The sequence below is a fragment of the Vibrio sp. 811 genome, from assembly GCF_033339195.1.
The window spans coordinates 1-115,343 of the sequence record NZ_JAWOUB010000006.1; the positions used below are offsets into that span (position 1 = coordinate 1).

Annotated in this window: 108 protein-coding genes, 1 pseudogene and 2 riboswitches (1 of these 111 running past the window's edge); of the genes and pseudogenes, 67 read left to right on the forward strand and 42 right to left on the reverse strand. The window is 44.7% G+C overall.

Annotated features, from left to right (window positions below):
• Positions 1 to 271 precede the first annotated feature (271 nt).
• From R7Q46_RS11325 to R7Q46_RS11360, 8 genes are all read left to right on the forward strand, one after another.
• Complete coding sequence (locus tag R7Q46_RS11325) at positions 272 to 910, forward strand: HD domain-containing protein (protein ID WP_115386528.1); 639 nt, start codon at positions 272 to 274, stop codon at positions 908 to 910.
• Positions 911 to 1,669, forward strand: coding sequence for a helix-turn-helix domain-containing protein (locus tag R7Q46_RS11330; RefSeq protein WP_213871429.1), 759 nt, complete (start codon positions 911 to 913; stop codon positions 1,667 to 1,669).
• A gap of 146 nt (positions 1,670 to 1,815) precedes the next feature.
• Positions 1,816 to 3,669 carry an MFS transporter gene (locus tag R7Q46_RS11335; RefSeq protein ID WP_213914939.1) on the forward strand — a complete coding sequence of 618 codons (1,854 nt, stop codon included), beginning with the start codon at positions 1,816 to 1,818 and terminating at the stop codon, positions 3,667 to 3,669.
• Between the two features lie 117 nt (positions 3,670 to 3,786).
• Positions 3,787 to 4,404: a hypothetical protein gene (locus R7Q46_RS11340; RefSeq protein WP_005373653.1), complete on the forward strand. Its 618-nt coding sequence runs from the start codon at positions 3,787 to 3,789 to the stop codon at positions 4,402 to 4,404.
• A gap of 104 nt (positions 4,405 to 4,508) precedes the next feature.
• Positions 4,509 to 4,649: riboswitch (FMN riboswitch) on the forward strand.
• Between the two features lie 113 nt (positions 4,650 to 4,762).
• Positions 4,763 to 5,419, forward strand: coding sequence for a 3,4-dihydroxy-2-butanone-4-phosphate synthase (ribB, locus tag R7Q46_RS11345; RefSeq protein WP_005373655.1), 657 nt, complete (start codon positions 4,763 to 4,765; stop codon positions 5,417 to 5,419).
• A 105-nt stretch (positions 5,420 to 5,524) separates the two neighbouring features.
• Positions 5,525 to 6,070: a glutathione peroxidase gene (locus R7Q46_RS11350; RefSeq protein WP_033906358.1), complete on the forward strand. Its 546-nt coding sequence runs from the start codon at positions 5,525 to 5,527 to the stop codon at positions 6,068 to 6,070.
• A 10-nt stretch (positions 6,071 to 6,080) separates the two neighbouring features.
• The gene (locus R7Q46_RS11355; protein WP_005373660.1) at positions 6,081 to 6,524 is read left to right on the forward strand and encodes a DUF3429 domain-containing protein; all 444 of its coding nucleotides are present in this window, start codon (positions 6,081 to 6,083) and stop codon (positions 6,522 to 6,524) included.
• 152 nt (positions 6,525 to 6,676) lie between these two features.
• Complete coding sequence (locus tag R7Q46_RS11360) at positions 6,677 to 6,922, forward strand: hypothetical protein (RefSeq protein WP_213914940.1); 246 nt, start codon at positions 6,677 to 6,679, stop codon at positions 6,920 to 6,922.
• A gap of 70 nt (positions 6,923 to 6,992) precedes the next feature.
• Here the strand turns inward: R7Q46_RS11360 and R7Q46_RS11365 are convergent, their stop codons facing one another.
• Both R7Q46_RS11365 and R7Q46_RS11370 read right to left on the reverse strand, forming a co-directional pair.
• The gene (locus R7Q46_RS11365) at positions 6,993 to 7,592 is read right to left on the reverse strand and encodes a thiol:disulfide interchange protein DsbA/DsbL (RefSeq protein WP_137282779.1); all 600 of its coding nucleotides are present in this window, start codon (positions 7,590 to 7,592) and stop codon (positions 6,993 to 6,995) included.
• A gap of 83 nt (positions 7,593 to 7,675) precedes the next feature.
• Positions 7,676 to 8,056: a hypothetical protein gene (locus R7Q46_RS11370; RefSeq protein ID WP_005373669.1), complete on the reverse strand. Its 381-nt coding sequence runs from the start codon at positions 8,054 to 8,056 to the stop codon at positions 7,676 to 7,678.
• Between the two features lie 278 nt (positions 8,057 to 8,334).
• On the opposite strand from R7Q46_RS11370, the gene R7Q46_RS11375 reads away from it, so the two are divergent.
• From R7Q46_RS11375 to R7Q46_RS11420, 10 genes are all read left to right on the forward strand, one after another.
• Positions 8,335 to 8,631 (forward strand): isoamylase early set domain-containing protein, encoded by a 297-nt coding sequence (locus R7Q46_RS11375; protein WP_053349287.1) that lies wholly within the window; start codon positions 8,335 to 8,337, stop codon positions 8,629 to 8,631.
• Between the two features lie 213 nt (positions 8,632 to 8,844).
• Positions 8,845 to 9,558, forward strand: coding sequence for a response regulator (locus R7Q46_RS11380; protein WP_005373673.1), 714 nt, complete (start codon positions 8,845 to 8,847; stop codon positions 9,556 to 9,558).
• Positions 9,558 to 10,856: an ATP-binding protein gene (locus R7Q46_RS11385; RefSeq protein WP_318077509.1), complete on the forward strand. Its 1,299-nt coding sequence runs from the start codon at positions 9,558 to 9,560 to the stop codon at positions 10,854 to 10,856. Before R7Q46_RS11380 ends, R7Q46_RS11385 begins: the two co-directional genes overlap by 1 nt.
• 119 nt (positions 10,857 to 10,975) lie before the next feature.
• Positions 10,976 to 11,368, forward strand: a complete 393-nt coding sequence (locus R7Q46_RS11390; protein WP_005385575.1) for a hypothetical protein — start codon at positions 10,976 to 10,978, stop codon at positions 11,366 to 11,368.
• Positions 11,369 to 11,528: 160 nt separating this feature from the next.
• Positions 11,529 to 11,852: a diacylglycerol kinase gene (locus tag R7Q46_RS11395; protein ID WP_005385571.1), complete on the forward strand. Its 324-nt coding sequence runs from the start codon at positions 11,529 to 11,531 to the stop codon at positions 11,850 to 11,852.
• Between the two features lie 21 nt (positions 11,853 to 11,873).
• A complete protein-coding gene (locus R7Q46_RS11400; protein WP_170890196.1) occupies positions 11,874 to 13,529 on the forward strand; it encodes a phosphoethanolamine transferase in 1,656 nt (551 codons plus the stop codon).
• A gap of 123 nt (positions 13,530 to 13,652) precedes the next feature.
• The gene (locus tag R7Q46_RS11405; protein ID WP_054729308.1) at positions 13,653 to 14,585 is read left to right on the forward strand and encodes a Gfo/Idh/MocA family protein; all 933 of its coding nucleotides are present in this window, start codon (positions 13,653 to 13,655) and stop codon (positions 14,583 to 14,585) included.
• Positions 14,586 to 14,803: 218 nt separating this feature from the next.
• Positions 14,804 to 15,235: a YccF domain-containing protein gene (locus R7Q46_RS11410; RefSeq protein ID WP_005373685.1), complete on the forward strand. Its 432-nt coding sequence runs from the start codon at positions 14,804 to 14,806 to the stop codon at positions 15,233 to 15,235.
• A gap of 692 nt (positions 15,236 to 15,927) precedes the next feature.
• Positions 15,928 to 16,266, forward strand: coding sequence for a hypothetical protein (locus tag R7Q46_RS11415; RefSeq protein ID WP_017635147.1), 339 nt, complete (start codon positions 15,928 to 15,930; stop codon positions 16,264 to 16,266).
• A 257-nt stretch (positions 16,267 to 16,523) separates the two neighbouring features.
• Complete coding sequence (locus tag R7Q46_RS11420; protein ID WP_167416161.1) at positions 16,524 to 17,372, forward strand: patatin family protein; 849 nt, start codon at positions 16,524 to 16,526, stop codon at positions 17,370 to 17,372.
• A 142-nt stretch (positions 17,373 to 17,514) separates the two neighbouring features.
• Here R7Q46_RS11420 and R7Q46_RS11425 read toward each other — a convergent pair whose 3' ends face one another.
• On the reverse strand, positions 17,515 to 18,363 hold the full coding sequence (locus tag R7Q46_RS11425) for a pirin family protein (RefSeq protein WP_206958741.1): 849 nt from the start codon (positions 18,361 to 18,363) through the stop codon (positions 17,515 to 17,517).
• Positions 18,364 to 18,764: 401 nt separating this feature from the next.
• Here R7Q46_RS11425 and R7Q46_RS11430 point away from each other — a divergent pair, with 401 nt between their 5' ends.
• The 5 genes from R7Q46_RS11430 to R7Q46_RS11450 all read left to right on the forward strand — a co-directional run bounded on the left by R7Q46_RS11430 (position 18,765) and on the right by R7Q46_RS11450 (position 21,657).
• Positions 18,765 to 18,974, forward strand: a complete 210-nt coding sequence (locus tag R7Q46_RS11430) for a cold-shock protein (RefSeq protein ID WP_005373691.1) — start codon at positions 18,765 to 18,767, stop codon at positions 18,972 to 18,974.
• Between the two features lie 240 nt (positions 18,975 to 19,214).
• Complete coding sequence (locus tag R7Q46_RS11435) at positions 19,215 to 19,424, forward strand: hypothetical protein (RefSeq protein ID WP_005373692.1); 210 nt, start codon at positions 19,215 to 19,217, stop codon at positions 19,422 to 19,424.
• Between the two features lie 50 nt (positions 19,425 to 19,474).
• On the forward strand, positions 19,475 to 19,615 hold the full coding sequence (locus R7Q46_RS11440; protein ID WP_017633782.1) for a PA3496 family putative envelope integrity protein: 141 nt from the start codon (positions 19,475 to 19,477) through the stop codon (positions 19,613 to 19,615).
• A 237-nt stretch (positions 19,616 to 19,852) separates the two neighbouring features.
• A riboswitch (purine riboswitch) is annotated at positions 19,853 to 19,952 on the forward strand.
• 89 nt (positions 19,953 to 20,041) lie between these two features.
• Positions 20,042 to 21,058, forward strand: a complete 1,017-nt coding sequence (locus R7Q46_RS11445; protein WP_005373696.1) for an adenosine deaminase — start codon at positions 20,042 to 20,044, stop codon at positions 21,056 to 21,058.
• A 125-nt stretch (positions 21,059 to 21,183) separates the two neighbouring features.
• Positions 21,184 to 21,657, forward strand: coding sequence for a peroxiredoxin (locus R7Q46_RS11450; RefSeq protein WP_206958739.1), 474 nt, complete (start codon positions 21,184 to 21,186; stop codon positions 21,655 to 21,657).
• 50 nt (positions 21,658 to 21,707) lie between these two features.
• On the opposite strand, the gene R7Q46_RS11455 is transcribed toward R7Q46_RS11450, so the two are convergent.
• From R7Q46_RS11455 to yghU, 3 genes are all read right to left on the reverse strand, one after another.
• Positions 21,708 to 22,115: an SPOR domain-containing protein gene (locus R7Q46_RS11455; RefSeq protein WP_005373701.1), complete on the reverse strand. Its 408-nt coding sequence runs from the start codon at positions 22,113 to 22,115 to the stop codon at positions 21,708 to 21,710.
• Positions 22,116 to 22,327: 212 nt separating this feature from the next.
• Entirely contained in the window at positions 22,328 to 23,497 is a 1,170-nt protein-coding gene (locus R7Q46_RS11460) for a D-alanyl-D-alanine carboxypeptidase family protein (RefSeq protein WP_206959055.1), read from the reverse strand.
• Between the two features lie 1,182 nt (positions 23,498 to 24,679).
• Positions 24,680 to 25,537, reverse strand: coding sequence for a glutathione-dependent disulfide-bond oxidoreductase (gene yghU / locus R7Q46_RS11465; RefSeq protein ID WP_005373705.1), 858 nt, complete (start codon positions 25,535 to 25,537; stop codon positions 24,680 to 24,682).
• Positions 25,538 to 25,790: 253 nt separating this feature from the next.
• On the opposite strand from yghU, the pseudogene R7Q46_RS11470 reads away from it, so the two are divergent.
• Positions 25,791 to 25,910: pseudogene (locus tag R7Q46_RS11470) on the forward strand (dihydrofolate reductase); the annotation flags it as partial.
• A 64-nt stretch (positions 25,911 to 25,974) separates the two neighbouring features.
• Here R7Q46_RS11470 and R7Q46_RS11475 read toward each other — a convergent pair.
• The 3 genes from R7Q46_RS11475 to R7Q46_RS11485 all read right to left on the reverse strand — a co-directional run bounded on the left by R7Q46_RS11475 (position 25,975) and on the right by R7Q46_RS11485 (position 29,989).
• The gene (locus R7Q46_RS11475; protein WP_206958738.1) at positions 25,975 to 27,429 is read right to left on the reverse strand and encodes a sucrose-6-phosphate hydrolase; all 1,455 of its coding nucleotides are present in this window, start codon (positions 27,427 to 27,429) and stop codon (positions 25,975 to 25,977) included.
• Positions 27,430 to 27,460: 31 nt separating this feature from the next.
• The gene (locus R7Q46_RS11480) at positions 27,461 to 28,384 is read right to left on the reverse strand and encodes an aminoimidazole riboside kinase (RefSeq protein WP_206958737.1); all 924 of its coding nucleotides are present in this window, start codon (positions 28,382 to 28,384) and stop codon (positions 27,461 to 27,463) included.
• 165 nt (positions 28,385 to 28,549) lie between these two features.
• On the reverse strand, positions 28,550 to 29,989 hold the full coding sequence (locus R7Q46_RS11485) for a sucrose-specific PTS transporter subunit IIBC (RefSeq protein WP_206957467.1): 1,440 nt from the start codon (positions 29,987 to 29,989) through the stop codon (positions 28,550 to 28,552).
• Positions 29,990 to 30,224: 235 nt separating this feature from the next.
• Here R7Q46_RS11485 and R7Q46_RS11490 point away from each other — a divergent pair, with 235 nt between their 5' ends.
• The gene (locus tag R7Q46_RS11490) at positions 30,225 to 31,211 is read left to right on the forward strand and encodes a LacI family DNA-binding transcriptional regulator (RefSeq protein ID WP_017633789.1); all 987 of its coding nucleotides are present in this window, start codon (positions 30,225 to 30,227) and stop codon (positions 31,209 to 31,211) included.
• Between the two features lie 63 nt (positions 31,212 to 31,274).
• Here the strand turns inward: R7Q46_RS11490 and R7Q46_RS11495 are convergent, their stop codons facing one another.
• The 8 genes from R7Q46_RS11495 to R7Q46_RS11530 all read right to left on the reverse strand — a co-directional run bounded on the left by R7Q46_RS11495 (position 31,275) and on the right by R7Q46_RS11530 (position 39,104).
• Positions 31,275 to 32,648 carry a carbohydrate porin gene (locus R7Q46_RS11495; protein WP_213871510.1) on the reverse strand — a complete coding sequence of 458 codons (1,374 nt, stop codon included), beginning with the start codon at positions 32,646 to 32,648 and terminating at the stop codon, positions 31,275 to 31,277.
• Between the two features lie 1,022 nt (positions 32,649 to 33,670).
• Positions 33,671 to 34,246: a hypothetical protein gene (locus R7Q46_RS11500; RefSeq protein WP_053349296.1), complete on the reverse strand. Its 576-nt coding sequence runs from the start codon at positions 34,244 to 34,246 to the stop codon at positions 33,671 to 33,673.
• Positions 34,243 to 34,695, reverse strand: coding sequence for an AHH domain-containing protein (locus R7Q46_RS11505; protein WP_318077510.1), 453 nt, complete (start codon positions 34,693 to 34,695; stop codon positions 34,243 to 34,245). The genes R7Q46_RS11500 and R7Q46_RS11505 overlap by 4 nt, the downstream gene beginning before the upstream one ends.
• A 22-nt stretch (positions 34,696 to 34,717) precedes the next feature.
• Positions 34,718 to 34,948, reverse strand: coding sequence for a hypothetical protein (locus R7Q46_RS11510; RefSeq protein WP_318077511.1), 231 nt, complete (start codon positions 34,946 to 34,948; stop codon positions 34,718 to 34,720).
• A 280-nt stretch (positions 34,949 to 35,228) separates the two neighbouring features.
• Entirely contained in the window at positions 35,229 to 35,948 is a 720-nt protein-coding gene (fabG, locus tag R7Q46_RS11515; protein ID WP_213871435.1) for a 3-oxoacyl-ACP reductase FabG, read from the reverse strand.
• A 299-nt stretch (positions 35,949 to 36,247) separates the two neighbouring features.
• Positions 36,248 to 37,042, reverse strand: coding sequence for a metal ABC transporter permease (locus tag R7Q46_RS11520; protein WP_005373725.1), 795 nt, complete (start codon positions 37,040 to 37,042; stop codon positions 36,248 to 36,250).
• Positions 37,043 to 37,045: 3 nt separating this feature from the next.
• Positions 37,046 to 37,972: a metal ABC transporter solute-binding protein, Zn/Mn family gene (locus R7Q46_RS11525; RefSeq protein WP_213871436.1), complete on the reverse strand. Its 927-nt coding sequence runs from the start codon at positions 37,970 to 37,972 to the stop codon at positions 37,046 to 37,048.
• A complete protein-coding gene (locus R7Q46_RS11530; RefSeq protein WP_182015828.1) occupies positions 37,962 to 39,104 on the reverse strand; it encodes a hypothetical protein in 1,143 nt (380 codons plus the stop codon). The genes R7Q46_RS11525 and R7Q46_RS11530 overlap by 11 nt, the downstream gene beginning before the upstream one ends.
• A 208-nt stretch (positions 39,105 to 39,312) precedes the next feature.
• Between R7Q46_RS11530 and R7Q46_RS11535 the strand changes: the two genes are divergently transcribed.
• Complete coding sequence (locus R7Q46_RS11535) at positions 39,313 to 39,984, forward strand: cupin domain-containing protein (protein ID WP_137282793.1); 672 nt, start codon at positions 39,313 to 39,315, stop codon at positions 39,982 to 39,984.
• A gap of 73 nt (positions 39,985 to 40,057) precedes the next feature.
• On the opposite strand, the gene R7Q46_RS11540 is transcribed toward R7Q46_RS11535, so the two are convergent.
• On the reverse strand, positions 40,058 to 40,297 hold the full coding sequence (locus tag R7Q46_RS11540) for a YdcH family protein (protein ID WP_005373737.1): 240 nt from the start codon (positions 40,295 to 40,297) through the stop codon (positions 40,058 to 40,060).
• A gap of 232 nt (positions 40,298 to 40,529) precedes the next feature.
• On the opposite strand from R7Q46_RS11540, the gene R7Q46_RS11545 reads away from it, so the two are divergent.
• Positions 40,530 to 41,567 (forward strand): DUF4382 domain-containing protein, encoded by a 1,038-nt coding sequence (locus tag R7Q46_RS11545; RefSeq protein WP_213871437.1) that lies wholly within the window; start codon positions 40,530 to 40,532, stop codon positions 41,565 to 41,567.
• Positions 41,568 to 41,647: 80 nt separating this feature from the next.
• Here R7Q46_RS11545 and R7Q46_RS11550 read toward each other — a convergent pair whose 3' ends face one another.
• Both R7Q46_RS11550 and R7Q46_RS11555 read right to left on the reverse strand, forming a co-directional pair.
• Entirely contained in the window at positions 41,648 to 42,544 is an 897-nt protein-coding gene (locus tag R7Q46_RS11550) for a LysR family transcriptional regulator (RefSeq protein WP_137282795.1), read from the reverse strand.
• An 80-nt stretch (positions 42,545 to 42,624) separates the two neighbouring features.
• A complete protein-coding gene (locus tag R7Q46_RS11555; protein ID WP_005387011.1) occupies positions 42,625 to 43,494 on the reverse strand; it encodes an AraC family transcriptional regulator in 870 nt (289 codons plus the stop codon).
• 124 nt (positions 43,495 to 43,618) lie between these two features.
• On the opposite strand from R7Q46_RS11555, the gene R7Q46_RS11560 reads away from it, so the two are divergent.
• Together R7Q46_RS11560 and R7Q46_RS11565 are read left to right on the forward strand one after the other, a co-directional pair.
• Positions 43,619 to 44,767 carry a PLP-dependent aminotransferase family protein gene (locus R7Q46_RS11560; RefSeq protein WP_005373746.1) on the forward strand — a complete coding sequence of 383 codons (1,149 nt, stop codon included), beginning with the start codon at positions 43,619 to 43,621 and terminating at the stop codon, positions 44,765 to 44,767.
• Between the two features lie 409 nt (positions 44,768 to 45,176).
• Positions 45,177 to 46,205, forward strand: a complete 1,029-nt coding sequence (locus tag R7Q46_RS11565) for a hypothetical protein (protein WP_318077512.1) — start codon at positions 45,177 to 45,179, stop codon at positions 46,203 to 46,205.
• A 68-nt stretch (positions 46,206 to 46,273) separates the two neighbouring features.
• Here R7Q46_RS11565 and R7Q46_RS11570 read toward each other — a convergent pair whose 3' ends face one another.
• A complete protein-coding gene (locus tag R7Q46_RS11570; protein ID WP_005387015.1) occupies positions 46,274 to 46,600 on the reverse strand; it encodes a DUF4156 domain-containing protein in 327 nt (108 codons plus the stop codon).
• 42 nt (positions 46,601 to 46,642) lie between these two features.
• Between R7Q46_RS11570 and R7Q46_RS11575 the strand changes: the two genes are divergently transcribed.
• The 3 genes from R7Q46_RS11575 (at position 46,643) to R7Q46_RS11585 (ending at position 49,390) form a co-directional block, all read left to right on the forward strand.
• Positions 46,643 to 46,798: a hypothetical protein gene (locus tag R7Q46_RS11575; RefSeq protein WP_213871512.1), complete on the forward strand. Its 156-nt coding sequence runs from the start codon at positions 46,643 to 46,645 to the stop codon at positions 46,796 to 46,798.
• A gap of 27 nt (positions 46,799 to 46,825) precedes the next feature.
• The gene (locus tag R7Q46_RS11580; RefSeq protein ID WP_005387017.1) at positions 46,826 to 47,536 is read left to right on the forward strand and encodes a biotin/lipoate A/B protein ligase family protein; all 711 of its coding nucleotides are present in this window, start codon (positions 46,826 to 46,828) and stop codon (positions 47,534 to 47,536) included.
• A 285-nt stretch (positions 47,537 to 47,821) separates the two neighbouring features.
• Positions 47,822 to 49,390, forward strand: a complete 1,569-nt coding sequence (locus tag R7Q46_RS11585) for a DEAD/DEAH box helicase (RefSeq protein ID WP_005387019.1) — start codon at positions 47,822 to 47,824, stop codon at positions 49,388 to 49,390.
• 106 nt (positions 49,391 to 49,496) lie between these two features.
• On the opposite strand, the gene R7Q46_RS11590 is transcribed toward R7Q46_RS11585, so the two are convergent.
• Entirely contained in the window at positions 49,497 to 52,376 is a 2,880-nt protein-coding gene (locus R7Q46_RS11590; RefSeq protein ID WP_248486509.1) for an amylo-alpha-1,6-glucosidase, read from the reverse strand.
• Positions 52,377 to 52,596: 220 nt separating this feature from the next.
• On the opposite strand from R7Q46_RS11590, the gene R7Q46_RS11595 reads away from it, so the two are divergent.
• Complete coding sequence (locus R7Q46_RS11595) at positions 52,597 to 53,508, forward strand: LysR family transcriptional regulator (RefSeq protein ID WP_053307204.1); 912 nt, start codon at positions 52,597 to 52,599, stop codon at positions 53,506 to 53,508.
• On the opposite strand, the gene R7Q46_RS11600 is transcribed toward R7Q46_RS11595, so the two are convergent.
• A complete protein-coding gene (locus R7Q46_RS11600; RefSeq protein ID WP_239938757.1) occupies positions 53,461 to 54,396 on the reverse strand; it encodes a LysR family transcriptional regulator in 936 nt (311 codons plus the stop codon). The genes R7Q46_RS11595 and R7Q46_RS11600 overlap by 48 nt on opposite strands.
• Before the next feature lie 199 nt (positions 54,397 to 54,595).
• On the opposite strand from R7Q46_RS11600, the gene grxB reads away from it, so the two are divergent.
• Together grxB and R7Q46_RS11610 are read left to right on the forward strand one after the other, a co-directional pair.
• A complete protein-coding gene (grxB, locus tag R7Q46_RS11605) occupies positions 54,596 to 55,225 on the forward strand; it encodes a glutaredoxin 2 (RefSeq protein ID WP_025536479.1) in 630 nt (209 codons plus the stop codon).
• Positions 55,226 to 55,235: 10 nt separating this feature from the next.
• Positions 55,236 to 56,360, forward strand: coding sequence for an alkene reductase (locus R7Q46_RS11610; protein WP_239938755.1), 1,125 nt, complete (start codon positions 55,236 to 55,238; stop codon positions 56,358 to 56,360).
• A gap of 83 nt (positions 56,361 to 56,443) precedes the next feature.
• On the opposite strand, the gene R7Q46_RS11615 is transcribed toward R7Q46_RS11610, so the two are convergent.
• The 3 genes from R7Q46_RS11615 to R7Q46_RS11625 are packed head-to-tail and all read right to left on the reverse strand — an operon-like array spanning position 56,444 to position 58,821.
• A complete protein-coding gene (locus R7Q46_RS11615) occupies positions 56,444 to 57,502 on the reverse strand; it encodes a zinc-binding dehydrogenase (RefSeq protein WP_318077514.1) in 1,059 nt (352 codons plus the stop codon).
• Between the two features lie 4 nt (positions 57,503 to 57,506).
• The gene (locus tag R7Q46_RS11620) at positions 57,507 to 58,019 is read right to left on the reverse strand and encodes a 2,4'-dihydroxyacetophenone dioxygenase family protein (RefSeq protein ID WP_318077515.1); all 513 of its coding nucleotides are present in this window, start codon (positions 58,017 to 58,019) and stop codon (positions 57,507 to 57,509) included.
• 40 nt (positions 58,020 to 58,059) lie between these two features.
• Positions 58,060 to 58,821, reverse strand: coding sequence for an SDR family oxidoreductase (locus R7Q46_RS11625; protein WP_318077516.1), 762 nt, complete (start codon positions 58,819 to 58,821; stop codon positions 58,060 to 58,062).
• Positions 58,822 to 58,952: 131 nt separating this feature from the next.
• Between R7Q46_RS11625 and R7Q46_RS11630 the strand changes: the two genes are divergently transcribed.
• Positions 58,953 to 59,975, forward strand: a complete 1,023-nt coding sequence (locus R7Q46_RS11630; protein ID WP_318077517.1) for a helix-turn-helix transcriptional regulator — start codon at positions 58,953 to 58,955, stop codon at positions 59,973 to 59,975.
• 20 nt (positions 59,976 to 59,995) lie between these two features.
• On the opposite strand, the gene R7Q46_RS11635 is transcribed toward R7Q46_RS11630, so the two are convergent.
• Positions 59,996 to 61,429, reverse strand: coding sequence for a PLP-dependent aminotransferase family protein (locus R7Q46_RS11635; protein ID WP_137282804.1), 1,434 nt, complete (start codon positions 61,427 to 61,429; stop codon positions 59,996 to 59,998).
• Positions 61,430 to 61,700: 271 nt separating this feature from the next.
• On the opposite strand from R7Q46_RS11635, the gene doeA reads away from it, so the two are divergent.
• The 6 genes from doeA (at position 61,701) to R7Q46_RS11665 (ending at position 68,390) form a co-directional block, all read left to right on the forward strand.
• On the forward strand, positions 61,701 to 62,888 hold the full coding sequence (doeA, locus tag R7Q46_RS11640) for an ectoine hydrolase DoeA (RefSeq protein ID WP_005373780.1): 1,188 nt from the start codon (positions 61,701 to 61,703) through the stop codon (positions 62,886 to 62,888).
• A gap of 54 nt (positions 62,889 to 62,942) precedes the next feature.
• Positions 62,943 to 63,950: a N(2)-acetyl-L-2,4-diaminobutanoate deacetylase DoeB gene (gene doeB / locus R7Q46_RS11645; protein ID WP_005373782.1), complete on the forward strand. Its 1,008-nt coding sequence runs from the start codon at positions 62,943 to 62,945 to the stop codon at positions 63,948 to 63,950.
• Between the two features lie 145 nt (positions 63,951 to 64,095).
• Complete coding sequence (locus R7Q46_RS11650) at positions 64,096 to 64,575, forward strand: Lrp/AsnC family transcriptional regulator (RefSeq protein WP_006741393.1); 480 nt, start codon at positions 64,096 to 64,098, stop codon at positions 64,573 to 64,575.
• A gap of 155 nt (positions 64,576 to 64,730) precedes the next feature.
• A complete protein-coding gene (locus R7Q46_RS11655; RefSeq protein ID WP_137282805.1) occupies positions 64,731 to 66,251 on the forward strand; it encodes an NAD-dependent succinate-semialdehyde dehydrogenase in 1,521 nt (506 codons plus the stop codon).
• Positions 66,252 to 66,292: 41 nt separating this feature from the next.
• Positions 66,293 to 67,696 (forward strand): aspartate aminotransferase family protein, encoded by a 1,404-nt coding sequence (locus R7Q46_RS11660; RefSeq protein WP_053304591.1) that lies wholly within the window; start codon positions 66,293 to 66,295, stop codon positions 67,694 to 67,696.
• 172 nt (positions 67,697 to 67,868) lie between these two features.
• Positions 67,869 to 68,390, forward strand: coding sequence for a DUF2058 domain-containing protein (locus R7Q46_RS11665; RefSeq protein ID WP_017633576.1), 522 nt, complete (start codon positions 67,869 to 67,871; stop codon positions 68,388 to 68,390).
• Positions 68,391 to 68,482: 92 nt separating this feature from the next.
• Here the strand turns inward: R7Q46_RS11665 and R7Q46_RS11670 are convergent, their stop codons facing one another.
• From R7Q46_RS11670 to R7Q46_RS11680, 3 genes are all read right to left on the reverse strand, one after another.
• Positions 68,483 to 69,097 (reverse strand): LysE family translocator, encoded by a 615-nt coding sequence (locus tag R7Q46_RS11670; RefSeq protein ID WP_017633575.1) that lies wholly within the window; start codon positions 69,095 to 69,097, stop codon positions 68,483 to 68,485.
• 77 nt (positions 69,098 to 69,174) lie between these two features.
• Positions 69,175 to 69,567, reverse strand: coding sequence for a ribosome recycling factor family protein (locus R7Q46_RS11675; RefSeq protein ID WP_017819813.1), 393 nt, complete (start codon positions 69,565 to 69,567; stop codon positions 69,175 to 69,177).
• 19 nt (positions 69,568 to 69,586) lie between these two features.
• On the reverse strand, positions 69,587 to 70,456 hold the full coding sequence (locus tag R7Q46_RS11680) for a LysR family transcriptional regulator (protein ID WP_005373812.1): 870 nt from the start codon (positions 70,454 to 70,456) through the stop codon (positions 69,587 to 69,589).
• Positions 70,457 to 70,561: 105 nt separating this feature from the next.
• On the opposite strand from R7Q46_RS11680, the gene R7Q46_RS11685 reads away from it, so the two are divergent.
• The gene (locus R7Q46_RS11685; protein ID WP_005373814.1) at positions 70,562 to 71,818 is read left to right on the forward strand and encodes an adenylosuccinate synthase; all 1,257 of its coding nucleotides are present in this window, start codon (positions 70,562 to 70,564) and stop codon (positions 71,816 to 71,818) included.
• A 370-nt stretch (positions 71,819 to 72,188) separates the two neighbouring features.
• Complete coding sequence (ansB, locus tag R7Q46_RS11690; RefSeq protein ID WP_042523261.1) at positions 72,189 to 73,253, forward strand: L-asparaginase 2; 1,065 nt, start codon at positions 72,189 to 72,191, stop codon at positions 73,251 to 73,253.
• Positions 73,254 to 73,329: 76 nt separating this feature from the next.
• Here ansB and R7Q46_RS11695 read toward each other — a convergent pair whose 3' ends face one another.
• On the reverse strand, positions 73,330 to 74,166 hold the full coding sequence (locus tag R7Q46_RS11695) for a pyruvate, water dikinase regulatory protein (RefSeq protein ID WP_005373820.1): 837 nt from the start codon (positions 74,164 to 74,166) through the stop codon (positions 73,330 to 73,332).
• Between the two features lie 251 nt (positions 74,167 to 74,417).
• Here R7Q46_RS11695 and ppsA point away from each other — a divergent pair, with 251 nt between their 5' ends.
• The 4 genes from ppsA (at position 74,418) to tyrS (ending at position 80,081) form a co-directional block, all read left to right on the forward strand.
• A complete protein-coding gene (gene ppsA, locus R7Q46_RS11700; protein WP_005373822.1) occupies positions 74,418 to 76,790 on the forward strand; it encodes a phosphoenolpyruvate synthase in 2,373 nt (790 codons plus the stop codon).
• A 170-nt stretch (positions 76,791 to 76,960) separates the two neighbouring features.
• A complete protein-coding gene (locus R7Q46_RS11705; RefSeq protein ID WP_005373824.1) occupies positions 76,961 to 77,740 on the forward strand; it encodes a hypothetical protein in 780 nt (259 codons plus the stop codon).
• A 193-nt stretch (positions 77,741 to 77,933) separates the two neighbouring features.
• A complete protein-coding gene (locus R7Q46_RS11710; protein ID WP_021707696.1) occupies positions 77,934 to 78,740 on the forward strand; it encodes a response regulator transcription factor in 807 nt (268 codons plus the stop codon).
• 81 nt (positions 78,741 to 78,821) lie between these two features.
• Positions 78,822 to 80,081 (forward strand): tyrosine--tRNA ligase, encoded by a 1,260-nt coding sequence (gene tyrS / locus R7Q46_RS11715; protein WP_053307191.1) that lies wholly within the window; start codon positions 78,822 to 78,824, stop codon positions 80,079 to 80,081.
• Positions 80,082 to 80,187: 106 nt separating this feature from the next.
• On the opposite strand, the gene R7Q46_RS11720 is transcribed toward tyrS, so the two are convergent.
• Both R7Q46_RS11720 and R7Q46_RS11725 read right to left on the reverse strand, forming a co-directional pair.
• The gene (locus tag R7Q46_RS11720; protein WP_017633571.1) at positions 80,188 to 81,222 is read right to left on the reverse strand and encodes an ABC transporter substrate-binding protein; all 1,035 of its coding nucleotides are present in this window, start codon (positions 81,220 to 81,222) and stop codon (positions 80,188 to 80,190) included.
• Positions 81,223 to 81,359: 137 nt separating this feature from the next.
• Entirely contained in the window at positions 81,360 to 81,719 is a 360-nt protein-coding gene (locus R7Q46_RS11725; RefSeq protein WP_203345314.1) for a DUF6559 family protein, read from the reverse strand.
• Positions 81,720 to 81,886: 167 nt separating this feature from the next.
• Here R7Q46_RS11725 and R7Q46_RS11730 point away from each other — a divergent pair, with 167 nt between their 5' ends.
• Positions 81,887 to 82,141 carry a hypothetical protein gene (locus tag R7Q46_RS11730; RefSeq protein WP_005373837.1) on the forward strand — a complete coding sequence of 85 codons (255 nt, stop codon included), beginning with the start codon at positions 81,887 to 81,889 and terminating at the stop codon, positions 82,139 to 82,141.
• A gap of 101 nt (positions 82,142 to 82,242) precedes the next feature.
• Here R7Q46_RS11730 and R7Q46_RS11735 read toward each other — a convergent pair whose 3' ends face one another.
• Positions 82,243 to 84,651, reverse strand: coding sequence for a beta-mannosidase (locus tag R7Q46_RS11735; RefSeq protein WP_213871458.1), 2,409 nt, complete (start codon positions 84,649 to 84,651; stop codon positions 82,243 to 82,245).
• Between the two features lie 303 nt (positions 84,652 to 84,954).
• On the opposite strand from R7Q46_RS11735, the gene R7Q46_RS11740 reads away from it, so the two are divergent.
• Positions 84,955 to 86,541, forward strand: coding sequence for a BCCT family transporter (locus tag R7Q46_RS11740; protein ID WP_005373846.1), 1,587 nt, complete (start codon positions 84,955 to 84,957; stop codon positions 86,539 to 86,541).
• A gap of 62 nt (positions 86,542 to 86,603) precedes the next feature.
• Here R7Q46_RS11740 and R7Q46_RS11745 read toward each other — a convergent pair whose 3' ends face one another.
• Positions 86,604 to 87,332 (reverse strand): UTRA domain-containing protein, encoded by a 729-nt coding sequence (locus R7Q46_RS11745; protein ID WP_005387087.1) that lies wholly within the window; start codon positions 87,330 to 87,332, stop codon positions 86,604 to 86,606.
• Between the two features lie 210 nt (positions 87,333 to 87,542).
• Here R7Q46_RS11745 and R7Q46_RS11750 point away from each other — a divergent pair, with 210 nt between their 5' ends.
• From R7Q46_RS11750 to R7Q46_RS11790, 9 genes are all read left to right on the forward strand, one after another.
• Positions 87,543 to 88,610, forward strand: coding sequence for an ABC transporter substrate-binding protein (locus R7Q46_RS11750; protein WP_005373851.1), 1,068 nt, complete (start codon positions 87,543 to 87,545; stop codon positions 88,608 to 88,610).
• Positions 88,611 to 88,622: 12 nt separating this feature from the next.
• Positions 88,623 to 89,447, forward strand: coding sequence for an alkaline phosphatase family protein (locus R7Q46_RS11755; protein ID WP_308387459.1), 825 nt, complete (start codon positions 88,623 to 88,625; stop codon positions 89,445 to 89,447).
• On the forward strand, positions 89,444 to 90,334 hold the full coding sequence (locus R7Q46_RS11760; protein ID WP_053304599.1) for an ABC transporter permease: 891 nt from the start codon (positions 89,444 to 89,446) through the stop codon (positions 90,332 to 90,334). Before R7Q46_RS11755 ends, R7Q46_RS11760 begins: the two co-directional genes overlap by 4 nt.
• A 2-nt stretch (positions 90,335 to 90,336) precedes the next feature.
• Entirely contained in the window at positions 90,337 to 91,125 is a 789-nt protein-coding gene (locus R7Q46_RS11765) for an ABC transporter permease (protein WP_017633567.1), read from the forward strand.
• Positions 91,122 to 92,141: an ABC transporter ATP-binding protein gene (locus R7Q46_RS11770; RefSeq protein WP_005373862.1), complete on the forward strand. Its 1,020-nt coding sequence runs from the start codon at positions 91,122 to 91,124 to the stop codon at positions 92,139 to 92,141. Before R7Q46_RS11765 ends, R7Q46_RS11770 begins: the two co-directional genes overlap by 4 nt.
• A 2-nt stretch (positions 92,142 to 92,143) precedes the next feature.
• Positions 92,144 to 92,803 (forward strand): HAD family hydrolase, encoded by a 660-nt coding sequence (locus R7Q46_RS11775; RefSeq protein WP_318077518.1) that lies wholly within the window; start codon positions 92,144 to 92,146, stop codon positions 92,801 to 92,803.
• Between the two features lie 192 nt (positions 92,804 to 92,995).
• Positions 92,996 to 93,652 carry a TetR/AcrR family transcriptional regulator gene (locus R7Q46_RS11780; RefSeq protein ID WP_318077519.1) on the forward strand — a complete coding sequence of 219 codons (657 nt, stop codon included), beginning with the start codon at positions 92,996 to 92,998 and terminating at the stop codon, positions 93,650 to 93,652.
• Positions 93,639 to 94,967, forward strand: coding sequence for an efflux RND transporter periplasmic adaptor subunit (locus tag R7Q46_RS11785; RefSeq protein ID WP_042523281.1), 1,329 nt, complete (start codon positions 93,639 to 93,641; stop codon positions 94,965 to 94,967). The genes R7Q46_RS11780 and R7Q46_RS11785 overlap by 14 nt, the downstream gene beginning before the upstream one ends.
• Positions 94,964 to 98,065 (forward strand): efflux RND transporter permease subunit, encoded by a 3,102-nt coding sequence (locus tag R7Q46_RS11790; RefSeq protein WP_318077520.1) that lies wholly within the window; start codon positions 94,964 to 94,966, stop codon positions 98,063 to 98,065. The genes R7Q46_RS11785 and R7Q46_RS11790 overlap by 4 nt, the downstream gene beginning before the upstream one ends.
• Positions 98,066 to 98,547: 482 nt before the next feature.
• Here R7Q46_RS11790 and R7Q46_RS11795 read toward each other — a convergent pair whose 3' ends face one another.
• The 5 genes from R7Q46_RS11795 to R7Q46_RS11815 form a co-directional block, all read right to left on the reverse strand.
• Positions 98,548 to 99,411 carry a hypothetical protein gene (locus tag R7Q46_RS11795; protein ID WP_053349326.1) on the reverse strand — a complete coding sequence of 288 codons (864 nt, stop codon included), beginning with the start codon at positions 99,409 to 99,411 and terminating at the stop codon, positions 98,548 to 98,550.
• A 164-nt stretch (positions 99,412 to 99,575) separates the two neighbouring features.
• Entirely contained in the window at positions 99,576 to 100,424 is an 849-nt protein-coding gene (locus R7Q46_RS11800; protein WP_064354528.1) for a hypothetical protein, read from the reverse strand.
• Positions 100,425 to 100,819: 395 nt separating this feature from the next.
• Positions 100,820 to 101,086 carry a hypothetical protein gene (locus R7Q46_RS11805; RefSeq protein WP_318077521.1) on the reverse strand — a complete coding sequence of 89 codons (267 nt, stop codon included), beginning with the start codon at positions 101,084 to 101,086 and terminating at the stop codon, positions 100,820 to 100,822.
• A 324-nt stretch (positions 101,087 to 101,410) separates the two neighbouring features.
• Positions 101,411 to 104,569: an efflux RND transporter permease subunit gene (locus R7Q46_RS11810; RefSeq protein ID WP_213871462.1), complete on the reverse strand. Its 3,159-nt coding sequence runs from the start codon at positions 104,567 to 104,569 to the stop codon at positions 101,411 to 101,413.
• Between the two features lie 13 nt (positions 104,570 to 104,582).
• On the reverse strand, positions 104,583 to 105,740 hold the full coding sequence (locus R7Q46_RS11815; RefSeq protein ID WP_149192155.1) for an efflux RND transporter periplasmic adaptor subunit: 1,158 nt from the start codon (positions 105,738 to 105,740) through the stop codon (positions 104,583 to 104,585).
• 518 nt (positions 105,741 to 106,258) lie between these two features.
• Here R7Q46_RS11815 and R7Q46_RS11820 point away from each other — a divergent pair.
• Together R7Q46_RS11820 and R7Q46_RS11825 are read left to right on the forward strand one after the other, a co-directional pair.
• Positions 106,259 to 107,776: a phospholipase D family protein gene (locus R7Q46_RS11820; RefSeq protein WP_318077522.1), complete on the forward strand. Its 1,518-nt coding sequence runs from the start codon at positions 106,259 to 106,261 to the stop codon at positions 107,774 to 107,776.
• A 92-nt stretch (positions 107,777 to 107,868) separates the two neighbouring features.
• Positions 107,869 to 108,456 carry a class I SAM-dependent methyltransferase gene (locus R7Q46_RS11825; protein WP_318077523.1) on the forward strand — a complete coding sequence of 196 codons (588 nt, stop codon included), beginning with the start codon at positions 107,869 to 107,871 and terminating at the stop codon, positions 108,454 to 108,456.
• Between the two features lie 54 nt (positions 108,457 to 108,510).
• Here R7Q46_RS11825 and R7Q46_RS11830 read toward each other — a convergent pair whose 3' ends face one another.
• Entirely contained in the window at positions 108,511 to 108,981 is a 471-nt protein-coding gene (locus R7Q46_RS11830; protein ID WP_005373887.1) for an ASCH domain-containing protein, read from the reverse strand.
• Positions 108,982 to 109,181: 200 nt separating this feature from the next.
• Here R7Q46_RS11830 and R7Q46_RS11835 point away from each other — a divergent pair, with 200 nt between their 5' ends.
• Together R7Q46_RS11835 and R7Q46_RS11840 are read left to right on the forward strand one after the other, a co-directional pair.
• Positions 109,182 to 110,027, forward strand: a complete 846-nt coding sequence (locus tag R7Q46_RS11835; protein WP_005373890.1) for a tetratricopeptide repeat protein — start codon at positions 109,182 to 109,184, stop codon at positions 110,025 to 110,027.
• A gap of 13 nt (positions 110,028 to 110,040) precedes the next feature.
• Complete coding sequence (locus tag R7Q46_RS11840) at positions 110,041 to 110,436, forward strand: DUF2391 family protein (protein WP_005373896.1); 396 nt, start codon at positions 110,041 to 110,043, stop codon at positions 110,434 to 110,436.
• Positions 110,437 to 110,445: 9 nt separating this feature from the next.
• Here the strand turns inward: R7Q46_RS11840 and soxR are convergent, their stop codons facing one another.
• Complete coding sequence (soxR, locus tag R7Q46_RS11845; protein ID WP_138939741.1) at positions 110,446 to 110,880, reverse strand: redox-sensitive transcriptional activator SoxR; 435 nt, start codon at positions 110,878 to 110,880, stop codon at positions 110,446 to 110,448.
• A 201-nt stretch (positions 110,881 to 111,081) separates the two neighbouring features.
• Between soxR and R7Q46_RS11850 the strand changes: the two genes are divergently transcribed.
• The 4 genes from R7Q46_RS11850 to dgcA form a co-directional block, all read left to right on the forward strand.
• Positions 111,082 to 112,290 (forward strand): MFS transporter, encoded by a 1,209-nt coding sequence (locus R7Q46_RS11850; protein WP_158155742.1) that lies wholly within the window; start codon positions 111,082 to 111,084, stop codon positions 112,288 to 112,290.
• 154 nt (positions 112,291 to 112,444) lie between these two features.
• Positions 112,445 to 113,326, forward strand: coding sequence for a LysR family transcriptional regulator (locus R7Q46_RS11855; RefSeq protein WP_213871464.1), 882 nt, complete (start codon positions 112,445 to 112,447; stop codon positions 113,324 to 113,326).
• Between the two features lie 101 nt (positions 113,327 to 113,427).
• Positions 113,428 to 114,432, forward strand: a complete 1,005-nt coding sequence (gene dgcN / locus R7Q46_RS11860) for an N-acetyltransferase DgcN (protein WP_213871511.1) — start codon at positions 113,428 to 113,430, stop codon at positions 114,430 to 114,432.
• A gap of 50 nt (positions 114,433 to 114,482) precedes the next feature.
• Positions 114,483 to 115,343, forward strand: partial view of an N-acetyl-D-Glu racemase DgcA gene (gene dgcA, locus R7Q46_RS11865; protein WP_213871465.1) — the 5' portion only. Its footprint extends 132 nt past the window's final position; the window shows 861 of its 993 coding nt (coding positions 1–861); its start codon is at positions 114,483 to 114,485; its stop codon lies beyond the right edge, outside the window.

The following is a 115,343-nucleotide window of genomic DNA, read 5'->3' on the forward strand; positions in this document are numbered from 1 at the left end:
CTTTAAAATACAAAACGCCCGATGAAGTACATCGAGCGTTTTAGTTAAAAAGTGTCAACCCATATCAGGACGGGTCAGGTAAACATCACTGCTCGCTCTGTCTATTCTTGTCTCATAAACCACTGAACACATTGAAAGGCCATATAAAACGGCTGAGTACCAAACGTTGCACAAGGTTCTGGTGGCTGAATCTCAATTACACCATCGCACTTGGAAATTATTCTAAGCGTTGGGCATACTTCTGACTTCATTTTAGTTGTAGATATGAACCATGACGTCATTAAGCCAGATAGAACCGCAATTTTTGGAATTTATGCAGCAAGAGATGCAAGTGGATGCAGCTCATGATCTTAAACACGTAAAACGCGTGGTCAAAACAGCGAAACAGCTCTGCAAAGAAGAAAGTGCAGACATCGCGATTGTATTACCGGCTGCCTATTTGCATGATTGCTTTACTTATCCGAAAGATCACCCAAATCGCAAAGAGAGCTCAATCATCGCAGCCAAAAAAGCGGTCGCATTTTTAGAGAGTATCGATTATCCGCAGCAATATCATGATGCCATTGCTCATGCGATAGAGGCACACAGCTTTAGCGCAAACATCAGGCCAAATACGTTGGAAGCCAAAATCGTCCAAGATGCCGACCGTCTGGACGCTTTAGGCGCAATTGGCGTGACGCGATGCATTCAAGTCAGCACTCAATTTAACGCGCAACTTTACAACGACAGCGATATATTTGCCGAAGAACGTGAACTTAACGATAAACAATTCACTCTGGATCACTTTCAAACCAAGTTATTCAAAATCGCTGAAACCATGAACACGGAGTCAGCGAGACGCGAAGCGCAAAAACGCAAAACCTTTATGCAAACGTACCTAGAGCAGTTACACGACGAGGTAACAGCGTAAATGTCAGAAAGCTATACGTTAATTAAAGAGCTTAAACGCCAACTAAAGTTAGCTGGGCTGCATTATGCGGATGTTGCACAACACCTTAATTTAAGTGAAGGAAGCGTCAAACGTTTACTCGCTGAAGGTCAGCACATTAGCCTTGAGCGCTTAGAACGAATTTGCCAATTGATTGGTTTAGAAATGGCGGAACTATTTAAGCTCGCGGCTGCGCACAATAAAGGTCTAGAGTCGCTAACGTTAGAGCAAGAAAAGCAGCTGGTTGACGATAAAGCCCTGCTGCTCGTGGCGATCTGTGTTGTAAATGGCTATCAGTTTGAACAAATCGTTCAGCAATACACCTTCAATGAGTTGGAACTGGTGCAAAAGCTTGCTCATTTGGATCGGCTGAACATCATCGACTTGCAGCCAAATAACAAAATTCGTTTGCGTATATCTCCGACATTTAAGTGGCAGATGGGCGGCCCTATTCAACGGTTCTTCCAACAGCAAGTTCAAGACGCCTTTTTCCAAAGCTACTTTTCTGGTGAAGATGAAAAGTTGTCCATGGCAACAGGATTGATGAGTGTACCAACCAACAAGAAGCTACAACAGAAACTGCAAAAGGTCATCGATGAGTTTTATCAGGCTTGCCAAAATGATAGCTCTCTCGATATGGACGAAAAACACGGCACCTCTCTGATTATTGCGATGCGTCGTTGGACGTTCCCTCTGTTTGAACCATGGGAAAGAAAACTCCCCAACAAGTCTCGCAATTAGTAACTCAATAAATAAATGGAAATAAAAGTAACGAATTTCGTTACTTTTGGTGGCGTACAACGTCACTTGAAAGAGAAAGCTGGTTTAATCGTTCATTGAGCATAAAGTGCTCCCATCTCATTCGACTTTGTTTAATCGGGGCCCGTATGTTTTTCTCAAAACGCTTTTTTCCTTACTTTGTGACGCAATGCCTTGGCGCACTCAATGACAACATCTACAAAAACGTTCTGTTATTGATGGTGACATACAGCCAAATTGATAACCTACCAATATCCGTCAATCTATTCGTTAATTTGGCGGCAGGCTTATTCATCCTACCTTTCTTTCTATTCTCAGCGCATGCTGGTGCCGTCGCTGACAGCATGGACAAAGCCAAATTAATCCGACGTCTAAAGCTCATCGAACTAGCTATCATGTCTTGCGCAGCAACCGCTATTGCCACCCAAAGTGCCATGCTGATGCTGGTTCTGCTGTTTATGACAGGCACTCAATCGGCCTATTTTGGCCCCGTGAAATACGCCTTACTACCACAAGCGCTCAAACCAAATGAGCTTGTTAAAGGAAATGCTTGGGTTGAAATGGGCACGTTTCTTTCGATTCTTATAGGTACGCTTAGCGCAGGCCTGCTGCTAGCCATTCCTAATGGTACCTTGATTGCTTCTTGTACCGTGATTGCCTTGTCTTTGCTTGGGTTCATGAGCAGCGTGAATATTCCAACGATGCCTAGCCAATCGAATGACAAAGCGAAATTTGAACCGATTTCTGGTTTAAAGAACACGTTAAAAGTGGCAAAAAAACAGAGAGGCATCTGGATGTCTATTCTTGCCATCAGTTGGTTCTGGTTCATGGGTGCGACTTACCTAACTCAATTCCCTAACTTCGCACGCGAACATTTGTTCGCAGATAGCACTGTCGTTTCTTTACTGTTGGCATTGTTTTCGATTGGTATCGCGACAGGCTCTTGGTTGTGTGAAAAACTTTCTTTCAACCACGTTGAGCTTGGTATTTTGCCATTCGGTATCCTTGGTCTGACAGTCTTTGGCGTCGACTTGCTATGGGCAGTCCCAAGTTATCTATCACTTCCGGTGCACTTTTATGATGTGCAAAGCTTCGTTGCTGAATCCAAACATCTGCGCGTCATGATTGACCTGTTCCTTGTTGGTGTAAGCGGCGGTGTCTTTATTGTTCCTCTTTATGCGTTCATCCAATCGCGTTCAAACAAAGGGGAGTGTGCACGTGCCATTGCTGCTAACAACATCATGAATGCGTTGTTTATGGTGGTGTCTGCTTTGGTTTCGATCGTTGTACTCAGCGTACTAGAGCTTTCTATTGTGGAACTGTTTACCATGATGGCAATAAGTAATTTTTTCGTGGCGATCTATGTCTATCGCCAAGTACCGGAATTTACACAACGCTTTATCAGTTATTTACTCAGCCATTGTATGTATCGTGTGTCCGTAAAGGGGCGCCAACATATCCCTGAACAAGGTGCTGCGTTAATCGTGGCTAACCATGTTAGCTATGTCGATGCATTGATTTTGATGGGAACCTCTACTCGCCCGGTTCGTTTTGTGATGGACAAGTCCATCAGCGAGCTACCTGTTCTTAAATATGTATTCCGTCATGCCGGTGTTATCCCGATCTGTTCTCCACGTAAGTGTGCCGACACTTACCGACGAGCATTTGAACAGATTGAACAAGCACTTAACGACGGTGAGGTTGTCTGTATCTTCCCTGAGGGTCGTTTAACGTCTAACGGTCAATTGGGTGAGTTTCGCCCTGGTGTAGAAAAAATCCTTGAACGTAACCCTGTTCCTGTCATCCCTATGGCGTTAAAAGGGCTTTGGGGTTCTTTTTTCAGCCACAAAGGCGGACATGCTCTCACAAAACGACCGACTCGTTTTTGGTCAAAAGTGGATGTTGTTATCGGTGAAGTGTTAAGTCCTGCGTCTTTAAATCGTCATCAATTGCAACAACAAGTACAGGATTTACTGGGCTGAGTCGCTTGCTATACCGATCAAACTTTGCAGCAAAACGTAAATATGCACCACAAAGGGCAAGTAGTTCTTTGTTAATTAGAGTAGGATATCTACAACGTCATAAATCTAGGAGGTATTATGAAAATCATCATCTTACATGGTCTTTATATGCATGGGCTGGTCATGCAGCCTCTTAGCCAAAAGCTGAGAAAACTCGGATACGAAACGCAAGTACTCAGCTATAACACTGTTGCTATCGATGAGTCTTCACTGTTTGATTCTATTGATCATTCGCTTAATCCACTGACCACAAACGTGCTCGTGGGACACAGCTTGGGAGGCTTGATGATTAAGCGCTATCTCGCCAACAGAAAACCGAGCACTAACTTAATCTCTCATGTTGTCGCTATCGGTTCGCCTCTTAAAGGCGCGTCCATTGTAGGCCGAATTCAAGATCTCGGATTGGGTGCAATTTTAGGCAATTCGCCACACCACGGATTAAACAAACATGATGACGCCTGGGATTTCCCTCAAAAACTCGGCAGTATCGCAGGAACGATGCCGATTGGCGCTCGCCCATTGTTGATCCGTAATGACAACACCATGTCGGACGGTACCGTTACCGTAGAAGAGACAAGACTGGACGGTATGCAAGATCATATCGAAGTGAAGCAAACGCATACGAGCCTGATTTACAACACCTTCGTGCCGCAGCAGATTGATCACTTTATTCGCACAGATTATTTCCGTCGATAGCACACTTTTCCATCATACAGATGGAATCGACTTTCCAAGCTATTCAGTTCGCAGTACTATCCTAGCTCCACTTCTTCACAACTTGGATGAAGTGGTACATTTTTAATTGTTCTCAGGGCGGGGCGAAATTCCCCACCGGCGGTATACTTTTTCAAGTGAGCCCGCGAGCGCTCGATTCGTCGAGGTCAGCAGATCTGGTGAGATGCCAGAGCCGACGGTTATAGTCCGGATGAAAGAGAATAAGAATACACCAGCATAGCGAGTCAGATCGCTAAGAATGCTGGTGCACTTCTTTTTGATCGTATTTTACGGCGATCTCTCATACCGCCCTGATTCTGGTGAAATTTAGGAGTTAACCATGAATCAGTCATCACTACTTGCCGAATTCGGCGACCCAATTACTCGCGTTGAAAACGCACTTATCGCTTTAAAAGAAGGCCGTGGCGTACTGCTTCTTGATGATGAAGATCGCGAAAACGAAGGCGATATCATTTATTCAGTCGAACACCTCACTAACGAGCAAATGGCATTGATGATCCGCGAATGTAGCGGCATCGTTTGTTTGTGCTTAACAGATGCTCAAGCAGACAAACTGGAACTGCCTCCAATGGTGGTAAACAACAACAGCGCAAACCAAACCGCATTTACGGTTTCTATTGAAGCGAAAGTTGGTGTAACAACGGGTGTTTCAGCAGCAGACCGCGTAACGACCATTAAAACGGCGGCAAACCCGCACGCAAAACCGGAAGACCTTGCTCGCCCGGGTCACGTATTCCCTCTGCGCGCACGTCCAGGTGGTGTAATGACTCGCCGTGGTCACACAGAAGGTACGATTGATCTGATGCAAATGGCAGGGCTTCAGCCCGCTGGCGTACTGTGTGAAGTGACCAATCCAGATGGCACGATGGCAAAGGCACCGGAGATCGTAGCATTCGGTCGCCTGCACAACATGCCAGTACTGACGATTGAAGACATGGTAATGTACCTGAACCAGTTCGAGTTGAAACTGGCGTAGTCAGATCTCAGCTCTTGAAAAAAGCCGCGCATTTGTGCGGCTTTTTTGATCGATCCTCTTTGCACTTGAGTAGTTATACTTATTGAAAACAAGGGGAACAACACCATGAAAGGATTACTGAAACTCGCCGCTCTCGTTAGCTTTCTCTCCATGAATTCGCTTGCTCTTGCATCTGAGTGCCCTGATATTCTTCAAGGTAAGCAAAGGTTGTTAAACTCAACGGAAGAAGTCGATCTATGCGAAAGCTTTAAGGGAAAGACACTACTAGTCGTCAATACAGCAAGTCAGTGCGGCTTCACTCCTCAGTTCGAACAGTTAGAAACCCTCTATCAAACTTACAAAGACCAAAACTTCACCGTTATCGGTTTCCCGAGCAATGACTTTCGACAAGATAGAGGAAGCGAAACAAACACAGCGAAAGTCTGTTATCTCGATTACGGGGTAACCTTTCCAATGATGGCTCGCTCTTCAGTATTAGGTGTAGATGCGAACCCAGTCTTCAACCAGATTACTAACCAAGCAGGCATAAAACCAAAATGGAACTTCTACAAGTTTCTAATTAGCTCTGAAGGTAAAGTTATTGCGACTTTTCCAAGCTCCACATCACCGACAAGTACTACGCTTACCAATATGATAGAGCAACAATTATAAGGTGACGACCATGACAACACGCTCAACCATGCTACAACTCGGTTACTTAGGCCTAGTTCCATTTGTGTTTAGTTTAGGGCTGATTTTCGCTGACATCTCACTCTTCAATTTAAGTGGTCAGCAATTTTTCATCGCATATAGCGCCGTTATATTAAGTTTTTTATCCGGCATCCTTTGGGGTAATGGCATTGAGCATTACTACCATCGCCTTAGCCGAAATATATTAATTCTCAGCAACCTTTTTGTCTTACTGGCTTGGGGCGCATTACTGCAGGGCCACAAACATTACGCAGTCGCAACCCTACTCTTAGCAATTGGGTACCTTGCTGTTTGGTATGCAGAAAAGCTCGTGAGGAAAGTCGAACAAGACGCCGAGCCCAAGGGATATCAAGGAATGAGGAGCAAACTGACCTTCGGCGTAATCGTAATGCACGGATTGGCTTTAGTTTCATAACCTGGTCTGTCCAGTACTAAGATCACAAAAAAACGTCTTTTTATAAAACAATGTTCATTTCGTGAATGCACACATATTTTGAACACTGTTTTGTTTCATTTATGAATCAATCCACATATAAGTAATTCAAAGCATTCACAAAGGATATGAATATGTTTTTTCGCAAACTTTTGTTTAGCACTGCGATGATCAATGCAACGACAGGTTGCGTGTCTTACCAGGCACAACAAGCCGCCGCTCAAACAGTAAATAATACAGGCTCTGTGCTTACCAATGTGATTAAAACCACGATTGCTCAGCCATGTAATGTTGCAATCACTGCTGCTAGCTTGTTTTATCCGCATGCCATATTTATGACTAGTGTTCCGACTCAAGCATGTACAAGCGTTCTTAGATAATACGAGTGTGATAAGCATAAAAAATGGCGACTCTACTGTCGCCATTTTTAAGCTTCAATGCTATTTATAGTTACAGCGTCAATAAGTAATTAACTAATTGATTGTACTCGTCGTAAGTACGAATTTCGTTGGCCAAAACAATGTATTTATTGTTCACAACCACACCCGGAACCCCTCTTAACGTGCTGGCAGAGAATTGCTTATCAAAACCTTTCTGCATTGAGTTTACGGCGAAACTGTTGTAAGCCGCATCAAACTTCTTACCTTCTACGCCATTATCAACGAAGAGTTGTTTCAGCTCAGCTTCGTCTTTTGGCGCTTGTCGCTTTTGATGAATTTGGGCAAACATGGCAGGAATCATTGTATCTTCAACCCCGAGCGACACCATCGTCGCGTAGGACTTGGCCATCGGAATCGCCATATCTCCGCCCATGAACCCCACATGTACCTTTTCAAACTTTGCCTCTTTTGGCAGAGCAGGTTTTAAACGCTCAATAAGCGACTCAAACTTGTAGCAATGTGGGCAATAAAAAGAAAAGAATTCCGTCACAACAGGTTTCGATGCTTTCTTAACATCCAGAACTTTGTAGTGCTTCCCTTCTTCAAATTGCGCTGCATGAGCGGTAAAAGTCAGTAAAATTGCACTACATAAGGCAAGTAGTTTTTTCATTGTTTATTTCCTTGTGGCATTCAAATGCCAAATCATTTCATTTGGTAAAAAGGGGTAAACCCCAAGTAATTTGAGATGAGGAATTAAACAATCGGAGGACGATAAAGCTTGGTGATCACTGTCACTACTTTTTCGACTAGAGGCCTATCAATCAAAGCAAGGCTATAAGGAAGAAGCAGTAAGTCGTTTTGAGATAAGTTGGCGGGAATTTTGACCATGCAGGAAGAGCTACAACTCGTGTGAGATTGTTGTGCCTTATTGATGGCTGACTCATCGTGATGTGATTCTACGCAGTCGTCATTGACGCCAAGTTGTTTGTGCAGAGCAGCCTGTTGAACAATAAGATCGCGTACTTCAATTGTTTTCATCGGAGCGGAAGCCTGCGCCACAGGAGCGACACTACTCAAAAGCATAGCAACTAAGCAAACTATCGCAGTCAACAATGTACGGTTAAACTTCAACATAGCTACATCAAGGAAAATGGTGATTTAAGATAATACATGATAACGGTTTGACTTCAAGATACGGACTCTCGGCTCGCTAACAAACTCTGTTCTTTGACTATTTTAGGCTAGTGAATTTTCTCTCTAACGCTCCCTCAGTACACGAAACCAGCACAACGAGCTATTCACCGTTCGGATACTCCCCTCATCAGATACCAGCAACAATTCGATAAAACTTGAAATCATTATGAAACACGAGTAATAGTTAGAACAGTTTTTGTACGAACAAGGAAAGATCAATGCTTAAAAAAAGATTCTTTAAGACAAAAGATGAAGTCGAAGTCACGTTCGAGCTAGATAAAGATCAGTGGGACTCTGTCCAAATTGCTGGAGACTTCAACAACTGGCAGCCAGAACCGATGAAATTAGTGAAGAAAAGTCGTCAGTTTAAATTTAAAACCCGCTTACCTAAAGCGCGGAATGTTCAGTTCCGTTACTTGCTCGATGACGCGAAGTGGGAAAATGACCCACAAGCTGATGCTTACGTTCCAAATGCATTTGGCAGCGACAACAGCGTCGTATGTACCACCGAATAAGCGGTAATTTCGCTTTAAGATTCCATACCTAGGCGCAAACGTTGCGCCTTTTTACATCTCTCGAAATGTGATTGGTGATTAGATTTAAATCATTAATTGGCAATTTTATCCAATTAACTCATCCGATAACCTTATTCTGAGAAAGCTTTATTTGAAATAATTCGTAAATTTGTTTAAGTTCCATTGATATTAAATATTGTATACATCACTTAAATGAACGCACAACAAATCAAACCATCTCTAATCATTGTGGAAGACGATCCCAAATTACAAACTATGTTGGGTGAGTATTTTGTTGAACAAGGTTTTCAGGTCAAATGTATCGACAATGGGACGGACGCACCTAATGCGATTATTGACACACAACCAGACGTGGTGCTGTTAGATTTGATGCTACCCGGGCAAGATGGTCTGAGTGTATGTCGTCAAATCCGAGAATGCTACAAAGGCAAAGTGTTGATGCTGACAGCAAGTGATGATGACTTCGATCATGTCGCCGCATTAGAAATAGGCGCAGATGACTTTGTTACTAAACCCATCAAACCTCGCGTATTGCTAGCTCGTATTCGCATGCTATTAAGAAGAAAAGAGGCGGCGCCTACCGAGTCCGAAAACGGCCTACAAATTGGTGTTCTGTGTTTAAACCGGTTGCGTAAATCGTGCGTAATGAACCAAGAAGAAATTGCGCTGACAGACGGCGAGTTCGATTTGTTGTGGGTTCTTGCTACGCATGCTGAAAAAACACTATCACGCGAGTGGCTGACCAAAACACTGCGTGGTATTGAATACGATGGAACAGACCGCACCATTGATAATCGCATAGTGACACTGAGAAAGAAGCTAGGCGATGCTTCTTGCTCACCACAAAAAATCATTACCGTTCGCGGCAAAGGCTACCTATTTATGCCTGATGCATGGAATGAATAATGAGACGGATTTATCTGGAAAGCTTTGTTGGCCTTATCATTCTGTTTATGGCTAGCTTGTGGGGATACGAGTTCTTAGTTTATGAGATCAACACAGATTATGACTACCTGTTACAAGAGCATGAGGGTCAAGCTTTTCACGATCTGATCTACCCTATCTATAAAGAACACGGATTAGAATATACTCAACAACAGTTGGAACAATTTGCCACATCAAGCCATCGTTTGTTGGTGCCTCATACGCTTGAAGAGCTTCCAACAGACATCAAAAAGGCGTTTGAAAGTGATACCTCCGTTAACGTCGCTTACGATGAAGAAAGGGATATCTGGTTCCGCCTAGATGCGAGCACGCCTATCTTTAAAATGAGCGATAATCCGAATAGCCCTGTGGTTAAAGCTGCCAACTTTGATGACAATATCGTTTGGTTGTTCTTTTTAGCTGGATTTGCTCTGTATTGCATATTGTTGATCTGGTTCTTAAGCCGTCGGATTCGAGAGCTAGAGAGAGTGACCGTTGAGTTTGCCTCAGGTAACTTCAAGGCTCGAGCTAGTACCTCAAGCGCTAAGTCTGTTGGGACGTTAAACAAAAGCTTTAACACGATGGCCGATAAAGTATCTCGCTTGATCACTAGCAATAAAATGCTAACTAACGCCGTTGCACATGAATTGCGTACCCCAATCTTCCGCTTACAATGGCAAGCAGATTTGTTATCGGATTCAACCTTAACTGAACAACAGAAAAAGTATGTTTACAGTATCGTCGAAGACATTGACGAGATGGAAGAAATGGTTGAAGAATTGCTTTACTACGCAAAGATGGAGCGTCCTGACACAGCATTACAAACTCAAGAAGAAGTCGTCCTATTCAACTTAGTCAAAGAATTACGACAGAGATGGCAAAAAGAGACTACGCTCGCTATCTCGCTTCAAGAAGTAAACTCAGAAAACGTTCTCGCGTTTGCTGACCCAAAATTGTTAAAGCGAGCCTTAGATAACTTGCTGCGCAATGCAATGCGGTACGCGGATAAGCAGATTTTAGTAGAGATAAAACACGATCAGCACCGCTGCTTCATCAATGTTCATGATGATGGCATAGGTATTGAAGAAAAGCATTGGCCTCATCTATTCGAACCATTTTACAGCGCGGATGAATCTCGCAACAAAAAGACGAGCGGGTTTGGGCTCGGTTTGGCGTTTGTCAGACAGATAATGGAGCTTCAACGTGGAGAAGTTTCGATTTGCCATAGCCCACTTGGAGGAGCTTGCTTCACACTTAGCCTCAAAAAATCAGACAGTTAACTTAACCTTCCTACCCCATTTACAGAAGACGACACTTCAATACACTCAAGCGACAGAGCCCAACAATAAAACAGTGTACATTTAATCCATAAGATTCACACACTAAATGGATAGTACTCATGTATAAATCTTTTATCCTGATTATGGCGCTTACTTCTACGCTTACAGCTTGCGCCTACAACCAAAAACCTGTCGTCGACATGACCAATGTCGACCCTAGTACATATGAACAAGACTTTCTTTACTGCCAAGGCTATGCAGAAAATGTCGACAAATCAGAGGCAGCGAAATCTGAAGCCACTAATGGGGCAGTTACAGGCGCATTGATCGGCGCAGCTGCTGGTGCGCTAGAAGACGGATTAGGTGGAGCGGCTGTCGGTGCTGCTGCCGGCGGTGCTGTAGGAGCTGGAGCTGGTGCTTTGAGTGGAACAAATGATTCAACCAAAACTCAATCTCTCGTATTGCGTAAATGCCTCCAGCACAAAGGCTATACCGTCTACGATCTTGATTAAATAAGCACTTTTCTTAAATTATCGCGCGATGGATTCTATTCACAAATGTTTCACGCTGTAACGATTAATCTCGTTACCTCTCTGGGATATGTGTTCCATCCCAATGCTTAAATAGTAAGGTCATATTTTGAAGCCAGGTAAAACAGGTATACGCCGTGTCATGGATGCGACCGGCTATTCATTTCAAGGATTGAAAGCCGCATGGACACACGAAGCCGCTTTTAGACAAGAACTGATTCTCGCCTTGGTGCTTTCCGTCTGTGCTTTTTTCCTTCCTGTCACCACATACGAAAGAGTGCTGATGATCAGTAGCCTGTTCTTGGTATTGATCGTCGAACTCATTAATTCCGCCGTAGAAGCGGTTGTCGACCGTGTTAGCGATGACTGGCACGAGCTCAGTGGTAGAGCCAAAGATATTGGTTCAGCAGCAGTATTTGTTGCGTTAACTCTTGCCCTTTTTATTTGGGCTTCGTTCTTGCTCTAATTTTTATTCAAGACACTCATTATGAAGACACATGATTTACAACAGAGAGGTATCTCTTACGTTACCTTTACTTTCCTGTTGGCGCTGTATTTCGCTCTCGTCGTAAATATCCCTATTTATAAAGAACTGATCGGCATCTTTACACACTTAGATAATGTCAAGATTGGATTTATTATCACAATACCAATTTTCTTTCTTGCCGCGCTCAATTTCCTTTTTAATTTATTTAGTTGGCCTTGGATCGGCAAGCCGTTCTTTATAATTTTAATCATTGTTTCAAGTATGGTGAGCTACGCAAGCTATAACTATGGCACACTTTTCGATTCTGGAATGATTGCCAATATTGTTGAAACCGATTCGAGCGAGGCGAGTTCTTACCTGAGTGCTCACTCTGTAATTTGGACGCTGATTATGGGAGTTATCCCAGCGATGATTGTCTTTAAGGTCAAGCTGCAATCTCAACGTCACCAATTACTGTACTTCTCTGTTACCAAATTAGTATCGATGCTGTCGTCGCTAGCTGTCATCGCCGTCATTGCCAGCGTGTACTATCAAGACTACGCATCTGTAGGGCGCAACAATAGCCACCTAAAAAAAATCATCATACCCACCCAGTTCGTTTACAGCGCGACCGGGTATGTGAAGGAGAAATATTTCACCACGCCACAGCCATATCGAGAAATCGGCACAGATGCAAAGCAGTCAGATAGCGCCGTACAGCAAGCACAGCACAAACCAACACTACTGGTTTTTGTCGTAGGAGAAACCGCTCGAACGCAGAACTACCAACTCAATGGCTATACACGAGAGACAAACCCTTATACTAGTAAATTGGATGTTATCTCATTTCAAGACGTCGCATCTTGTGGCACCGCGACTGCTGTATCTGTGCCTTGTATGTTTTCACAGCTCACGCGAAACGAGTTTGAACGCACCAAAGCGGATAACCAGGACAATGCTCTCGATATAATGCAGCGCGCCGGGGTTGACCTCATTTGGAAAGAAAATGACGGTGGGGATAAAGAAGTAGCCCACAAGATCAAGAAAATCGAAGTGGATCGAAAGCAAGTAAGCCCTATGTGTAATGGCCAAACTTGTTACGACATGGCGCTATTAGATCATTTTGATCAGGAAGTCGCGGATATGCACGGTAACCGAGTGGTCGCCATGCACCTTATAGGAAGCCACGGTCCGACCTACTTTCAGCGTTACCCAAGAGACAACGCCTTCTTTAAACCAGACTGTCCACGTGCAGATATCGAAAACTGTAGCATCGAACAAATAGTGAACACATATGACAATACAATACGCTACACCGATCATGTATTGGCAGAAACCATCAAAAAACTTAAAGCGTTAGAGTCTGAGTATAATACCGCGCTAATTTATATATCGGATCACGGTGAGTCACTAGGCGAAAACGGATTGTTCTTACATGGTATGCCTTATGGCCTTGCACCAGATTTCCAAAAACGCGTTCCTTTGATTATGTGGCTGTCTTCGGGCTTTAAACAAGCGAAGCAGATCAATACCGACTGTTTGTATAAACAAGCACAGAATGCAGGCCAATACTCACATGATAACGTGTTCCACTCTTTATTAGGCATTATGGATGTACAAACTCAAGCCTACGATAGCAAGTTAGATATATTCAAAGCCTGCCGAGCCGTTTCCTAAATCATTCAATAAAGCCTGGCTCAAAGTGTGAATCAGGCTTTTTCTAACAAGGTATTTAAACTCATCGCCGCGCCAAGCGTTATACTGACAGTCCGCGACCCATACATCGAGATAAGGACTAGGATGAAAATTGGTATTATTGGTCTAGGGGATATCGCTCAGAAAGCATACCTTCCTGTTATCACTCAGCTTCCAAATATCGAACTTGTATTTTGTACCCGCAACCCAAACACACTTGAGAGCCTGGCTAAGCAGTATCGAATCTCAGAGATCTGCCAAGACTACCAGCAACTTCTACACTTTGGCGTCGATGCCGTCATGATTCATGCGGCAACAAGCGTACACCCTCAAATAGCGGCATTTTTTCTGCAGCATGGAATTCCAACCTTTGTCGACAAACCATTAGCGAACAGTGCTGATGACGTGGAAAAGCTGTACGACATTGCCGAAAAAGAGAGACAGCCACTCTATGTGGGCTTTAACCGTCGTCACATTCCACTTTACAACCAACATATGCCACAAGTGCAGCAAGGCAACATATATGACTTAAAGTCGCTACGCTGGGAAAAGAACCGTCACCAACTACCGGGGGATGTTCGTACCTTTATATTTGATGATTTTATTCACCCATTAGACAGCGTTAACGTCACAGCCAAAGCCGATCTAAAAGATGCTTATGTAACTCATCAACTTGAAGGTGATCAGTTGGCGCGTTTAGATATTCAGTGGCAACATGGAGATACTTTGCTCCACGCCTCGATGAATCGCCACTTCGGTATCACTACAGAGCGCGTTCAAGCTTGTTATGCAAACAAGGCAGTTGAGTTCGACTCCTTCGTTGAAGGCAAACTATGGCAAGCTAACCAAGAGCAAAAAATCAATTTGAAAGACTGGACGCCAATGCTGACGAGTAAAGGTTTCCATTCGATGTTGCTCGATTGGTTTGGCGTCGTTGAGTCTGGAAATATTGCTGATGAAGTAGTAACACGCAACATTGCCAGCCATCGATTGGCAGAGCAAATTTGTCAATATCTCGAGAAAGTTGTCTCTAGATAATGCGATTCTTGGCTATATGCTTGATTGAGTATTACGCTCTATACTAAAAAGACTTGCCTTAAGGAAGGCATTCATTCTCTGTTAAGACTACGGCGATTATTCTATCAATCAGGTGAATGAGGGCACAAAAGCACACATCGACAAAACAGACGGTTTAGATTTGTTTTACGGTGCTCTCAGGTATCTGTATCATCACATTCAAGAATAAAGGAAATAGAATGAGAACACTTGGTAACATCATTTGGTTTGTATTTGGTGGCGTATTTATGGGGTTGCTATGGTGGTTTTTTGGTATTTTGGCCTTTATTAGCATCATCGGAATACCTTGGGGGCGTGCGTGTATCGTTATGGGTAATTTTTCCTTTTTCCCATTCGGTAAAGAGGCCATCTCACGCGATGAATTGACCAATGAAATGGACATTGGCACCAGTCCGCTCGGCGTTATTGGTAACGTCCTTTGGTTTGTATTTGCAGGCCTTTGGTTAGCTATCGGTCACGTACTTTCTGCAGCAGCATGCTTTGTCACCATAATCGGCATTCCGTTTGCGCTCCAACACCTCAAGCTAGCGGTTATTTCACTCGCACCAATTGGTAAAACGGTTGTATCGTCAGAAGAAGCTGCAATGGCTCGATACAACATCAATCGTTAGCAAAAAGCTAATGCGCTTTCTATCCTCTGGGCAGTCATGCTCAGAGGGTAACGCCCGTCAAAAGTAAGCCTATAATCGCTATCGCATATTCAATAATGGCTGATTGTATATTCATACCGTCACCTTTACGTTGAAGTTTATCCTAGCTCAGCACTGCTTTACTTTTATAATTAATTAATACACCCAAGTGAGTTCAAGATGCTAGACTCATAGCGTCGTCACTGATTCAAACTCCAAGAACGACGTAACGAAAAAGCGAGCTATCCTATGCTCGAAATATGGGTTCTTTCCCCCTCGAAGTAGAGTTCAACAACAAAAAAGACGAACTATAAGCATAGCCAAAATTAATGCTTTTCGACCTAAAATATCTCACATCAATCAAAGAAAGCTTCTAAGATTTTCTCTTTTTGAGTAAATATAGACAGTTACAGTAGCGAAATTCTTCTCGGTAAAAATCCCCACTCAATCTCATGATCAGTTTTTTAAAAAAACAACAAAAATTCGTTGTTATCTAGAGTAATTATTTTATTTGTCGCAGAGCAATTCCATCAATATCATTTGCGACATCGGAGTGCTAGAGCATTGAAATTTTTAGCATTTATCACAGGTATAGAACGTAAAAAACCTTTTATTACTTATTTTTCTTTTTTACATATGTTCTAACTCAACGTCTATTCAGACAGGAATATACCGTGGATAAATATCAAGCAGCTTATGCTAAACGTCTAGAGAAACTAAATGGGGATCCATCTCCTAAAACGATAGCCCGCCTTTCGGCTTGGGATGCGTTTTTTAACAAGGAGTACGAGCTCCAAGACTTGGAATACCAGCTATCGGACGCTGCGCACCAGCACTATGAACAGTCGCATGCGAAGAGCGACATTAGCTTCAAAGAATTCAAACGAGCGTTCTATAATGAATCCATCAAAATTTACAATTTAACTGATGGCGCTTCTATCCAGAAAGTATTCACCCCATTACTTTTGCTTACAACGCTCTGGATAGTGTTTGTATGCCTATTTAACAAGTGATCATCAAACTATTCCAACAACGATCAGTATGGGACTACAGGTATGGCTCTATGTAAGGGGGCTAATTGGCTCGGTCTCCTTCACTAAATTAGCGACTCAATTACCCGCAATTCCATAGGCTAAAAGTGACAAGGGCATCCATTGATGCCCTTTTTATTCAAAGGAACGCAACCTAGACCTTTGGCCCACTTGGGTATAAGACCATTATGCGTTAAGCTGCATGCTATTATCCGATTGATAAAGAGTGGAGCGAAGTGATGGAAAAAGTAGGCTCTCGAGCATTGATTGTCGAAGGTGGAGCCATGCGAGGCGTATTTTCATGCGGCATACTCGATCATTTTCTTGCTAGCGAGTTCTCTCCATTTGATAGCTTTTGGGGAGTGTCTGCGGGTGCTAGCAACTTGGCTGCCTACTTAGCTAAAATGCCCGGACGTAACTTAAAAATCTACCTCGATTACAGCTTAAGAAAAGAATTTATCTCTCCATCTCAACTTCTACGTGGTGGTGATATGATGAACTTAGACTGGATGTGGAATGTCACCCTCGAAGAACTTGGCATCGATAAATCTGCGCTCAAAGCTGATTCACGACCTTTCTTTTTAGGCGTGACGCGTCAAGACAATGGGCAAGCGGAGTACCACCTTCCTGATGTCGACGACTTGGCAGAAACAATGAAAGCCAGCAGCGCACTGCCTGTACTTTACCGAAATGGCGTATCACTGAACGGAATTAGATACGTTGATGGTGGCGTCTCAGACGCACTTCCTGTTGCAGAAGCAATAAAGCGAGGAGCCAAAAAGATTATGATTTTACGCAGCCAGCCCGCAAGCTATCAAAAGCCAAGAGGAAGATTCAGCGCCCTAACTAGGAGGATGTTGAAAGAAACGCCCGGATTAATTGAACCGATGTTGACACGTGAAGTTCGCTACAATCAGACCTTAGCGCTGATCAACAACCCACCACCTGGTATCAAAATCATTCAAGTGTGTCCTCCTGAAACATTCAAGTTGAAACGGCTGAGTCGATCGCCAGCACCACTGCGTCATGCTTATGAGTTAGGAATTGAAGCAGGAAAGGAAGCCATCATACGATGGAGTCAGAAGTAGAAAAAAGCCACGTGGATTAAACGTGGCTAACGCAAATTCGATGGCAGTGGATTATCGTATTTGCTTCTGGTCGAGCCCAATATTCAGGCTCAAAACTGTTTTAATTTGCTCGCTAACTGAAAAAGCGAGTAGGCTGTCAAAACTAGTAAGTTTCAAACAACCCAGAGTTGTAGTCTTGGATGGCTTGTTCTATCTCTTCCATGCTATTCATGACAAAAGGGCCATAATGCACCACGGGTTCATTAATTGGCTCACCAATAAAGATCAGTGCACCACTCTCTTTTTCGGCCTGCAATTCAACCCATTCACCTTTCGATAAAATGGCCATTTCGCCTTGATTGATCTCACGACCTTTTAATTGAATACGACCTTTATAGACATAGAGCATCATGTTGTTGTCTTGCTCCGTGTTCAAATTCAAAGCTTGACCACCCATCGCTCTCCAATCGGCTACCGTGGCGGCAACACCTGTCTCTGTTAGCGGCCCCTGAATTCGTTCGTTGTTTATAGTCATATGACCCGCAATCAAACGTACAACCCCCGTATTCGGAGTATCAAACTCAGTGATCGTTTCAGGTTGAAAGTCATGATATTGAGCTGGCTGCATCTTATTTTTCGCAGGCTGGTTAATCCAAATTTGGAAACCATGCAGTTCGCCTTCCTTCATAATAGGCATTTCGCTATGGATGACGCCTCTTCCTGCCGCCATCCACTGTGCTCCACCGGAACGAAGCTCGCCAACATTATCCATATGATCACGATGCTGGAAATGACCTTTCAACATATAAGTAAGCGTCTCGATACCGCGGTGCGGATGCGGAGGGAAACCGCCGATATAGTCAGCACGGTCTTCTGATTTGAGTTCATCCATCATCAAAAATGGAGAAAAGCTAGCATGATTGAAACCCGCTACTCGGCGAATTTTCACTCCATCACCATCAGCAGTAGGTTGCGCAGGAATAAGCTGACGAATGTCTCTGAATGTACTCATACTAGTTCTCCTAGTTTATCTTTGTGACCGCTTGCAAATCGCATGTTCAATCTATGGCTATCGATAAGGTTCTATTTTAGGTTGATGAGCTAAAATTATGAGCCATACTATTCGTTCTACTTATTCAACTTTTTCGAACAATACAGTTTATCGAGTTAATAATGAGCACATTTAATTTATCTAAAATAAATGTAGCTATTTTCTAAACAAGGTGTATAGTGTGCCTTGGCTCTTAGAAGAGAGCTGTTAATGCAACATTTAGTTTAAGTTTCCTCTCAGTAAAATCTTGAATCCCCAATTCAGACACCTGCGTACAACTTCCTCTTGATTGAACATTCAATAGCTTAGAAAAGATCCACAAAACAAACCATAATTTTAATGTTTAATTCAAAGGTATTTTTATGTCTAAAGTAACTGGTTCAGTAAAATGGTTTAACGAAACTAAAGGCTTCGGTTTTCTATCTCAAGACAACGGCGGCCAAGATGTATTCGTACACTTTAACGCTATCGTTTCTGACGGTTTCAAAACACTGACTGAAGGTCAGAAAGTAAGCTTCAATGTAGAGCAAGGTAAAAAAGGTCCTCAAGCGACTGAAGTAACTCCTCTATAAGACTGCTTTTCTTGGTGTAGCATGCCCATGCTGCACCAAACCTCTCTCCTTCAAAAATATTCTTTCATCAATCACTCAGCCTAATTTTAGGCATTGCTTTGTGCTATCTAAAATAAACTGAATAGTACTGCTTAATTTATTATTTATAGGAAAAATCATGTCCTCAAAAAGAACTGGCCGTCAAAGGCATTGGTATCAATTACTTAACAAAGAGAAAATCACTAAAAAACAGGAGAATAAATGTTAGAAATTGAATTTAATTTAGAACAACCTCAAACCTCTTGGAACGCTAAAATACATCAATTAAATGGTGATATTTTACGAAGGCACGTATTACCGAAACTTCTTTCTCATAGCTTCATGATCGATTTTGAATATTGTGAGAAAACGCAATCTGGAACTATTCTCTGTGATTCAGGTTCAAAGTTAGGAAGTTTTACTGTTAACTGATTCAGTTTTCATGCATTAATGGATAATGCAACTAATTTGGAAGGTATCCAATGGCTAGAAAAAGTAAGAAGCAGTCAGAAAAAGACAAAAAAGAGTCTGAACAAAACGCGGCGGCGGTAAAGCAGAAAACTCGACGCCGCATAGAAGACATTATGGAACAAAGAGAATTTGATAAGTTATTCGATCTATAAATGCTCTCTAGTGCTTTCTCTGCCTTTATCGTTGTGCAAGGTACCGCCACCTACCTTTGCTCAAACGAATCTCCACTCTTTTAGACTACTCTTCTAATTACACGTGCCTCTCACACACGCAAAAACAACTGGCTCCTCTATACTCAAGTGACTTGCAAATAGTCGTTTCGCTCACAGGAAAACCCGTGACTAATGACAGTTAGGTTATTTGCGTATAGCCAAAGCGATATTTTTGCGTATAATCCCTCTCGTTTGCTTCGTATAACCCCAATGATATGGTTTGGGGGTCTCTACCAGTTCCCGCAAAGTGCTGATTACGAAGAGTTGAGATCATCGTGGGTCTTACTCTTTGTGATAGCGTTCGATTTATTTCTATCTATACCTATTCTTAGAGTAACTGCATCCACAATACACATAAGGTGGAATATGAACGCATTTATTCAAGGTCTTCCAAAAGTAGAGCTGCACTTACATATCGAAGGTTCACTTGAGCCGGAACTCTTATTCAAATTAGCAAAACGAAACGGCATCGAGATCCCTTACTCTTCTCCGAGTGAACTACGCAGCGCATATCAGTTCACAGACTTACAATCATTTCTCGACCTCTATTACCAAGGAGCGGGAGTTCTGCGTACGGAGCAAGATTTTTACGATCTCACTTGGGAATACTTACTGCACTGTAAAGAAGACAACGTTGTTCATACCGAAATCTTTTTTGACCCTCAAACACACACAGAACGCGGCATAGACTTTGACACTGTTATCAATGGAATCGCTCGCGCGCTAAAAGATGGTCACGAAAAACTTGGCATTACCTCGCAAATTATTGCGTGTTTTCTCCGTCACCTTTCAGAAGAGAGCGCCATAGAGACCCTACAGGCTATTCTGAAACACCGTGATAAGATCATTGGTGTTGGACTAGATTCTTCAGAACAAGGTCATCCGCCAGCTAAATTCAAGCGCGTATTTAAACAAGCAGTAGAAGAAGGCTTACTTACCGTTGCTCACGCAGGTGAAGAAGGCCCCGCACAAAATATTAGCGATGCAATTGAAATGCTTTACGTGAGCCGCGTGGATCACGGTGTTCGCTGTGTTGATGATGAAGCATTAGTTGAATCCTTAATCGAAAGCCAAATGCCACTGACAGTGTGTCCGTTATCGAATCTTAAGCTATGTGTATTCGACGATATGAAAGATCACAATATTGTGGATTTGCTACGAAAAGGTGTCGCCGTAACGATTAACTCAGACGATCCTGTGTACTTTGGTGGCTACATGACGGATAACTTTCTGGCCGTCAACAACGCACATCCAATGAGTAAGAGTGAACTTGCCCAATTTACAATGAACGCGATTGATGCCAGCTTTATCGATAACGAGTTAAAGGCGAAATATCGTCACCTTGTTAGCCAATACGTAAACCAGCACGAAGCGTTGCAATAAAGGCATAGTGCCACGCCTTAGGTCAAACGCGTAGGTATTAAAACCCTACAAAGACTCTGTGGTTAACCGCATTTATAAACGCTAGACTGAGAAAGCTAAACTAGCACACAAAAAGGAATAGAATCATGATTCAACAAGGCCAAGCTCTACCAGTTGCAACTCTAAGTGAGTTGACTGCCGATGGTATGGTTAACCACGACGTTACAGAACTGTTTGCGAACAAGAAAGTCGTACTCTTTGCTGTACCTGGCGCATTCACCCCTACCTGTTCAGAAGCTCATCTACCAGGCTATGTGGTATTAGCTGATGAGCTAAAGGCAAAAGGTGTTGATTTAATTGCGTGCGTTTCTGTAAACGATGCATTTGTGATGCAAGCGTGGGGCGAAGCTCAAAACGCTTCTGAGATTCTGATGTTGGGTGATGGCGACGCTAGCTTTACTAAAGCATTGGGTCTTGAAATGGATACAGGCGGCTTTGGTGGTATTCGCTCACAACGTTACGCGATGATCATTGAAAACGGCACAGTGGCTAAGCTTAACGTTGAAGAGCCAAAAAAGTTTGAAGCAAGCAAAGCAGAAACGATTTTAGCGGCGCTTTAAGCTTACTCCTAAATACAAAAACGGAAGCCATCGCTTCCGTTTTTTGTTGGTTAACGCATTCTCACAACACTCGTTTGTTGCTTACGCTGCATTTCCGCAAAAGTCAGCACAAACGGGGATGACTGCTTTACACGGCTTGGTAATGAAGAAAGCGCATTGTAGGCATCCTGTTTCGTTTTAAAATCACCAACAGTTACCGTATACCAACGCGTGCCTCGGCTGTTTTTCCAGTTAACCCAAACCGGATGCTTAGGATCGATATAGCGAATATAATCTTTCACATCTTTTTCTTGCTTCAGCGCGAGTACCTGCATTGTGTAATGGTTTGGGTTTAAATAACCATATGCATCCTGAGAGGTCATGACTCCAACACATTGGCCGCTATCGACCTCCTGCTGGTAAGGCATAGCGCAGCCCATGAGCGATAAAATCAATGTCAAAGATAAAATCTTGTGCACGTGTCACTCCATTCTTGTTCTAGTTTCTTTTCTCTCGCACCCAAAAACACAAAACGCTCTTGGTCAGGTAAAAACACACCCTTACAAGAAGGCCTGCGTTTTAACGCAACGAGTATTCCAAAAACGTAAGGCGACCACGTTGGTCGCCTTAGTAAACTGATTTAATAGAAAATTAACAAGATAGAGTGATATAGACAGAAGTTCGCTACTGTTTAGAACCAGCTAGCGACCAATTGCTTAAACCAGTCTAAAATTCGCTTGAATAAACTGCCTTCCTCCACGGACTCCAATGCAACGAGCTCGGCTTCATTTACGACCTTACCTTCGACTTTGTAAAGCACTTTACCAACCACTTGTTGCTCAGAAATTGGCGCAACTAAATCACCGTTGTATTCAACTTCCGCTTGCAGCTTTTTTACATCTCCTTTTGGCAAAGTGAGATAAACATCGTTAGCTACGCCAACAGTAAGCTCGTCTTTTTCGCCCATCCAAACTCGAGCTTTCGCAAGTTCCGCACCCGCCTCAGTCGGCATTACCGTATCGTAAAAGCGGAAGCCATAACTCAACAGCTGCTTGCTTTCTGATTCACGAACATTCTCACTCTTCGCTCCCATCACTACAGCAATCAAACGCATATCACCTTGTGTTGCAGAAGTCGCTAGACTATAACCCGCGCCGCTTGTATAACCAGTTTTCATGCCATCGACATTCATACTACGATCACGAAGCAAGCCATTACGGTTGTATTGAGTGATGCCATTGTAAGTAAACGAGGTTTCGCTATACAGCGGATAGATATCAGGTAAGTCACGAATAATCGCTTGGCCCAACTTGGCAATATCATAAGGTGTCGAATATAAACCGTCACTGTCTAGGCCGTGAGGGTTGGTGAATGCCGTGTTAGACAATTCAAGCTTGGCGGCCCAACTATTCATCAAACTCACAAACCCTGGTTCACTTCCCGCAACATGCTCAGCAATAGCGACACTGGCATCGTTACCAGATTGAACAATCAGACCACGGTATAAGTCAGACAAAGAAACGGAAGTATTGACTTCAATAAACATTTTTGAAGAATCTGGGAAATTTTTTGCCCAAGCATTTCGGCTGATGACAACCTCATCATTCAACGTAATATTGCCTGTATTAATTTCTTGACCAGCTACATAAGCAGTCATCAACTTCGTTAAACTCGCAGGGTTTAAACGTTTGTGGGCATCACGTTCAACCAGTACTTTCCCCGTATGGAAGTCCATCAAAACATAACCACGAGAACTGAGTTCTGGCGCATTTGGCACAACTGAAGGCGCAGCATAAGCCAACGAGGATACAGCAGCGAACCCTGTAATTAACACTGTGTGTAATATAGTACTTTTTCTCATCATGACATCTTATCTTAGTAGCATTTAAGGCTTACAAACGGTACCCGAATGAATTCAAAGCGCGGGATTACCTAGTTAAAAAGCGAGTATATTGAAACGGCGCTCAGTTACAGCCACCTTGTTACGATTGGTTACTTTTACTCAATGTTTGTCGAAAATAATGAGAGGTAGGTAGAGCTTTCGTCTTGAAGAATGAAACAGGAGCGAAAATAATTCCGTAACGCTATGTTTTTTGAGAGGAGAGAAAAAGCGCACAAGTCAATTCAGGGAGTAAGTTGGTATAGGAAAAGTAGTTGAGCTTTTATCCATATCTAAATAGGAAACAACAAAAACAACCAACAATAAGTCCAGTTAATTACTTACCAAGAAAACATATTGAAAACGAATCATAAAATCGTAATTAATTATCGATAAATTTAAAAACCTCAGATTATAATTTATGTAAATTTCATTTATTATTAAATCGGAGAAAAATACAGATTTCCTTTCTTAAAACTAAGAGACGATTTTTTCGATGTTTTTAAGTTTATCTCATCAGAGAACTTGGTATAACAGTGAGGGATAAGGCATCCGGACTTAGCGCGAAAGGATAACCCACTGTTATTTAAGTTCACACGCTGCTTTTTAATGACTAGAGACTTTAAACTGCGGTTACCTTGGGTTTGTGTAGCTATTCTTTGACGTATCCCAACCCAGTACGACTCAAACGACGACATCATACATATCCTCTTTCATGATATAAGCATTAATAATTAAACATCGCTAAAAGCTAAGCTTGTCATAAATAAAAGTATTAGAAATTAATTTTATTTCATCAAAAAAATCAACCCGCATATTCCACACAAATTTAGTGGTTATGTCAAATATTAATTATCATTAATTTTATTTATAATTGATATAAAATCAGTTTATAATTTTTAAATAATTTAATTATTAGAAATCAGCATAACCAGTCCATATTTAACATGGAAATATGAGCTTTGTTTTGCATCATAATATATAAATACATTAAAGATTCATCTACGAACTAAATGCTCTTCAAGAGGTGATATAAATTAGCATTTCGAGACTAAATGAGAATAAAAATAGCGCACCGTATATGATGCGCTATAGATTTGATTAAGGTCACTGTATAAGCATAGATAAAACTAAACTCATTTGACGTAGCTAGGCCAAGATTGCTTATGGTTTAAGTTTCAATACTTTATCAATATCTTCTGCGCTGTGGCGCTCAGGTAACTGCTCCCATTCTTCACCCCATGAACGGTTCACAATTCGACCACGTTTTACCGCTTCACGCTCATCAATTACTTTTGCCCAACGCACAACGTTTTTGTAGCTTTCTACGTCTAAGAATTCAGCCGCATCGTAAGCACGACCCAACACAAGGTTGCCGTACCATGGCCATGTTGCGATATCAGCGATGCTGTACTCATCGCCACCTAGGAATTCATTGTTCGCAAGACGCTTGTCTAATACATCTAACTGACGTTTTGCTTCCATTGTAAAGCGGTTGATTGGGTACTCGAACTTCTCTGGTGCGTACGCGTAGAAGTGACCAAAACCACCGCCTAGATATGGCGCAGAACCTTGCAGCCAGAATAACCAGTTCATTACCTCAGCACGCTTAGCGCCTTCTTTTGGTAAGAAATGATCAAATTTCTCTGCTAGATAAAACAAGATGTTGCCAGATTCAAACACGTTCACTGGCTCAGAACCCGAACGGTCAACCAATGCCGGAATTTTTGAGTTTGGGTTAACAGCTACAAAGCCAGAGCCAAACTGGTCACCATCGCCAATCTTAATCAGGTACGCATCGTATTCTGCTGCCGTTACGCCAGCCGCCAAAAGCTCTTCAAACATGATCGTCACTTTCTGACCATTTGGGGTACCCATTGAGTAAAGTTGGAATGGGTGCTCACCAACTGGAAGCTCTTGCTCATGACGTGCGCCAGAATCCGGACGGTTGATGCTCGCCCACTGACCGCCGTTTTCATTATCGTTTGTCCAAACTTTTGGTGGAATGTATTCGTTAGCCATTGTTTTCCCTTATTGTGTTTGAATGCATCTTCAAACTGACGGGTCTTACGCGCCAGCAAGCATTATTAACATCACCTCTTCGCCAACTGCGATTAGGCATACTCAAGATATTAGGTCGAATTCGCTAAATAAAAGTCCTGCAATCTCTTTTAGTTAGAACCTTTGGTTATGGGATTTTCTTTCACGCTATAAGTAAAAACGTCGCGATAATGTGAACTAGGTTCGAGATGCCAACGATGAGTAAGCGACACTCGGCGGCGCGCCACTATTTGGGGATTTAGAACAACCGCTAAACTTCAAAGTCACCAAGAATGAAGTTGTTCTGGATACCTTAGTTCAAACAACTTACGTGCGTGATAGGCAGTTAAGTTAGATAGTCAGAAAGAAAAACGCCCTTCACTAAATCAATGAAGGGCGTTTTAATGTATTCGAAACCGTTACTTAGCTGATTCAAACAAACCAGTTATACCTTTCAAAGGGAAAAGCCTTGCTTGTTCCAACCCTATCAACGTTACTTTACTAAGGTCATCAATAAAGAAACGACTGGTCATCGTGTGTTTGCCATCATTAATGAAAATCTCGATGACAGAATTGTCGATATATATATCAATCGTCTGCTTAGCGTCCAATCTTGGTGCTTTTCGAATACCACCAAATTCTTCTGCGTACAAATGAGACATGTGACGACGGTCCAACATAAACTCGTGCTCTGTCGCACTAAAGACGATGTTGTCACCTTTGAGGTTACTCAGCTCAAGTTCAAAGCCATCGCCCTCAAGGTCTAATTGGATCAAACAACTTGTGCTTTCCAGTGCATGGGATTGTGCAAAGACCACCTCTTCTTTTCTTAAACTCTTCAGCTCAGGGAGCGGAGCTTGAACAAGAAAACCATCTTTCAACGTTAGTTCTCTAGGAAGAGACAACATTCCTGCCCACTGGTGTGTGACCGATGGTGTGTCGATTTCTGGCAACCCTATCCATGCAATAAGAATGCGACGCCCATTCTCATCTAAATAGGTTTGTGGGGCGTAGAAATCAAACCCATAATCTGGCTGCAAAATATCTTGGTGGTTTTCTAAAATCATCGACTCTAGGTTCAACTGATCACCCACGATATACGCAACAGAATATATGTTTTTGAAATCATAAGGATTATTACTGCTCACGCCCTGTGGAGAAAACAGCATCACCGATTGACCATTAATCTCAAAGAAATCAGGACACTCCCACATGTACCCAAGGTCAGAAAACTTGGTCTTGATAGGACCTTTATGCTGCCACGTTTTCAAATCTTTGCTTTGATAGAGCGCCATTGAACCATGCTCGTTTTTGGTTTGAGCACCCACCACCATCAAATAGTCGTCGCCTTTCTTCCAAACTTTTGGATCACGAAAGTGCTCCGTGTAATGTTCGTTCTCAATGACTACACCGTGCTTTTCAATGTTGCCGTTTGAATCCATGGTGGCAAAACACTGTGTTGGGATTCGATTCCAGTTTTGGTCACGCTTGTTGCCAGTAAAAAACAGTAAAGCCTTGTTGTTTTCCACCAAAGCGCCGCCCGAATAGACACCATGTGAATCGTAGTCTTGGTCAGGATGAAGACCAACACCATGATCTTTAAAATGGATGAAGTCTTTAGTAGAAAGGTGGTACCAATACTTCATTCCATGAACTGGTCCCACAGGCGTCCACTGGTAAAAGATGTGGTGCTCACCATTGAAGTAGCACAACCCATTTGGGTCATTTAACAGCCCAAATCTAGGGGCGATATGAAAACTAGGAAAGCCTTTATCTTGCTGACGTAAAAGTGTCATTTCTTCGATATCACACTGAGGGATTTGCTCAAGTCGGCGATATCTTTGCTCTACAGTCCAACGGTTGTCTAAGCTCATAATTTTTCTCAACTGAAATTGGATCTGAAGATCATTGCCCAATAAATTGCAGTAATTCTGTCTGGGTCGGAAGCGCGGTCATTGCGCCTTTTTGCGTCGTCGCTAATGCACCACAGCCATTTGCCCATTGAATCGCAGAGCTAACAACAGGATGATTTTTCCAATCGTCATACCTAGACAGGCATGCCAGTAGCCCTCCGACAAACGCATCACCCGCACCTGTGGTATCAATCGGACTAACGACTTGACCTGTGATCAGTTCACTCTGACTTTCAAAGACGCGCCAAACACCTTTCGCACCTTGTGTCACCAAGACCAAAGCAATATTCAAAGAGGCTATTTGTTGTAAACCTTGCGCCATCGATGTTGAGTCAGTTAAGAACAAAAGCTCTTCTTCAGAGAACTTAACCACATCGGCCATCGCTACAGCCTTCATCACGACAGCTTGGATTTCTGATTGATCTTGCCACACTTCCTCACGCAAGTTAGGGTCAAAGCTAATGAAACCACCAGCGGCTTTTGCTCTTTTGATCGCCTCAAATGTGCTGCTTCTACTTGGCTCATTTGCCAGTGAAATTGAGCAAACGTGTAGCCAGTCACCTTGCTTAAAGTTTGGGATGTCTTCAACAGACATAAACTGATCAGCGCTCGGTTTTACCATAAACGTAAAGCTGCGCTCACCTTGCTCGTCTAAATCCACCACCACTGTTGATGTTCTTTGCTCAGGATCTTTAACGAGAAACTCCGTGCTCACGCCCTCTTGATCGAGCGTTGATTGCATGAAGCGACCAAATGGGTCATCACCTACACGTCCAAAAAACGCACTCTTACCAGATAGACGAGCAATTGCTACGGCGACATTCGCTGGTGCACCACCGGGACATTTGAGTAAAGAAGTCTCAGATTCCGGTATTAGATCGACAACTGCATCACCAGTTACCCACACTTGATTCATCTTGCTTACCTTGAAATTAAAGCCCTGATAGTCCAACGTGTTGAACACCTTCACTACCAAGTAAAAATTGAAAAAGGCTAGCCAAGCCATTAGTGCTTGGCTAGCACCCCAAACATTTAGGAAAAGAAGTGGATTTTGGGGGACTCCACCCTTAAGGAGTTCAGATTAAGCCGCTGCTTTTTTACCGACTTTAGCGCGGTCACGCATACCAAGAACAATGGTGAGAACAAATGCGGTCAAGAACGCGATCACCATACCCGCGATGTAGTATCCAATCTTCTCTGGCGTAATAGAAATGATGCCTGGAAGACCTGCTGCACCCAATGCCTGAGCTTTCACATTAAACATTGTAATGAACGCGCTCGATAACGCCGCAGCGCAAACTGCCGCAATAAATGGGTAACGTAGCTTTAAGTTAACACCAAACATGGCTGGCTCTGTAATACCCAGCAAACCCGTAACACCAGATGGAATCGCGATACCTTTCATCTTCTTATCTTTGCTCATCACGCCCACCGCCAACGCTGCTGCACCTTGAGAAACGTTAGACATCGCCGCAATAGGAAAGATAAAGGTGCCGCCCGTCGTCGCAATATCCGCAAGAAGTTGCGTTTCAATCGCAATGAAGCTGTGGTGCATACCAGTAATAACAAATGGAGCATAGATAAGACCAAATACCGCACCACCAACAAAGCCAGCTGTGTTGTATAGCCAGTTCAGACCATCACCTAATAGGAAACCGATATCACGCGTGAACGGACCGACGACAGTAAACGTTAGCAAACCCGCTATGAAAATCGCCAGTAATGGCGTTAAAAGGTTGTCTAAAACAGAAGGTATGACTTTACGTAAGCCTAGCTCAACCTTCGCAAGAATGAATGCCGATACCAAAACCGGTAACACCGAACCCTGGTAACCCACTTTTTGGATTTCAAAGCCAAGAATATTCCAAACCGGAATGTTGCCAGACACAGATGCGCCGCCGAACCCCCAACCATTCAACAAGTCAGGGTGAACCATCAACATACCTAACGCCGCCCCTAAATAAGGGTTACCGCCAAACTTCTTACTGGCTGAAAATGCCAGCAAAATAGGCAGGTAAACAAACGGCGCGTTCGCAAACGTGTTGATCATGTTCGCCAAGTCTGTCAGTCCTGGGTTGGCATCAATCAAAGATTTGCCATCAATAAACAAACCTTGAGCAGTCAATAGGTTATAGATACCCATCAACAAACCGCCAGCGACGATTGCGGGAATGATTGGGACGAAAATATCAGACAGCCCTTTCACCGCGCGCTGAACGATGTTTTGTTTCTCTGCGCCAGCAGACGCAACGTCGTTGGTGGACATTTCACTCATACCCGTCAACTTCGCCATTTCTGCATAAACTTGGTTTACGATGCCTGATCCAAAAATGATTTGGTACTGACCCGCAACTTTGAACTGCCCTTTGACCCCTTCAAGGTTATCAATCGCTTGTTCATCTATTTTTTGCTCATCTGCAACGGCAAGGCGTAAGCGTGTCGCACAATGCGCAAGTGCGGTGATGTTGCTTTTACCACCTAATAGAGTTAACAACTCTTTTGCTACTGCCGGATAATTCATTTCATACCCCATTGGATTATTATCTGAGCTTGCGAAATTTTCGGGAACGTTTGCAAAACAGATTTTTGCTCAATAAAACCAAATGATCAAAGATAAAGCAGAGAGAATGTGAGAATGATCGTCAAATTCTCTCCCTAAGAGCAGTATAGGAGGTTAAAATCGCTACTTATCAAAGAGCTTTTCATCTTCTCTTTGCAAACAATCCCAAAAACGAAAAACAGAATGGATAGGAACAATGGCGAGTCTGCATGATGTCGCCCGTCTGGCTGGCGTATCAAAATCAACAGTGTCACGGGTTATAAACGATGAATATGGCGTAAAAGAAGCGACAAAACTGAAGGTCCGCCAAGCAGTAGCGGAGTGTGGCTATGTGCCAAACCAAGTCGCTAAAGATCTAAAATCTCAAAAGACCAATCTGGTTGGTGTCATTGTTCCTCGGGTTTCCTCTCATGCCACATCCCAAGGTGTCGATGGATTAACAGATGTCCTTGAAAAAGCAGGGAAACATGTCTTACTTGCTAGCACTCACCAAGCCCACGAAAAAGAACTGGAATACATTCAGATCTTTAACCAAAAACGGGTTGAAGGGATCATTCTTTACGCCACCCACCTCGATTCCAAGCTGGTAAAAGCAATTCAAAACTCAGCCGTCCCAGTTGTGCTCGTCGGTCAAGATGGTTCCATGTTTAATATTCCAAGCATCATTCATGATGACGCACGAGTAGGGTTTGAAGCAGGAAATAGACTGGTTGCAAAAGGTTGCCAAACCATGGGTTTTATTGGTGTGCAAGGTGACGATATCGCGGTAGATAAGCAACGCTCTGAAGGATTTGTTCAAGCGCTACAGCATCATGGTTTTGAGCTCGCCTTCCATGCTCGTGGTGACTTTACCATCGATTCTGGCTATTCATTGGCAAAACAACACTTAACAAAGAACCCTAAGCTAGATGGCTTGTTCTGTGCGACAGACCGTATTGCTATCGGTGCGATGAGAGCGATTCAAGAGCTCGGGTTAACACCGGGTAAAGACGTTTTAGTGCTAGGCGTTGGTGATGATGAGCTCGCATCAGTGTGCACCCCAACCTTATCAACATTTAACTATGCATTTGATAAAGCAGGGGAAAATGGTGCGAAACTGTTACTAGATAGAATTGCCAACAGAAGTTTTGAAATGAGTAAGATGGTACTAACCTTCAAAACTATTGAGCGTCAGTCCTGTTAATGAAAAAGCGCCAACTGAAATCAGTTGGCGCTTTTCTTATTACTCTTTGTAGGTTAGGTCCCTTTAGAACCAAGTTTCCATTTGCAGTGCAAACAGAACTTCACCACCATCACCCATCGTTGCAGCACCCGCATCCTGGCTAATCGAGTAGCCATTCAAGTCTTCGCTCCAATCAACGTAGCTAACTGCAAAACGTAGCTCCGGACGGTCAAAGAAACCTGCAGCGGTAGACATCTTAAGCGTTGGTGCAATTGTCGCTTTGTAAAAACTGCCACTTGCGTTATCAATCGCATTGTCTAGGTCCATGTATTGGTATGAGCCTTCATAAACCATCTCAAAGTTCTGCGTAAACTCTTGCGCTAAGCGGATGTTGAACGATGCCCACGTAAATTCATCATTTTCAGCAAAGCGATCTTGGCTGTGTTCTGCTAGCAACGCAGGTGCTACACGCCAGTTGTCGCCGATGCGTGTTACACCATAGCTGAACAAGCGTACGGCTTTTGCGTCTTCTAACAAATCTCCGTTTGAACCGATGCCTTTAAGTTCCGCACCCAATCCATCACCCATCAAAATACCAGTTTTAGAAAAGCCTTCACTCATGCCAAAGAAGGTATCGCCATGGTAGGCAAACATCGCATGTAAACCTTTGTCCGCTGCTCCTTCTACGCGATCATTGTTATCAGCTGACGTCATGCCGCTCAGCATCAATTGCCAATTACCGAAGCGGTTGTTCATTGTCGCGATATAGTTTTCAACATCCGTTGACGAGCTATCAATCTCACCAAAATCACGACCATAGATCGAGAAGTTTGCTTTCCATGATTCGCTCATTTGGACGTCATACACACCAGCACCAGTGCCAGATAAGAAAACAATATCCGAGTCAAAGAAGTGAATGTCAAAGTTATCACGGTCAAATCGTTTACCAGCCCAAAACGTCGCGTCAGCAAACGCACTTGATTCAGAGAACATGCTCAACTTGTTTAGCTCAGCATATACCTGACGAACGTTTAATTGACTCTCACTCGCTGTCCATTCGTTATTGGTTTCCGTACTATCTGCCAACATGATTCGGAACAATGAGCTGGAACCATCATCTGCAAAGCGTTTGTGAATAAGGTTTGCTTCCACATAATGATCATCCTCAACCCCTAATCGTCCAATTGGCGCGCCAATAGCACCAGCTGCCGTCATGTAAGGACCAGTACCCACTGCACCATTCAGATCACCATTAATGAGCAGCCCGGAACGAGCGTAGCCATGAAACTCAAAGCTTGAGGCTTTCTCATTTGCTTCTGTGGATGCTTTTTCTGTCTGCTCAAGTCTCTGTTCTAATTCATTAATTCGCTTTTCAAGAGCGTCAACATCTGTTGCTGCGAATACAGGTGCAGTAACCAGTCCAAGCGCTACTGCCATCGTCAAAGTGTGTAGTTTCATTTCCATAGTCTCACGTAAATTTATACTTAGGCATATTGCAAACGTTCCCAAGAAAAAACGCAAACTTATGGTGACTTTAAATGTCCATCTAAAGCCTGAATTTCAGAGCGCTCGTACTCAGAGCGTCTCTACTACTTATATCATTGAGGGCGATAATATATAAACTTTTCGGGAACGTTACCGTTAAGAGGCCATTTTGTTACTTCTATCACGTTCAATTGTGTTACTTACAGAAAAATCATTAACCAGCGCACATTTGAGTTAATTGTTAGCCCTAAAGGAAGTAGTTTGAAGGTGACAGGCTACAAAGAAGGAGTTTAATGTTCATTTGAGAGAATACTCCCTCGCTTCCCTATGCTCCTTGATGGTAACTCATCTCTATTTATTGATGAAAAGTAGCAGCTAAGGTTGAACGTAACTAAGAGCGAAGCGGATCTCGATACCTCATTTCAAACAACTTGAAAGGCTGTTAAGACGAGATAAACGACCTTCATTTTCTGTGAAGAGCGCTTTGTTGTTCTAGTTCAAGCTAACGAAACTCATTTTTGGAAAATTGAGTTATAGGTTTTGCTAAATTAGCATTTAATGGACAATTATAGATGTTACAAATCCTTTTGTCGGTTGGCCAAATCAACCCACTCACTACATATTAGAAAGGAATCTCGACTTAATAGTTCTTCTCGGGCTTTCTCAGCTTCTCATTTTCATTTTCATTTTCATTTTCATTACGCTTATTAAAACTGCGCTAATTAGTGTATTCGATATAGTCGCCTGTAAAAAGCGGCTCCCCGTCCTCTTTGATACTAGAGATAAAGACTGCTTTGCAATCCCGCCACCTGACGCCTCGACTGCATGATTTCATATTCTACTGTTACTAAAGAAAAGACAGAACTAGCAATAAATGCAACTTCTAATTTGGCTCTACTGTGAAAAACCACGAGCCGATTAACCCACTAACATTAGCTTAGGTATTGCAAATTTCTAGTGTAGTGGTTGGATTCATTAACCCCATTGGTCAACTACTAAAACGGATCCAGCAAATCTTCATCAAACTTAAGTCCTTCTAGTCCATGCTCTTCGCACAAAAGCTTGAAAGATTCTGTAGCATAGAGCACTGTACAGCCTTGTAAGCGAGATTTGAATACATAGCGTGGTTCGATATCCTCTTCATCAAATTCAATGGTTTCCAGACCATCTTCAAAACCATCGGTATATTTCTTAAGGCACATAGACTCATCTTCAGCGCCAAAACTAAGGCAATTAAAAGCATATATGGTTTCGTCACCAACGTTTATAGGCAAGAACTCCCCCTCAGACGCTAGTACCGATTCTAGCTTATCGCATGCACCTGCAGTTAGCGCTAGATATGTGCTATACCATGTTGATATGTCCGGCATCGTAGAGTTTTTTCCTAAAACATCCTCAAAATCGCCAACCACACCATCTTTCCAAATTGGTAGTAAAGGCTCATTAGTAGAAGGCTGCAGTCGGAGTTGCCTTACTAGCTTTTTATTACCAAGCTGATTAGCAAGATTCATAATATCCAGAGTTAGAGTTTTAAACTCCTCAGGGCGTTGCTTTAACTGGTAGATTTTCATGATTGACCGCTCCAGCTAGTGTCTTTCTTTTCAATAATTTTCTGCGGATATCCACCATGCAGAAGCTTGTGCTTTACTCTTTGTAAGCGACTAATCATTGCCTGCTCAGGCAGCATTGGAGAACTAAACGTATTCACAATCCATGATTCATAGTTATACCGATGTATCTCTCGATGAGCTGGTGCTTCACTGCCTGCCCAGTGACCTTTGTGCTTTTTATAGCGAGGTAGCCAAGCGCCATTCAACGGGTCATTGATTCCAATACCGTGAGCATGAAGAGCTAATCGTGTCACAACAAGTCTAACCTGCTGAAACCGTCCTTTACCCGGAATGATATGATGTGGGTCATGGATGCTACTCGGCTTAGGTTCACCAACTGCGGTGAGATTACGAGCCAGCACACGAGTCGGATGATGAGCCTCCTCGAACAACTCATCTTCATCTTTCAACTTGTTTTCAGCACGGTATGTTTCAAGGCATCACCTGAGCAGTAATCTTTTTTCGCTCATGCTGAAGGTGTGCCCAATCCTTTTCCAAAGCATCAATACGCTGCTTGCAAGCTTCTTTAGATTCATTGTTAGGCGCAACACTATTCTTTTTGTCGTGATATTCAGCGGCCTGACATTCGTAGCGATAAATAGCCAACTCTAATGCAGATGGGTTGCTAGGTCGAATAGGCTTTGGCTTTGGCGTATACTTCACAATTCCTTCCTTGTATGTTTGGTTAATTAGATGTGACTGGCACAACAGCTTTAATAAGAGCTGTAAGCTACCAGAAAACAAGTGGCTACAAAACACTCAATACAATCAGTTTCTTCGCTAATAAAAGTAAGCAATTATACCTTCCATCACGTACTATTGACTGATTCCACTGAATCATTTAGGAGCAAAAAAATACCAGCAGGTCAATTAATGTTCCTCAAACAAAAACGCCCTTCATATAAGTAAAGGGCGTTTGGTATTTGACGTTTTGATTAGCGAGCTATAATACCAACCCACCGTCAATCTTGAGCACTTGTCCTGTGATGTAGGCGCTCTTGTCTGAGGTTAGGAAAGAGACGCCATTGGCAATATCTTGAACTGAGCCCATGCGCCCTAATGGGGTTTTGCCTTCCATCATTTGAATAACTTTCTCTGGCAGGTTCTTGGTCATGTCGGTGGCGATAAAGCCTGGCGCGACACAGTTGACGCGTATCTGTGCACCCTTTCTTGAAAGTTCTTTCGCCCAGCCTTTGCTCATTGAGATGACGCCGCCTTTACTTGCGCCGTAGTTGCTCTGGCCGATATTACCATCCGTTCCCACTATAGAAGAAATGCTAACAATACTGCCTGTGCCCTGCTCTAGCATGACAGGAGCAACACGTTGGGTGAGTAAGAACACCGCTTTTAGGTTCACGTCGATCACGCTGTCCCAGTCTTGCTCTAACATATCTGGCAACAATGCATCTCGAGTGATGCCCGCGTTGTTAACCAGAGCATCGATTCTTCCGTGCTGCTCTACAACACTTTCTACTACTTCACTGACGGCTTCGGCATCACACAAGTTGACTTGATAACTGCTTAGCTGCGCCGACTGGCTCCATTCCACGGGCGATATATCTAGCCCGACAACATGGAATCCATCCTCCAGTAATTGTTCACAAATCGCTTGGCCAATACCACGAGCCGCACCAGTGACTACTGCTACTTTTTCCGGTTTCATCTTGGTCTTCCTTAAATGTTGAGATTACAAATTCGCTTGTATCCCTAGCGTTTTTGTTTTTATGCCTAATCGCGTTACAGCTGCGCTTCTCATACGCAGGGTTTTTTATATCTTATAAAAACTATAGAAACAGTCTGGGAGTCGGATGTGAACTAATCAAGGCAACTTGATGACTATGGCAAGATCAACGTAAGAAAGTGTGTTGGAAGGCGCAAAGTTACACGATTGGAGGACTTGGATAGAAAAGTATTGGTCTGATTAATCAAATACTACTTCATCAGACCAATATTACTTGTCTCTTAATCTCTTACAAAAGCTGGTTTTGTTATTTTCACCAGAAAAGGCTGAAGCAAGAGATTAAACAACATGCCAGCAATAAACAGGGTGATCACAATACTCGCACCACTCGGTAAGTCATAGCGAGCCGACGCGGCAATACCCGATAAGATCCCAACAATACCGATGCTGATACTGGCGACAAAGAATCGAGTTCCCTTCAATGCTGCCGCACATAAAGCTGGAATCACCAACAAAGCAAATTCTAAATAAATGCCGGTTAACTTGACCGTAATGGGCATCAGAATAGCAAAGATCAGATAAAAACCACTACCGCGCATAAACGCAGGTTTTAACCAAACTAATAGCAACATCGCAGCGGTAATGAGTGCCAAAGGCCAAACGTCTGCCCAAGTCGCCCATAACAGTTGCCCATTAAGAATGCCTTGAATAAAGTCTCCGCCGTGTGGGTCTTTGCTCACCAGCAGGATCGCCAGCGATGCAGACACGACAAACAAGCTGCCGATCATGGGCTCTAAATGCTGCTGGTATCGTTTCTCCATTAAGGCGATCAAACCGCAAAGCATCAAAGACATCACCCAAGGGCCAATCATTTCGCCAAAGAATGAGCCTGAGAACAGCGCGTATTGGCTCAACCAGTAGTGGCTTAGTGCTGCCCCCAATGCCGCGACTTGCGCCACCGCCAAATCTATAAAGATGATCTGACGATTAAGAACTTGTTGCCCCAGAACGATGTTGCCAACTAACGCAATTAAACCACACAAAACCGCAGGTAAAAGCCATGCATAATCCGCCATGGCTTAGATCTTCACAGGAACGGGCGGCACTAACACATCCAGTAAATCATCAATGACCTGATCGTACATCTCATCCAAGCTTTCACCCTCAGAAACGGTCAATGGCAGTTGAATCACAGGTTTGTCAGTATGATCTTGCAACCAGTTCGCTGGACGCTGATCCTGATGAGAGGAGTAAACAATCGCATCAAAACTGTCAGCATCTAACTTGGTAAGCGATTGCAGGTGAGATGTGGTCGGTGAAATGCCCGGTTTAGGTTCGAGATCGGCAATCTGCTTCATTCCGAGCCAATCGTACAAATAACGATACGTCGCGTGATAACCGACAACTTGCTTACCCTTTAAAGCAGCCCCTTTCTCATTCCATTCTTTAAGCTTTTTACGCCAATGAGCACGAAACTTCATACCATTCACTTGGTAACTTTGTGCGTTGTCGGGATCAATCGCTTTTAGGCGCTCCGTGACTTTACGAGATAATGGAATCATGTCATTTGCCGCAAATTGAACATGTGGGTTACCGTGAGCGTGTATATCTCCCATGCTACGGTCAACGTGAGCATGAGTATCTAACATGCGCACGAAGTCCGTCGCGTAGATCATGCTCGGCGCACCATTTTGCACCGCCGCATTGCTGCTACGAACTTGCAGCATAGGTAACCACCCCACCTCTAGTTCTGCGCCCGAACACATTGCCATGTCCGCTTGGCGCATCTTCGCAATCAAAGAAGGGCGAGCTTGTACGTAATGTGGGTCTTGCTTGACCGTTGTCGCTGAATAAATACTGGCATCTGGCGCGTGGCTTTCAAGAAAGGCTTTCCATTCTGGCTCACAAACAAAAATGTTTAGAGCTAAAGCAGGCGAAGAGATGATGGCAGCTCCTGCCGCCATCATCACCAAACTGCATTTATTCAATGTCAGCTTAGAACGCATGAGCACCGTGCGCTCCAAATGTCATCACGTATTGCAGAGTGAACACGTTGTCTGTCTCACTGTCTTGGTTATCAATGCGAGTGTATTGCGCACGGATAGTACCGAAATGAGAAGAATCCCATGCGATCATCGCATCCATTTCTTTATCATTCAGCTCAGTAAAATGCATGTGGTCGCCGTGTGCATGACCATCGTAGCTTTCTGCTTCGCCGTAACGTAGACCAGCTGACCAGCTTGGGTTGAAGCGATAAACGCCCGAAACATAGTATGCGCTTAGGTTGTCTGGTGACTCTGCATCGTTTTTATATTTGCTGTCTACCACACCGTCTAACAGCATGTATTCAGCCGATAGCGTGAAGTTGCTGTATTTGTAATTACCGTCTGGTGCCCATTTCCAAACAAAATCAGCACCGTAAAGGTTCGCACCTGTCACTGCTGCGCCATGATGGTGCTCGTGATCATGCTCTTCTTCATGACCGTGGTCGTGATCTTCGAACTCTTTAACCTTGCCGTTTTCGTTGCGCAGGTAACTTAAACCAAACTGCCAACTTGAAGATTCGGAGAAGTCATTCCCAAGCTTCAGCGTCGTGGTGTACACGCCAACTTCAGAACCATCTTCGACAGAAGACATTTTGCTACCACTAAGCGCTTCTACACCAAGTTTTACGTAAAGGTCGGTTGGCAACACGATGTTTGCACGTACACCATCATCGTAGTAGTGCGAGCCAAGGAAAGTACGATAAGCAATTGGACGCTCGACAAAGCTATCGGTGTGCATGTGTTGGTTATTCAGATAACCAAAGTCAGATAGGAATCGGCCAGCGCGCACATTTACACCATATGGCAATGCCAAAGTTTCGATGAATGCCTCTTCAAGCTCTAATTCTGTATCATCACCATGACTTTCAAGAACCGCGGTCAATGCGCCGTAAAACTTGTCGTCGATATTTGATGAGAAGTTTAATTCCGTATGGCCTAGACCAAAGCCTTCTTCGCGCTCAGAATTATGACGTTGGCCATCTTGGTAGTAGCCATCAACAACAACACCAATCTGTGGGTTCGATAGTGTGTCGGCAAAAACAGGGGATGCAAAAATGCTACCGATCACGAGAGACACCAATTTCTTATTCACTACTTTTTCCTTTTTGTTATGTTATAACATTTAATTTTGCGATGTTATAATATAACAATTCTCATTACACAAGCAGAAATTTAAATTAGGCTCCGATTTCATGTTCGTACTCAATCCATGAATTGGGCTATCAACAAATGAATCAATTGATGTTTTTTATACGTATACTAATGAGAATTAGTAATTAAATAAGTAACGGAATTTCAATATGTTGAATATGGATTTTTCAAAAAGAATCGTGATAGATACTGCTCAACAGGAATGGATCGCCAGCCCTTCCAAAGGTGTGTGGCGCAAACCTTTGGAACGAGAAGCCAAAGAATCAGGGCATACCACCAGCGTCGTTAAGTACGAGCCAAATTCGCAGTTTTCGACTCATCCTCACCCTCAAGGAGAAGAAATATTGGTGCTCGAGGGGGTATTCTCTGACGAATACGGTGACTACCCTGCCGGCACTTACCTTCGTAACCCTCCAGGAAGTCAACACGCACCATTTAGCAAAGAAGGCTGTGTGATTTTAGTTAAACTAAATCAGTTCGAATCTGAGGATCTTGAAACAGTTCGCATTAATACAAACCAAGCGAGCTGGCAGAGTGGTGTCGGTGGGTTGCAAGTCATGCCTCTGCATGATTTTGAGCATGAACATGTCGCATTGGTTAAATGGCCGAAAGGCGAGAAGTTTCAACCACACCGTCACTTTGGTGGTGAAGAAATTTTTGTGTTATCGGGGGAATTTAAAGACGAGCTAGGAACCTATCCTCCCTACTCTTGGATCCGAAGCCCACATATGAGCGAGCATTTTCCTTTTGTAGAGCAAGAAACGATCATTTGGGTAAAAACTGGTCACCTGCCGCTCCAAGCTCCTGCTCAGCACTCCTAATGTTTGCACACTTGGCATCGTCCATTGGAACTAAAATCGGCCCGCTATTTACGAGCCGATGATCATTTCGTCACTAAGAACCCATTATTCGCGAGTGGAGCCAGTCTTTGAGCTCAGCCCGGTTATGTTTTAATACGTTCATTTCGTGATCATCAATCGGGCTTCCTTGAAGTTCTAGTACGCGGATTTCCTTATCTAAAGCATTGTAGTTTTTAACGGTTTCAGCAAATGATGCATCGTTTTCGGTAAGCTGAGTAATGGTATCCAAATGTTCTGGGAATTCATGAGTTAATGAGTGATTTTCACCTAACATAGAGACCTCTTGGCTAGAGTTGTTGATGTATTTATCCGCTCATTTTTTGAGCGACACATTTCTAACCATAGCACTTCAAATAGCACAATATCGTCGATTTGAGCACACTTTTACTGAACTTCTTAGTCATGGTTTATCACTCTTTTAACCGCGCGACTCCGCTCGTTATTATTCTGTGTTTTATCAATAATCGACTACATTTAATACACTTCTCATAAAAAGGTACATCTAAATGAACAGCATGAAAATTGGCTTGATCAGTGCGTCAATAACAGTTGCGTTGATTGGCTGTAATTCAGACAGTGACTCTGTCAGCACAATGACTCCGGTTACCTTGTCTGTATCAGATGCCCCTATTGATGACGTATCAGAAGTGGTTATCGCATACAACAAAGTGGCATTTCTCCCTTTGGATGGTGGTACACCACAAGTTTTCGATGTGTATAAAACCGACGAAGACGGAAATTTCGTTGACGAAAATGGTAATCCTCTGCTCGATAATGAAGATCCAATACCATTAAGCGTTAACTTACTCGACTTCCAGGGCAGTGACGCTCAAGAGTTAGTGGACGACGAGCTGATACCCACTGGCAATTACAAACTCTGCGTGTTTGCGAATGATGGCGATCATCCGGATTATCCATCCTATGTTGTTGATGAAGCGACCGGCAATCAAATACCACTGACCGTAAAAGGTAATGGGGCTTGTCCGCAGGGGGTCGGAAAAGATCCGAATTCTGGGGTACTGTTCTTTAATAATACCTTCGCAGTCAACCCTGACAACAACGAATTTGTGGTGGAGTTTGACCTGCGCCGTGGCTTAAAAGACGGAACAGGCCAAAACGAAGGCTACAGCATTCAACGCACCTCCGTCACTTTAATTAACACGGTTACAACGGGTGAAATTCAGGGAGATATCGCAACATTAACCTACCAAAACTGCGAAACGGATACCCCAAGCGCAAATGGGTATGCACACGCGGTCTACCTATATGAAGGAAATATCGCCGAAGAGAACATGGGGCCATTTGCAGGCGCAGAAGGCCAAATAATGCCAATCGCAGCGGCGAACGTAGTGGAAGACATTGATGAAGCAAATTACGAATATGAATTTGGCTTTGTAGAGCCCGGTACGTACTCCGTCGGCTATACCTGTACCGCAAATGACGATTCTGTAGATGGTATTGTTGCAGGTGAAACCTTTAGCATTTATCAATCTACCAGCGGAATTAGCGTCTTTGTTGGTACCGATACAAACGCAGACTTTTAATCTCTCTAACACTGCAGACCCTGCATGGGTCTGCTTTTTTTGCTATTCCAACTGAGCACGGATCATGGTCTTTGTGACTTTTAAACCTCTTCCCAATAAGGTGGCGTGCCATAGTATTCAGCAAAGTAATCAATAAAGGCACGCACCTTAGGCGCAATTAAACGAGAGCTTGGGTACACAGCCCAAATCCCAGCATCCATCGCTAAAGGGTGATCTTCGAGTACTTCCACTAGCTGACCACTTTGTAATTCTTGATAAACACTCCAAACCGAGTTGATAGAAATACCTAACCCGTTTACCGTCGCGTCTCTCATCGCATCACCATTATCAGTTTTAAAACGACCAGAAGTTCTTACATTGAGCATTCCATCTTTTGTATTGAATGACCAATTATTCATTCCAACTAAGTTAATACATTCATGATTCGTCAAGTCTTGGGGCTTGTTAGGTCTCCCAAATTGTTCAATATAATCTGGTGATGCAACGATAATACGACGATCTGGCGCAAGCTTTCTTGCGACCAATGAAGAATCTTTCAACTCAGCGACACGAATGGCGACATCAAAACCTCCCTCAACCAGATCAATAATGGAATCAGAAAATCGGCAGTCCACGGTTAACCCTGAGTAACGCGCCATAAAACCTTTTAATGCGGGCACAATATGTAAGCGACCAAAAGTTGCAGAGGCGGTTATACGTAATACTCCCGTTGGCGCACTCTGCCCTGATCCAACAGCTCCCCTTGCTGCCTCCACTGTTGCAAGGACCTCCTCCGCGTGAGGTAAAAAAGCCTGCCCTTCTTCAGTTAAGGAAACTTTGCGTGTGGTGCGATGAACTAAACGAACTCCTAAGCTGTCCTCAAGTTTGTTGATGTGCGCACTAGCGACAGCAGGAGAAAGTCCAAGTTCTTGACCAGCCATGCTGATGTTGTGTGTCGAAGCCAAACGGACAAATAGCTTTACATGATCGATGTTCATTTAATTTTCAATTATTTGTAAAAAATCACCATATAGAGCTTAGCATTTTCTTCCTTACGGATAGTAAATAAATACTCCAGTTAGAAAAAACTGATGGGCAGATAGAAGTCCAGCTCAAACGCCTCATCATGGCTAAGGAAATGGTTTTTATGATAGTGAACATAAGCGGGAGTAGAACGCTGCTTAAAGCCTGAATTCGGCAACCACTTTTCTAACACCATACTCAATTGAGGAAGAAGCTCTCCATATACCCCTGTTAAGCGAAAAACAGCATGCAAACCACCCGGAATCGTCATTTGATTCACGACACCGCGTACTTTAAGCGGCTTATCAATCGCCATACAAGCCACATAGCGACACTTATCGAGCTCAACCCAAGCGGGGTTGGAGTGATGCAAACCGTATTGAACCGAAAAGTCCCGATTCTCAGAGCTTGCCCACGCCTTCAAAATCAGCCACGCATTGCGAATAGAACGGCTATAACCCTCATGTCGCACATAAGCCGCAAAGCGTTGTGGAACCTCCATAATTTTAGGTTCTGGCAACTCGCGTTTAGCAACCCGATGATAACCCGCAGCCACTTCCGGATCTTTTAGATACGGCTTTTCTGCGACTTGTAAATCATGCTTTCGCCACGCGCCAGGAGACATAGCGAACGTTGCTTTAAATGCTCGGCTAAAAGAAGATACCGAGCTAAAGCCGCACTTGTTAGCAATGTCTAACACCGACGAGCTGGTATCAAACATCAGTTGATTGGCGGCGTATTCCATTCTTGTGCGACGGATATATTGATGGACAGACTCCCCTACCACATCTTTAAAAATACGATGGAAGTGCTGTTCAGAATAGGCTGCTACATCTGCTAGCTCTTTAGCCGATAAATCTCTGCTAATGTCCTGGTGAATGTAAAACAGCACGTCATTGATCCTAGAAACTTGTTGGTGGCTCACGGAGTAAATTTTCGCTTAAATAGCATAAATGGACATGTTTAACAGCATAAATGGACACACCAAGCTTGGCAATTTACCTATACTATTTCTGACATAAAAAAGACAATTACGAGAAGCACAGCACATGGAAATCGCACAGTCATTACAACAAACTAAGTCATCCTACATCCGAGAAATCCTCGCAGCAGCGAGCGATAAGAACGTCATTTCTCTTGCAGGTGGCTTACCGGACGAAAAAACCTTCCCGATCGACTTAATGAAACCGACGCTCGAAAACCTCGCTAATATGCCAGAGGTGTTTCAATACGGCGCAACAGCAGGCTACGCCCCGCTACTTAACTTTTTTACCGATTATTACCAGCTGCCAGAATCTCATTTGGCGATGATCACAACGGGCTCTCAGCAAGGGCTAGATTTGATTGCGCGTGCGTACGTGAATCCGGGCGATAAAGTGGTGATGGAAGCACCGAGCTACCTTGGTGCTATGCAAGTATTCGGTCTAGTGCAAGCCAACATCGTGACCGTTTCACAAACCGAGTGTGGCCCAAACCTTGAAGAACTCGAACAATGCTTTGCCACGCAGCAACCAAAAATGTTCTACGCCGTACCCGATTTTCACAACCCAACGGGCGTATGCTGGGCGCTAGAGACTCGCCAAAAAGTTGCCGAGCTTTGTATACAATACGACGTGGCGTTCATTGAAGACGCACCATACCGCGAGCTGCGTTTTTCTGGTGAAGCGCTTCCACTGGTTTCGGACTTCTGCCCACAGCACTCCATCGTATTGCGCTCTTTCTCCAAAATAGCTTCACCAGGCTTGCGTATTGGTGTAGTTACGGGCAAAAGCAGCTACCTTGAGCCACTTATCAAAATTAAACAAGGTGCCGATCTGCACTCTAGTATTCCTATGCAAGCTTTGCTGTATGGCCTGCTGCAACATGACAACTTCGAAACGCACATTTCAACCATCTGTGCGCTTTACAAATCACGTTACGATGTCATGTTTGCTGAGCTGCAAAAACAGCTGCCAGAAAGTTGCGTAGTCAAACCCGTCGATGGTGGCATGTTCGTTTGGGTCGAGATTCCAGAATGCGACACCTTCGAACTGGCGAAAAACCTTCTCGCAAACAGGGTTGCTGTAGTGCCGAGCCCGGTCTTTTATCCAGAAGGTTCAAAGGTAAAAGCCGCTCTGCGTCTTAACTTTACCAATGCCACACCAGAAGAACTGACGACAGCTGTCTCTCGACTCGCGGATGTCCTCAACACGTTGTAATTGAACGCGAGTGTAAGAACCTGCCTTTGAGATTCGAAAAAGTCTCAAAGGCAGCATCAAAAAAGTTCCCCAAAAAATTTATATTTTTCCTTCAAATCAACTCTCTACAGTAAGTGCCTGTTTTCTCTTGAACCTCTCACTCATATAAAAATGAGAACTCAATCACGTATTTGATGGTTAGAAAAGTTACGTCTATCTTTCAGTCAAAGACATCAACTTCGCAGCGTTAATGCTCTCAATTTCAGACACTTTATCAATCGTGGCTTAGCGGTTGATAAACGACTAAAAAAGCATCTGTGGGCAGACCCACTACGAAGGGTTGACCAGAACCATTCTGAATGTCGCGAGCCAATCTTTTGATTGGCAATTACGTCAGTGAATCGCACCAAATGACAGAGGGGTTATCAGGATGAATACTCGAACCACGACAGGACTCGTCACCACTGGCTGGTCCGTTACACTTTCACTTTTTACCGCATTCGCCGTGTATGCCAATACGTCGCCAAACTGTAGTGACGTATTAGCGGGCAACACAACCGCCGCATCGCAAAAAATGATGGTTTTATTGGGCGAAGACATCACCAAATCCAACCGTATCACTACGGTGATTCCAGCCGAAAACAATCCATTTGTGACCGAAGAACTGGTTTCGGTTTCTAACGACGTATCGCCAAACGGTCGTCTTTCACAAAAGAGTTTGGAAGAGATTCGGAAAGTCCGCTCAAATCTAGAGAAAGCAGCACAGGAAGTAAGCCGATTACAGGGCACTTTTGAAGTGGCTTTCATCAGTTTGATTGATGGTTACTGCCAATTTTCTAATCATAAACGTACTCAACATGCCAAAATCGACTTTGACCATTTGGAAGGCCTCACTTTGTATTCAATCCCCGCTTTAATAGCAATGGTCGATCAGTCGTACTACATGGCAAAGAATCGAATCGCTAATGAGCAGAAACAGTTAAGCGACATTGAAAAAGAGAAACAGAGGCAGAAACATCAAGCAACCGCGGCAGCAGCCGCTCGTTACCAAGACGGTAACGTACTCGTAAGAGTCGAGAACTTTGATGGCGCTAATGTGACATTTTCCGTTACTAACATTGGATCACAAGGATCATTACAACCAAATTTCAACACGTTTAATGCATATCGCACAGAAAGTGGAGAATTAATCTACAAGTCAGAATCTTTATTACACCTGGCGGATACTGCAGGTAACACACTTGAAACAATGGGTATCGCTGAGCTCTCATCACAAGGTGGAAGTGACATATCGATCTCTCCTGGAGAAACCCGAAAATTCGTTACTAGCATTGCTTCAGAAGTCGCGCCACATACGCAGTTGAGCTTAGAGTTTCCAGCCAAAGTGCTTAATACCGAGCGAGACTTTACATTGTCGTTCTCTGATACATCAGCGGTGGCGACAGCAAACGTCAATTAACGCAAGGTAGCCAGTATTTGTAGAACGCATCAAAGACAGGAGAGCAGCGCCTGTCTTCAAGCCTATAGCTACTGTTTGCACTTGTAAGCATTTGCAAACATCGTTACTGACGTAGAAAAGCTCAATGGTTGATATAAGTACAAGGTATCTGCGTCTAAATCCGCCGCCTTGATGCGCATTTGGTTTAGCGTACCCCAAACCATGTCTTTATCTGCGTGAAGCCAATAGTCGTAAAAGTGGCCTTCTGAGCCGATCACGGTACCCATTAGTTCACAGTTTTCAATCGCATTCACATTGTCCCAAAGCACCTGTACTTGCTCAGATTCTTGAGTTGGGAACGTCACACATCCCGTTAATGATGCCGCTAACGCGAGAGTCATCACTCGCTTTTTCATACTTATATCGCCAAAATTTTTCATAGATGGCAGATTTTATGAATGGCTGATGTGATGACTAGCAAAAACTTTTTATCGCGTGTTCAAGCAGAATTAATGGACAACGGAAAAGATCCAAAAGGTGATCATGCAGCTAGCGAGCAAAAACCTAATAATCACAGACCTAGCAATAAAGCTGTATCTGAGATACAACAGTAATGATTAAATAGCCGCGAGGGATAGAGTTTGGTTGCTAAAAATAAGCTAATTCGCTACACAGCTACGGAAGTCGCTGATGCATTTGACAAAGAAGATGAGCTCATTAAACAAGTTCAGTCCAACCAACTCTCGCAAGTGCTATTGCTTTGGCAAGTAAAAAGTCCAACGCTCGTGCTTCCCGCGGGTAAGAAATGGCCAGTGTCTAATGAGTTAGAACATGCGTTAAATACGTCTGGCTGGAAGCTCTTTTCTCGTAAAACCGGTGGTGCCCCAGTCCCTCAGGTGCCAGGTATTATCAATCTATCCCACATTTACCACTGGCCAGAAGGCGAGCCTTACAACATCAAAAAAGCGTATCTCGATTTATGTGCGATATTAACGGTTTTCTTTAAACAGCTCGGCGTGAAAGTGGATGTTCATGCTACGCCTTATTCCTACTGCGATGGCGAGTACAACCTCAACATTGGCGGGCAAAAAGTCGTGGGAACCGCGCAGCGTGTTTTACTTAAAAAAGGCGGCGGACAAGTGGTATTGTCACAAGCATGCATTCTGATTGATGCCGACGTCGAGAAGATTGTCGAACCAGTACGAATGTGTAATCAGCTTTGCGGTCACAGCGATGATATTCGTGGTGATGTCCACACACCGCTCTTCCATCATATATCCGACCGTCCGTCGGTAGATTCACTCTTTCAGCAATTAACTAGCGCGTTTTTAATGCATGCAAAAGCGGAGTAATGAAAGGATCAAGCGCCCCCCTTGCTCCGAAAAGCATTCGATAAACTCAAACTGCATGCCGTGATAACGATGTAAGAATGGGCATCGCCAACGTAAAACCATTCAATCGATCGATCAAACCAGTTATCAGTTTTGCCTGCCAAAAAGAAATGAGATCCAGTTCAAATATTTATCCATGACGGAATTAGTTGAAGCCTGCGCGTAAAAGCCTCAGAATGTCGCACTTTTCGTACCGATTTGTTTTCGGCGCGTTGTTATCTAACTCTACAATTGAGAATCATACATATGGGTTTTACCTCGTTAGGTCTATCTGCTCCAATCCTTAAAGCTATTCAAGAGAAAGGCTACGACACCCCTTCGCCAATTCAGGCAAAAGCAATTCCTGCTATTTTGGAAGGGAAAGACGTAATGGCAGCAGCGCAGACTGGTACAGGTAAAACCGCAGGCTTTACGCTACCGATTCTTGAGCGTTTATCGAACGGCCCTCGCGTTCGTGCTAACCAAGTTCGTGCACTTATCCTGACGCCAACGCGTGAACTTGCGGCTCAGGTGCAAGAAAACGTGTTTATGTACAGCCGTCACCTTCCACTAAACAGTGCAGTTGTTTTTGGTGGTGTGAAGATCAACCCGCAAATGCAGCGTCTTCGCAAAGGTGCGGATGTGTTGGTCGCGACACCAGGGCGCCTGATGGATTTGTACAACCAAAATGCAGTGAAATTCGACCAACTGGAAGTGCTAGTGCTGGATGAAGCAGACCGTATGTTGGATATGGGCTTTATCCGTGACATTCGTAAGATCCTAGCTCTGCTACCAAAACAGCGTCAGAACCTACTTTTCTCGGCAACTTTCTCGGATGAAATCCGCGACCTTGCGAAAGGCTTGGTGAACAACCCGGTTGAGATTTCAGTGAACCCGGCGAACTCGACGGCGAGAACGGTTGAGCAAAGCATCTACCCTGCAGACGTGAAGAAAAAAGCACCGATGTTGGTTAAATTGATCAAAGACGGCGATTGGAAGCAAGTGCTGGTGTTTACGAAAACGAAACACGGCGCAAACCGTCTGGCGAAGTTCCTGATCGAACAAAATCTACCGGCTGCTGCCATCCACGGCAACAAGAGCCAAGGCGCACGTACCAAAGCACTGGCGGATTTCAAATCGGGTGAAATTCGTGTGTTGGTCGCGACGGACATTGCTGCGCGCGGTATCGATATTCCGCAATTACCGCAAGTGGTGAACTTTGAGCTACCGAAAGTGGCAGAAGACTACGTTCACCGTATTGGTCGTACTGGCCGCGCGGGCGAAGTAGGTAAAGCGATTTCACTGGTGTGTGCGCTAGAAGCATCTGAGTTGTTTGCGATTGAACGTTTGATTCAAGAAGTACTACCACGTAAAGAGTTGGAAGGTTTTGCGCCAACCAATGTGGTGCCAGAATCTAAACTGGATACGCGCCCAATCAAACCGAAAAAACCTAAGAAGCCGAAAAAACCAAAAGCGCCAAATGCTGCGGGCGAAAACGCTCCGGCAACCGAAAAGAAAGCAGGCAATGGTGCAAACAAACCTAAACGTCGCTTCAACGGTGGTAACAACGGCAACAAAAACAGCACCAACCAGGGCGGTGCGGGCAAGCCTAAAGGCAACCGTGAAGGCCAAGGTCGTGCAAACAGTAAACCAGATGACCGTAAACCTAACGGCAACAAACCAAATAGCAATAAACCGAGTGGAAATAAACCAAACGGTAATAAGAGTGGCAACGCTGGTAAACCGTCTGGTAACCGCAAGCCAAACAATGCTAAGCCTGCAGGAAACAAACCGTCAGGTCAGCGCCGTAAACCTCGTCCGCAGGCTGCAAACTAATCTGTAAACGGCCACCGATAGCAAATACAACAAAGCCGCTGATAATCTCAGCGGCTTTGTCTTTCTTAGAACACAGTTTTCTAGAACACTGCTTTGTTAAAACAGCCTACATTAAAGGTGTGATTCGAATATCTGCGATTTGCGCTTCGTTCTTTTCACCCTCAATACCACCAGCGTAGATGTAGGTTTCATTCGATTTGAGGTAACTCATATTGAAGTGGTCCTTCAGCGCGATCTGATAGGTTTTCCCCTGCTCCAACGCTACTTCAATTGGCGTTGAGTAACGCATACCTTGGTTTTCACCAATATGGCCCATCTGCAAGTAACCTTGACCAACCACTTTACCTGCATCATCCAATACCTCTAACAGTTTCACGGTATTCGTGATGCCAGTATTAAGTTGCCCTAGGTTATTGTTGTACCAAGCATCGAACTGGTAAGTGCCCGTTACAGGGGCTGTAAACGACTCTGCACCTTTTACGATGCCACTGTCTTTACTCACCGTAACCACTGAGACATTATCTTTGAGTGGCTGATATTCGCCATCGAGTTTGATGCGGATCTCTTCACCGACACAAACTGGTTGGCTTGGGTTAGAACGGAAGCCTTTATCGTTAATGCTTTCAGCCAAATAACAAGCAAAACCTGTTGGCGTATCGGAATAAGATTGAGCAATCACGTTCTTTTGAATCAGCTCGCCATTGCGATACAAGTTCACGTTGTACTTGCTCGTCACGTCAATCGAAACCGAATTATCAACGCTTTTTACTACCAGTTTTGGCTCTTGCGGAGAATAAACGCGGCTATCTTCACTCACATACGGTTTCACACCAGAAACTAAAGTAATGCTGCTATCTACGTTCACTAGCGCGCCCAGTGTCACGTGGAAATGCCCCTCTTCGTCCATTGTGACATTTTCAACTGGGTAGTAGCCCGTTTCATCTTTGCTTACTTCAGGCAAATCAATGGTTACCGAATAGTTATTTCCTTTAAAGGCAAAGTTTTCCAACGTGATTTGTTCAGACTGAGCCAACAAGTTATTGCGCACCCAACTTGTGATAAATGGCTTCACTTCCAACTTACCCGTTTCGGTATGGATGCCGAATAGGGTCTCTACCACCATGTTCAAGTAGCCACCCACAGACCAAAGCTGACGCTGAGAGTTAATCACTGGGCCATCCAAGCTCTGGTCTTCGCCATGATCACTATGGATGATGAATGACTTACCAGAAAGCCACTCTAAGTTTTCCATGTTGGATAAATTAGTTGCCGTGCCACGAACCAACGATTGAATCGCATTGTTCGCCGCAGCCACGTTTTGTGTTTGATGCGCGGCGCGCAAGCTGTACGCGGTAACAAATGGCCAAATTGCGCGATTATGGTACACAGGCACGTCCGGTTGTTGAGGGAAGTAAACCGGCACGCCAAACTCACTGTGTGGGTAATTGGCCATGATTTGTTTCGCCTGCGCATCACTTGCCACGCCACTGATGATCGCCAACGCTTCGCCCAACATATCGTATTTGTCGACCGCAATGTCTTTGCCATTGTCAAACAAATAGCTTACGTACATACCGCGTTCGGCATTCCAAAACTGCTCGTTGATAGCGGTTTTTAACTGCTCAGCCCAATCGGTGTATTTGACCGCGCTGGTTGAGTCGTACTTCTCTGCCAACTTAGCCGCGAGATGAATCGCGCGGTAGTGAACCACGTTTGTCGATAACGCTTTGCTGCTCCCAATCGTATTGACATCGTTTGGCGTCCACGTTGAATACGTTTGCTCACGCCAATCGAGGAATGATTGTTCGCCAGTGTATAAACCAGATTTCGCATCAAAAGCCGCCAAGCGATCGGCTTCAAGTGTATTACTGATAGCGTTATATGCGCGCTCAGCAAATTGGTTGTACTCTTCCCCATCTAATGCCGAAAGTAAGCGTTCAGCACCAAGCGCCCAAGTCGTGCGATCGGTACTGATTGGCCAACTGCCGCCAGTGCCCGTGTCTTGCACAATCTGCTCGCCATCGTATTGCTGATCGGTCGTGTCGCGGAAAGCAGACAATTTGAAATTCAAACCATTTTGCACCCGAGTTGGATTCATCAATGCAAGCGAAAGGTCTGCTGCGTACGCCAAATCACGCGTCCATACGTAATGCCACTTCGCGCCCGTCTCAAAAACTTCCGCTTTGATTGGGTTGTTGTAGTTGTAATTGCCGTCTTTGATTTCAGAAACGGCAAGCTGGTCTAGCTCTTTCATCGTCAATGCAAACAACGCGTCAAACGCGACATCACCCGACACCACTCGCGGCCCTGTTTGCTCATTAATCACTAAGCCTTGGTCGAGCGCATCACGCAACTCTGTCGTCGTTGAAATACCAAATTCACGTAGCTCCGCTTTAGGATCTTTCACCGAGAAAATCACGGTATCACTCGAGTCATCGTAATTGGCGAACAGTTTCACTTCTTTGCTCTGATGCCCTTCATGCACCATTGCAGGGTCGAGAATCGCATCAGAGTAGTATTTTTCCGCTTCTTCTTGTGTTGCTTTCGTCACAGTCATTGTCGCGCGACTTTCATCGGCAAAGCTCACAGAAAACTTGTAATACCCTTTGTCTTCAAACGTGATCTCAGAGTTGCAATCATCGTTCATACACGCTTCATTCGTGTCTGGTTTTGGCAGGTACTCCTGAGCTTTATCGAACGCCGCGGGCTCCTCAAAGTAGGTGTATTGGATCTGCCAACCCGGATCAGCAATCTTGAACTGATTACTACCTCGAGCGACGCGCAGTACGGTTTCGTACTCGTTATTACCCAAATAGTTTAGCTTGGCATGCTCTGCCGTGCCCCAATCTCCATTTAAACCACGTAAATATAAGTCGGCTGAAATAATTGGTTTGTCGACCGGCACTGGCGCATCAGAAGAATCTGACCCACATCCAGCAAGACCAATACAAGACGCGACAGCAAGCGCAATAAAACTCGGTTTCATGTTCATCCCTTAGATTGTTGTTTTGGCGACAGTCTAAAGAACACCTTTTTGAGGGGAAAATAGGAAGTCAGGAGCGAGCTATAGATAACATCTATACGTCAAACCCCAACAGTGATGTAGATCTATGAAATGCGCATAATTTCAATCAAATGAGATTACAGATTTGTGATTTATAAATGAAATTGTGCAAAATACCCCTCGTTCTTAGAGGGGAAAGAAAATGGACAAATCTCTGCAGCAATTTTTACTGGTTGCACGCTGCCAAAGCATCAGCGCTGCGGCAAGAATGGCAGGGTTAAGCCAGCCAACGGTAACAAGCAATTTAAAGAAGCTGGAAGAGAATCTCGGCGTGACGCTGTTTGAACGTCACCCTAATGGCATGGTATTGACCGAATACGGACGCATCCTCTATCGCCATAGCAACGCGATGCAGCATGAATACAACCAAATGATGCAAAGCATTGATGAACGGAAACAATACCAAGTCGGAAAAATTAAAATGGGTACTGGCGATGCGTGGTGGCCGCTGTTCGTCAAAAAAGCACTCAATGAACATCTGAGCAAGCAGCCATCGGCATCTACGCACGTCGAATTTGGCAACCACTTAGGCTTGATGGATTCATTAATCAGCGAACAGATTGAATTCTTCATCGGCCACGAGATTGTCGGCTTGTCGTCTAAATGTGATGTTACGTTTATTCCACTATTTCAAACGGTTGATGCCTATTTTGTTTCCCCAAACCACCCACTTCTAGGGAAAACCGTCACCGAAGATATGCTGCACGAATACCCCGCTCTTTCGGTCACTTATGACGCTAAGAAATTCGCTCACGTCATCGATAACCCAATCCCGAAGCAAAATGAACGCGAAAGGCAGCAACTGGATGACAGACCGACTTACGAAGTGGATTCTCTGCTCGCCAGTATTGATGTACTGAAAGAAAGCGTCGCGGTGATGTCTTATACCGGCCACCTCAAACCGTATTTGGAATCCTTTGGCTTACGATGCTTAACCATGGAAAACGAACCAAACCCTGGCACCGTCGGGATTTATCGCCACCGCCGAGAAACCTCTGAATCGCATCTAGATCTGATTGCTGGCATCACTCAGCGCGCTAAATTGCTCAACTAGAAAGTCCAAAAACAGGCGAACTCTTTTCGGTTGATATTGGCGGCTTTGATAAATGACATGTAGATCCGCTTCAGCGCCTTGCGAAAAGGCGCTGAAGTTTTTCATATACCCATCCAAAACCGTTACTAAACGTTGTTTTTTGAGGTCTTGCTGAATATCTAAAATCGATTTCAATGCAATCCCCGCACCGTCCAACGCCCATTGTCGAATCACTTCACCATCATCAGAAAATCGCTTTGGCGTGACCGTGATCGATTGGTGAGACTCTTCATCTTTAAAGTGCCACGTTTTTAATTCTTCATTGCTGCGCACCATGGCTAAGCAGCGATGATCCGCGAGATCTTGTGGACAGTTTGGGACACCTTGCTTCGACAAATAGTCAGGTGATGCGCACAGCACGCGTTGACTCGACGCCAGCCTGCGCGAAATGAGATTGCTGTCCGCTAACTCACCGTAACGAATCACTAAATCGAGCCCCGATTCAGCCAAGTTCGATAAATTGTCATTAAGATAAAGATAAGGCGTCACATCCGGATATTGCTCAGAAAAAGCCGACACCATAGGCGAAATAATTTGTTTGCCAATATCTCGTGGAGCTGAAATTTTCAACGTTCCGCGCACTTGCGAAATACCCGTTTGCAGTAAGTTTTCCGTCTCTTTCACGCTATCAATGATGTTCAGACAAGCTTGATGGTACATTGCCCCTGCGTCCGTGAGTGATACGTGGCGTGTGCTTCGGTTGAGCAGCTTTACGCCATAGCGTTCTTCTATCGCTTGCAGCCTTGCCGTTACCGTCGCCGGAGACAAACCTAACTCCCTTCCCGCCGCTGCCAGACCTTGATGTTTAACGATGTTGACAAACAACGTCATATCCGAAAACTTATCCATCTTCGCGCCCTTATTGTTTGGAAAAACTGAATAATTAATTCAGATATTACCCAATTATCAAATTAAGTCGAATCCATATACTGACCCTATCGACATTGTTTAGACCCAGAACATTATGTGACAGGGCAAAGTTAAACGCCGTAACGCTGTTCAACGCACAACAACACGCCCTGCCCAGCCAAGAGATAGGAAACAAAAAATGAAACTGTACATTTATGAACATTGCCCCTTTAGCGCCCGCGTCCGTTTTGTTGCAGGCATGCTGAATATTCAACTCGACGTCATCAACATTGCTTATGACGACGAGAGCACCACCACAAACATCATCGGCGCAAAACAAGTTCCTCTTTTGATCAAAGACGATGGTGAAGCCATGGCGGAAAGCTTAGACATCATCAACTACTTCCTTGAATTGGCATCTTCCAGCGAAAAAAGCCAACCCTCAACACCGGTTTTAGACTGGCAAAAACAAGCGTTTTTACCGCTACAAAAAGTCGGGTATCCGCGTTGGTCAAACATGACGTTACCGGAATTTGCAACAGAAACCGCTAAACAAGCATGGCGTGCAAAAAAAGAAACCGAAGCGTTAAATTTTGAAGCTTTGATTAACGATACACCTGCGATTGCGAAAGAAGTCGCCGCTTTGATAGAACAAACTAAACCCTTGCTCAACCTAAGTTCAGAAAAGCAAACGTCACTGGTTGATCAGGCCATTATGTTCTCCATTCTACGCGGCTTTTTCAGTGCGCCCGAAGTGCAATGGGATCCAGCCGTACTTCACTGGATGGCAACCGCTCGTAAAGCGACCAACGTGCCAGTACTTATCTAAGGAGCGCATCATGAAACAAAGAACAAATAAGCTGTTTGAACCAGCTCAACTGAAAGCGTTGTCACTACAAAACCGCATTGTCATGGCACCAATGACTCGCGCACGCACCACTCAGCCGGGCAACATCCCGAATGAGATGATGGCAACGTATTATCAACAGCGCGCTTCTGCCGGGCTGATCATTTCCGAAGCCACACAAATTTCGGACGATTCTCAAGGCTATTCGTTCACACCTGGCGTTTACACCGATGCGCAAGTGGCGGGCTGGCAAGGTGTGACCCAAGCGGTCAAATTACAAGGCGCAGCGATGTTTTGTCAGCTATGGCATGTGGGCAGAGTGTCTCACCCAACATTCCAAAATGGTGAACAGCCTATCGCACCATCTGCGCTCGCTCCGGTAGAGACGCAAGTTTGGATTGCAGATGAACAAGGCAACGGCAATATGGTCGATTGTGTTGAGCCACGCGCAATGACACAAGCGGATATCAACCGAGTTGTCGGTGATTTCGCGAACGCAGCCAAACGCGCTATTGAATCGGGTTTTGATGGTGTAGAAATCCACGGCGGGAATGGGTATCTGATCGATCAGTTCTTAAGAACCAACTCAAACCATCGAACAGACAACTACGGCGGTTCACGAGAAAATCGTATCCGTTTTCTTATCGAAGTGGTGGATGCAGTTATCGCCGCTGTTGGTGCGCATCGAGTTGGAGTGAGATTGGCACCATTCATTACGTTTAAAGATATGGACTGCCCAGATATCGTGCCGACGATCCTAGAGGCATCAAAACAGCTACAGGAGCGCGACATTGCCTACTTGCACTTGTCCGAGGCCGATTGGGCCGATGCACCAACGATTCCCGAGACGTTTCGAATCGAACTTAGAAAGCGCTTTCGCAACGCTATCATTGTCGCAGGTCGCTACAATCCTCAGCGAGCAGACGAAGTGTTAGAGAAAGGCTACGCGGATCTTGTCGCATTCGGACGACCATTCGTAGCAAACCCAGACTTAGTCTCTCGCTTGCAACATCACCATCCGTTGGCAGAACTCGATGGCTCAACGTTGTTTGGCGGAAACGAACGAGGCTACACCGATTACCCTGCTCTGCAACGGGAATGCGCAGAACAAGCCTAACAAAAAAAGCCCCAACCTAGCTGCTACGGTTGGGGCTGTCACCAAACTAAAATTGGTTTTAGCTAGCTTAATCTGGCTAAGAGTTAAATCACTTCTAGCGCGCCGCTGCGCCAAGGTTCGATCACCACTTTGATGTGATCATTTGGCGTCATTAACTGTGTAAATGCGTCTTCGACACCGTCGATTCCCACTTTGGCGGTGAGCATTTTCTGCCAAGGCAACGTGTGTTCGGCAATCGCTTGTAGGCATTGCTCAAACTCGTGCGGTTGGTAGTAGTAAGAGAATCTCAAATCGAGCTCTTTTACCGTCGCGTACGCGTAGTTAATGATTGCGGGTGTAGTATGGATACCCGAGATGACGATTCGCGTTCGGGCAGGGGCGCGGCGCAGAAAATCGTCAATCAAAGTATGCTTGCCAACACACTCGTAAATGACCAGACGTGAGTTCATCGCGTACTGCTCACCAACGGCGATCTCGTCTTCCTTAGTCGGGTTGATCAATCGATTTGCGCCAAACTCACTAGCAAGTAGCAGCTTCTCTTCCTGAAGATCGACCGCAAGAATATTGCTGACGCCGCGTTGTTTGAGCGCTGCAATCACCGCCAGCCCTATAGGGCCGCAACCGACAACCAGCGCGGTTTCTTCCGTTTCGATTTCACTGCGATTGACCGCGTGCAAACCGACCGCCAGTGGTTCGGTCAATGCCGCCGCCTCAGACGGCATTTCGTCTGGGACAGGTAGCAATAACGCTTCATCAAGCAGGAAGTACTCAGAGTAAGCGCCATAAGTACCCGGAGTAACACCAACGCCCGCGCCATTTTGACTGAGCAACATCGGTACTGAGGTGACTCGGCTACCAACAGCCAACGTTTGCTGCGTATCGGCACCGTATTCGATAATTTCCGCGCAGAACTCATGCCCCAACATCACTTGAGCGTGCTCACCGGATTCATCAGGTATCAACCCGAGCTGGTGGAATACATCAAATACCTCATCCGCGTGTCGAGTAATGTGAAGGTCGGAGCCACAAATGCCACAGGCAAGGCTGCGAACCAACACTTGTCCCGAAGCGGGTTTGGGGATTTCGACTTGCTGCAGGCGGACTCGGCCATCCTGCATTACAATACTGTTCATCTGTTGCATGGGGTTACTCCGCTAGCTCATCGCTTAGGCCAGCAATCGCACCCGGTTTGATATAGCGCGCAGTGAAGCCTTGCGCTTTGGCAGCGGCAACCACCACTTGCTCAATCCAACCTGCATCCATAATGTTGATGAAGTTACCCTCTTCGTCAAAGTTAATGTTCGCACCTTGGATCACCATAAAGCCATCTGCACCACCCGACTCTTCTGGACAGTGAAAGGTATGAATCGAACCACCTGGCTCATACAAATAACTACCAGCGGTTTGGACTTGGTCTGGGTATTCAATGTAGTGCCAAGCGCCACTCAGCGTATAGAAATGCACCACGCCAGTGTGGAAGTGCTTAGGCAGAGTGATACCCGGTTTGAATTTGGCACGAATCACCCAAGTACCATTTTCTGGGTCAAGAAACAACGGGTAAACATCAACACCCGGTAACGCGTCTTTGATGAGCGACTCTTCATTGGTATTAAGAGTTAATAAGAAATCTTGGTGCTGAATAACTTCTGGTAATGACATAACTTACATCCTCGCTATTGCTGTAATGTGGCGTGCTTGCCTATCCCATAAGTGGGTACTTAAAATTCTCGAAACCGTCAGATGCGCTGATGGTACAACCGTTGATACAGTTGGCTTTCTCGCTGACCAGAAACGCCACCACATCAGCAATCTCTTCTGGTTGTGTGAAGTTTTGACGCATCTGTTCTTTGCGGATGTGGTCCCACAGGCCAATCTCTTCGTATTGCCTTAACATCGGAGTATCAACGCGTCCCGGAGCGACAGCGCAAACACGAATACCCAATGGTGCGAGTTCTAATGCGGCGCATTTGGTCATCATATCGACTGCGGCTTTACTGACGTTGTAGGTAAAGGTCATCTCAGACGCCATTCGTGCGTAAACAGAAGAAGTATTGAGGATCACGCCCGGCGTGCCTTGCGCTTGGAATTGTCTTCCAGAGGCAAGAATGCCGTAGTAAACGCCATTTTGGTTGACCTTAGAGATCGGCTCAAAATCGGCAATTGGGTCGTGGTCAAGCAGAGGTTTCGGTGCACCGATGCCCGCGTTGTTGACCATGATGTCAAGTGAGCCAAATAGTTCGACCGCGCACTTCACCATAGCTTCAACTTGTTGGTAATCGGTGACGTCCGCGACAAAGGTTCCCAACTGCTTTGAGTCAAAACTTGTGTACATTTGCAGTGATTGTTCTGAAATATCGACAGCAAGCACTTTGGCTCCTTGCTCTCTCAGCTTTGCAATGATGGCTTGGCCAATTCCACCAGCCGCCCCAGTCACAATGGCCGTTTTATTGATAAGTTCCATACTGCTTCTCATCCATGCGTTGTTGTTATCAAAATGTAACCTAGATCAACTCACTGACACTCACTTGACCTTTTGCGAAGTAAATTTGATACATTGCGATTTACAACCTGTTAACATTTAAAAATCGAGACATGTATATCGTACGAAGTGGCGCTGCCGATAAATTTGATAGCTTGGTTTCCGAACTGGGGCAGAATCCGGTTGAGATTATGGCTGCCGTCGGGCTGTCTGCGGCGCAGTTTCGCAATCCCGATACGTATCTCGCCTACCCTAGGCTGGCTGAATTGCTGGAGGAAGCGGCTGCTCGTTGTCAGCAACCGCTGTTTGGCGTGTTGCTCGCCGAGCGTCAAAACCTACAGAGCTTGGGAGACTTGCCAATGCTGGTTTCCCGCGCGGAAACGGTCGGTGATGCCTTGGCTCGGGTGAATGATTTTCTCTATCTACATTCGTCAGGGGTCACTCTTAACATGACGCCACAAGATGATTGGGTACGGTTGTCGCTCAGTATTGATGTGCACAGCGAACGCGGTATCGCACAGTTGATGCAGTTGAGTGTGTCGCATCTGGCGATGTTTATTGCCAGCCTTCTTGATATTGAAGCGAGCCACTTCTCTTTACACCTCACCCAACACGCCAGCTTCGAGGCAGAACAGAGCGAATTTGCCCAGCAGAACAAACTGCGTTTCGGTGACAAGTTTGACGGTATCCTACTTAAAGCGAGTCTACTTAACGCTAAGAACCACCAAGATGAAGACGCACTAGAGCGCCATTTTCAACAGCACCTCAAAGAGCTGCAAACCCGTTACCCCAACAATCTCAGTGACCAAGCGGCAAACATGATTGGTCGTCTGCTCTCAACCGGAGAATGCAGCGTGGAGCGTGTCGCCAGAGCATTGGATTTACACCCGAGAATGCTGCAAAGCAAGCTAAAGCAGCAGGGCACGAGTTATCGACAGCTACTGCAGCAAGTGCGTCAGGATTTCGCCGAACAGCGATTGCATGAGAATATTCAGAGTATTACCGATATCGCGTTGCAACTGGGCTATGCAGAAACTGCGGTCTTCAGCCGCCACTTTCGCCGTTGGACGGGGAAATCGCCGAGACAATGGCGACAAGAAAAAACTCAGTTACAAACGTTTAAGCCCATCAGATAAAAGCATAGATAACCTATCGCTCAGACCAAAAAGTGTGAGGTGGGAGGGTTGGTATCGAGAATTTCAGCAATCACAGATAACCCGTGTTTGATGTAGCCTCGATTAGTCTCTGCTCCCAAACTGATTCGCACGTAAGGCATTGGCTGATTAGTATCGAGAACAAACGGTTTGTATCCCGTGATCTGCACCCCTGAACGCTTTGCCGAAGCAACCAGGTCATCGCTATTCCACTGCTCGGGTAGTCTCAACCAAATGTGCTGTCCATTCGGGTGCGAGCTATAAACATGCCCTTCTAAAGCGGCTTTTGCTATTCGCTGTCGCTTAGCAAACTCATTGACTTGAAAGCGAATAAGTCGATTTAACGTACCGTTTTCGATCCACAAATGAGCGACTTCAAATGGTAATGGAGTCGCAGACCAACTCGTTGCCGCTAAACGACCAATCGCGTGCTGCAAAAAATGACGTGGGACCGTCAGATAGCCAGTGCGCATGCCTGGCGCTACAACTTTGGTTAAACTGGTGACATAGAAAGCTTGTTCGGGTAACAATGTGGCAAGGGGTGGGACACGGTTAGGTTCTAGTGCTCCATACACGTCATCTTCAATGACATAGATGTCGTATTTCTGCGCAATATTCGCTATCGCCTCTCGGCGTTCAACATCCATATGCGCACTAGTCGGGTTAGCCATGCTCGGTGTGCAACACAATACCTTGATTGGTTTGTGTTTACATGCCCATTCAAATGCATCCGGCGTTATACCAAACTCATCCATTTCAAGTGGTTGCAACTTAAATCCAAGCATTCTCGAGCGAGAGATCAAGCCATGATCAACCAAGTGACCACAAGCAACTAAATCACCGTGTTCAACAACTGTGCTTAAAGCCAACGTTAAACCATGGCATGCACCATTTGTGAGTAATATTTGATCGGCACCCACATCCAGCCCTTGGCTACTTAGAAATCGTGCTCCTGACTCAATATGATGAGGCTGACCTGTTACCGGCTTTGCTTTACTGATCAAACCACGATTGTTTGTTTGCCCAGCAATCTCCATTAACGCCTGATTAAAAAGCGTAATGTGGCGATCGGTCACCACTGGATGTGCAATCGACATATCAATTTCATCCGGCGTTTCTTTCATCTCTTGTGTCAGCATGAACTCCGTGTCCGTACTTTCATCCACAAAACCTGATTTGACAAAAGTACCATTCCCAACCCAAGACTCGATCGCCCCTTTTTTCTCTGCATAACCATATGCATGGCTCACCGTTTGTACGCTGACGCCAATTTGTTCTGCAAACTCACGATGTGTGGGTAATCGAGTCCCCGGTTTTAGATAACCACTGCGGACACATTCGACAAGATAGTTACCAATGGAGATGTATTTAGCGGTGCCTGGCCGAATGATCGGGTTCAAAGAAATTGTCATGACACAATATTTTAATTGATTCATTTTTAACGCTCATTGTAACTTCCATTTAACAAATGGCGAACTTTAACTCACAAAACGAGGTGAAATGCACAAAAATAAACCACAATTGTAATGATTGACATGAAATGTATGGGTTAAACAAACATGTTAAACAGCATCGTTTAATCCAAATACAACCCCAGAGGTAAATTGCAATCATTTTTAACGCAGATCTGGCTAGCTGGTAGAAGGTAGAAATACCTCAGCGTCTCCGAAGGCCCATAAGGCGTCGGATTTCTAACAAGGAGAAAATATGAGAGGCGTTGCTTTGCACTTTACACTGGATGAGTTCCAGGATCGGTTAACGAAAGTTCGGCAATCGATGGAAGAAAGAGAATTGGATGTCCTTATCATTCATGACCCTTCTAACATGGCGTGGCTGACAGGCTATGATGGGTGGTCTTTTTACGTGCCACAATGTGTCGTTGTTGGTCCATCTGATGAGCCAGTTTGGTTTGGACGCTGCCAAGATGCCAACGGAGCATACAGGACTGCGTATATGTCGGCAGAAAACATCACCTACTATCCAGACCATTATGTAATGAATCCGCCGCTACACCCGATGGATTTCCTGGTCGAAGCCGTACTGGCTCCGCGCCTTTGGGATCGTGGTCGTATCGGTGTAGAAAAAGATAACTATTACTTTAGCGCCACCGCTTACGAATCACTCACTACGCACCTACCGAATGCTCAACTTCTCGATGCAACCGGACTAGTCAACTGGTGCCGCGCCGTTAAATCCGATCAAGAACTGGCATACATGTACCGTGCCGCTCGCATTGTTGAAAACATGCACCGTGTCGCGTTCGACATGATTGAACCAGGATTACCGAAACACCACCTTGTTGCCGAGATTAACCGTCAAGCAGTGCTCGGGCATGAAGACCACTTTGGCGATTACACCGCGATTGTGCCGCTTTTGCCATCAGGTTCTGATGCTTCCGCACCTCACCTGACTTGGGATGACAGACCCTTCAAGAAAGGCGAAGGGACGTTTTTTGAAATTGCAGGGGCGCACCGCCGTTACCATTGTCCACTCTCTCGCACTATTTTTCTTGGCGAGCCTGACGACAAGTTTAAACGAGCCGACGAAGCCCTAACTTTAGGACTTGAAGCAGGCCTAAAAGTGGCAAAGCCCGGAAATACCTGCGCCGACATCGCCAATGCACTAAACCAGGTTCTCGATAAAGCGGGATTCTCACGCGAAGGCGCCCGTTGTGGCTATCCAATAGGTTTGAGCTACCCGCCAGATTGGGGGGAACGAACCATGAGTTTGCGAGACACCGATAAAACCATCTTGAGAGAAGGCATGACATTCCATTTTATGCCAGGGCTGTGGTTCAAAGATTGGGGGTTAGAAACAACGGAAAGTATCGTCATTACCCATGATGGAGCAAAAACATTGTGTGACTTTCCACGCCACTTATTTGTTAAACACTAATTTTTCAAACCTCAAGCTCTGTTGAGCTAGGTCTGAGAACTAAAAGGACTTGATATGCAAAAAAGCTCGATCACAGCCACCATAGACTTTGACCGAGAAGGTGTACAGCACGGCTTTTTAACGCTGCCCTATTCACATGACGACTCCGCCTGGGGCAGTATTATGATACCTATCACCGTGATCAAAAATGGTCACGGACCAACCGCACTGCTTACTGGCGGTAATCACGGAGACGAATACGAAGGCATCACCAGCCTGCTAAAATTGACGAACTCGCTTCAGGCAGATCAAATCCAAGGTCGTGTCATTATTGTACCCATGATGAACTTACCTGCGGTACAAAATGCCTCACGTACGTCGTTTATCGATAAGGGGAATTTAAATCGCAGCTTTCCCGGCAACCCCATAGGCACAGTGACCGAGAAAATTGCGGATTATTTTACTCGTTACCTAGTTCCTAAGTGCGATTTTGCGTTAGACATTCACTCAGGTGGTAAAACGTTAGATATCGTGCCGTTCGCCGCTGCCCATCGTCTCGACAATCTCGATCAAGAAGAAGCCTGCATATTAGGTGCAAAACTGTTTGGCGCACCTTACACCATGATCTTGCTCGAAATGGACGCCACCAGCCTGTATGACACTGCCGTGGAGTCTCAGGGAAAAATCTTTGTTACCACCGAACTAAGAGGAGGCGGAACCAGCACTCCAGAAACCATCGCTTATTCCGACCGTGGCATTCGCAACTTCTTACGCTTCTCAGGCAACTTGCCCGGTGACTACGAACAACCAACCCAACCAACTAAGTTATTAGATATGCCTGATGCAAGTTGTTATGTGCAAAGCCAACACCACGGCATCACAGAATACTTATTTGATCTTGGCGATACCGTCAAAAAGGGCGATGTATTAGTGAGAATCTTCTCGACCGAGCGCACAGGTACCGCCCCCGTTGAGTACAAGTCACAGCGCAATGGTATTTTCGCGGCACGTCGTTTTCCTGCTATGGTGAATATCGGTGACACTATCGCAGTTATAGCCGAAGACTGCGGCGAGATAGGCTGATTGAAAAGCCAACTAAAGAAATCAAAACAAATGGCATACCAGAAGCAAACTGGAAAGCACCTTATAACAGCGACCAGTCATCAGCTAACAGCGACCAGTCATCAGCCTTTCATGAAATGATTAGTATTCAACAGGGAGACTCATAATGCGCCTCGATCGCTACGACGTAAAAATTCTACAAATACTTCATGACAATGGCCGTATTACAAAATCTCACCTTGCCGAGGCCATTAACCTATCCGTGAGCCCTTGCTGGGAGCGTGTCAAAAAACTGGAAGAAGCAGGCATCATTGAAGGCTACGGGGCAAAAGTAAATACCGATGTTTTGTTCAAACGAACGTCGGTCATGGTTGAAGTTACGCTCAAAGAGCACAGCGCCCAAGCGTTCAAACGTTTCGAGCAACTGGTTCAACACTCACCAGAAGTCACTGATTGTTATGCCACAGGCGGCGGTGTCGATTACATCCTCAAAATTCAGTCGGAAGATATTGATCAATATCAGCGGCTTATCGACAACTGGTTAGAGTCAGAAGTGGGCATTGAGCGCTACTTTACTTACATCGTGACGAAAACAATCAAACGTGATGCAGGCACATTAGAAGTGAACCAAAACGCCTTGTTCTAAAAGGGAAAACACGCTTAAAAGACGACCAGAAAAATCACCATATCTAACGGTGTGGAAAAGAAATTTTTGATGGTTTAAACCTCGGCATCAGAAATTATTTCGGTCACTTCTCCATTACAGTTTAACTATGGGCAACGACGCTGGGAGAAGGACTCATGACAGCACTGCACAGCTTACATGCTGAGGAATTAAAAGCCTCGCACGACATGATGGCGATAATGAAAGACGTACGTTTGGTGAGAGGTTTAGCGTACGTAAATGGCAAATGGGTAACTGGTGACCAATTTCATCCGGTGGATAATCCAGCGGATGGTACTGTCATCGGCTACATTACCAAGCTATCTCAGCAACAACTCTATCAAGCGATTGATGAAGCCGACCAAGCCTTTCGTCAATGGCGAAAAATGCAAGCAGAAGAACGCGCTGAAATTCTCATGCGTTGGCACGACCTGATTCTAGAATCAAAGCAAGATCTTGCTCATTTGATGGTGATGGAGCAAGGAAAAACACTAGGTGATGCTGTAGGTGAGATTGACTACGGCGCATCCTTTGTTCGTTGGTTTGCCGAAGAAGCACGCCGCTGTTATGGCGAAACCATCCCAAGTCATATTCCGAATGCGCAGCTATCAACGGTGCGCGAGCCAATTGGTGTCGCAGCACTGATTACGCCTTGGAACTTTCCTAATGCCATGATCACACGCAAAGCCGCTGCCGCACTAGCAATAGGCTGTCCGGTGCTCATTAAGCCTGCCAGTGAAACGCCTTTTTCTGCGTTAGCGTTGGCAGAATTAGCAGACCGAGCTGGCTTTCCATCTGGTGTATTTAACGTGATCACTGGCGATGCGGTGATGGTGTCACAAACCTTGTGCCACTCCGATAAAGTCAAAGCGCTCTCGTTCACAGGCTCAACTCGAGTAGGCAAACTGTTGCTACGCGACGCGGCACAAACCGTGAAGAAGTGCAGTATGGAGCTCGGTGGTAACGCCCCTTTCATCGTGCTGCCAGATATGGATGTCGAGCAAGCAGCCAAAGCCGCCGTGGATGCGAAGTTTCAAACCGCAGGACAAGACTGCTTGGCCGCAAACCGTATTTTCGTCCCTGACGATAAGTACGAAGCGTTTTTGGAAGCGTTTGCCAAAGAAATGAGCCACATCGTTTTGGGCAATGGCTTAGACGAAAAAACCACCATGGGACCGCTTATTAATCGCACTGCGGTGGATAAAGCGCATGATTTGGTGCGTGACGCGCTCGACAAAGGCGCGCGATTGGTAGCGGGATACCACCAGCCCGTACCAGGCGAAAACTTCTTCGCGCCGACATTGCTAGCCGATGTAACCCCTGAAATGGCGGTGTATCGCGAAGAGAATTTTTGTCCTGTGGCAGGCGTATTGCCTTACCAAGACTTAGATACCGTGATTGAAATGAGCAACGACACTGAGTACGGCTTAGCTGCCTATGTTTATGGTCACGATATTCACCAAATTTGGCACTGCATGCGCGGTTTGGAGTTTGGCATGGTGAGCGTGAACTCCGTCAAAATGACAGGGCACCCTATCCCATTCGGCGGCGTGAAACAGTCTGGTCTTGGACGAGAAGGAAGCCGTCACGGATTTGAAGAATACAGTGAAATCAAATACTGCTGCTTAGGCGCTTTACCAACCGTCAGTGGCAGTTGAGGCACGAAATATGGATATCCAATTATTCGAGGAGAAGGATCATGAGTAACAAAACCCAACAACTTTTAGAGATCGATCGTCAGAGAGTATTTCATGCCTCAACCCACCTGAAGCAGTATGCGGCCGGGGAGCTTCCGGGAAGAATTATCTCGAGCGGAAGCGGAATACGCATCACCGATTCAGAAGGCATCGAGCTGATAGACGGCTTTGCCGGGTTGTATTGTGTAAACATTGGCTATGGCAGGACCGAAATGGCCGATGCGATTTATGAGCAAGCCAAAGAACTGGCGTACTACCACACGTACGTCGGTCATACGAACGAAGCGCTCGTGACACTGTCAGATCGCATCATCAAAATGGCGCCTGAAGGCATGAGCAAAGTTTACTACGGCATGTCAGGCAGCGACGCGAACGAAACTCAACTTAAGTTGGTATGGTATTACAACAATGCTCGTGGTCTACCAGAGAAGAAAAAAATCATTTCGCGTGACCGCGGCTACCATGGTTCAAGTATCGCGTCCGGTTCAATGACAGGTTTGCCGCTGTTCCACGCCCATTTTGATTTACCACTTGAGCGTATCAAACACACCATCGCGCCATATTATTATCGCCGTGAAGACGAGAGTATGTCTGAGCTCGAATTCTCTCAATATTGCGCAGATCAACTCGAAGCGATGATCTTGGAAGAAGGCCCAGAAACGGTAGCAGCAATGATTGCAGAACCAGTGCTCGGTACTGGCGGTATTGTGCCACCACCAGCAGGGTACTGGCAGGCGATTCGCAAAGTGCTCGACAAATACGATGTACTCTTGATTGCGGATGAAGTGGTGTGTGGCTTTGGTCGCCTCGGCTCCGATTTTGGCTCACTGCACTACGACATGAAACCAGATCTCATCACGGTAGCGAAAGGGTTAACCTCAGCGTATCAACCGCTGTCTGGCGTGATCGTCGGTGAACGAGTTTGGAGTGTGCTAGAAAACGGCACCGACCAATGGGGCGCTATCGGACACGGTTATACCTACTCTGGTCACCCAATGGGAGCGGCAGCCGCGAACTGCAACCTCGATATCATTGAACGTGAAGGCTTAGTGCAAAACGCGGCCGAAGTCGGCGCTTACTTGCAGCAACGTATGGCAGAGACGTTTAACGATCATCCATTAGTCGGTGATACTCGTGGCGTTGGCTTGTTGCATGCGTTGGAGTTTTCTTCAGACAAGCTTCGCCGAGCACACTTTGATCCAAACTTGAAAGTAGGCCCGCAAATCGCGGCGGCCTGTTTAGAGCAAGGCTTAATCGCTCGCGCTATGCCACATGGTGACATCCTCGGTTTTGCTCCACCGCTTATCGCGAATCGTAACGATATAGACACCATTGTCGACAAAGCGCATCAAGCGGTAAACAAAGTGATGGATAACCTCGTCACATCTAAACAGTGGCAGCCATAACCCACCTAGATTTCAGTAACGCTCGCGGGCTTTGGAGAAGGCCCGCTTTGCACTTTCCATTAAAGAGATAACAAGCCAACCAAACATTTTAGACCCATAGAAAGCACTATTATTTACTACAAGTGGCAATAGTGGGTAAAATGCCCAAAATTGCGCACTAACTGGATAAAACATGGCAAAACTTACCCTTCAAGAACAAATGCTGAAAGCTGGCTTAGTTAATGAAAAGAAACTAAAGAAAGCGAAGAAAGGCTCTAAAAAATCACGCGTTCAAGCACGCGAAGTAAAAGCGGCGGTTGAAGAGAATAAACGCCAACAGTTAGAGCGTGATAAACAATTGAGCGAACAACAAAATGCTGAGCGATTAAATAAAGAGATCAAAGCGCAGATCAATCAATTGATTGAGATGAACAAGATCGACTTAAAAGATGGCGACATCAAATACAACTTCACTCACGGTACGCTAGTGAAATCACTTTATGTAGATTCACTTATCCGCGAGCAGTTGATCAAAGGTATTTTGGCAATCGCAATTGTTGGTGAAAGCTATGTTGTCATTCCACGTGGAGTAGCGAATAAAATTGCTCAACGTGATGAGTCCGTCATCATCGAACAAAAAGAACCTGAATCGGACATTCCAGCAGAAGACGATCCATACGCAGATTTCGTCGTGCCTGACGATTTGATGTGGTAACAATAAATAATCGATGCATCAACGAAAAGAGCCGCTGATGTAACATCAGCGGCTCTTTTTATAGAAAAATAATCTACAGAGATGATGTGTTGTTATTGCTTACTTAGTAGCAAATTCGCACCTGATGCTGCTAAAAACAACGAACATCCGCGATTGAAACGTTTCGCCATTTTTGGATTTGAAAACCAGTGTCTCAAGTACAAACCAAAGATGGCATAGATTGAAATGGCGACCATTTCTAATATCAAAAACGTGGAGCCAAGGGCAAAAAACTGCTCTTGAACGTTGGCATTGGCATCAACAAATTGCGGCAAGAATGCAGTAAAAATAAGTATCGCTTTCGGGTTGCCAGCAGCAAGCGTAAATTCTTGCTTCGCAAGTCCTGCGTAATTGCGCGAATTGTCCAAGTCAGAGATCGGGCTGGACTCTGAACGCCAAAGGTTGAACGCAATCCACAGTAGATACAGCGCCCCTACCAGCTTTATTGCCAAAAATAGCATTTCTGACGTATACAAAATCACAGCCAGACCTGATGCAGACAACGCAATCATCGCTGAAAAAGCAGCAATTCTGCCTAAACTGGCCGTAAACGCGGCCCTAAAGCCGTAACAACGAGCATTATTCATTGCCAATAAATTGTTTGGGCCTGGAGCCATATTTAGAGCAAAGCAAGCAGGGATAAAAAGGAGAAGCTGCCAAATATCCATAATAAAATGGTCTTAGTGAGTGATTTTGATCGGTACCCTAACATCTGTTAATAAAGTGAGTAAACCACAAACCGATCTTAAAGCAACTCAGCATCAAATCGTGCCGTGCGAGCTTGAACTAACGTGCAGTTCGTTTCAGCCATCAGCTCCGCTAAGGTGATGTTTGGGTTTTGTCTCACCAAACGTATCAACTTCACGTCCAAAGGTTCCAATTTGTCTTGGTGAGCAAGTAGAGCTTGTTCGATCTTGTTGATCGCAAATCGCATCGTCTCTGCTTCTTCGTTTTTGAGATGCTCTAAAAACGCTTTTACATCCAAAGCCTCGCCTGAGATTTGCCAATGACGAGATCGTCTAATTCGCTTAAGATCGCACTGTTTTTCTGCTGCGAGTGTTTTCGCTCGCTTGGCATGGTCGCCCCCAATACGGTGAATCAAGGATGGGAGCGAAATCGTAATCTTCGTCTCTTTCATGGCCTTTTCTTTCATCGCCTTAGCCCTCAACCACCGACACATTCTCGCCAACCCAAGCCAACAACTGTTTTGCCGCTTTGGATAACACCTGATTTTGACGCACGATGTAGCCGAAATCAGTGTTTGGAAAACTTGGCAAAGGCGTAACTTCTCGAGAAAGCTTTAATCTCGGATCGAGCGAAAAATCCGGCACAATAGCAGTCCCAAACCCCGCTTCCGCCCAGTCGATTTGTGCTTCCACACTGCCCACTTCCATCACGCGATGCTTAGGCAGATTTAGTTCAGGTAAAGACGCATCAATCAGCTCTCGGGTTCGAGTATCGTGCCCTAGCAGGATCAGCGTCTGGCTCTCTTTTCGATTGTCTTGCCACTCAAAAATGTTATCGCCAAACGCACACCAGTGAATTTGCGTGAGAGGCGTAAAATGCAGCGGTTGACTCTCTTTTTGTGCGATAACAAAGCCGATATCGGCACGCGCACTTTTCACCAAATCCACCGCTTGAGAAGATGTGGTATTGAACAATGCCAAGTCGATCCCCGGATATTCACTTTTGAATTGCTGAAATGGTTTGATAAGCAGTAAACGTGAAACAATATCGCTCGCCGCAATAGAAAGCGTCCCCTGCGTAAGATCGTTGATGGCATTGAGATCCGACTGACAAATTTGCAGCTCATTAAGCATCCGCTGCGCCGTAGCTAACAAACGCTTCCCCGCTTGCGTCAACTGCACAGGATTTCGCTCAATCAATTTCGTGCGCGTGGCTTGCTCCAGCTGCTTGATATGCAAACTTACGTTCGGCTGTGTCATGTGGAGTTCCGTCGCTGTTTTACCAAAGTGTTTTACCTCTGCAAGAGTTACGAAGGTTCGCAGCCAGTTCAAATCTAACATTGCCAATTCCGATATGAGATTCTTATCAAGTTAATGAGTATAATTAATTTCTCTTATTATGGCGAACACCTTAAGATTTTTGCATCTGTTTTTGGAGATTAAATTATGTCGTCTATCGTTGTTGTGGGTGCAAACTGGGGTGATGAAGGCAAAGGCCGCATCGTTGACTTTTTGGCAGAGCAAGCTTCTGCGAGCATTCGTTTCCAAGGTGGTAACAACGCGGGTCACACCGTGGTTAACGATCTAGGTACGTTTAAGCTGCACCAGCTACCAAGTGGCGTATTCAACCCAGACTGTTTGGCAGTGTTAGGTCCGGGTATGGTTATCAGCCCTGCGTTGCTGTCTCAGGAGATTGCGGAAGTTGAAGAAGCAGGCGTAAAAGTGAATATGTGCATCTCTGATCGCGCAACACTGTGTCTACCGCTACACGCACTAGAAGATACGCTAGAAGAACAACGTTTAGGCGACAAAGCATACGGTTCAACTCGTCAAGGTATTGCACCTGCTTACGGTGACCGCGTAATGAAGAAAGGCATCCTAGTTGGTTGGTTGAAGCAACCAGAAGTATTGGTTGAACGCCTTCAATTCATGATGGATTGGAAACTGCCGCAACTGCGTGCACTTTACCCGACGTTCGAGTTTGAACAAACCGCTGAAGAACTGGCGAACTGGCTGCTAGAAGTCTCTGCACCTTGGCGCGATTCAATTTGCAACGTAACGCTTCCTCTAAAAGAACTACAAGCGAAAGACAAAACTCTATTGTTCGAAGCGCAGCTTGGCGCGGGTCGTGACCTTGTTTACGGTGAGTACCCTTGGACAACATCTTCTAACGTTGTATCAATGTACGCGGGTATCGGTAGTGGCCTTCCGGCACTGCGTCCTGAACGCGTTATTGCGGTTGCAAAAGCCTTCAGCTCATCAGTGGGTACTGGTACGTTGATCACTGCAATGGAAGAGCAAGACGCTTTCCGCGAACTTGCTGGCGAGTTCGGTGCAACTACGGGTCGTCCACGCGACATGGGCTACTTCGACGCAGTCGCTACGAAAAATGGCGTTGAACTGCAAGCAGCAACTGAAATTGCACTAACGAAAGTAGACTGTTTGACTGGCCTTAACGATCTGAAAATCTGTGTTGGCTACGAAGGCGACCACAGCGAAAACCCAATCTGGCCTCAAACTGCCTCTCTTGCGCCAATCTACGAGAAGATGGAAAGCTGGAGCGAGGACATCACAGGTTGTCGTAAGTTTGAAGAGCTTCCAGTAGCAGCACAGAAATACGTTCTACGCATTGAGGAACTCATGGGCGTACCAGTAAAAATGGTGTCTGTGGGTCCTGGTCGTGAACAAATGATTATGCGATAAGATGTGAATTAACACATCATTGGCAAGCGGCTTTTATCTGTTCCGGGGTAAAGCCGCTTTTTTTTACACTGTAAACTTTGGAAAATTGCACGGCTAAATTCATGTTTAATAACCTCATCACGAGACTCCTACCTCCTTTATTTATAAATCAATAAATTATAGGACTTAACACGTTGTGCACGTTACTAGCACATCTCACTTGTTAAAGAAGCACGTCAATTAGGTTAACTGGTTGATTTGATATTCTTTAAGTGATTAGTTGATCACGATCTTCATCTGCAATTTGTTGAACTAGTACTCAAAAAATCTAACCCGCTGTTTTTAGGATAGATGAGTTCCCCAACATCCAACCTAACAGCAGGTGATTCCCATGACGAAAAATCTTTTCCGCCTCAGTACGATAACCCTTGGTTTGTGCCTTAGTTCTTTGTCTTTCGCGCAATCCGATCTTCCGAACATTAAAATTCTTGCCACTGGCGGCACCATAGCAGGCGCAGGTCAATCTGCAACAGAGTCAAACTACACAGCAGGTAAAGTCGGCGTTGAATCATTGATTTCTGCGGTGCCGAGTATGACCAACATTGCCGATATTTCTGGAGAGCAAGTGGTCAGTATCGGTTCACAAGATATGAATGATGAAGTGTGGCTAAAATTATCGAAAAGAGTTAATGAGCTACTCGATCAAGATGATGTTGACGGCATCGTCATTACTCATGGTACGGATACGTTAGAGGAAACCGCTTACTTCCTTGATCTGACCGTCAAGAGCAAAAAGCCTGTCGTGATCGTCGGTGCAATGCGTCCTTCCACCGCAATGAGTGCTGATGGACCAGTCAACTTATACAATGCAGTCGTAACAGCCACCGATGAAGATTCAGAAGGACGTGGCGTGCTAGTCGCAATGAATGACACGATTTTCGATGCGCGAGATGTGACAAAAACCAATACAACCTCCGTCAGCACTTTCCAGTCACCCAACTTTGGTGCTATCGGCTACATTCATAATAGCGATGCCAAATATCAACGAAGCCCAGAGCGTAAACATACGACAGAAACCCCATTCGATGTATCAAAGCTTACTAAGTTGCCTAAGGTCGGTATTGTTTATAACTATGCAAATGCCTCCAATTTGCCAGTGAAAGCCTTTGTGGATGCGAAGTTTGACGGCATCGTAAGTGCTGGTGTCGGTAATGGTAACTTGTACCACACTGTGTTTGATGAGCTAGAGAAAGCGAGTAAAGATGGCGTTGTTGTTGTAAGAAGCTCCCGAACGCCTAGCGGCTCAACCACTTTGGATGCTGAAATTGATGACGAAAAATACGGCTTTGTTGCCGCTGGTACATTGAACCCACAAAAAGCACGTATCTTACTGATGCTGTCACTGACTCAGACCAAAAACTATCAAGACATCCAAAAGATGTTCCAATACTATTAATTCTGTCTAAGGTTCATTCGATAGAGGAGGTACACACCTTACCTCCTCTTACACATAGCGACATGAGCGTCTCTTGTTAGCCAAACAAGCGACGCTTCATTCCTGCTTTTTCCAGAATACGCGTAGTAATTTCCTCAACAGACAGAGAGGACGTATTGATATATGGGATCGCCTCTCTTCTAAACAACGCCTCAACAGTGTCTAGCTCCAGCTTGCACTGCTCTGTGCTAGCGTAATCACTTCCAGACAAACGATTCTCACGGATTTCAGTCAAGCGCTCGGGATCGATCGTCAGCCCAAACAACTTATGACGATGGATCTCAAATTCAGGCAACAAACGCATCATCTTCACATCTTCCGCAATGAACGGATAGTTCACAACACGTAAACCAAATTGCATCGCCATGTACAAGCTAGTCGGCGTTTTTCCGCTGCGCGATACTCCCAGCAGGATAATATCGGCTTGTTCCAACCCTTTTAGCGTGATGCCATCATCATGCGCCAATGTGTATTCAATAGCCGCAATACGGTCAAAATAGGTGTCGGAATCTTTCCCCACACTGCGAGAACGCTGCAACTTAGGCTTTGGTGCCATCTGAATGTCGTCTTGCACTTTCTGCACAATACTCTCCAACACATCGTAACTGTATGCCGGCGCTTCAAGCAGCATTTCACGTACTTCTGGAACGACAATTGAGAAAAAGACCAGAGGTTTGACGCCATTGCGCTGGTAGGAAGTTTCAATTTCTTTGACTACGTCAGTAGCTTTGTCCTGGCTTTCTACAAACGGAAAGGTTTTTTCGTTAGGAATGAACGGAAATTGACCGAGAACAACATGCCCTAATGTCTCACATGTTATCGCCGTACCGTCAGAAACATAGAATACATCACGACTTTGGTTATTTATTTGCATTTCTGTTTAATTTTTCAAAATCTTTTGAGTAGGATGGTACACATAATATTAATAAATCAGTTTGGCTTTCAGTTAGGTTCACCACAGCTTTAAAAATTCTTTTGAATTTTTTTCAGCCAGAACGTAATCGTTTGCCTTTGATATCAATCTAAATGAAGCAATGTATGGTCAACGTGTAATAACAGCCAACATGCGATTGTTTAGATCGATTTAAGTCCCCCTACTAAGCTGCAATGTTTCTGGAGAAAGACATGCAAAAGAACACCCTCTGGTTCAATGGCCTATCCATGGATGATGTCGACAAAGTCGGCGGTAAGAATGCTTCACTTGGCGAAATGGTTTCTAACCTAGCAAACGCAGGCGTTTCTGTACCAAATGGTTTTGCGACAACCTCATACGCGTTTAACCAATTCCTTGACCACGAAGGTTTGGATGAGCGTATTCACCAATTACTCGATGAACTAGACGTTGAAGATGTAGAAGCTCTGCGTAAGACAGGTGCAAACATTCGTCAATGGGTATTAGAGGCCCCTTTCCCTGCGGACCTTGAACAAGAAATTCGTGAAAATTACCAAGAACTGATCGAAGGCAATCCTGAGCTTTCAGTCGCAGTTCGTTCATCTGCTACGGCAGAAGACCTACCTGATGCTTCTTTTGCTGGTCAGCAAGAAACGTTTTTGAACGTGAAAGGCATCGACGCAGTACTAGAAGCAACTAAGCACGTTTACGCTTCTCTATTTAACGACCGTGCGATTTCTTACCGCGTTCACCAAGGGTTCGACCACCGTGGCATCTCGCTATCTGCGGGTATCCAACGTATGGTGCGTTCAGATAAAGCCTCGTCGGGTGTTATGTTTACACTAGACACTGAATCGGGTTTCGACCAAGTTGTCTTCATCACCTCTTCATGGGGTCTAGGCGAGATGGTCGTTCAAGGTGCAGTAAACCCTGACGAGTTCTACGTTCACAAGCCAATGCTTGAAGCAGGCGAACACCCAATCGTTAAGAAAACATTTGGTTCTAAGTTGATCAAAATGATCTACTCAGATAACCAAGAAATCGGCAAACAAGTTGATATCGTTGATACTTCTGATGAAGAGCGCAACACGTTCTCATTGAACGACGACGAGATCAAAGAGCTCGCAAAACAAGCAATGATCATCGAAAAGCACTATCAGCGTCCAATGGACATTGAATGGGCAAAAGATGGTATTGATGGCAAGCTGTACATTGTTCAAGCGCGTCCTGAAACCGTATGTTCACAAACGGAACAAAACGTGATTGAGCGCTACGAGCTACAAAACAAAGCAGATGTTTTGGTTGAAGGTCGTGCAATCGGTCAGCGCATCGGTAAAGGCGTGGTTCGCTTGGTTGACTCTCTGGACCAAATGTCTTTAGTCCAAGAAGGTGACGTGCTAGTTACAGACATGACTGACCCAGACTGGGAACCAGTGATGAAAAAAGCATCTGCAATCGTAACCAACCGTGGTGGCCGTACTTGCCACGCAGCCATCATCGCTCGTGAGCTTGGTATTCCTGCAATCGTTGGCTGTGGCGATGCGACAAGCAAGTTAACCGATGGTGCAACCGTGACCGTATCTTGTTCTGAAGGTGAAACGGGCTACGTTTACCAAGGTGAACTTGAGTTTGACGTAAAACGCTCTTCTGTTGATGAACTGCCACTGCTACCAACAAAAGTGATGATGAACGTGGGTAACCCTGATCGCGCGTTTGACTTCGCACAAATTCCAAATGAAGGTGTTGGTCTTGCTCGTCTTGAATTCATCATCAATAAGATGATTGGTATCCACCCGAAAGCATTACTTAACTTTGATGCACAAAGCGATGAGCTAAAAGCAGAAATCACTCAGCGTATTCGTGGTTACAAAGATCCTATCGATTTCTACGTAAGCAAGCTGACAGAAGGTATCGCAACCATTGCTGCGGCATTTTGGCCGAAACGCGTTATTGTTCGTATGTCTGACTTTAAGTCTAACGAATACAGCAACTTGGTTGGCGGTAAAGCATACGAACCGCATGAAGAAAACCCAATGCTTGGCTTCCGTGGCGCGTCTCGTTACATTTCTCCAGTGTTTGAAGACTGCTTCGAGCTAGAAACTCAAGCAATCAAACGCGTTCGTAACGAAATGGGTCTGAAAAACGTTGAAATCATGATCCCATTTGTGCGTACACCAAGCGAAGCAGCATCAGTGATTGATTTGCTAGCGAAGTTTGATCTGCGCCGTGGCGATCAGGGTCTTAAAGTCATCATGATGTGCGAACTGCCATCCAACGCGGTCCTTGCCGATGAGTTCTTAAAGTACTTTGATGGCTTCTCGATTGGCTCAAACGACATGACTCAGCTAACGCTTGGACTTGATCGTGACTCTGGCGATGTTGCACATCTATTTGATGAGCGTAACCCAGCGGTTAAGGTAATGCTTCAGATGGCGATTGATGCAGCAACAAAAGCAGGCAAATACGTTGGTATTTGTGGTCAAGGCCCATCAGACCACGACGACTTAGCGGAATGGCTAATGGATCAAGGTATTAGCTCTGTATCACTAAACCCAGATACGGTTATCGATACTTGGTTAAAACTCGGTAAAGTTAGCAGCAAGTAACACACGATAAACTCTAGCCCTCACACTCCCCTTGTGAGGGCTTTGTTATTCACACGTCATTTCACAATCAGTTCGTGATTCCTCTCTCAAGTTCGTCATTTAGTCAATTTCATTATCAAAGTCTGATGACCTAAAATGAATGGTATATCGATAACTCCAGAGAGAATTTGATGAAAAAGCCTATCGCACTCCTTACTACATTGATGCTCCTGGCATCCCCTGCTTATGCCGATTGGGATGAAATTTCCAATAAAATGTCTGAGCTTGGCGACGCAGTTTCTGATACTGCACAAGATGCTTGGGACGATACCAAAGCGTTTTCAAAACAAGCGTGGCAAGATTTCACGAACTGGTCCGAGGAAGCGATCAATACCGCAGGCGAATGGACAGAAGCCAGCATCGAGAAGAGCAAAGAATGGATAGATGCTGCCGACAAAAAAATTGATGAGCTGATGGAAGGCGATACGCCAGAAGAAGCTCGCCAAGCCGTGGACTTAATGGCAGATAGCGCTTTGCTCAAGTTATTTAATGAAAAGCCGGAGGCAAAAGCTATTTACGACAACGCGTACGGCTACGCGGTCTTTGATTCTCGTAAATTATCTTTGCTGTTTCACACCAACTCAGGGTCAGGAGTCGCAGTGAATAAGGAAACAGAAGAACGCACTTATATGAATATGTTTGGTTTGGGCGTTGCACTTGGGGCTGGCGGCAAATTTTACCAACAAGTGGTTCTGTTTGAGAGCAAAGAAGACTTTGATACGTTCGTCAACGAAGGATGGGAGGCCACAAGTGAAGCCTCTGCTGTTGCGGGCGAAGATTCAGAGCAACTTTCAAAACAATTTAACAGCGGCGTCGCCGTCTATCAGTTGAACGCTAAAGGTTTGCTCATCGATGCTAACGTGTCTGGTTCTAAATATTGGGTTAACGAAGAGCTCACTAACTCGCAGTAATGCATAGCAACTAATCGCTTAAATAAAACCGTTGTTATGCACCCTTATCAATAAGTTAACGGGGATATGATTCCTCAAAACTGAGCACTTACGCAACTTTCTCTATGGAAGTCACCAGAAGATGGCGACTTCCCTTTCTCGTTGGATTGCTTTTGGTTATGCTTGCGCAAAACCACCTGCAATTCGGTATCCCATGCCTGACAATAACTTTAATAATCTGCTAGCAGAAGCAATTTCTGCTCTTAACACGCCTAACTTTACTCCTAAACTTATGCGTGTCATTCGCACTCTTTTTCATTTTGATTGCGCAGTTATTTTAGGTTACCGAGAAGGTAAACATCCTATTTATCTCTACGACTCAATTGAGAACGAGCGAGAGTTACTTTTTCAACGCTACCTTACTGACTCATTTCAAAATGACCCTTTTTTTCTCAAACTAAACGAGACAAAGCAACAAGGCGTATTTACGCTCAAAGACGTGGCGCGTAAAGGCGTTGACTTCACCTCATACTGCGAGCAGTTCTATCATCAAACAGGGTGGAAAGACGAGCTTAGCATGCTAGTCGAAGTTGAATCTGGCCGTTGGGTCATGCTGTACTTCGGATATATGACTGATGGAAAATACTTTTCTCAGCAACAAATAAATAAGCTAAAGCCCTATTTCCCGATAATTCAGTCGCTTTGTCAGCAGCATTGGAAACAAACGGAATTTACCTTTTCTGAGCCTGTTTTTGCACAGAGTGCTTATTCTGGCAGTATGCGATTAGCCATTGAGCAAGCTTTAGCAACGTTTGGCGTAGAATCACTCACCCGTCGCGAACAAGAGGTGGCTTCGCTTCTCGCTCAAGGGTTTGACACCAAAGAAATTGCCGCGCGGTTACACTTAGTTCAAGGCACGGTCAAAAATCATCGAAAGCGAATTTACTCGCAATTAAATGTGTCTTCATTGAGTGAGTTATTCCAGCTTTTCCTCAATCACCTCATTCTCCATTCAAGATAAAAACTGTCCCTTAAGGGATATATCGAGAAAAGGTGTCGCGTTTTAGTCTAAATGTAACAACCACTAAGACAGACAAAAAGAATGACGACACCATTACTGCAAGATTTACAAGATCGTGGCTTGATTGCACAAGCCAGCGATTTGGAAGAAATTCAGACACTTCTCTCACAGCCACAAACCGTTTACTGCGGCTTCGATCCTACAGCTGGCAGCTTGCATATCGGCCACCTCGTGCCTTTGATTATGCTTAAGCGCTTTCAAGATGCCGGACACCAAGCTGTTGCCTTGATTGGCGGTGCAACGGGCATGATTGGCGACCCAAGCTTTAAAGCGACTGAGCGCAGTCTGAACTCAGCGGAAATCGTCTCAGGCTGGGTTAACGATCTCTCAAACCAAATTCAACAGTTGATGAATCACCAATTGAGCAAGCCAATGATCATGGTGAACAACGCTGACTGGATGAAAGCGATCAATGTGATCGACTTCTTCCGCGATGTGGGTAAGCACTTCTCGATCAATACTATGGTCAACCGAGAATCGGTAAAACAACGCCTGCAACGACCTGACCAAGGTATCTCCTTCACCGAATTTAGCTACGCCCTATTGCAATCGTACGATTTTGCCGAGCTAAACCGTCGATACGGTTGCCGTTTGCAAATCGGTGGCAATGACCAATGGGGAAACATCGTCAGCGGGATCGATTTAACTCGCCGTCAAAATGGTGAGCAAGTATTTGGCTTAACTCTGCCGCTGATCACCAAATCCGATGGTACCAAATTTGGCAAAACCGAAGGCGGTGCAGTATGGCTAGATCCTAGCAAAACCTCTCCTTACGCGTTCTACCAGTTCTGGCTTGGCGCAGAAGACGCCGACGTTTACCACTTCTTGCGTTACTACACATTCTTGAGCTGCGAAGAAATTGCCAGCATTGAAGCGCAAGACCAAGCAAGCCAAGGTAAGCCACAAGCACAACGTATTCTCGCTGAAGAAATGACGCGATTTGTTCATGGCGAAGACGGCCTCGCCAGTGCCGAGCGCATCACTCAAGCTTTATTCAGCGGTAATGTGCAACAACTGAGTTTGGGTGAATTAAAACAATTGGAGTTGGATGGTTTACCAAGCATTGAGAGCGCACTACAAGATTTGGTTGAGCTGTTGATTGAGTCGGGTTTAGCAAGTTCGAAGCGTGTTGCACGCGAACACATCAGCAACAACGCCATCAGTGTAAACGGTGAAAAAGTGCCGGCTGATAACCCGAGTTTGAGCTTCCCACTGTTTGATCAATATTGGTTACTGCAACGCGGTAAAAAGCACTTCTGCCTCGTGAAGCGTACCGCGTAGTAACACTCGCAGTACAAAGCCTATAAAAAATTCCCCTCACCACTTTCGTGATGAGGGGAATCCAAATTTGAACGATTTTAAGCCTAAAAATAGGCAAAGACGTTGCTTATTGCGTTCTTAAACGTTGCCAGTACTTTTCGTAAATCGCTAACGTTTCTGCGCCAACATCATTAATAAACTCGCCTTTTTTCAAGTCTTCTGATGAAGGGAAAATAGTACGGTTGTTTTTCAACTCTTCTGGCAATTTGTCACGCCCAGCGTTCGTTGCCGACGCATAACCCAAACTGGTCACGATTTCCGCTTGGTTCTCTGATTGGTACATGAAGTTAATAAATTTATGCGCCAATGCTTTGTTTTTACTGCCAGACGGAATAGTGAAGTTGTCCATCCACAATACCGCGCCCTCTTCCGGCATCACGAACTTCAGCTCAGGCATTTCAACCTGTCCTTGGAATGCGTTGCCGTTCCATTGCATGCCGACCGATGTTTCACCGGACACGTAAGGGACTTGCGGCGCATCTGAGTTGTACAGTAATACGTTGTTTTTCAGTGCGACTAGAGAATCAAAAGCCTGCTCGATTTCAGCTTCGTCTTTTGTATTCACGCTATGGCCATTTTTCTTCAGCGCCATACCGAACACATCGCGAACGTCATCAATCAACATGACTTGTTGTTCGTATTGAGACTCCCATAAGTCTGCCCATTTGGTCACTGGTTGCTCAACCATGGATTCGTTGTAGCTGATCCCTGTAATGCCCCAAATATAAGGCAGAGAGTAATCATTTTTCGGATCGTGCGCTTGGCCAAGTAAGCCGTCCATTGTGTCTTGCATGTTTGGCACTTGAGCGTGATCTATTTTCGAAAGCAGTCCTTCTCGACCCATTTTTTCAATGAAGTACGCAGAAGCAAAGACCACATCGTAACCAGAACCTTTTAGCAATTTTAGCTTGGTATACATTGATTCATTATTCTCAAAGGTCGAATAATTAATCGTAACGCCTTCTTGTTTTTCAAACGCTTTTAACGATGCTTCCGGCAAATAGCCACCCCATGCATAAACGTTCAACGTTTTGCTATCTGCATGAGCAAACATGCTGAGCACAAGAGCACTCAGCCCCAATCCTTTGATGATTAATTTCATGGTATGCAATCCAACCAGTCCAGCGACGCGCTGGGATTCGGGTGCATAATTAGGTAATTGTTACCCAATTGAAAGAAAATTTAATTAATCTTTAACAGCAAAAATATTTATCGAATTTATAAAATTAACGCATGTTTTTAATAGCGACTGTGCATACCAAAATGATGAGACATTCCATCTTCCATTCGACCTCCTTTCCAGCCACCAGAGCCGAGTAAATTAAGCACATCTTGAGCGGTATAATCGACACCAGCGAAGAAGTCATGCGCTACATCAGAGCGGATGGCTTGCAACTCTGGTTGATTTTCCAAATCAAGATCTTGCGGATTCGCATACAACGCCAACGCAATTTTTTGTTGGCACGCTCTTAACTCGCTGGTGCTCGTCTTTACCTGACCAACCGAAAAGTACTCACGACTGCCGTATCCCACCACCAATCTGGTACTCATTAGTTTAATCACTTTCTTAATGCGGCGACGTTGTATAAATCTCAACATGTTTTGTTATTCCTGTATTAAGTTGGCTATGGTCGTATTCTTTTGTTCGAATTAAAACACTCTGTTTTATCCGCGAAATTTCTCTAGCGCTTTTCGCGATGATCGGTTGTATAATACGATCCTGAAATATTTTGTTACGTTACCTCGGTAACCCCTGAGACTGCAACATGAACAACAGCAGATGGGTCGGCTTTATAGGCGGCACGATTGTCTTACTTAGTACCTTTATCCTCTTTGGATCTTCCGTCCACTCTGCTTGGTACCGAATCCCTGCGGAAGCCATTCATGGTATCGCCTTCACTCTGGCTTTTGGTTTAGGGTTAAACAGCCTACTGGCGTACGCGACGGCAATGATTACTCTTGCTGCACTATTCTACATTGGCTTTGTCGTTAGCTATCGGGTCCATCAGAAACTTAAATAGTCTTCTGTCTCAACCTGAGCTTAATAACGGATACTTGGTAACTAAAAAGGGAGCAAACGCTCCCTTTTTAGTTGTCAGCATGTAGATGTTCTATACCCGCTTTAATCATTAAGGTGGTATACCCTCAACGACTGCTGCATACCTGAAACATCATCACCTAAATACTCAACCGTCATTGGAACGTTGGTCAGTAGAGTAAAACTGGAGTCACTGAATCTTCCATCAGCATCACTCTCCAAATGAACAAAAAACGCAGGCTTATCCGCAATCAATGTAATTCGCCTCCCTTCAATAGAGACATCTATATTGGCTTTCGCTATCGGCAAGGTTTTTAGCTCGTGAGTACTAAACCATGTGTTGCTTATTCTGTATTCACCGATTTGCGCTTCAACATAGAAGAAGCTTGACGTAAGTTCGTCCTTCTCGATCGATTCATCCAATTGCCACAAAATCGTATTGCTGTCTGCTATGACTGTTTGTTCTAAGCTCCAACATTGCTTTTCTTCCCCTTGCCAATCTACCCACTTAAGCAGTGCGTTGACGCTTGCGGACTCTTTGGCATCATTGAGCAAATGTAGGCTCAACTTGCCTGTATGCTCGGAAAATACCAAATACTGCGGCGCAAAAAAGCGTTTTGCATGGTAGTGCAACTGCTTCCATCGACCACTGTATTCCAAACTAGACCAAGAACTGACAGGCCAACTGTCGTTGAGTTGCCAGTACAGCATGCCGCGACAAACTGGAGAAATGGCACGCCAATGATCGCATGCAGTTTTGATCGCGATTGCCTGCTGAACTTGACTTAAATACAGCATGCTCTCAAATCCAGAGGGAAAACGAAAATAGCGCGTGAACATCTCTGTGATAATACTATTACCACGCGGGTTCTTCTGATGTTGTTCGAAAGTTGGGGATGTAATATTCCAGTCTTGCTCAGGGACAAACCGCTTAACTTCAGCAAAAGATGGCCAAGATTGAAAACCAAACTCAGAGCAAAAACGAGGATTCACGTCAATGTAGGCACTGAATGATTTTCCTGAATGCCAAACGTCCCAAAAGTGCATATCGCCTTTACTATCATCATGCCACGCATCACCGAAATCCAGTTCACCATTACATGGGGAACTTGGCCAGAAACGGCGAGTGCTATCTTGCTCGGTAATCTCCTTCTCAATCATGCGGTTGAGGCGATCGTAGTTAGCCGTGTATTTGACTTTACTGCGCTTAGATTCGTCATACCAACCAATAGCTCCAATCACTTCATTGTCACCACACCAAAGTGCGATTGATGGGTGCTCCTTGAGCCTCGGGATTTGGAATCTAAGTTCTTCTTCTACGTCTTTTAAAAACTCGTCGTTTGATGGGTACAACGAGCAGGCGAACATCATGTCTTGCCACACCAACAAGCCAAGTTCATCACAAAGGTTATAAAAGGTTTCACTCTCGTACTGACCACCGCCCCATACGCGAATCATGTTCATGTTGGCGTCAACCGCACTTTGCAAAAGGTTGCGATAACGTGTTTCGTACTCTCGCCCCGGCATTGCGTCAATAGGGATCCAGTTGGCACCTTTAGCATTAATCGGTACGCCATTGACGATAAATTCCATTGCAGAGCCGTGCTCATCAGCTTGGTTATTTAGGGTTAACTGACGCAAACCAATGTTGTGCGTTAACTTTTGCTCTCTGCAAGAAATGGTAATGGGATAGAGATACGCTTCGCCATAACCCGATGGCCACCAGCGTTGAGGCTCCAAAATGTGGAACTGGCAATGATAGTGACCACTTCCTTTTGTTTGAATACATTGACGCTCACCATTAAATTCAACCATCATTCCATGGCGTTGACTGTCCGTTTCCACTTCAACTACTACATCAAGAAACACACTTCCATCGGCTTGCCATTGCTGCTCTGTCGAGAAACCTTTGAGCCAAAGCTCATTCACAATGTCGATTTGAATGGGGTCGTAAATACCCGATACCATCAAGCAAATGCCCCAGTCCCATCCGGAATGGCATTGTGTTTTGCGGATCAAGTTCATGTGTGGAATTTGGTTGTTGCCCATTGCCGATGGAATAGGAAATGGCAGTTTTTTTGCTCTTGCGATACCTTCTAAATCCGCCCGAGCAAACTCAATCCGAATCGTGTTAGTACCTTGCTTTAAATGCGGTTTAATATCCACACGTTGCTGGGTAAACATGTTGCTGCACGTTAGTGCTAGCTCACCATTAACATAGAAGGTTGCCAATGTATCGACACGAGTTAGCGTCATCCAAATTTGCTTGGCAGACAACGTAAACGCGTCGACGTCAAACTCACGTGAGATATGCCACTCACACTCTTCAATCCATCGAACTTTGTTTTCATTATCGGCAAAATAAGGATCTGGAATCTGCTCTGCTTGTAAAAGCGCCGACACATTATCGCCCGGAATAAACATTGGAATTTCAAGATTGGGGCGCTGTGGCGAGGTAAGCATCCACTGCCCGTTAAGTTCGAAGTGAGCCATCGAGTTAAACCTTAGCTTGGGAAAAACATGTTTTCTCAATGTAATCCTGATAATCCCATGCAAAAACAAGGGAAATGTTAATTACATACGAAATGCGGTGCATTTCACGTAAAAACTCTTTCTTTTGATCTCTACCCAAAAATCAGCAACTTGGCTAACCTGTTAAAAATTAATCGAAATCTAAGGTTATATTTGCAACTTCGACATGTTAACATCATCGGCTTTTTGAACATCCTCACACTTTTCGTTGAAACGATGTGAGGGGAAATGCACGGCTTCATAGCCCTAAAAAGCGAAGTAATTATGTCAAATATGACGAATGCCGCCTCCCACACAGCGCCTATTCAGGATGCTGACTATTCTGCTATTCATCCCCCATCTTTACTCAAGCGCCTCGAACTCACCAATCCTGTCTTTTGGTTAAGTGGTAGCTTCCTCACTCTATTCGTTTTACTTGCTCTAACGAATACCGACTCTCTAACCGCAATGGTTAACACCGGCTTCGGCTTTGCTACTAAATATTTCGGAGCTTACTGGCAAGTACTGCTTCTTCTGAATTTCCTAATTGGTTTGGCTCTTGCGTTTGGTCGCACTGGTTATGTGCGCCTAGGTGGTCTAGCGAAACCTGATATTGATAACTTTAAGTGGTTGTCAATCGTACTCTGTACTCTACTTGCAGGTGGTGGTGTGTTCTGGGCCGCTGCTGAGCCTATCGCGCACTTTGTGACTGCTCCGCCTCTATACGGGGAAGCCTCACCGAAAACTGCCGCAATCAATGCCCTATCTCAGTCTTTTATGCACTGGGGCTTCTTAGCTTGGGCGATCCTTGGTGGTCTATCTTCCATTGTCTTAATGCACTTGCATTACGATAAAGGCCTGCCTCTTAAGCCGCGTACTCTGCTTTACCCTGTGTTTGGTGATAAAGCCATTAAAGGCTGGATTGGTGATGTTGCTGACGCATGTAGCATCATTGCAGTAGCAGCAGGAACCATCGGTCCTATCGGCTTCTTAGGTTTACAAATTAGCTACGCGCTAAACTCATTGTTTGGCCTGCCAGATACGTTCGTAACGCAAAGTATGGTTATTATGGCGGCGATCCTGATGTATACCCTTTCCGCACTGAGCGGTTTGAGCAAGGGTATTCAAATCGTCAGTCGTTACAACATCATTTTGTCTGTACTGTTAATTGGTTACATCCTGTTCTTCGGGCCGACAAGCTTTATCGTTGATGGCTACGTGCAAGGCGTTGGTCGTATGGTGGATAACTTCTTCCCTATGGCACTTTACCGTGGTGATACAGGCTGGCTAAGCTGGTGGACAGTATTCTTCTGGGGTTGGTTTATCGGTTATGGCCCAATGATGGCGATCTTTATTGCTCGTATCTCTCGTGGTCGTACAATTCGCCAATTAATCATGTCTATTAGCATCGCGGCACCGCTGATTACTTGCTTCTGGTTTAGTATCGTTGGTGGCAGTGGCCTTGCGTTTGAACTTGATAACCCTGGTTTGATTTCATCTGCGTTTGAAGGCTTTAACTTGCCCGCAGCACTGCTAGCGATTACTGGTGAATTACCTTACCCAATGATCATTTCGGTTCTGTTCCTGATCTTAACGACAACATTTATCGTGACGACGGGTGACTCGATGACTTACACAATCAGTGTAGTGATGACGGGCTCAACAGAACCAAACGCAGTGATTCGCTCGTTCTGGGGTCTGATTATGGGTATTGTCGCTATTGCGCTTATCTCAATGGGCTCTGGTGGTATTTCTGCATTGCAGTCTTTCATTGTAATTACTGCCGTGCCTGTGTCTTTCATTTTGCTGCCAAGCATTTGGAAAGCACCCGGCATTGCAAGCAGAATGGCAAAAGAGCAAGGCCTCGTTTAAACCGCCTCTCTAACCAATATGCGAAAAAGAGCCCTTCATTGGGCTCTTTTTAATTCTGCGCTTTATCCTACGCTATCAATGCGAATCATCACTGCGTCTGGACGCCAATACTCGAATTCGCAGTCCATTAAATGCCCATCTTGTTTGTAGTTTACCCGCCGAATTTTCAGAACGGGTTGTCCTTCAGCTAGGTTCAACGCCTTAGCGACATGAGCAGGAGCTGACGTGGGAATCACATCAAAACGAGAGCGCTTTGTCTCGTAACCATACTTCTCACGATAAATGCCCGTCAGGGACATGGTGAGGTTCTCAGACAATATGCCCTCAAACAGTGCCGCTTTGAGCACGTTCTCAACAAACAATACCGCTCGCCCATCAATAAAACGTAACCGTTCAATTACATAAATTGGGGTAATTCGCTCCACCTCTAACGATTTGGCATACTCACCTGCGGCCATTTCACTTCGCACGTTGAGTAACTTAGTTTCTGCAATACGATGCTGCTCTCGAATCATCTGATGGAAGTGAGAACGAGACAACGGGTTGTAACAGATACGCTCAGGAGATACATACCAACCCCGGCGCTCTTCTCGATAAATAAGACCTTCAGTTTCTAAAGACACCAACGCATCTTTGATAGTGATTCGAGTTGTAGAAAACAGCTCACTGAGCTCTCTCTCTGACGGCAGTTTTTGTCCTTCCGACATGATGCCGGAAAGAATCTGCTGTTTTAAGCTGCTTCTAATTTTTCCTAATTGGGTACCAAATTGTCCGGTGCCTGTCGCTCTCATTCTGATCTAGTCCAAGGATAATTTGACGAATAACATAAGGCGTTTACGTAACAAAAATATGACATTAATCAACAGAACACATACTGAACGTATGAAATATAAGTGCCATATAAAATCAGCAAAACTGTCAAATTACTTGCGCTAAATCGTCACATTCCATCCATAGCATACAAAGCGAACTTACTGACCTAGTCCAGAAGGATGGAGACAATGAAAACTTTGCTAAGTCGTTCAATTACCGCACCAGCGGCAATCATTGCGGTAACGCTCGCTACGCCAACAGTAGCGAAAGAAGCCGATATTGAATCTTTGGTAGCAGCAGCACAAAAAGAAGGGGCGGTTTACAGTGTGGGTATGCCTGACAGTTGGGCAAACTGGAAAGACACTTGGGCTGATTTAAAGTCAAATTACAACCTTAAGCACCAAGACACGGATATGAGCTCGGCTCAAGAAATCGCAAAATTCGAAGCTGAGAAGAAAAACGCGACCGCAGACATTGGTGACGTAGGCTTTGCCTTCGCACGTGTAGCGGTTAAAAAAGGCGTCACTCAGCCATATAAACCAACAACTTGGAATGACATCCCAGATTGGGCAAAAGACGAAGATGGTCATTGGGCACTTGCTTACACTGGCACTATTTCTTTTATCTCCAACAATAACCTCGTAAAAGACGCGCCAAAAACGTGGGATGACCTATTAAAAGGCGACTACAAAGTGACCGTAGGTGACGTAGGCGTAGCAGCACAGGCTAACAACGCGGTTCTCGCCGCAGCGTTCGCCAACGGTGGGGACGAATCCAACCTCAAGCCTGCGCTCAAATTCTTTTCTGAACTCGCGAAGCAAGGTCGTCTTTCATTTACCGATCCGAACATCGCCAACCTAGAAAAAGGCGAAGTGGAAGTGGCGATCATGTGGGACTTCAATGCATTGAACTACCGCGACAAAATTGACCGCGACCGCTTTACAGTGAGCATTCCTCAAGATGGCTCTGTGATTTCTGGTTATACAACCATAATCAATAAATACGCGAAGAACCCTAATGCAGCAAAGCTTGCTCGTGAATACATCTTCAGCGATCAAGGGCAAATCAACTTAGCAGAAGGTTATGCGCGTCCAATCCGCACCAACATCACACTGCCTCAAGCAGTGCAAGACAAGCTAATTGCTAATGACCAATACAGCAATGTTCACCCAGTGACTGACTTCTCAGCTTGGGAAAAATCCGCACGTAAGCTGCCACGTCAATGGCAAGAAAGTGTCTTAATCCACCAGCAATAAGAGTAAGTCGTTATGAGCAATAAGGTCATCCTTGTTGTTCTAGATGGACTGAACTGTCGGGTAGCCCGTGATTGCATGGGCTACCTCAATGGTCTTCTAGAACAAAGTCGTTCCCAACAAGAAACTCGCGCAACGCTTTATCCTGTGCAGTGTGAGCTGCCCTCTATGTCTCGCCCACTTTATGAGTGCATTTTAACGGGCGTTCGCCCTGTAGAAAGCGGCATCGTAAACAACAATATCGTTCGTCTATCCAAACACGATTCCATTTTCAGTTTGGCAAAAGCCCAAGGAAAAGTGACCGCTGCGGCTGCCTACCACTGGGTAAGTGAGCTTTATAATCGCGCGCCGTTTGAACCTGTTCGCGATCGTTTCACGCATGATGAAACCCTGAATATCCAGCACGGCTGCTTTTACCATTGGGATCATTATCCTGATGAAGCCTTGTTCCTGGACGCAGAGTATTTACGTCGAAACTATCAACCTGATTTCTTACTGATCCATCCGATGAATATCGACGATACAGGACATAAGTTTGGCCTAGACTCTCGCCAATACCGCAATTGTGCGCGAGGTGCAGACATTATTCTTTCCAACTACATCGATCAATGGCTTGCTGATGGGTATCAAATCATTGTGACCAGCGATCATGGCATGAACAACGATCTTTCTCACGGTGGGATTTTACCTGAAGAGCGAGAAGTTCCCCTGTTTGTCATTGGTGATAAGTTTACCCATCAAGATTGTCATATTAAGCAAACTGATATTTGTGGCACCGTTTGTCAATTACTAAACCTTGACCACACGAAGCCATACACTCAGGAATTGTTAGCACTATGAGAAGTTCAGTCCTCTCCCCAAGCTCCAGCGAATCACGTTCAAATTTGGCAAGTACTTGGTTAAAGCGCTTTAAGCCAGCCATTTGGTTGGCGCCTTTCGCACTGTTTTTCTATCTATTTCAACTCGCACCGATGATTTGGGTACTGTTAAACAGCTTTATCTACGATGGCGAGTTTGCCTTCGATAACTACATTGAAGTGCTCGACTCCGCCTTTATGATGCAGGCGTTTGGCAACAGTTTGTGGTTAGCTGTATGGTCGAGCATTTTTGGCTTAGCCATTGCGACTCTGTTGGTCTCTTCTCTGCGCAGAGTCGATTCTAAAGTCCGCGACGGTGTGATTGCGTTTACGAACATGAGCAGCAACTTTGCAGGCGTACCTCTGTCATTCGCTTTTATTATTATTTTGGGCACCAATGGGGCGATTACCCTTTTGCTCAAGCAGTATGGCTTACTCGGTGATTTCGACCTTTATGGTAAATGGGGCCTGCTGGCCATTTACATCTACTTCCAAATCCCGCTGGCGGTATTGTTGCTCTACCCTGCGTTCGACGCGTTGAGTGATGATTGGCAAGCTGCTGCTGCGCTACTGGGAGCCAAAACATCACAGTATTGGGCGAAAATCGCGCTGCCAGTGCTCTCACCAGCCTTATTCGGTACCTTTATTATCTTAATAGCCAACGCAATTGGCGCTTATGCGAGTGTTTATGCGCTGACCTCCGGTAACTATAACGTCATCACAATTCGAATTGCGAGTCTGGTATCGGGAGACCTGTTCCTTGAACCTAATCTCGCCGCTGCAATTTCGGTGATTCTAATGGCGTTACTTGCCTTTATCACAGTGATTAACCAATGGCTCATTTCGAAAAGCTATGCAGGTAGGAAGTAGTCATGAACAACGTTAATACTCGATTCCATAAAACGGTGGTTTATTCCATTGTTGGGATCATGCTCATCCCGATTTTAGCGACCTTTGTCTATTCGCTTTCATCACGCTGGGGTGCCACGGTGCTTCCAGATGGTTTCACTTTTGATTGGTACGTTAAATTGCTGACCGACCCACGCTTTTTGCAAGCGTTTGGGCGTTCGCTGTTTATTTGTATTGCTTCGCTAACCCTCAGTGTGCTTCTGGTTCTGCCAGCGATATTCGTGGTGTTTTACTACTTTCCGAAGCTCGATAAGCTCATGAACGTATTGATTTTGCTACCATTCGCTGTACCACCAGTGGTGTCCTCCGTCGGCTTGCTTCAACTTTATGCTGACAGTGAAATCTCCCTTATCGGTACTCCTTGGATTCTAGTAGGTACTTACTTCACCATCGCGTTACCGTTCATGTATCGTGCGATTTCTAATAGCTTCGAAGCAATTAACCTTAACGATTTAATGGACGCTGCACACTTGCTAGGAGCAAGCACAACCAAAGCGTTTTTGATGGTCATTTTACCTAACCTCAAAAAAGGACTGATGGCATCGCTTTTCCTTTCATTTTCATTTCTATTGGGAGAGTTTGTGTTCGCCAATATTTTAGTCGGCACACGTTATGAAACCCTGCAAATCTACTTGTATAACATGCGTCAGACGAGCGGCCACTTTACGTCTGCCTTAGTGATGACCTACTTCCTATTTATTTTTTTACTGACTTGGTTGGCAAGTCGTTTCAGCCGAGGAGTCAAACAATGAGCTACGTAACAGCGAAAAATCTGACTAAACGTTTTGGTGATAACACCGTATTTGAGGACATTCACTTTAACATCGAGCAAGGTGAATTCATTACGCTTTTGGGCCCTAGCGGTTGTGGTAAATCGACACTACTTCGCAGCCTTGCTGGGCTTAACCCTGTCGATGGAGGCGAGATTTGGGTAAACGGAGAAGATATCACGCATCAAGTCCCGCAAGAGCGTGGTATTGGGATGGTCTTTCAATCGTATGCGCTGTTTCCCAATATGACCGTCGAAGGCAACATTGCATTTGGCTTAAAAATGAAAAAGCTTGCGAATGATGATATTCGACGTGAAGTGGCTAAAGTCATCAAACTGGTGGATCTGGCAGGTAAAGAAAAACACTATCCGCATCAACTTTCTGGCGGTCAGCGCCAGCGTGTCGCACTCGCTCGAGCGTTGGTGGTGAAACCTCGCATATTATTGCTTGATGAGCCACTTTCTGCGCTTGATGCCAAAATCCGCAAACACCTTCGTCAGCAAATCCGAGACATTCAGAAAGAGATGAATCTCACCACTATCTTCGTAACTCATGACCAAGAAGAGGCGATGATTATGTCTGATCGTATCTTCCTAATGAGTAAAGGGGAAATTGTTCAAGCAGGAACACCTGAAGAAATTTATACTCATCCTGCTAACGAGTTTGTGGCCGGTTTCATGGGGCACTACAACCTTGTAGAGGCCAATAAAGCCAAGCAACTCTTCAACATTGATACCGAATGGAAAGTAGCGATTCGCCCAGAGTCTATATATGTAAAAGAGCAAGGTCGTCAATATGATAGCCACATCTCAGCGCCACAAGTAGGTACGATCACCAACCACCAGCTTCTAGGTAATGTTATTCGCTATCAAGTGAACGTTGAAGAGTGTGAGCTCACTGTTGACTTACTTAACCGCTCTTCAGAACGCTTACTAGCGAATGGCAGCCAACTAGAGCTACTCTTTAACCTAAACGAAATTCAACCAGTGAGAGCCTAAACATGTCCAAACCTTTGTATGTTTTTGATATGGATGAAACCCTAATAAACGCTGACTGCGCAATGATTTGGAACGAGTTTATGGTTGAGAGAGGCATCGCGACTGATCCTTTATTTATTAAGGAAGATCAGCGTCTAATGGCCTTGTACTCTAAAGGCAAAATGGACATGGAAGATTACCTAGCGTTCTCCATGAAGCCACTAGAAAACATGCCGATTGAAGAAGTAAACGCCTTGGTTGAAGAATGTGTTGAAAGCCATATTTTGCCTAAACAGTTCCCTCAAGCCAAAACCCTGATTGAGCAACTTTCTCGTGATGGTATAGATATGGTTATCATCTCTGCCAGCGTCACTTTTTTGGTGGAAGCCGTTGGTCGCCGTCTTAATATTCCAACCGCACTCGGAATTGATTTAATCGAGAAAAACAACCGTTATACTGCTGAAATCGACGGTATCCCGAGTTATCGTGAAGGCAAAGTCACGCGATTAAAACAGTGGCTAGAAAATCAGCCTGAGCCTTATTCCGAAATCCATTTCTATACCGATTCAATCAACGATTTACCGCTTTGTGAATACGCGAACTACGCTTATCTGGTAAATCCATGCCCACAACTAAAAGAACACGCCAACAGACCGAATTGGAGTGTGTTAAGTTGGGGGTGATCTAGCCTCAAAAGGCCGTTCTTCCTAAGTAAATACTTTTCTATTTGTTCAAAGAGCAGTTCTTTCTGCTCTTTTTTACTTCTCTTCATCACAAATTAATCACTTGATTAAATACTGATTAATTTTTCACATGTCGCATGAGAAATCAGCGTCTTATAATTAATCAAATGTTTAATATTTTGAGAGAAGATTGTGACGGAAGCGCATCGAAGGGCGGGAAGACCCACAGATAATATCGACGCACGGGAAAAACTGATTTTCCACGCGCGCGAACTCTTCACCATTATGGCTTATGACAAGGTCTCTACTCGCCTAGTTGCGCAGAAAGCAGGCGTGAACGTGGCGATGATTCGCTACTACTTTAGCAACAAAGAAGGCTTGTTCGAGACCATGTTGCGCGAAACACTGTCACCGATGCAAAAGCAGATGCAGACGTTGGTATCCAACAGTAACGAGCAAAACTTTCTCGATCTAATGCGCACCTACTACCGCGAAATGATCAAGGTACCACAGTTCCCACGCTTAGTTGCCCAAGTTATGAATATGCCCCCATCGGAAACCCAACGCAAACTGCTCGAAAAAGTCTTCGCAGATATCAGCAAGCCAATGCAAGGCGTGATCTTTGATAAGTTGATCGACAGTGGCGTTTTACGAAAAGACGCCGACCCTCAACTTTGTCGCGTCTCTTACATCAGCTTGATGGTGTTTCCTTTTATGGCACCACCAGCACTGCTTGCCATTCATGGCATTGAACTTTCTGAAGCCTTCTTGAACCGATTATTCGAACACAACATACAACTGATGAAACATGGATTTTTAGACTCGGGCGACCAATATGAAAATAAATAAAAAGCTGCTGTTCTTTCCTGCTCTTGCGGTGGGGGTCGTCATTCTGTTTTTGGCGATTAGCCTCAAACCAGATTTGCCCGTAAAACCCGCAGGAGATCGTGCACGGTTGGTCGAGACAATTCCTCTTGAGCTCAAAGCCATTGCGCCTGTTGCTATTGGCTTTGGCAAAATCGCTCCGAAAGTTGAGTGGAAAGCGATAGCCGAAGTGACAGGTAAAGTGGTGTACCGTCATCCGCAACTGGAAAAAGGACAAGTACTGCAAGCAGGAACGGAAATCTTGCGCATCGATCCACTCGATTACGAATTGAAACTGGTTCAAGCTCAAGCCGATCTCAAATCTGCCCAAACCTCTCTGGCTAAGCTGAACCAAGAAGAAGCGAATCTCAAAAGCACCCTCAAGATAGAGGCCAACCGTCTGGTTATCGCCAACAAAGAGTTAGACCGTAAACAAAACCTGCGTAAGAAAGGCTTAACCTCACAATCGGATGTAGATCAGCAAGAGCAAAGCGCGCTCTCTCAACGTAAGTTAGTACTGGATATTGAAAATCAAATTGGTTTGATGCCGGATGAGAAACGAGTCGCGGAAGCCCTAGTTAAAGTTAATGCATCAAAAGTGGATGAGGCCGAACGCTCGCTTGATAAAACCATCATCACGCTTCCTTACGATTTGCGTATTGCTGACGTAGAAATTGAGAAAAAGCAAGTGGTTAACCTCCAACAAACCATGGTGACAGGACATGGTATTGATGTCATGGAAGTGGAAGCTCAACTATCCATTCATGACATGCAAACTTTGGCGGCGAGCATCGGTGAGTTTGTCCGCGATGAATCTGGTATTCCACAACCTGATATGAATGCAATTCATGCCAACATTGAACTCAGCAGCGGTAACCTCTCTGCAAGCTGGCCTGCGAAAGTTGCACGCATCAGTGAAACGGTTGATCCAAGCCAAGCGACTGCCGGTGTGATTCTGGAAATTGAACAAGACTACCGTGCATTAAACCCAACGTCTGCGCCTCCATTGGTGAACGGCATGTTTGTGCGTGCCTTAATTGAGGGACAAGAGAACCCGAGTTGGGTCATCCCAGAGCGTGCGCTTCATGGCGATAAGATTTACCTGATGGGAGATGACAACCGTCTGCAAGTCGTCACGGTTGAAGTGTTATATCGTCGCAATAACCAAGTGGTGATCGATGGTGAACTAGAGCAAGGTCAGAAGCTGATCATCAACGATTTGCTGCCTGCGATTAACGGCATGCTATTGAAAGAGTCACCTGAACAGTCAGAAACGGCTATTGAGGAGTCTGATTCATGATCCGATTCTTCGCCAAGCATCCAACAGCAGCCAACTTGCTGATGCTAACGCTGCTGATATTGGGAATTTCTTCACTTTCCACGATTAAGCGTGAAACTTTTCCTGAGTTTGATCCGCCCTACATCCTAGCTGGTGTGGTTTACCCCGGCGCTTCCCCTCAAGAGGTAGAAGAGAGCATCTGTATCCGAATGGAAGATGCTGTCGATGGCCTTGCCAACATTAAAGAAACTCAGTGTGAAGCGATTGAGGGTTCTGCGCGTCTTATCTTAAAACTGAATGAAGAAGCCGACATTGGGCGCATGTTGGTTGATGTTCAAACCCAGATCAACTCGATAAACGACTTCCCACAAGAGATTGAATCTCCTGTGGTCCAAGAGCTCGATTGGAACGAGCCAGTTGTGGATGTCGCGATCACCGCAGATACCACATGGCCAGAGCTAAAAGCGTATGCCGAACAGCTTAAACGCACGTTAAAAATCGATTACGATGTCTCTTTGGTTGAAGTTGCTGGCTTCTCTGACCACCAATACCGAGTAGAGTTAGACACTCAAGCTATCCGACAACTTGGTTTGAGTGTTGGTGATATTGCGGAGCAGATTGGTCGTCAAAACGTCAAGTTGCCAAGTGGTAATGTCGAAACGCCAGATAAGAACTTTCTGATCCGCTTTGACGAACGACGCGTGACGCCAGAAGAGCTTGAGACTATTGTCGTGGGCTCTGGTACAAATGGCTCAATCATCCGTCTAAGAGACATTGCGACGATTACCGACCGATTTGAATTGGACGAACAGAAAGTCCTCTTTGATGGTCACCCTTCTGCCCTACTAAAAGTCAGCAAAAACAAAGAAGACGATGCACTGCGCATTAAAGAACGTGTTGCTCAATTTGTCGAAGAACAACAAGCCATCGCGCCAGACGGTGTGATGCTACAAATGACCAATGACCTTTCATCCGTGCTTTGGGATCGCCTGACCATGATGGTCAAAAACGGTTGGCAAGGTATCATTCTGGTCTTCGCCACCATGTGGTTGTTCTTTAGTTTTCGCTATTCCTTTTGGGTCGCAGCTGGTTTACCCGTTGCCTTCTTAGGTGGGTTATTTTTGATGGCGCAACTTGGCCTGTCCATCAACATCATGTCTTTGGTCGGGTTACTCATGGCCATCGGTATCATGATGGATGATGCCATCGTTATTGCCGAATCGATCGCCGCTCACCTCGACCGAGGAGAAGAGATCGATGATGCCGTAATTAAAGGCGTGAAAAAGGTACTGCCGGGGGTAATTTCTTCCTTCCTAACCACGGTGTGTATTTTCGGTAGCTTGTTGTTCTTGCAAGGTGAAATGGGTGCGGTACTTAAAGCAGTTCCTCAAGTTCTGATCCTCGTTTTGAGTTTGAGTTTGGTGGAAGCCTTCTTGATCCTACCTAACCACCTTTCTCATTCCCTGCATAAACAAAAGCAAGAGCGAAAAACACTGAAGTTCAAACAAAAGCTGCTCGCTTCTTTTGAAAACTTTCGCAACACCACCTTGGTCAACGCAGTGGATAAAGTGGTCGAGTATCGCTATGCCTTTATGGGTGGTGTGGTTGCCTTGCTTCTTATCTCCGCAGCCACGTTAGTCGGTGGTTTGCTCAAGTTTCAACCCTTCCCTGAACTGGATGGCGATATTGCAGAAGCGCGCATTATTCTCCCTCCGGGTTCTTCTCTGTCTCAAACTGAAGCCGTCGTCGATAAGATCGTCGCTTCCGCTCAAAAGCTAGATAAAGAATGGACAGAAAAAGTGGAAGACGGCAATCCATTGGTTCTGCACATCACCAGTCAATTCAACGCCAATGCCGATGCGAATGAATCTGGCCCTCATATAGCCACGGTACGTCTGGATTTGCTGGGAGCCGAGAGTCGTAACACACTCATCGATGAATTTATCGATGCATGGCGCGAAGACATTGGTGAACTTGCCGATCCTATCTCGTTGGTATTTAAACAACCGACCATGGGACCGGGTGGCCGGGCGATTGAGATTCGAGCGAAGCATGATGATCTGGATGCGCTTAAAGCAGCCTCTATCGACATTCAGCAATACTTGAATGAGTTTGACGGTGTCCATGGCGTGTTGGATGACATGCGTATGGGTAAAGAAGAAGTCTTGGTTAAACTGCGTCCGGGCGCAGAAGCTTACGGGATTAACGGCCAGCTCATCGCCAATCAATTGCGTGCGGCTTTCTTTGGCCAAACCGCAGACGAAATCCAAGTTGGGGTAGAAAACATTTCCATCGAAGTTCGCCTCGATAAAGCACAAGCCGGTGACTTACAGCAATTGGCAAACTTCCCAATTATCTTGTCCGATGGTAGTCAAATTCCACTCGCGACCATTGCGACTTTGGATTTCCAGCGTAATTACGTAAGAATCCAGCGCATTGATGGCTTGCGCACTGTGAGCGTATTCGGCGATATCGACAATACGAAAGCCAACTCAACCGCCATTATTCGTCAGTTCCAACAGGATGAAGCACCAAAGCTTATGCAAAAGTATCCTGGTCTTCGCTTCGACTTTGAAGGCGAAGCCAAAGATACCGCAGAAACTGGCGCATCAATGGGTAAAGGCTTCTTGCTTGGTTTGTTTGGCGTGTTTGCGATTCTGAGTTACCAATTCCGCAGTTATTTGGAACCATTCGTCGTCATGCTCGCGATTCCACTCGCCTTTATTGGTGTGGTATGGGGACACATCCTACTCGGTCACTCATTAAGTATGCCAAGTATGATGGGCTTCGTCTCACTAGCGGGGATTGTGGTGAATGACTCGATTCTGTTAGTTCAGTACATACGCCATCATGTCGATGAAGGAGATAATGTGCACGACTCGGTAGTCAAAGCCAGTCGGGAACGCTTTAGAGCAGTATTCCTAACATCAATGACCACTGCAGCAGGTTTGCTTCCATTACTGACTGAAACCAGTTTGCAAGCACAGGTTATTCAACCACTGGTTATCTCCATCGTGTTTGGTATTTTTGCATCCACTCTGCTGGTGTTGTTTATGATCCCTGCTGCGTATGCCATTTTAGCTGACTTCGGCCTAGTCCATAAGCACGAAGAAATCTAAAACGACTGATAAGTAAACTTATCAAAATGCACAAGAGCGGCTTAGGTCGCTTTTTGTTCAATACCAATGCGTTAAAAAACACACAATCACTTAACAAACAGAGGGTTATTGTGTCTCATTAAGTGTGAATATGAACAGTTAAGGATTAAGTATGTTGAGTTTTATATAACCAAATCAAATAACCAACACAAGATTTATAATATGTCTTATTGTCAAAAACGGAATTTCACAGAGTAAAAATACACGTAGGCAACACATTCACAATTTAAACTCACGATAATGAAAACATTGATTGAAGAATTAACATTTTAACAATCATTACAACAATGTTAACTTTAGCCTCGTTGGTCGCGCTGGTGGTAAGCCTCTCACCAAGCCTATTGTCAGTTTTATATGGACGTTCGACCACCTCCAAAATGAATAGACACCCAATTTGGTGCCCTTTTTTCGCCCGTGAAAGCATTCTTCGCGGGCTTTTTTCTTTAAGTTAAGTATGAACGCTCTGGATCAACTTTTTTTGCCAACCTTTCGGATTTGGAGGTAGTATGCGAATCAATAAGCGGAGACAGTGCTAGCAACTCTAAAACGTTTTTTTCAAAGATTTCATCCGCGTGTCTTACCCAATCTAAAAACTTTTTTTGAGCAAATATAGGCTCGATTTCATATAAAAATTCAATACTAAAGTAAAACTCATTTTTGATAGGAAAATTGTACACTCTTCGATAGTCTTTTTTATACTCCAAATTTCCTTCTACATATTTTGAAAATGTATTTTCACCAATCTTGATATTTTGGCATTTGATTGGAGGATAACCACGAAGAAACTCTCCTACAAGGAACTCTTCTTTCGCTCTCTTTTTTTCTTCGTTTATCGGGTCTATTCCCCAACGATGATTTGCGTACGCAATGGCATCATTCATCAACTCTGTATGATCACCTTTTTGAGAACCGTCAGGTGACTCTACAGCATGATAAAAATCCACGTACTCTTTCTCTATAAATGAGGATAGTTGATTAACACTAGTAATATTTTCATCTGAAGATTTAATCCTTAACCGAATATATAAACCACCTTGTTTATTGATTGGTAATAGTGGATTTATTATTTTCTTTTTAAAAGAGAAATAAATCGTGGCCAATTTTATAAACTTTTCATGCCGCTCTACTTTTGAATCAATATTGAACCGTTGTAATTCAATAAAATCTTGGTATACATGACCTTCATATATATTGTTCGGACATTCAAATGATAGTACTAAGTCATCTATCTGGAATACATTATGTAACAAGTGTGCAAAATCTGGTTTCCCTCTAAACCCATCTTTAAAGATTTTGATAAAATTCATATTTATATCTCTTGTTATTTAAATATGTATTGATATTTGTGATAAGCTCTATACTAAATCCATTGGCCTTATATGCGCCATGGCGTACAAAGGTAAATAGGCATCCAATTTGATTCATTTTTCTCTCATGGCTACATACTTTGCTAGCTTTTCTTGACGCTGTGTTACTCTGCCTTAGTTTTTTCGTTCAATCCCTTTACCGCTTTGGCTGTATACGAGTCGATGAGCGGAGACAAATCCAGTAATTCCAATACTTTTTTTTCAAAGGTTTCATCCGCACTTCTCACCCAATCTAAAAACTTCTGCTTAGCAAACATCGATTCGTACTTATACCAAAACTCGATGCTCAGGTAGAATTCATTTTTTATGGGTAAATTGTATACTCTTCGTAATTCACTCTTATACTTAAGATTACCTTCTGAGTATTTTGAGTATTTGTTTTTTCCAACTTCAACTATCTCACACTTTATTGGTGGATAACCACTTAAGAAACCTCTAATTAAATATTCTTCTTTTTCTCTTTTTCGGTCTTCACTTTCTGGAATTTCTCCCCATTGTTTATTCGCACGCTTAGTCAATTCTTTCATCAAGTCTGTATGATACCCCCTCATAGAGCCTTCACTTTGCTCCGGGGCATGATAAAAATCATAATATTCTCTCTCTAAAAATGAGGACAATTGACTAATATTATCAATATCTTCTCCAGTAGATTTAACCCGTAGCCTAATATATAATCCACCTTGTTTGTTAATAGGAAGCAAAGGGTTTAATATTTTCTTCTGAAACAAAAAATATACCGTAGCTAACTTTACAAACCTTTCATGCCTCTCTATTTTTGATTCAACATCGAACTGTTCTAAATTAACAAGATCCTGGTATACATGTCCTTCATATATGTTGTTCGGACACTCAAATGACAGCACTAAGTCATCTATCTGGAACGCATTATGTAATAAGTCAGAGAAATCCGGCTTTCCTCTAAAACCATCTTTACACATTTTAATAAAACTCATATGTCTATCTCTTACTCTTCAAATATGCATCAATACCTTTAAACGAGAGCCTGCAATATGAGTTCTAATTCAAGTAAAGGTAAGCCACATACTAAGGTATTATGAAGGTCAAAAAGGAGATCGGATCTTTTCTAAATTTTAAATATCTAACATCACCTCCACTTTACTGAAATCTACACTTTTGAAAGTTACATCCGCTCCATCCAGCAATAGCTCATCAAACACGCCAACTATTGATAATAAGCTTGAGGATCTGATCTCCACCCATGAAATGAGAAACAAAAAAGCCAGCCTTAAAAGGCTGGCAAGTAGAGCAACAAGGTCAGTGCTTACTGCTAACTAACACCGAACTCGTATTGGATTCATTTTCGTCTGTTAGTCTCTTTTAGCGGCGTTTATGACTTGCTTGCTTTCTCTTTGTGGCACGTTACCTTTACTAACTGTTCTTGATCATCTTTAATGTTTTTCACGATACGCTCATCACGTGCGTGAATGGCATCGATGTTCATTTGCTGAATATCTGCTATAGCTTCATGTTTCATTTCAGAAAAGTCCTGACGTAAATCTGAGCTCCACTCCTCTTTGTCTAAAGTGTTAGCAGCAGCGATTGGTGATGACATTACAGCAATAAGACTTAGAGTAGATAGAAATACGCTTTTCATAATAAGCTCCTTGAGGATTAGCAGTTAATTTTAATTACAATTTATATATTGCACATACGATGCCAACTTTTATTTTGTTATTTTTCAACAACTTAAACAAACCCTCATATTCAACGTTATCTTCGTCTGGTAAATTTCGCTAACCAAGTGTCAAATTAACCATACGAATTTAAAACATTAGAAACATACACATTAGAAATGCTTTGTCAGGCAGTTTTCTCATCAGATAATTACGTAACTGCCCACTAAAAAATCGCTTTGAATCAAAATGCGGAAACAAAAAAGCAGCCCGAAGGCTGCTCCTAATCGTTAATACCAAGCTTGTTAACTCGATACGCTTGCTTCAACGCTCGACGTCACTGGCGACTTTCTGAAACGATTAATCAAACGATGGATAAACCTCTTAATCGATCTGAAAATATTTTTAATATCTTCAAGCATTAAATACAAACAAGGCACCAACACTAAAGTCAGAACCGTTGCGTACAACACCGCAAAGCCTAAAGCGACAGCCATCGGTATGACAAAACGCGCCTGCAAACTCGTTTCAAACATTATCGGCAATACACCCGCAAACGTCGTTATTGAGGTGAGCGTGATAGCTCGAAAACGAGCACAACCCGCCTCAACAACCGCTTGTTTGATGTTCATACCCCTTTCTCTCACTTGGTTTACGTAATCTGTCATAACCAGAGAGTCGTTGATAACCACGCCAGCAGCGGCGATCAAACCAAATGTCGACATCATACTGATGTCTAAACCTAGCCAGAAATGGCCCCAAATCGCCCCCGTCAGACTAAACGGAATGACGGACATTACAATCAAAGGTTGGGTATAACTTTTTAACGGTACAGCTAACAAGATGTAGACGATGATCATACCTGCAATAAAGAACAAAATCTGTTCATTACGCTGCGCAGCCTGCTCTTCAATATCACCACCCAATTCTGTTTTCACACTCGAGAACGCTTGCTTCATATCCGGTAAGATATTGTCGTCAATGACCTTCACGATTTCTTGAGGTTCAACCAATTCTTCGTCTATCGAACCATAGACATAAACGGTTTGATACCCGCCTTCACGTCGAATGCTACTCACGCCCGGCTGCTCGTTGATCTTCACCACATCACCTAGCATGACCTTCTTACCTGCTGGTGTGGTAATCACGGCGTAACGCAATGATGAGAATGCTTCACGCGTCAGTTGCGGGTAACGCACCATAACTTTAATTTCTTCACCATCACGAATAATGCGCTGTGCTTCGCCACCATAAAAGCTGCCACCAACTTGCTCTGCGATCATGGTGAGATCCAGACCGAGATCGTACGCTACAGGCGCAAGAGACAGGAGTACTTCTTTGCTTCCAGAATCAATAGAAGATGAAATATCATATAACCCTTCTTCCAGCTGTAAACGCTCTATCAAGTAACGCCCAGCCTCGTTGAGCTCATTGATGTTAGAACCAAACAACAAGTAGCCAAACTCATCTCTGTCACCACCACCCGCACTCTGCTCGCGGATTTTGATGCTCTTCATACCTGGAATAACAGGCATAGCTTCACGCCAACGTCGAGCCAGTTCAAATGTATTGAACGGGCGTAACTCTTCATCAACCAGAGGTACTAATACACGACCTTCGGTGCGGCTTCTGTTGTACGACAGCACATCACGAATCATTCCTTGACCATGTTCTGCAATGGTCTCAGATTCGATCTTTTGCATGACACGTTCAATAGTCTTGAGTGCACTGATTGTCTGCTCACTTGAAACGGTATCATTCATTTCAATAGTGATCGCAGGATAGTCAGTCGGCACTTTAGGGTTAGGGATCACCCGAACATAATTCGCGTTGATCAAAGCCGCGCTGATCAGCAGTAAACCACAGAACACCGCAAACACTGTCCAGCGCCAATGGGTGCATGTTGTTACAAAGTTCCGATATGGACCATTTACAAAACCAAAAAAACGTTGGTTAAATCGGTCACGCCAACCACCTGGTTTAACTGGCTTAAAATGAGTATGCGCAAGGTGTGCAGGAAGGATCAGCTTCGATTCAATCAAACTGAAGATCAAACACAGAATCACGACACCAGCAATGCCGTAAAAGAAAGCGCTATCAATACCGCTAGACAACAAGAAAGGGGCAAACACCGCAATTGTGGTTAACACACCGAAAGTGGCTGGTGTGGCAACACGTTTTACACCACGAACCACGTTTTCGACGCCACCGCCTTTTTCTTCAATTTCGCTGTAAGCGCTCTCTCCCATCACGATGGCGTCATCAACTACAATACCGAGTACCATAATGAAGGCAAAAAGAGACACGATGTTTACCGTGATTCCTAATGCAGGCATCATCATTACGGCACCGAGAAAACAGACAGGTAGCCCAATCATTACCCACATAGCCAAGCGGAAACGTAGGAAAATGGTCAGCATAATCGCGACTAATGCAGCGCCTTGCAGCAAGTTTTTCAACATCATGTCGAGACGCCCATTTAAATAATAAGTCGTATCAACTAAGACTTTGAGCTTAACATCCTGCGGTAATGTCTTGTTTTTTGCTTCAATATAATTACGAACGGACTGTGCAACAGGGATAATGTTCTGATCACGAGTGGCTTCAACAGACATGTAGATCGCATTTTGCCCTGAGTATTCAAAATAGCGCTCTTCTTCCGTAAAGCCATCTTTGATCGTGGCGATATCTTGCAGTAACACCTTCGCACCATTTGCGCCAAGCTTTACAGGAATATTTCTAAACTCATCACCACGGTAGTATTGGTTTTCAATCCTTACTGCAATCATCCCTGAGTTTGTTTTTACTTCGCCCGCAGAAAAGTTGGCTGAGTAACGGCTGATCGCGCTGCTGATATCGCTCAACGTCAGGTCGTATTTACGAAGAACAAGTGGGTCAACTTCAATCGCTATTTCTTCTTCTGGCGCACTCAGATACACCAGCATGACGTTTTCTAACTGAAGTAATTCATCTTCGATTTGCTTAGCAAGCGGTTTAAGCTCCTCGAGCGGTCGATCCCCAACTAACCCCATTTCAATTACATCTTGGCGCCATTCAACTTGGTAGACATTGATTGGTTCCATACCCGCTGGTAAGTTAGACAAGGTATCAATACGTTGGTTTACATCATCTAAGACACGCTTGATATCGGCATTAACGTCTACCTCGATGGAAACATACGCGCTACCTCTAGAGGCCGTTGAGACTGCTTTTTTAATCCCGGTGACGTCTTTAATCGATTCCTCGACCTTAACGAGAATACTCTCTTCTATCTCTTGAGGAGAAGCGCCAGGATAAGTCGCACGAACATCAATGTAGTTCACCTCAATATTCGGAAACATCTGCCTTTGAATAAAGAGAAAACTCACCACACCCATGATAATGATGAACACCATCAAAAGGTTGGCAGCGACGGGATTATTCGCAAAATAGGCAATTAAGCCCTTTTGTTTAGTATCTTCCATGACATACTCCTACTTACTGTACGACGGTTTCGGAGTCGTCACTCTTTTTTGCGATTTGTACCGCCATGCCTTTTTGAGGGTACTCTGGTAAGGTCAGTACCAACTTATCACTTTGCTCTAAACCTTCGCCAACCAGCAAAAACTCACCTTCTGCTCTCAAAACCGTGACGGTTCTGGGTTGAAGTTGATTATCGCCATTCACCACCCACACGGTACGGTTTTTAACTAATTCCTGTGGCAAGCGGTAGATGTGCTTAAGTTCCTTACCAGTGAAGCTCACTTCAACGTAGGAGCCGAATTTAATTGGAGGCAGCTGGTTATCGACACCGTATGGGTCCGCGATTTGAATGACCATGTTAATCATTCGGGTAGCGCTATCAATCATGCCTAGATCACGAACTACTCGACCTTCTCTAGTGGTAGAAAACACACCTTGCTGCGTCACTGTCGCAGTGAGTTCACCAATGGATTCAGGTAAAAATGCACTATCAAAACCGGCAATGGGTACGTGCACCTCTGCCACTTCGATGTTGTTTAACGTGGCAACTCGAGAACCAGATGTAACAAATTGACCAACACCAATATCACGCTCAACAACCAGCGCATCGTAAGGTGCAACGACTTTGCAATTTTCTAACTCTCTTTTTGCTCGTTTGAGTGCCGCTTGAGCCGACTTCACTTGGGCTTGTGCGCTCAAAACGTGAGGTTTGCGTAAATACAGATCCGTCACTTGCTTATCGCTCAGTCTCTTTGCCTGACGTTTTGCCACTTCGGCTTTCGCTTGTTCCTCAATCAAGTTTGCGCGTGCACTAGCTAAATCGGCTTCAGCTTGTAAAACCGACGCTTCATAGTTGTCGCTTTCAATTGTGAAAAGAACCTCTCCTCGTTTCACGATGCCACCCGTTACAAAATTCGGGTGCCAACTTATCACTTCACCACTGACTTGCGCGGAAAGGTGTGTTTTTTCAAAAGGGACTAATTCACCGTGACTGGTAATCACCACTTTGTGATCAGTAGGAAAAAGAGAAGAAGCCTGAACAGTAGGTTCTGTAATTGCATCTTTGGTTGACTCTTTTTCCGGCGCAGTTGCGGCAATTGCAGCATATCCTGCATAAGAGCCTCCAACGACGACGAAGGGTAAAAGCCAACGTAATATGGGTTTTGCTAACATCGAAAATCCTTTTTTATTGTTGTTTTCAACACCACACTTTTATTCAGTCCATTGCTCCCGGTAAGCATGGTGGTGAGAGAATTGAATTTGAATAAACATCAAAGCGGCGCTTGCCTAGTCTTTTAAGCAGCGAACTAGATAGTTATTGCCAATTCAAAGTTAATAAAATTAACAAAAAATTAACCAACTGCGCAAGTTGCTCTGACTTAACTTTTATTCTAAACAGCAAATGACATGCCAAGCATTTATTTATTAAAAATCATATGGTTATATAAAAACCATTATTTTATCCAGTGTGCTACTGGTCATAATCACCAGATATTAGTGATTATGACCAATACGGCCATAATGATAATTAAAATAAATGATTATCTGCGCTCTAAAAGTTGAACTTGGTGCAGGCTCTATGGCAATTCATTGATTAATCGCTCGTTATCAAACGGTTCTGGGTGCATGTGGCGTCAGCTTAAGTCTATAATTTGGAGTAGGTAACACTCTGTAAGACAAGGAAATGTGCTTTGTTACAAACGCTCGCCAAGTTGCTCTTCCCCTCGCTGCTCACTATTTTATCGGCATGCTCATCCGTATCGTTGAATGACGCCAGTGAAAAGTCCACCAGCTTTCAGCTCGGTTATCAAAAGGATTCTGTTCTTGCGCAGTACTTTGAAGCTTACGGGAGAGACCCTAAGTCCATAACTGGCTTTGCACCGTTAAATCAGGGACACGATGCCCTTCTTGCTCGAACCTCTTTGATCGAGTCCACCCAGAAAAGCCTTGTTCTTCAATACTATATTTACCGTGGTGACGAAACGAGTCAGCTAATAACGTGGCGATTGTATGAAGCGGCAAAGCGTGGTGTTCGAGTAAGACTGTTGCTTGACGATATGCAAAAGCGAAACGACGATGTGATGGCTGCCCTCAATGCACATCCTAATATAGAAATCCGCTTATTTAACCCGCATCAGTATCGCGACTCCCGTTGGTTCGCTCTTGCTAGCGATTTTGAACGCCTTAATCGTCGTATGCACAATAAGTCTCTGATTGCAGACAGTGTTTCCGCTATTGTCGGTGGTAGAAATATCGGCAATGAATACTTCTCTTTTGAATCGCAAGTTGAGTTTGGTGATTTTGATCTTCTGCTCTATGGTGAGGCGGTACAACAAACTGCCGATCAGTTCGACCTCTACTGGAATAGCGCCTATGCGATACCAATGGAATGGATTACACCGAATTCACAGCAAATTACCGACCAAGCGATTCAAAAGCAGGTCAATAAACTCCGGTTAGAGGAAAAGTTTTCAACCGGCCGCTATGACTTCACACAACTGGATATGTACCAAGATCTAAAACAAGGCAAACTCAAGCTCTACTGGGGAGAAGCGAAAGTATGGTTTGATCTGCCCGATAAAGTCGCAACCCGAGAGAGCCAACTTATTGATAATTTGTCGGAACTGGTTAAAAGTGTTGAGGATTCATTTGTGCTCATCTCTCCCTATTTCGTTCCAACTGAAGTAGGTACTCAAGCATTAAGTAACGCGGCCAAGCGAGGCGTTGATATCACGATTGTGACCAATAGCCTCGCGTCTAACGATGTGTTTGCCGTGCATGGTTGGTACGCAAAATATCGAAAAGAATTACTCGAAGCTGGAATAAAGCTTTGGGAAGTAAAAGCGAGCGCGAAACTCAAAAGTAAGTGGAGCCTCACGGGGAGTAGCAGAGCAAGTTTACACGCTAAAGCAATGACGATTGATAACAAAACACTTTTCGTTGGTTCGATGAACTGGGACCCACGTTCGGCCGCTTTGAATACCGAAATGGCCGTTGTTATCGAACAGCCAGAATATGTGCAAATGTTTCTAGAACAACTGCCGAGTCAACTGTCGAGTAACGCCTATGCCTTAACTCTGCGCGACGGGGACATTGTCTGGACCGACGTAAAAACAGGCGAAGAATACAAGTCCGAACCAGAAGCAGGAGTATGGCGAAAAATGGGTGCTTGGTTCTCCGGAATATTACCAATTGAAGATCAGCTATAACAGTTGCCAATACTGCAAACCTACCCAGTAAAGCGAAACAAAATGGACGCTAGTTTTGGGGCTGGGGGGCACAACCAACATAAGGAAGCTCAATGCCAGCGCAATGGAATGAATACTATCAGAAAATTTTAAGCCAACCTCACCGCCCAAGCGTGGAAAATGCCGTAAATCGACTTAAGATAGAAGGCAAAGTCGCTCTTGATATTGGCTGCGGAATAGGTCGAGACAGCCACTTTCTCCTCGAAAAGGGATTTAAGGTTCACGCATGTGATAGCAATGAAGATGCAATAAAAACTTGTTTAACACGCTTTGAAGGTAACAAACGATTTTCGGTTTCGCAGTGCTGTTTTACTGAGTTTAATTATCCTCAGTGCAGCTTGGTTATCGCAAATGCCAGTTTGTTCTTTTGCCCTGACAAAGGCTTCAAACAAGTCTGGACAAAAATAGACAGCGCATTACAACCGAGCGGTATCTTCTGCGGCGATTTCTTGGGAGTGAAAGACTCCTGGGTGACCTCCGAAATGCATCCAAACATTACCGCATTAACGAAAAAGGAAGTGGAAAGCTTATTCGAAGGTTACGACCTCATTTCATTGCATGAAAGAGATGAAGACGGGACCACTGTAGTCGGAAGCCAAAAACATTGGCACATGTTTAGTGTGACCGCTCGAAAGCGCTAAAAATGGTCTCTCGATAAAGAAAGCAGCACTTCAAATCAGTGCTGCTATCAGAGATTAATTGACGGGATACACCACTTCAAAACGCTCTAAAACCAGCGTACGTTTCTCATGCCAATCGATGTTCAACTCATCGCATTCAGCTTTAAAAAATGCAGTATGAGCATCACGCCACCAGTTTAAGGTTCTATCACCTTCGCCTTCTGCGAAGGCAAACTCTGCGGTTACATCCTCATATTTGCATGTACTTACGTCAGTAATTCGTATCACGCAAACCGGGTCCCCATCCCAATTCGTCACTACTTGTAAATGACCGACTTGGGGCATGGTTTCACCATGTTCTCGATACCAAAGCTCCAAACTGCACGATGCAGTTTTCTGTCCAATACGAACCAAATCTGCGCATACATTCGCGTTGTATTCGTCGGCACAATAATAGTCAGCACTGACTGATGGTACAGCTTCCCTTTGTTCTGGTGATAATAATTCTAGGAATTGTTCTAAGTAATCCTTAGCTCGCGCGTCCATGCTCACTCCATTAATCATAAATTCGTAAGGAGGATAAAAGATATCACCACAAATAACCACCAGGAACAAACTGAAAAACAACAAGAATATGACTTCTACGAAGACGACTGTTATTTCTTTTGTAATAACTTTGCTAAACGTTTGTGCTATTTGCTATTGTTGCATGGTCTATCTGTACTCTTCTCGTGAAAGGACGTTATATGCGCTTATTTATTGGTATTTTTTTCTCGCTGATACTTGCCTTGCCAACAATGGCATCGGAGGAAAAGTATTCAGAATCGGATCTGTTAGATAGACCATTAATGGAACGCTATATTTTAGATGAACTAAAAGCGCTGCGTCAGGACTATCAAAGCCTAGAAAAGCGAATGATCACAGAGATCACCGATCGCGAGCTAACGGTCGCAGATAAATCGTTGAACTATGCCAACGTGACCGTTACATACTTCTTCTACATCATTGCTGGTGTCGCATCGCTGATTGCCTTTGTCGGATGGCAATCTCTGCGCGAGTTTAAACACAACACCAAAGAGATGGCTGATAAACGATTGGAGAAGATCGCCCAAGAATATGAGAAAAAGTTTGTCGCCCTTGAGCGAGATTTAAAACGCAAAACTCGCATTATCAGCGAAAACAACAAAGAGATTGAGAAAATCAACGAGATCCATAACTTATGGCTACGTGCACAAAGCTCTCAAACTCCAGAACAACGTATTGAAATCTATGATGAAATCTTATTAATTCGTCCAGGTGATTTAGAAGCGTTGACTTACAAAGCCGACGCAGCGATGGAAATCAACGAATACCATTGGGCACTTAGCATTTGTAACCGCGTACTTGAAGTCGATTACACCAACGGTCCTGCATTGTATCAACGCGCGTGTGCATACTCTCGCCTTGGTATCGAAGAGCAAGCTATTGAAGACTTGGAACGCGCAATTGAATACAGCCCATCCATTCGTGATTTACTTGCCGAAGAACGAGACCTCGAATTGCTGCACGGTAATGAGCGTTTTGAAAAGCTCTTACATCTAGCAAGCGAATAATGGAATAAACAGCATGAGCAGCCACTTTAATCTAGAAGACGCTAGCCAAGTATTGGTTGGCGCTTTTGCCCTAGCAGTCCCGATCTCATTTTCGGAGGAAGCGTGGCGATTGGGTGAGAGCCTACCAATGGCAAACTTGCTCATGCTGTTAAGTCTTTCTGTCATTTTCCTCAGTTTTTTCGCGTATCAAAGCGTGTTTCAAAGCCACATCAAGAATCGCGTATCCATCTTTATTTTTCGTGTGGTTATCGCGTACCTCATTGCGGCCGTTGTGGTAGCGTTAGTTCTTTTCTGTCTTGATAAGCTGCCACTCATGAATGAGCCTTTGGTTGCGATAAAACGCGTTATCGTCATCACAATGCCTGCTTCGATGGGCGCGATCGTAGTCGACAGTTTCGACAAAGAATAGAGATAATCGCTACTCTTCATCTAACGTTAAGTTCGACCCCGAGTGGTCTTTCCCTAATACATCTTCTGGGTTTCGCAGTGCGCAGGTTTCTAACGACAAGCACCCGCAGCCAATGCATCCTCCTAAATCGTTTTGCAACGCTTTAAGTTTTTGAATCTTTTGTTCTAACTGTTCATGCCAATGGCTTGCCATTTCTTCCCATTGCGCTTTGTTAGGGGCTTGGTGTTTCGGCAGTTCATCTAACGCATGTTTAATTTCTTCTAACGACAACCCAACTTGCTGCGCTGCTTTGATCACCGCAACACGGCGCAACACACTACGATGGTAGCGACGCTGATTACCTTGATTTCTCCAACTCGAAATCAGTCCTTTTTGCTCGTAAAAATGTAGGGCAGATACTTTCACTCCAGAACGTTTTGCCACTTCTCCTACGCTGATTTCCATCCTTGACTCCCTGTGTATCAATTTTGTTAAAAAAATGCTTTACCTCAAGTTTACTTGAGGTTTTAAAGTTGCACCATCTTAATTAACGCTAAACCCCGGCGATCTCAAGATAATGTGTTCAGCGCGAACGACTTGGTTGTTAAACACAAGACAGTTGGACATCAACCTTTTGAAAGCCATCGGGAGTTAGAGGCAAACATAATGAAAAATAAAACTCAGCCGTACTTAGCTGGCCGCTTCTTCGACAGCATTTCCTCTGGCTTATTCATGATGGCGCTGCCATGGGTAATGCTTTCCGAACCTAACATGGGCACTTTCGTCGCTTTAGTTTCTCTGAGCTGCACCGCGATTTCTTTTCTAGCAACGCCTTTCTTTTCCACTTTAATTGACCGACATTCACGCAAAGTACTACTCGTGCTCAATCAATGGATTCAATCGGGTATGGCTTTGGTGGTGTTCATTGCTTATTGGTTAGGGTTTGAGTCACACTGGTTGCTGGCTTTTGCGCAATTGGTGTATTGGGTTTCGAGTAATTTTGCATGGACGACCAACAATGCCTTCACCCAAGAAAATTATCAGCACCATGAGTATGCGAAAATTTCGGGTCAGCAAGAAATTGTAATGCAATCCACGACCCTCGGAGCTGGCGCGTTGGGTATTGTTTTGCTTGAAGTGTGGGGCATGAAAGAGTTTGCTTTGTTTGCGGCCAGCGCCTCTGCGTTAGCAGCGATGTTCTATATTCTGACGCCTTATACTCAACAATTAAGGGCATCAAAATCCGTTGCTTTCATCGCGCAACTCAAAGAGAGCAAACAAATATTCCGTCTCGAACCCCGATTTTATGGCTTTATTCTGCTCTCTTGCCTCTCTTATCCTGCATTGACGTATTTGAGCAAACTGGTGCCGATTTGGTTTTCTGAACAAGGCATCTCTGGCGATTGGTTTGCAGGGTTCAACATCAGTTTTGGCCTCGGCTCGTTGCTAACCGGCTTTATTGTCACCAAAGTGCTAAACCGTGCCTCCCATAGCCACATTATGTTCGCTTCGATGGTTATGGTCTCTTTTGCGCTTATCGGGATGAGTTTTACGATGAGCCCGCAGATCATCTTGTTGTTTACGGCGCTGTTTGGCGTATTTAACGCGCTAAATCGCATTGCGAGAGTCAACTGGATGCATCACACCGTAGCGGTTCATCAACGAGGTCGCGTCGATGGCGGCATCAGCATGTTTGCCACCACCATTCAATCTCTCAGTTACGTCCTGATTGCAATATTGAGTCATTACGAACTAACACAATACGGTTTTGCAATCGCAGCTGCTGTCATGGTGTTAGCAGTGATTTTAATGGGATTACTCAGCCGAGACGTCGAGCCGTTTAACGACCTGCCCCTTCATGCAGCAGCAAAGTGAAGCATAGAAATTGAGAAGTTGAGAAATTGAAAAAGCGAGATAGGAAGGCAACCAACATCGTCTTCCTATTTTTTACGCCAGCACTTTTACCTCTATCGCTTATCAGCAAGGTTGGGTATTCTGAGGTGACCAACATGAGCAGAGGGAAATCTCAGTGAACTTAAGGCAATTAGAAGTCTTTTACGCCATTATGCAAGCAGGAACGGTGTCAGGCGCGGCTCGCTTACTGCACGTTTCCCAACCTAATGTCACTCGAGTTCTCGCCCATACAGAACAACAACTGAGCTTCGCTTTATTTGAGCGTGTAAAGGGCCGTCTCGTTCCAACTCAAGAAGCCAAAGCCTTATTGCCAGAGGCTGAAAAAGTCTATCAACAACTCGGACAATTTCGCTCTCTGACCAACAAAGTCAAACAGGGAACTCAACATTTACGAGTTGGTGCTCCGCCTGTTTTGGCCGCACACTTGTTAGCGCCGACTGTCGCGTTGTTGTCGAAAGAGCACAGCATCTCCTTTGAGCTCTTAACGGCCAATCGCGATGAGCTGTGCTCAGGTTTACTGAAACATGAATTGGATGTCGCCATTGCGTTCGGTGAAGAAACGCCACCAGCGATCATGGGACACATGTTATTAAAAGAAAACTTGGCGCTAATTGCCCCTAAAAGCGCAGCGATACCCACAGAAAAAACCGTCACTTTAGAAGAACTCATCAGTCACGATTTACCCATTATCGGTTTAGATAGCCGAGACCCTCTGGGCTTATTGCTGCATCAAACCTTATCGGCGCGTGACGAACATTATCAACATGCCATCACCGTCCGCAGCTACTCCGCGGCGGCTGAACTGGTGAAAAACGAAGCAGGATTCGCGATTGTAGACCCTTGGACTGCAAAACAATATCGCCAAGATAATGCCGTTTCCGTGCATGCTTTGGAGCCAAATATGTCCTTCTCCGTCTCTGTTTTATTCGCAGAGCACACACCTCAATCCATTGCGACAAAGCAATTTATCACCGCCCTAAAACAACAAATGGTTTAAAGGTATAACCTGAAGTTATGCCTGCCTAACAAATAAGCATTCGGTTTCCTAAATCAGTCTGGCTACATTAATGAGCAATAACGATGACGAAGGGAACCATCATGCAAATTGCTCAACCTTACCTACTCTTTCTTGGCGATGTAACCGATCCACTCGCAGCAAAAACCGCGCGTGGCATATACCAATGGCGACCTGAGATTTGTCTTGGCCAAATCCGCCTGACGCCAGAAACCGTATCGCTTGGTTTAACCGACATGACACTACAACAAGCGCAGCAGCAAGGAGCAAAAACGCTGGTGCTCGGCACGGCAAATCCAGGAGGCGTCATTCCCGAAGCTTGGCAAGCAACCTTACTTGAAGCGGCAGAGATGGGATTTGAAATTGCATCGGGCATGCACCAACGTTTGGCGGAATTTGATCCTCTTGCCGATCTAGAACAACGCGGATTAACCAAACTGTATGATGTTCGCCATTATGATGCCCCGCTCAAGGTCGGCAATGGCAAAGCTCGCGCAGGCAAGCGAGTACTTACTGTAGGGACAGATTGCTCCGTTGGCAAAATGTACTCTGCCCTTGCCATTGAGCATGCATTGAAGCGTAAAAACTGTCGTGCAGAGTTCAAAGCAACGGGTCAAACCGGAATTCTCATCGCAGGCAGTGGCATTTCGATTGATGCTGTAGTTGCCGATTTTATCTCCGGCGCAGTAGAAGCGATCAGCCCTGAGTTCACCGATCACGATTGGGACATCATCGAAGGGCAAGGTTCATTGTTTAACCCTTCATTTGCTGGCGTAAGTTTGGGCTTACTTCACGGCGCACAAGCTGACGCTCTGATACTGTGCCATGAGATTGGTCGCCCGCACATCCGCAACTTACCACATGTGAGCTTGCCAACCATTGAACAAACGATAGAAGCGAATCTGGCCGCTGCTCGCCTAACAAATCCAAACGCTCAATTAGTGGGTATTTGCTTGAACACTTCGGCGATCAGCGAAGAAGATGCAGCCCAGTTATGCCAGGATTGGAGCGACAAATACCAGGTGCCCGTCACCGACCCTGTGCGTTTTGGCGTTGATGCGGTTGCAGATAGGCTCCTTACGATTTAAGAAACATTTACGGTTTAGAAAATAACTGTGGTTTAGGGAAAACTAGTGAGATGAAAATTCATGTAGAACCTGTCACGCTTGCCATGGCGACACCATTTCGCATCTCTCGCGGCAGTCGGACAGAGTGCCACGTAGTCCGCGTGACAATTGAACATCGAGGCATGACCGCCCAAGGTGAATGCACGCCATACCCTCGTTATGGTGAATCGGTTGAATCGGTGATTAAGGCGATTTCTCACGCCGCGCATGAACTGCAAAGTTTGTATGCCAAAGGCGAAGCTGATGTCATGGTTCTCAAAAGCCAGCTTCAATCGTTATTACCCGCAGGGGCGGCAAGAAATGCATTGGATTGCGCCTTTTGGCATCTTCACGCGCTTTTGAGCCAAAAGCAGCAGGTTCACGACCTCTTTACGTTACCCGAGGCGATTGTGACGGCGATGACGGTTTCTATCGACAAGCCGCAAGCGATGGCAAAACAGGCACAAGCTTACCTTAGCCAAGGCGCAAAACTGCTTAAGGTAAAACTGGATGGTGAAAACGTGATTGAGCGCGTTGCAGCAGTACGCGATGCCGCGCCGCACGCACAAATTGTCTTAGATGCGAATGAAGCGTGGCAAAACCTCGACCTCGCGACGGTATTTGCTCAACTCGAACCGTTTAATATCACCATGATCGAGCAACCGTTGCCACAAGACTGCGACGACGTACTCGCCAGCATTCCGCACCCCATTCCACTTTGCGCCGATGAAAGTTGTCACACCAGAGAGCAATTGCATCAGTTGGTTGGCAAATATGAAATGGTGAATATTAAGCTAGATAAAACTGGCGGGCTCACTGAAGCACTATTATTAGCCGACGACGCCCAAAAACTCGGTTTTAGCCTCATGTCCGGTTGTATGTTGGGGACGTCG

Bases quoted from the DNA above. Each gene is read 5' to 3' on its own strand.
- R7Q46_RS11325 (WP_115386528.1), top strand. From the start codon at position 272: ATGACGTCATTAAGCCAGATAGAACCGCAATTTTTGGAATTTATGCAG.
- R7Q46_RS11330 (WP_213871429.1), top strand. From the start codon at position 911: ATGTCAGAAAGCTATACGTTAATTAAAGAGCTTAAACGCCAACTAAAG.
- R7Q46_RS11335 (WP_213914939.1), top strand. From the start codon at position 1,816: ATGTTTTTCTCAAAACGCTTTTTTCCTTACTTTGTGACGCAATGCCTT.
- R7Q46_RS11340 (WP_005373653.1), top strand. From the start codon at position 3,787: ATGAAAATCATCATCTTACATGGTCTTTATATGCATGGGCTGGTCATG.
- ribB (WP_005373655.1), top strand. From the start codon at position 4,763: ATGAATCAGTCATCACTACTTGCCGAATTCGGCGACCCAATTACTCGC.
- R7Q46_RS11350 (WP_033906358.1), top strand. From the start codon at position 5,525: ATGAAAGGATTACTGAAACTCGCCGCTCTCGTTAGCTTTCTCTCCATG.
- R7Q46_RS11355 (WP_005373660.1), top strand. From the start codon at position 6,081: ATGACAACACGCTCAACCATGCTACAACTCGGTTACTTAGGCCTAGTT.
- R7Q46_RS11360 (WP_213914940.1), top strand. From the start codon at position 6,677: ATGTTTTTTCGCAAACTTTTGTTTAGCACTGCGATGATCAATGCAACG.
- R7Q46_RS11365 (WP_137282779.1), bottom strand. From the start codon at position 7,592: ATGAAAAAACTACTTGCCTTATGTAGTGCAATTTTACTGACTTTTACC.
- R7Q46_RS11370 (WP_005373669.1), bottom strand. From the start codon at position 8,056: ATGTTGAAGTTTAACCGTACATTGTTGACTGCGATAGTTTGCTTAGTT.
- R7Q46_RS11375 (WP_053349287.1), top strand. From the start codon at position 8,335: ATGCTTAAAAAAAGATTCTTTAAGACAAAAGATGAAGTCGAAGTCACG.
- R7Q46_RS11380 (WP_005373673.1), top strand. From the start codon at position 8,845: ATGAACGCACAACAAATCAAACCATCTCTAATCATTGTGGAAGACGAT.
- R7Q46_RS11385 (WP_318077509.1), top strand. From the start codon at position 9,558: ATGAGACGGATTTATCTGGAAAGCTTTGTTGGCCTTATCATTCTGTTT.
- R7Q46_RS11390 (WP_005385575.1), top strand. From the start codon at position 10,976: ATGTATAAATCTTTTATCCTGATTATGGCGCTTACTTCTACGCTTACA.
- R7Q46_RS11395 (WP_005385571.1), top strand. From the start codon at position 11,529: ATGGATGCGACCGGCTATTCATTTCAAGGATTGAAAGCCGCATGGACA.
- R7Q46_RS11400 (WP_170890196.1), top strand. From the start codon at position 11,874: ATGAAGACACATGATTTACAACAGAGAGGTATCTCTTACGTTACCTTT.
- R7Q46_RS11405 (WP_054729308.1), top strand. From the start codon at position 13,653: ATGAAAATTGGTATTATTGGTCTAGGGGATATCGCTCAGAAAGCATAC.
- R7Q46_RS11410 (WP_005373685.1), top strand. From the start codon at position 14,804: ATGAGAACACTTGGTAACATCATTTGGTTTGTATTTGGTGGCGTATTT.
- R7Q46_RS11420 (WP_167416161.1), top strand. From the start codon at position 16,524: ATGGAAAAAGTAGGCTCTCGAGCATTGATTGTCGAAGGTGGAGCCATG.
- R7Q46_RS11425 (WP_206958741.1), bottom strand. From the start codon at position 18,363: ATGAGTACATTCAGAGACATTCGTCAGCTTATTCCTGCGCAACCTACT.
- R7Q46_RS11430 (WP_005373691.1), top strand. From the start codon at position 18,765: ATGTCTAAAGTAACTGGTTCAGTAAAATGGTTTAACGAAACTAAAGGC.
- R7Q46_RS11435 (WP_005373692.1), top strand. From the start codon at position 19,215: ATGTTAGAAATTGAATTTAATTTAGAACAACCTCAAACCTCTTGGAAC.
- R7Q46_RS11440 (WP_017633782.1), top strand. From the start codon at position 19,475: ATGGCTAGAAAAAGTAAGAAGCAGTCAGAAAAAGACAAAAAAGAGTCT.
- R7Q46_RS11445 (WP_005373696.1), top strand. From the start codon at position 20,042: ATGAACGCATTTATTCAAGGTCTTCCAAAAGTAGAGCTGCACTTACAT.
- R7Q46_RS11450 (WP_206958739.1), top strand. From the start codon at position 21,184: ATGATTCAACAAGGCCAAGCTCTACCAGTTGCAACTCTAAGTGAGTTG.
- R7Q46_RS11460 (WP_206959055.1), bottom strand. From the start codon at position 23,497: ATGAGAAAAAGTACTATATTACACACAGTGTTAATTACAGGGTTCGCT.
- yghU (WP_005373705.1), bottom strand. From the start codon at position 25,537: ATGGCTAACGAATACATTCCACCAAAAGTTTGGACAAACGATAATGAA.
- R7Q46_RS11475 (WP_206958738.1), bottom strand. From the start codon at position 27,429: ATGAGCTTAGACAACCGTTGGACTGTAGAGCAAAGATATCGCCGACTT.
- R7Q46_RS11480 (WP_206958737.1), bottom strand. From the start codon at position 28,384: ATGAATCAAGTGTGGGTAACTGGTGATGCAGTTGTCGATCTAATACCG.
- R7Q46_RS11485 (WP_206957467.1), bottom strand. From the start codon at position 29,989: ATGAATTATCCGGCAGTAGCAAAAGAGTTGTTAACTCTATTAGGTGGT.
- R7Q46_RS11490 (WP_017633789.1), top strand. From the start codon at position 30,225: ATGGCGAGTCTGCATGATGTCGCCCGTCTGGCTGGCGTATCAAAATCA.
- R7Q46_RS11495 (WP_213871510.1), bottom strand. From the start codon at position 32,648: ATGAAACTACACACTTTGACGATGGCAGTAGCGCTTGGACTGGTTACT.
- R7Q46_RS11500 (WP_053349296.1), bottom strand. From the start codon at position 34,246: ATGAAAATCTACCAGTTAAAGCAACGCCCTGAGGAGTTTAAAACTCTA.
- fabG (WP_213871435.1), bottom strand. From the start codon at position 35,948: ATGAAACCGGAAAAAGTAGCAGTAGTCACTGGTGCGGCTCGTGGTATT.
- R7Q46_RS11520 (WP_005373725.1), bottom strand. From the start codon at position 37,042: ATGGCGGATTATGCATGGCTTTTACCTGCGGTTTTGTGTGGTTTAATT.
- R7Q46_RS11525 (WP_213871436.1), bottom strand. From the start codon at position 37,972: ATGCGTTCTAAGCTGACATTGAATAAATGCAGTTTGGTGATGATGGCG.
- R7Q46_RS11535 (WP_137282793.1), top strand. From the start codon at position 39,313: ATGTTGAATATGGATTTTTCAAAAAGAATCGTGATAGATACTGCTCAA.
- R7Q46_RS11540 (WP_005373737.1), bottom strand. From the start codon at position 40,297: ATGTTAGGTGAAAATCACTCATTAACTCATGAATTCCCAGAACATTTG.
- R7Q46_RS11545 (WP_213871437.1), top strand. From the start codon at position 40,530: ATGAACAGCATGAAAATTGGCTTGATCAGTGCGTCAATAACAGTTGCG.
- R7Q46_RS11550 (WP_137282795.1), bottom strand. From the start codon at position 42,544: ATGAACATCGATCATGTAAAGCTATTTGTCCGTTTGGCTTCGACACAC.
- R7Q46_RS11560 (WP_005373746.1), top strand. From the start codon at position 43,619: ATGGAAATCGCACAGTCATTACAACAAACTAAGTCATCCTACATCCGA.
- R7Q46_RS11565 (WP_318077512.1), top strand. From the start codon at position 45,177: ATGAATACTCGAACCACGACAGGACTCGTCACCACTGGCTGGTCCGTT.
- R7Q46_RS11570 (WP_005387015.1), bottom strand. From the start codon at position 46,600: ATGAAAAAGCGAGTGATGACTCTCGCGTTAGCGGCATCATTAACGGGA.
- R7Q46_RS11575 (WP_213871512.1), top strand. From the start codon at position 46,643: ATGGCTGATGTGATGACTAGCAAAAACTTTTTATCGCGTGTTCAAGCA.
- R7Q46_RS11585 (WP_005387019.1), top strand. From the start codon at position 47,822: ATGGGTTTTACCTCGTTAGGTCTATCTGCTCCAATCCTTAAAGCTATT.
- R7Q46_RS11590 (WP_248486509.1), bottom strand. From the start codon at position 52,376: ATGAAACCGAGTTTTATTGCGCTTGCTGTCGCGTCTTGTATTGGTCTT.
- R7Q46_RS11595 (WP_053307204.1), top strand. From the start codon at position 52,597: ATGGACAAATCTCTGCAGCAATTTTTACTGGTTGCACGCTGCCAAAGC.
- R7Q46_RS11600 (WP_239938757.1), bottom strand. From the start codon at position 54,396: ATGGATAAGTTTTCGGATATGACGTTGTTTGTCAACATCGTTAAACAT.
- grxB (WP_025536479.1), top strand. From the start codon at position 54,596: ATGAAACTGTACATTTATGAACATTGCCCCTTTAGCGCCCGCGTCCGT.
- R7Q46_RS11610 (WP_239938755.1), top strand. From the start codon at position 55,236: ATGAAACAAAGAACAAATAAGCTGTTTGAACCAGCTCAACTGAAAGCG.
- R7Q46_RS11615 (WP_318077514.1), bottom strand. From the start codon at position 57,502: ATGCAACAGATGAACAGTATTGTAATGCAGGATGGCCGAGTCCGCCTG.
- R7Q46_RS11620 (WP_318077515.1), bottom strand. From the start codon at position 58,019: ATGTCATTACCAGAAGTTATTCAGCACCAAGATTTCTTATTAACTCTT.
- R7Q46_RS11625 (WP_318077516.1), bottom strand. From the start codon at position 58,821: ATGGAACTTATCAATAAAACGGCCATTGTGACTGGGGCGGCTGGTGGA.
- R7Q46_RS11630 (WP_318077517.1), top strand. From the start codon at position 58,953: ATGTATATCGTACGAAGTGGCGCTGCCGATAAATTTGATAGCTTGGTT.
- R7Q46_RS11635 (WP_137282804.1), bottom strand. From the start codon at position 61,429: ATGAATCAATTAAAATATTGTGTCATGACAATTTCTTTGAACCCGATC.
- doeA (WP_005373780.1), top strand. From the start codon at position 61,701: ATGAGAGGCGTTGCTTTGCACTTTACACTGGATGAGTTCCAGGATCGG.
- doeB (WP_005373782.1), top strand. From the start codon at position 62,943: ATGCAAAAAAGCTCGATCACAGCCACCATAGACTTTGACCGAGAAGGT.
- R7Q46_RS11650 (WP_006741393.1), top strand. From the start codon at position 64,096: ATGCGCCTCGATCGCTACGACGTAAAAATTCTACAAATACTTCATGAC.
- R7Q46_RS11655 (WP_137282805.1), top strand. From the start codon at position 64,731: ATGACAGCACTGCACAGCTTACATGCTGAGGAATTAAAAGCCTCGCAC.
- R7Q46_RS11660 (WP_053304591.1), top strand. From the start codon at position 66,293: ATGAGTAACAAAACCCAACAACTTTTAGAGATCGATCGTCAGAGAGTA.
- R7Q46_RS11665 (WP_017633576.1), top strand. From the start codon at position 67,869: ATGGCAAAACTTACCCTTCAAGAACAAATGCTGAAAGCTGGCTTAGTT.
- R7Q46_RS11670 (WP_017633575.1), bottom strand. From the start codon at position 69,097: ATGGATATTTGGCAGCTTCTCCTTTTTATCCCTGCTTGCTTTGCTCTA.
- R7Q46_RS11675 (WP_017819813.1), bottom strand. From the start codon at position 69,567: ATGAAAGAGACGAAGATTACGATTTCGCTCCCATCCTTGATTCACCGT.
- R7Q46_RS11680 (WP_005373812.1), bottom strand. From the start codon at position 70,456: ATGTTAGATTTGAACTGGCTGCGAACCTTCGTAACTCTTGCAGAGGTA.
- R7Q46_RS11685 (WP_005373814.1), top strand. From the start codon at position 70,562: ATGTCGTCTATCGTTGTTGTGGGTGCAAACTGGGGTGATGAAGGCAAA.
- ansB (WP_042523261.1), top strand. From the start codon at position 72,189: ATGACGAAAAATCTTTTCCGCCTCAGTACGATAACCCTTGGTTTGTGC.
- R7Q46_RS11695 (WP_005373820.1), bottom strand. From the start codon at position 74,166: ATGCAAATAAATAACCAAAGTCGTGATGTATTCTATGTTTCTGACGGT.
- ppsA (WP_005373822.1), top strand. From the start codon at position 74,418: ATGCAAAAGAACACCCTCTGGTTCAATGGCCTATCCATGGATGATGTC.
- R7Q46_RS11705 (WP_005373824.1), top strand. From the start codon at position 76,961: ATGAAAAAGCCTATCGCACTCCTTACTACATTGATGCTCCTGGCATCC.
- R7Q46_RS11710 (WP_021707696.1), top strand. From the start codon at position 77,934: ATGCCTGACAATAACTTTAATAATCTGCTAGCAGAAGCAATTTCTGCT.
- tyrS (WP_053307191.1), top strand. From the start codon at position 78,822: ATGACGACACCATTACTGCAAGATTTACAAGATCGTGGCTTGATTGCA.
- R7Q46_RS11720 (WP_017633571.1), bottom strand. From the start codon at position 81,222: ATGAAATTAATCATCAAAGGATTGGGGCTGAGTGCTCTTGTGCTCAGC.
- R7Q46_RS11725 (WP_203345314.1), bottom strand. From the start codon at position 81,719: ATGTTGAGATTTATACAACGTCGCCGCATTAAGAAAGTGATTAAACTA.
- R7Q46_RS11730 (WP_005373837.1), top strand. From the start codon at position 81,887: ATGAACAACAGCAGATGGGTCGGCTTTATAGGCGGCACGATTGTCTTA.
- R7Q46_RS11735 (WP_213871458.1), bottom strand. From the start codon at position 84,651: ATGGCTCACTTCGAACTTAACGGGCAGTGGATGCTTACCTCGCCACAG.
- R7Q46_RS11740 (WP_005373846.1), top strand. From the start codon at position 84,955: ATGTCAAATATGACGAATGCCGCCTCCCACACAGCGCCTATTCAGGAT.
- R7Q46_RS11745 (WP_005387087.1), bottom strand. From the start codon at position 87,332: ATGAGAGCGACAGGCACCGGACAATTTGGTACCCAATTAGGAAAAATT.
- R7Q46_RS11750 (WP_005373851.1), top strand. From the start codon at position 87,543: ATGAAAACTTTGCTAAGTCGTTCAATTACCGCACCAGCGGCAATCATT.
- R7Q46_RS11755 (WP_308387459.1), top strand. From the start codon at position 88,623: ATGAGCAATAAGGTCATCCTTGTTGTTCTAGATGGACTGAACTGTCGG.
- R7Q46_RS11760 (WP_053304599.1), top strand. From the start codon at position 89,444: ATGAGAAGTTCAGTCCTCTCCCCAAGCTCCAGCGAATCACGTTCAAAT.
- R7Q46_RS11765 (WP_017633567.1), top strand. From the start codon at position 90,337: ATGAACAACGTTAATACTCGATTCCATAAAACGGTGGTTTATTCCATT.
- R7Q46_RS11770 (WP_005373862.1), top strand. From the start codon at position 91,122: ATGAGCTACGTAACAGCGAAAAATCTGACTAAACGTTTTGGTGATAAC.
- R7Q46_RS11775 (WP_318077518.1), top strand. From the start codon at position 92,144: ATGTCCAAACCTTTGTATGTTTTTGATATGGATGAAACCCTAATAAAC.
- R7Q46_RS11785 (WP_042523281.1), top strand. From the start codon at position 93,639: ATGAAAATAAATAAAAAGCTGCTGTTCTTTCCTGCTCTTGCGGTGGGG.
- R7Q46_RS11790 (WP_318077520.1), top strand. From the start codon at position 94,964: ATGATCCGATTCTTCGCCAAGCATCCAACAGCAGCCAACTTGCTGATG.
- R7Q46_RS11795 (WP_053349326.1), bottom strand. From the start codon at position 99,411: ATGAATTTTATCAAAATCTTTAAAGATGGGTTTAGAGGGAAACCAGAT.
- R7Q46_RS11800 (WP_064354528.1), bottom strand. From the start codon at position 100,424: ATGAGTTTTATTAAAATGTGTAAAGATGGTTTTAGAGGAAAGCCGGAT.
- R7Q46_RS11805 (WP_318077521.1), bottom strand. From the start codon at position 101,086: ATGAAAAGCGTATTTCTATCTACTCTAAGTCTTATTGCTGTAATGTCA.
- R7Q46_RS11810 (WP_213871462.1), bottom strand. From the start codon at position 104,569: ATGGAAGATACTAAACAAAAGGGCTTAATTGCCTATTTTGCGAATAAT.
- R7Q46_RS11815 (WP_149192155.1), bottom strand. From the start codon at position 105,740: ATGTTAGCAAAACCCATATTACGTTGGCTTTTACCCTTCGTCGTCGTT.
- R7Q46_RS11825 (WP_318077523.1), top strand. From the start codon at position 107,869: ATGCCAGCGCAATGGAATGAATACTATCAGAAAATTTTAAGCCAACCT.
- R7Q46_RS11830 (WP_005373887.1), bottom strand. From the start codon at position 108,981: ATGGACGCGCGAGCTAAGGATTACTTAGAACAATTCCTAGAATTATTA.
- R7Q46_RS11835 (WP_005373890.1), top strand. From the start codon at position 109,182: ATGCGCTTATTTATTGGTATTTTTTTCTCGCTGATACTTGCCTTGCCA.
- R7Q46_RS11840 (WP_005373896.1), top strand. From the start codon at position 110,041: ATGAGCAGCCACTTTAATCTAGAAGACGCTAGCCAAGTATTGGTTGGC.
- soxR (WP_138939741.1), bottom strand. From the start codon at position 110,880: ATGGAAATCAGCGTAGGAGAAGTGGCAAAACGTTCTGGAGTGAAAGTA.
- R7Q46_RS11850 (WP_158155742.1), top strand. From the start codon at position 111,082: ATGAAAAATAAAACTCAGCCGTACTTAGCTGGCCGCTTCTTCGACAGC.
- dgcN (WP_213871511.1), top strand. From the start codon at position 113,428: ATGCAAATTGCTCAACCTTACCTACTCTTTCTTGGCGATGTAACCGAT.